Origin of the sequence: Tigheibacillus halophilus, assembly GCF_042683165.1 — a bacterium.
Classification (GTDB): Bacteria; Bacillota; Bacilli; order Bacillales; family Amphibacillaceae; genus Tigheibacillus; species Tigheibacillus halophilus.
Window position 1 is genome coordinate 115,343 of the sequence record NZ_JBHUIZ010000015.1, and the last position, 115,343, is coordinate 230,685.

The following is a 115,343-nucleotide window of genomic DNA, read 5'->3' on the forward strand; positions in this document are numbered from 1 at the left end:
TGGCTTGGGCCACAAGGGGGATATAATTACTTTGGCGGGTTTGCGGAATTAATGGAGAAAAACGGAACCGGTCACGTAACGAATGATTATTGGAAATCCGTTGATGTCGGATCAAGGACGTATTTGGACAATTTACAGACGCTCTTCACAGATTACCAGGACAGATTCGATATCGATTATTGGAAGCTGGATGGATTCGCTTTACGACCATCCAAGGATAAGGACAACAATCATATGGTTGGCGGCGACCATGATATGTACTTCACATCGGATCTTTGGGAAGGGTGGATCCAAACCTTTGAAAAGATGCGCAAGGAACGCACCGACAAAGAAAAAGATTTATTTTTGAATTTGACGAGCTATGTCAATCCAAGCCCATGGCTCTTGCAGTGGGGGAATACGGTTTGGCTGCAGGATTCAGGAGACATTGGTTTTCTGGATGATTTTGGCGGATCACAGGCAGATCAGGTCATTTCTTACAGGGACAATGTCTATTTCAATATTTTTAAGAAAAATGATTTGCAGTTCCCGTTGAAAAACGTGTATAATCACGACCCGATTTATGGGGTATCCGCTAATGTAAAATTCAGCGATGATGACTTCAGAAATTACTTGATGATGAATGCCGCAAGAGGAACAGCTTTTTGGGAATTGTATTTCTCCCCAAGCATCATGAACGAAGAAAAGTGGAAAATCACTGCGGATGTGCTGGACTGGGCTGAAAGCAACTCCAAAGTGTTGGAGCATGCCAAACTGTTCGGCGAGCGGCCTGATAAAGGCGGTGTCTACGGCTATTCCAGCTGGAGCGATGGAGAAGGTATCGTCTCCTTCCGTAATGCCGGTGACAAAAAGCAGTCGTATGAATTGACGCTGGATGATGTTGCAGGCGTGCCCGCAAAGCTGAAGAATGCAAAAATGGTGCAGATTCAGCCGCGTGTGGATGAAACGAATGCCGAAACGAAAAATTATGGGGACAAGGTCAAGGTGACATTGGATCCGCATGAATCACGAATCTATCAATTCACAACGGAAGACAAGAAGCAACCAAAAGTTATTTCCGTCAAAAGCATTGGCAAGGATCAGGTGCGTGTGAAGTTTGATCAGCGTATCCAAAATCCTTCATTTAAGGTGAATGGAAAAAATGCTGATGCGGAAGTTTTGGAAGACTATCGGACGGTTGATATCACGGCTTCTGAACTGTTCACAAAAGAAAACTCGTTGAAAATGCGTGCCGAAAATATCTGGGGTGATGCAGTTTCCGCAGACAAGCAGTTTACACATTATGAGGATGGCACTGCCGCAGCATTGTTCGATAAAGATGATCTGGTGAACGCAGATGACATGAAAAAAGTGCATTTTGATGAGCCGGATATCGACTTGTATCATGTGGACCATAAGGCTTATACTTTTGCTGATCAAACGCCGCTGACCGGAAAAAACGATTTCACCCTATCATTGAAAATGCGAGGTTCCAGCGCCGAACAAATCATTTTACAGCAGAAAGATGCGTTTGCTTTAGCAGTGGATGACAAGGGATATCTGAACTTTACCGTTGGTGATAACACAATCAGCTCTAAAAATACGGTAACAACAGTCAAAGAGATGGCTTATGGAACGTTCGGTACAAAAGATTACAAGCCAACGACAATCAAAGAAACTGCAAAAGGAAAAGTGAATGATGGTAACTTGCATGATATCAAAGCAGTCAGGGAAGCAAATGGCATGCTGAAACTTTATGTAGATGGGGAATTAGCTACCTCGAAGTACGTCAAAGAAAAATTTCCGCTGGTAAAAGGTGATATCACCCTTGGAAGTACAAAAACAGATATTCAGGTTGCTGAGGTGGAAGTGAAAAATCAGGCAATCGCTTATGATGAAGCTGAAAAATCCTATGACGAATTGAATTTAGAAGAAGGGTATAAGGCAATGGATCGTGCAGGGTTCAAGGCATATGCGAACTCGGAAGAAAAACAGGCGGAGCCTTATGAAGGCCCTGCAGAAAATGTGCTGGACGGCAAAGAGTCTACCTGGTGGCACACGCAATACAATGGCCAACGTCCAGAGGTTCCGCATTGGATTACCATCGAAATGCCTGAAGCGAAACCGGTTGATGCTTATGAGTATGTGAGCAGGAATGGAAATGGCGATGTGAAAAAATACAAGCTACAAGTGTCTGATACGAATGAAGATAACAGTTGGAAAACGATCAAATCAGGTGACATGAAAAATGGCGGCAACACAATAATCGCATTTGATGAGCCAGTCAAAGCGAGGTTTTACAGACTGTATATCACCGAAACATATGGAACACCGGAAAACACCTTTGCATCAGCTGCAGAAATCAAACTGCATACGAAACAACAGGGAACTTCCGATTTTGCATCGCTCGCCCCGGCTTACGAAGAAATAAGCCTAATGGATGAAGCACGTTATACGAAAGAAAGCCTGGAAAAATCCGGCTTTAACGCATTGAAAGATAAGGTGAAAAAACTTTATCTGGACCCGAATGCAGCACAAAGAGACATCGACGCAGCTGTCTCTGATTTCAAGCAGCATTATGAAGGTATTTTGGAACAACTGGTGGAAAAATCCGATGGAGATGATACAATACCACCAGAAATAAGTGTGGAAATGAATGGGAACAAACTTACTGATCAGGCGGTCATTGCCGATTCAGAAATTGCTACGTTTACATGGACAGCCGCGGATGAAGGAAGTGGTGTGGAAAAAGTATCTGCAGCCTTTGACGGTGAACCGTATCAAAGAGGAAAAAATATCGATTTGGCAGGAAAGACCGGGGCACATGAACTTGTTGTGACAGCGGAAGACAAAGCCGGGAATGTGCAAAAAGAAACGTATACGATCCGTGTTACAACTAGTGGTTCTGACATGATGACACTTGTCGATCGTTTTGAAAAGGATGGCGCATTTGAAAAGGCTGAAGCCGCCCATCAGCTGAAGATTCAGTTGACAACAATTGCCCACTTTGAGAAAAAAGAATCTGATAAAAAGGTGCTCAAGCACTTAACCGGATTACAATCGCTGCTAAAGCATCTGAAAAAGAATGAGTTGATTCCTAAAAAAATCTATCACATTTTAAAGGATGATACAGCCTATTTAATAAAAAAATATCAATAAAATGTAATGGAGATGCAGGATGCAGCTTCTTAGGCCGCTTGTGCGTGACTCATTGGGGTATTCCGTTGGCTGGCCTGGCTCCAAAATAGAAAAGATGCGGATGAGAATGTGTCACGTCCGCATCTTTTCTACTATCTGTAATGATCTTCCCCCATTTAAAAAACCGCTTCGACTTCTCGTAATCCTGAATTATTTCACAAATAATTGGTTTCGAAAAGTAGACAATGTTGTTCAATAGTGACATTGTAAACGCTTTACTGACTATTTATACTTAATGCAGTAACGAAAAGTTAAACAATTTACAGGGGGGATTTTGATGAAAAAGCAAGTTGCAGTACTTCTTATTATATTCGCTTTGGTCGTATTTACATCTGCTTGTGGCGGAGATAGCGGATCAGAAAAAACAAAAGATAAACTGGTGGTCTATTCACCGAACAGTGAAGCAATCGTCAATACAATTATTCCTTTGTTTGAAAAAGAAACAGGAATCAAAGTGGAACTGATTTCAGCAGGTACGGGTGAATTGATCAAGCGTATTGAAACGGAAAAAGGCAATCCAAATGGAGATGTAATGTTTGGGGGAAGCAAGGCACAAGCACTTGGATATGCAGACCTATTCGAGAAATATACATCCAAAAACAATGATAAAATGCTTCAGGAACATCAAAATGTGAACGGTTTCCTGACACCTTACGGAGCTGACGGCAGTGTGTTGCTTGTCAATACTGACCTGATAGGTGACGTCAAAATCGACAGCTATGAAGATTTATTGAACCCTAAGTTAAAAGGGAAAATCGCAGCAGCCGACCCAGCCAGCTCAAGTTCAGCATTTGCCCAGCTGACTAATATGCTTTTGGCCAAAGGAGGAGACTATACATCTGAAAAAGGTTGGGATTATGTTGACAAATTGATTAAAAATCTTGATGGAAAGGTTGCAAATGGTTCTAGTGCCGTGCATAAAGGTGTTGCCGATGGTGAATACGTGGTTGGGTTGACTTATGAAGATCCAGCGGTGAGTTATGTTCGTGATGGAGCGCCGGTGGAAGTAATTTATCCAAAAGAAGGTGCTGTTTATCTTGATGCTGGTGCTGAAATTATAAAAGGTGCAAAGCATATAGATAATGCAAAGAAATTTATTGATTTCATCACTTCCGAAAAAGCACAAAATGCATTTGCTTCCGAGCTGACAATACGTGCACTTGGCAAGAATGTCAAAGTTGCTGACTACATGACCCCATTGGATAAAATCAATGTTATCAAAGAAGATGAGGCATATGTCGAGAAAAACCGCGACAAAATTTTAGATAAATATATGGATGTATTTACAGATGCACAAGAATAATTGACAGAGGTGCTAAAAAGGGAGAGGGAGTTCTGGTGAGTGTTTCCATTCATTTCAATAATGTAATAAAAAAATATGATAATACAACGGTGATCCCTGGTCTTTCCTTTGACATCAAGGAGGGTGAATTTTTCACCCTCCTTGGACCGTCGGGATGCGGGAAAACGACTTTATTAAGAATGATAGCAGGATTCAACAGCATTGAAGGCGGTGAAATAGCTTTTGATGATCGTGTAATTAATAAAATCATTCCACAACGGAGAAACATCGGTATGGTATTTCAGAACTATGCTATTTTTCCACATTTAAGTGTGGCCAATAATGTGGCATTCGGACTAAAAAATAGAAATATGGCTAATGAAGAAATAGGGAAACGTGTAGATAAAATGCTGGATGTTGTACAGATGACTAAATTTAAAAAAAGTATGCCTGAAAACCTATCTGGCGGTCAGCAACAGCGGATTGCTTTGGCACGAGCTATTGTTATTGAGCCAAGTGTTTTACTAATGGATGAGCCGCTGTCCAATCTCGACGCCAAATTGCGTGTGGATATGCGGGAAGCAATCAAAGATATTCAGCGTAATGTAGGAATCACAACTGTGTACGTTACTCATGATCAGGAAGAAGCCTTGGCCGTTTCCGATCGTATTGCTGTTATGAATGAAGGGGAAATTCAACAAATTGGCACACCTCGAGCAATCTATCAACGCCCAGCTAACACATTTGTGGCAAATTTTATCGGCCGGACCAATATCATTGAACGGACCATTGTGTACCGTGATAACAAGTATTTGCTAGTGATGGATGAGCAATATGAGGTCATTATTGAAAATCTGAAAAAGAGTTTCGACAAACAAGATACAAAAGTAAAACTGTCCATTCGCCCGGAAGAATTTGTCATTAATGATAATAAAAATGGCATGCGAGCCATCATTAAGGGCAATATGTTCCTCGGTATGAACATTCACTATATAGTTGAGCTTCAAAATGGCGAGCAAGTCGAAGTGATTCAGGAATCGATGATCGAGGAACCGCTGAAACCTGGAAAAATCATCTATCTTGGCGTAAAACAAAACAAAATTAATATTTTTGATTTCAAAAGTGAAGTTAATGTGTTAAAGGATGATCTTTTATGAAACAGTCGACAAATCGAAAAGACATTTGGACCTTGATTACAATTGGAATCATCATTCTGTATGCGTTTGTTCTCATTTTTCCGCTTTTTTCTCTCTTGAAGGAAAGTTTTGAAAAGGATGGACAATTCAGCTTGGCTTATTTTGTTCAGTTTTTTGAAAAAAAATATTATTATAGTGCCTTGTTTAATAGTCTGAAAGTGACGTTAGCAGTGACGCTTGCTTCACTAGTCATTGCCGTGCCGCTAGCATATGTGATGACGACGATTAAGATCAAAGGTAAATTATATCTGCAGATTTTGATTCTAGTCTCCTCAATGGCACCACCATTTATAGGGGCTTACTCATGGATACTGCTGCTTGGAAGAAACGGGATAGTCACCAATTTCATGCGGGACACATTCCATTTTGGTACACCAGATATATATGGGTTCACAGGTATCCTAGTTGTGCTGACGCTACAATTGGTTCCATTGATTTACATGTTCTTGATGGGAGCTTTTAAAAATATAGACAATTCCTTGATTGAAGCTGCAGAAAGCATGGGGTTATCACGATTCAGAACCATTGTTAAAGTTATCATGCCATTGATTATCCCTACCATTTTGGCAGGCTCTTTGCTTGTATTTATGCGGGCATTGGCTGACTTTGGCACTCCAATGTTGATTGGGGAAGGTTATAAAACACTACCGGTACTGATTTTTAATGAGTTCACCTCCGAAATGGGCGGTGATGCGGGATTCGCGGCTGCTATTAGTGTCATTGTTGTTGTAGTGGCTTTGACCATATTTCTGTTGCAGAACTATGTCACGAACAAAAAATCCTTTTCCATGAGCGCGCTTAACCCGATAAAAGAAAAAAAGGAAAAACGCTTGAAAAATGTGATTGCCTATATTTTTGTTTATGGATATATCACGTTAGCTATTTTGCCAATGCTATATGTGGTTTATACAGCTTTCTTGAAAACATCAGGGCGTATTTTTGTCAAGGGTTATTCTCTGGAAAGCTTTCAAATGGCATTTGAAAGATCAGGGGATACAATTTGGCACACATTCATGCTTGGGTTGATTTCTTTGGGGATCATCGTCGCTGTAGCGATTTTAATCGCCTATGTGACTGTACGTAGAAGGAGTATAATGACGAGTGGTTTGGATATCTTGTCGATGATTCCGTATATTGTTCCAGGATCTGTCCTTGGAGTTTCACTCCTGCTCGGCTTCAACTCCGAGCCGCTTGCATTAAGTGGAACTGCAACCATCATTATTATTGCCTTTGTCATCCGGCGTTTGCCCTATACGATTAGATCCAGTGCGGCAATTATTCACCAGATAAATCCTAGTATTGAAGAGGCCTCAGCGAGTCTTGGAGCATCTACATTCAGAACATTCTATAAAATAACATTGCCGATGATGATGCCAGGTGTCATATCTGGTGCAATACTCAGCTGGGTGACCATCATCAGTGAATTGAGTACTTCAATTTTACTGTATACAGTAAAGACCAAAACCATGTCGATAGGTATTTATACTGAAGTTGTACGTGGGAATTATGGTGTTGCAGCAGCGCTTGCGACAATTTTAATTGCTATTACCGTTATTTCATTATTAATCTTCTTTAAATTAACAGGAAAAAAGGAAGTTGCACTATAATAGAAACAGCATGAGAGTATGTTTCCGACTAGGGGTGATTGTATGAAGGAAAGAAGGAATTTTCGAGAGGCGACAAAAGCCCTTTTTCTAACATATACTATCATCCCAATTTGCATATTGATACTTTTGTTCAGCATGTTCACAATTGCTGTTTTTAAGTTAAAAGACATCTATGATGCCCGTGAATCGGCGAATGATGTACAGCATAAAATGACGGTGGTCTATGACCGTTACCATGACGAAATCAATCGGATGGCATCTTTGCCAATAGTGAAAGAAAGTGCCGTCTGGCACCAAAACAATCATCTGGTTTACGAAGAATTTTATAGTTTCAACAATCTTCAGGATGTCAAAAGCGTTTTTTATTTAATTGATAAAAATAATATATTCGTTGCTTCCACAGCTGAGCCGAATGCTGTGATCGAACAGGAGCTTATTCTTAAACTCATTCCCCGTTTAAAAAAGAATCCGAATCATACACTGATAGATGTAGACAAAACATATTATTCCCACGATAAAACATCGACTGTGACTTTTGCGAAAGTAGTCAAAAAAGAAGGAAAAGTAGTTGGGTATCTGGTTTATAAGCTTTTTGAAGGAGATTTTCAAAGGTTAGTTTTCGGAGAAAAGGCAGACATTACCGTAGTGACAGATGACTACGACTACTTGGTAGTGACAACCAATGATATCGTTAAAGGGCTGATGAATAAGTTTTCTCCCGAAAGTATGAGGGAATCAACGATACGAATCAAAGATGAGAGCTACTATTATACTAAAATTGCTGATAACTATTTTACTGTCTATGCGCTGATCAATCAAAAGGGCGATTATACCTACTTGATTTTATATATGGTGTTTTTGTTGTTGACTTGCGGTATCTTGTTTGTGATCATCCAGGTGCTTGCTGAAAAAATGGCACGGAAAAATGTAGCCTCGATTGATAAGTTGTTATTTGCAGTATCACAGCTGGAAAAAGGGGACATGCATGCATATGTCGACATCAAAACTGGAGATGAATTTGAAATGCTTGCAAACGAATTCAATTCCATGCTTGATAATTTGAATGAATTGATGAAACGTAATAAAGAACTCTCCCATATTCGTAAAGTGAATGAAATCAAATTGTTGCAAAGTCAGTTCAATCCGCATTTTCTATTTAATGTTCTCGCGATGTTACGCTATACGATGGTTAATGATGTAGAGAAAGCTGAAGAAATCATTATGTCGCTGTCAAATTTATTGCGATACAGCATTCATGATAAAATGAAAGAGGTTCCATTTGTGAAAGATATGGCGTACATTCGTGACTATTTGAAGCTTCATCAGTTACGTTTCAAGGAACGACTGACAGTGGACTTGCAAATTAATGAAAATATAGAGAAAGCATTGATTCCGAAATTGCTTCTACAGCCAATGATTGAAAACGCGATTAAGTATGGCTATCGTCATCAAATGACACTCCATATTCGAATCAAAGCTCAATTATTAAAAGAGCGGATCTTATTCACCGTGGAAGATGACGGTGGGGGAATGGATGAAAACACATTGCAGAGAATAAAAATCAATTTATTAGACAGCGAAAACGGCATGAAAGGAATCGGATTGTACAATGCAAATCGTCGGCTACTGCTGCTTTATGGAGAACATGCTGGTCTGTCGATTGAAAGCACACTTGGATCTGGAACGAAGATAACATTTCAAATTCCATATGAAAAAGGAGCATCATCCGATGTATAAGGTATTGATTGTGGAAGATGAAGATATCATTCGGGAAGGGCTCAAATATATGATGGATTGGGCTGATCTTGGATGTGTCGTGGTTGCAGAAGGAAGGAATGGGGAAGAAGGCTTGCAAAAAATCGCTGTACACCAGCCCGAAATTGTGTTGATCGATGTTAACATGCCGATCAAAGACGGGATTCAAATGCTTGCCGACTGTCCACAGCTACAAAATTTTTCTTCCATTATCATTTCGGGGTATGACGAATTTGAATACGCGAAAAAGGCAATGGAATATGGTGTCAGTGAGTACCTGTTGAAACCTGTGAATCACGAAGAGTTGAAAAAAGCAATTGCCAAAGTTAAAAGAGAAATCGATCAAAAAAGGGAATTTAAGTTATTGCAGAAAAGTATTGCAACGCCAGGGGATATCCATGTCCTTGATTTGGAGACCTGGAAAGAGAACAATAATAATTCCGAATTGGTACATACGATGGTGGGGTATATACGAGAGAATTACTATGAAAAAATCAGTATCCAGGATTTGGTGAATTCTCTTGACATGAGTGCTACTTATTTAAATCGTAAATTCAAAGAACATACGAGTTTTACATTTAACGAATTCCTCAACCGCTATCGTATCTGTAAAGCAATTGAAATGATCAAGGCAGGGGATCAAAAGATAAGTGTCATTGCCCTAGAGGTCGGTTACAGTAATTATCGTTACTTTATCAAGGTGTTCAAACAGTATACACACATGCTCCCAAGCGATTTTATGGACTATTTCCATTCATAGGAGAGTGAATTTGTACAGAAATGAGGGTTAATCATGTCATACCAGCCAGTCATCGCAGAAGAATATCGTGCATCCGTTTTAGAAAATATTCACCAGAGTGCTATCTGTATCATAGATGAAGACAAAAAGGTGGTGTATGCCAAAGGGAATGTTCAAATGCCGATTTTTTACCGTTCGGCTATGAAGCCACTCCAAGCGATACCTGTGTTTCGGAGCGGCATCATAGAAAAATACAGCCTTAGACCGGTGGAAGCAGCGCTATTTACTGCCTCACAGCGCGGAGAGAGTTATCATGTAGCGCATTTGCAGAATCTCAGTAAAAAGCTGCAAATCGATGAAGAGCAGCTGATTTGTCATGCGAGCTATCCGTTGAATGAAGCTCCTAAGCAGGATTATATCAGTAAACATCTGCCAAAAAGAAAGCTTTTGCACAATTGTGCTGGCAAGCATCTTGGCTTTCTCGCCTATGCGAGGGAGAAGGGATATGATATGGGGAGCTATGACGCGCCGGATCATCCACTGCAATTAGCTATAAAAAGGCTGGTCAGCGAGCTATCGGAAACAGATCAGTCGGAAATGCTTTCCGGTATGGATGGCTGTGGGGTCCCCGTACATGCCGTGCCGCTGAAAAATATGGCTGTTTCTTATTTGAAATTTGCTGATCCAGCTATGATCGCTGATCGGAAAACCGCCCAAGCCGTCAACAAAATCTCTCAAACGATGGGTGCTCATCCAGAAATAGTAGCCTCGCATGATTTTATATGCACTGTATTGCTTGCAGATCATAATATTGTTGCCAAAGGCGGCGCAATGGGCGTCTACTGTCTGGCACTAAAAAAAGAAAAAAATCAGCATCGCTTTGAAAGTACATAGTGGAACAGAACATTTATGGCCCCAGCTTATCGCAGTGATTCTGAAAAAAATCAATTACAGTAACTTGGATACAATCGATCGTCTGCAGAAGTTATGTCCAAAAGAAATCCGCAACGATAATGGTCAAATCGTGGGTGAAATCAAGATTTTATTGTAAACCAGAAGAACGGTTGCCCAACAATTATACAGATGAAAACTATTAGTACGTGGACGTTTTAAACCTTTTCTGCATCGCTCTATATCGTTAAATAGGAAACCAAAACCGGTATGATATGGTATGATTGAGGTACCAATGAGCAGGGGGACAGGCCATGAACAAGGAAGAAGAGCTCCTCATCAATTTCAGGGACTTATTTAACAAGCTGGCTTGGCTTAATAAGCCGAAGATGGAAGAACATCTGAAGGATTATAAGCCTTCTGAAGTACATTGTATCGAATCGATTGAAAAAAACAGAGATGCCAATGTAAGAAAACTTGCGGAGACCCTTTATATGACGAGAGGCGCCATCAGTAAATTAACGAAGAAGCTTATGAAAAAAGGTTTTATCGAAAGCTATCAAAAGCCTGATAATAAAAAAGAAATCTATTTTAAACTTACCGCGCAAGGAAAAGAAATTTTTAATGTCCATGAGGAACTGCACAAAGAATTTCGTGAACGGGATAAAGTGGTATTTCAGCAAGTCACTGAAAAAGAAATTGACAGTATGCTTAGCTTTGTGGAAAATTACAGCAGGCATTTGGATACAGAAATAAAGAAACAAGGTAGAACGATCAATTAGTTGCATACAGCTGGAATCAACTAATCACAGGCAGACCCTATTAAAACGGGCTGTCCTTTTTATTTGTTTTATTTTGTTGACGAGGAAACAAAAAGATGTTATATTTTGTTGACAAGGAAACAAAAAAGAGAGGAGATCCACATGTCAAAAGATAACGTAAAGGAGCAAGAGTTGCCAAAAGAAGTACTTGCGGCTGCATGGGCAATTGCACTTGGCGCAATTGCTCCGATGCTTGACTCCACGATGGTAAATATTGCTATCGATCAACTAATGAAAGATTTCAGCACGACGCTTGGTACTGTTCAATGGTCTGTTACGGGATATGTATTAGCTCTTGCCATTGCTGTCCCAGTATCTGGCTGGCTTATGAATAAATATAATGGAAAGAAAATTTTCGTGGGTGCAGTCATAGCCTTTGGTGTCATTTCTGTCTTAGCTGGTTTTAGCTGGGATATATCCAGTTTTCTCTTGTTCCGCTTGCTACAGGGATTTAGTGCCGGAATTATTACGACCCTTATGTCGACACTTTTGGTTAAAACTGCCGGACCGAAAAATCTGGGAAGGGTGATGGCAATTGTCAGTACACCGATGATTTTGGGTCCGATACTTGGGCCTGTAATCGGAGGATTCATTGTTCATGCTGCATCCTGGCATTGGATTTTCTTCATCAACGTGTTCATCGTCTTGATTGCAGCACCAATTATGATGAAAACTATCCCAGATTTTGAACCATTCAACAAAGATAGTAAGCTTGACGTTTTTGGTATTGTTGATTTGTCATTCATGAGTGCAGCATTGATATATGGAATTACGAAAGCAGCGGACCATGCCTCCTTCAATAATAAAGAAACACTTCTATGGGGAGGCATTGGGCTTGCTTTAGCAGTAATATATGTCGTATATAATCACATCAGAAAGAATCAAACCGTGCTTCCAATAAATTTGTTTGCACACAAAAGCTTTTCAGCATCCAGCATTGGATTGTTCTTAGCGAATATTGCTGTCATGGGACCAATGCTTATACTTCCATTGTTCTTTCAAAACTTGCGTCATTTCACGGCTATCGAAGCCGCGCTTGCATTGATTCCTCAAGGAGTTGGCATGCTCGTTACCCGGCCGATGATCGGAAGGATGATTGATAGGATTGGCGCGAAATACGTGGTGATGGTCAGCCTCATTATTTCGCTTATCGGATCTATTCCACTTATTTTTATCACTGATAAAACGAGTATGCTTTGGATTTCTATCATATTATTTATTCGTGGTACTAGTTTTGGAGGTATTATGCTTCCATTGACAAGTGATGCATACACCGGACTTGCAAGCAAACAGCTTCCTCAGGCTGGTGTCGGTATTAATATCATTGAAAATCTTGGTTCAAGCTTTGGTTCTGCTGTTATTGCAACCGTCGTAGCAACTGTTATACAAGGATCGCAGCCAACCATTGCCAATAGTTTAAAAGGTTACCAGGCAGGGTTCCTCGTAGCTGCCATTGTCCTTGTGATCGTCTTTATTCCAAGTCTATTTCTCACTCATAAAAAGAGTGCATCATAAAGAATATACACTGGAAAACGAGCGATCTTTTCGTGCCTATCGCTAGAATGTTGCTGGTTCAATCTTTGGTCTCCAATTGATTATGAGAACAAAATAGTGTTTCAAAACTTATCTCTCGTTCTGAAACACTATTTGTCTGCAGTCCAAGGCATACTCTCGGGCAGCCTATTTATTGTCTTTTACGAATCAATGTCATATACATCAAGATGGCAGTGCAACTGCATAACAGGATCACGAGCCCCATCAGGAGGGCGGTGTTCTCACCACCCAGTCCTACTAGTGGTGAAACAAGCGCGCCGCCGCCAAAGGGAAGAATACCAAGAAATGCCGAGGCGCTTCCAGCGACATGGCCCTGCCGTTCCATGCCAAGTGAAAAACACGTTGTATTGACCATCCCCACACTGGATACGACAAGGAACAATGCAATAAGTACAAGCACAAGCGGCAAATGCCAAAGTACAGAACCTATCAGTAAACAGCTGCCGAAAAAAGAAATCAGCATCGCAGTACGAAGAAGAGTCAATTCCTGAAATGTATCAGCCAGTCTCCCAGTGGTTTGTGCCGCAATGATAATTCCAAGACCATTCAACGCGAAAATGAAGGAGAATTGTTGCGGGGAAACACCATAGACGTTTTGTAACACAAATGGCGATCCGGAAATATATGCAAACATGCTCATCGAAATAAATGACTGGACCAGCGCGATTCCAATGAACACGCGATCTTTGAAAAGGTCTTTAAACGTATTCAAAATCGCGAAAAGATTCCCTTGTGTACGTCTTTCTTGCGGCAGTGTTTCCGGTAAGGAGAAGGCGACGGAAAGGAACATGATCAATCCGATTGCACAGAGGATCATGAAAACGAACTCCCAGGAAGTCCATTTCAAAATGCCCCCGCCCAAGATGGGTGCAAGGATGGGGGCGGCCCCATTCACCAATGCGAGCAGTGCGATGAATTTCGTCAGTTCTTTTCCGGAATACATATCTCTTGCGGAAGCGCGTGCAATCACAATGCCCGCAGCGCCTGTCAATCCTTGGAAGAAGCGCAGGACAATGAACACCCAGATATTCGGACTGAATGCACATAGCAGCGAACTTGCCGCATAAAGAATCAATGTGACGAGCAATGGTTTTCTGCGGCCTTGGATATCGCTGAGCGGACCGAAAATAAGCTGGCCGGCAGCAAGCCCTAACAGACAGGCAGTAATGCTCAACTGGCCGTTTGATGCAGTTGTTTGAAAGTTTTCGGTGACCGACGGGAGACCGGGCAAATACATATCCATGGATAGGGGACCGAATGCAGTCAACGAACCGAGCAGGATTACGATCCATATGTTGGGGAGCGGCTTTGGTGCAACGTATACTTTATTTTTTTCTTTTAACATATTCATGAAGTGGCTCCTGTCCTTTTCTGTCTCTTGAAATAGTATGCTGTTATTATAGCTGAATTTAGTGCGGCGGGGAAATACGCGGCGTTCTGATTCATTTTCTTTTCATTGAAAGTTCGCAAGAGTGGCAGACCAGCATCATATTTTGGTTATAGGCAGGCTTTTTTAACTATAGAATATTAACAGAGGAAATATAAAAAATCCCATTGCATTCATTTCGTAACTTTGAAATAATGTTAATGAGTGAATGGTCAGAAAATAATTAAAGTGCGAGGGGTGTCATAAATGAAACAAGCGGATTCAGATCGTTGTGTGGTGGTCAATAACGCAGAAGGATTGCTTTCAGCATTAGAAGAAAAAGCGCCGAGAATATTAATTACCAAATTTTATAAGAAAGATTTTTTAAAGCACACTGGAGCTGCCATTATCAGAAACTGAACAAATGGGATTTGAACTGGGATTCCATGGTGGCGCAGGGATTGTTAGCAGCCCACTTTTTCATTTAATGAATATGTTTAGCAATGACAGTAAGCAACAAAAGAAGATAGATAGCCAGATTCGTAAATATACACTTAAAAAGCAAGATGATGATCTTCTTTTGTATTTGCGCCAGTTAGATTATTAGGTGGGATTTTAAGAAGGTGGACCTTGCTTAGTTAGGGGGGCGGACCATTGAAGGATCCTTTTAGATACTTTGGTGGATTTTATCATCAGAGACCGCCTGCCATCCATCATCGAATTCTTCTCCCCTTTACAAATCCAGTAGAAGGACTTACAATGAAATTAACTGGTTATAACCACCGAATATAGCTAACTTCAAGGAGGTGACCGGGCACAAGTGGATAAAACAAGCCGGGTTCCAAGATATCTGCAATTAATGGAGGAACTCATCAAACAGATACAAGACGGCAAATATCAAGTGCATGATAAGCTTCCATCTGAGCGTGAGTTATGCGACTTGTATGAATTAAGCCGGATCACCGTCCGCCAGGCCCTGCAGGAACTTGAGCGGGAAGGTTATATATACAAAGAACACGGCAAAGGAACATTCGTCGCTTCGAAAACATATGACCAGGACTTGGTAAAGCTATACAGCTTTACTGAAGCGATGAAAGAGCAGGGAAGGCAGCCCTCTACGAAGGTGCTTTCGTTTCGTGAACTGGAGATAGATGAACATCTCGCAAAACAAATGAAACTAAAACCAAAGGAAGAGGTATTTCAAGTAATTCGTCTGCGTTTGGCAGATGAGGAGCCATTAATGTATGAAACATCATACTTGCCTAAGCGTATTTTTCGGCATTTGACTGCCTCTGATTTGGTGGAGCGGCCGATGTATGATGTGTTTCAAGCGGATTATCATGTTTTTGTCACAAAAGCTGTGGAACAATTTTCAGCCACATTGGTACGTTCAGACGAAGCTGAGCACTTGAATGTAGCCAATAATAACCCGGCGATGCTTGTCAGGAGATATGCATACCATCATGATACTCTGATTGAGTATACCGTTAGCGTTGCCCGCGGTGACAAATTTCATTATACGGTGGAATTGGACTGATTCCACCTGAACGCGGCAATTGAAACTGGGAATCTATCAATTTATTTGAAAAGTATAAACGTTTAACTAGCAACTGGTTATGACAACATTACCACAAATGGATCACACATAATAGGAGGAAAATAAATGTTTGGACTGTCTTCAGAAGAATTGAAAGAAAAAAAAGCACATTACACTGCAACTGAAATCTATCAGCAGCCAGAAGTATGGCAAGAATTGACAGAAAAATTATTTGGAGAAAAAGATGCGTTGCAGGGTTTTATTGCTTCGATAATTGCAAAGCACGGGAGGGTAAAAGTTATTTTCACAGGTGCAGGAACATCTGCATTTGCGGGGGATACGCTTGTACCTGAATTGCGCAAACTGGGCAATCCGAAACTCGATTATGAAGCGATTGCGACAACTGATATTGTTTCCAACCCGACAGAATATTTACTCGCAGGTGTACCGACAGTACTCGTCTCCTTTGCGAGATCAGGGAACAGCCCTGAAAGTGTTGCAGCAGTGAAACTTGGCCAGCAAATCGTCAAGGATTTCTATCAAGTTGTCATTACGTGTAATAAAGACGGACAGCTGGCTAAAAACACTGTTAATGATGCGAATAGTTTGACCATCTTAACACCGGAAAAAGCACACGATCAAGGTTTTGCGATGACGAGCAGTTACACTAGCATGATGATTGCAGCGCGTTTCCTTTTCAGCAGTACACCTTTTACTGGAAAAACCGCAGCAAGAGTTATTGCCAACGCAGAGTTACTGCGGGAAAAAATCTCAACGACTGTCGATCAAGTGTTGGATTTTGATTTTAATAGAATCATCTATCTGGGTTCCGGATTGCTTGGCCAATTATCCCATGAAGCTGCCTTGAAAATGCTGGAATTGACTGCGGGCAATGTCGTTGCAGTCAATGAATCATCACTCGGTTTCCGGCATGGTCCAAAATCCATCCTTCATGATCAATCGGTTGTTGTATTGATGATGTCTCAGGATCCGTACACAAGAAAATATGATCTGGACATCTTAAGAGAGCTTTCCGGTGAAACATCCAAAGTAGTAGCACTGACAGAAAAAGCAACCCCGGAAGTAGAAGAACTGGCTGATTGGACGATTGCGGTCAATGATGGCCAGGATGAACTGGAAACAGATTTTCAGCTGGCATTGCTGTATGTCATGTTCGCGCAAGTGCTGGCGTTGAAAAAATCTCTGCAGCTCGGTATCACACCAGATAATCCAAGCCCGGAAGGCAAAGTCAACCGCGTAGTGCAAGGCGTCACCATTTATGAATTAGACTGACAGAAAAGCCTCGGGGGTTAACCCAATAATGTAAAAATAAAGTTAGGGGGATGGGGCGTCCCAAGGAATCGATTACATTTGAAAAGGGAGAGATTAACATGGCAAATCCAAATATTTTATTGACTAGAATAGACAATCGCTTGATTCATGGACAGGTGGGAGTAACTTGGGTGAACCACCTGGGTGCAAATCTAGTTGTGGTAGCTAATGATAAAGTCGCGTCCGATGAAGTGCAGCAGAATCTGATGGACATGGTGCTCCCTGACACTATTCAGGCGAGATATTTCACTTTGCAAAAAACGATTGACATTATCCATAATGCATCACCAAGACAAAAGATTTTTCTGGTCGTAAGAGATGTGCAGGATGCTCTGAAGCTAAAAGAAGGAGGCGTCCCTATCGATCATATCAACGTCGGAAACATGCATTATGCAGAAGGGAAGAAGCAAATTTCATCCACTGTATCTGTAGATGATGAAGATATCGAAGCGTTTAACAAGCTGAGCGAACTTGGAGTCGAACTGGACTTGCGCAAGGTCCCAAATGAAAGAGGCCAAAACATCATGGAACTGCTTAACAAATAAGCGTTGAACAGTTGCTGGGAGATTACAGTTGAGGTTCTTTTGAATAAAATAGCTGACGTTTTGATTTTGGGCAGGAATAGGAAAGCCTTATCCAATCATTCTGGATTAGACTGCTGATAGAGCTGCAGTAAAAGCAATAACAGCCTCAAAAGGAGGCTGAAGTTGCTGATAGAGCACTTCTCAAAGCAATAACAGCCTCAAAAGGAAGCCGAAATTGTTGATAGAGCATGTCTCAAAGCAAAAACAGCCTCAAAAAGAAGCCGGAATTGTTGATAGAGCATGTCTCAAAGCAATAACAGCCTCAAAAAGAAGCCGAAGTTGCTGATAGAGCATCTCTCAAAGCAATAACAGCCTCAAAAGGAGGCTGAAGTTGCTGATAGAGCATATCTCAAAGCAATAACAGCGTCGTATCTCCAAGCAACTGTAAAACATATTTTCACGTTCAATAACAAAAAGGGGAGGGAAAGTTTTATGTTAATACAAGCAATCTTAATCGCAATTTGGGCAGGTATTGCCGGTATTGACCTGTATAACGGCTTAACACACGCGCACCGTCCAATTGTTACCGGACTTGTGGTCGGCCTTATTCTTGGGGACGTGACAACTGGTCTGATTGTCGGCGGTACATTGGAATTAATCTGGATGGGGATGGTCCCGCTTGCTGGGGCTCAGCCACCTAATGTGGTTATCGGCGGCGTGATTGGTACCGCTTTCGGAATTATAGCCGGTCAGGATCCAAAGGTCGCTGTCGGTGTAGCCATTCCATTTGCGGTAGCTGTTCAAGGATTGATTACACTGTTTTTCACTGCTTACGCTCCAGTCATGCACAAAGCGGATCAATATGCATTGGAAGCAAATTATCGCGGTATTGATCGCATCAACTATCTTGGTCCTGTCATTCTATTCGTTTTTAACGCTTTGATTGCATTTTTGCCTATTTACTTTGGTGCAGAACAGGCTGCCGCTGCGGTCAAATCCGTCCCGGAGTGGATCATAAATGGATTGTCTGTTGCAGGGGGCATCATGCCGGCAATCGGTTTTGCCATGCTGCTTAGAATCATGATGAAATTGGAGTATATCATGTTCTTTATTGTCGGTTTCATTTTGGCTGCCTACTTGGAGCTGCCGATATTGGCAATTGCTTTAATCGGTCTGGCAATTGCTTTGTATGACTTTTATCAGAACAAAAACAAAAAGGGACCGAATAATCGCGGATATGCAGAGGAGGAAATAACTGATGGAATCTAATGCTTATCAATATGAAGATACGACGCCTGCTGCGGAATTAGATGGCAAACAATTGCGGCATTTGGCATGGCGATCATTGCTTTTACAAGCATCCTTCAACTACGAAAGGATGCAGGCGTGCGGCTGGCTTTATTCCATCCTGCCAGGACTGCGGGCTATACACAAGAATAAGAAAGACCTAAGCAAATCGATGAAAGACAATATGGAATTCTTTAACACACATCCATTTTTAGTCACCTTCATCATGGGGGTCATTCTGGCCATGGAACAGAAGAAAGAAGATCGTGAAGCAATCCGTGGAATCAAGGTAGCTATGATGGGACCACTTGGCGGGATTGGAGATGCGATGTTTTATCTGACTCTGCTTCCAATCGCAGCTGGAATAGGTGCCTCCCTTTCTGTTAACGGCAATATTGCGGGTCCGTTTGTGTTTCTGATTATTTTCAACGTCATTCACTTTGGCGTGCGATTTGGGTTAATGTCCTATGGCTATAAAATGGGTGTCAAAGCGATTGCAAAACTGAAAGAAGGAACACAGCTTGTATCACGCGCAGCATCAATTGTTGGTCTGACAGTTGTTGGTGGACTGATCGCAACCTATGTAAGTTTTAAAATCAAGTATGTTTGGGGTTCAGGAGATGGAGCAATCAAAATCCAGGCAGATGTTTTGGATAAAATTATGCCGGCATTGCTGCCGCTAGCTTATACGCTGCTTGTTTACTGGTTGTTGAAAAAAGGCCGTTCCCCGTTGTTGCTTATTGGTTTAACAGTTGTCGTTGGGCTGGTCGGATCTTACTTTAAAATCATGTAAGTCTTTTAGTGAAGGAAGATAGTAAAAAATCCTTCAGAAATAAATGTTTGAATGAAAGCAGGTGTGATGATGATTGGAATCGTATTGACTGGTCACGGTTCATTTCCAAATGGGATGCTGGAGTCTGTGCAACTTATTGCAGGTGAGGTAACACAGATTAAAGTGGTGCCGTTTTTGGAAGACCCGGACAAATTGAAAAAGGATTTGGAAGTAGCAATTCAAGAAGTAGAAAATGGGGACGGTGTCGTATGCTTTGCCGATCTGGCTGGTGGCACGCCGTTTAATGTTAGCAGTAAGATAGCATCCACAATGGAAGGGGTACGGGTTATTGGAGGGGTAAACTCACCAATGATTTTAAGCGGTCTTTTCCAGCGTGACATGGATATCGATTCATTCACAGCATTTGTTTTAAAAGAAGCAAAAGAAAATATGAAACTTTTCTCTGTGAAAAAGCGGAAGGAAAGCGTTGAATCGGATGGAATTTAGCTAAGAAAGAAAAGGAAGTAATCTATATGGACTACTATGTAAAAGCAGATTGTTTTTTGCTGGAAGACGGTGAAAAACGTGACAGTTATTTGCACATTACTAATGACAGGTTTATCGGGTTTACCGAGATAATACCGGCAGATGCTGAAGTGGTGGACTGGAGTGGATACACGGTTGCGCCAGGTTTGTTCGACACGCATATCCACGGTGTGCAAGGATACGACATCATGGATGGCTCGGTCGAGGCAGTGAAGCAGATTTCTGCAAGCTTGCTGCAAATCGGAGTGACTCGCTTTCTGCCAACCACGCTTACATCTTCTAAAGAAGATCTAAAGCAGGCAATTGATGCGATACGTTCAGCAGTCGCAGATGGATTGGAAGGAGCCCAATCGGAAGGCGTTTTTTTGGAAGGACCATACTTTACAGAAAAACATAAGGGCGCACAAAACCCTGGCTATTTCCGTGACCCTTCTATAAAAGAATTTCAAGAGTGGCAGCAATTGGCTGATGGGACGATTGTCAAAATCGCTCTTGCACCGGAACGCGAAGGTGCTTTTGAATTTATACGCGAAGTCAGTGCGGATGGGGTACTTGCAAGTATCGCACATACAGATGCGGATTATGCATGCTGTCATGAAGCGGTTGATGCTGGAGCGCGTAATTATGTTCATTTATTTAATGGCATGAAAGGCATCCATCACCGTGAACCGGGAGTTGCCGGTGCTGCATTGTCGGACGAACGTGTCTTCGCTGAATTGATTTGCGATGGGCATCATGTGCATCCAACAATGGCTCGATTTGCCTATCGGGTGAAAAGAGATAATCTTGTGATGATTACAGACTGCATGCGTGCCGGTTTAATGCCCGATGGTAATTACCATTTGGGAGAATTCCCTGTCGTGGTCGATGGAGGAATAGCTTTGACAGAGAGCGGATCACTTGCTGGCAGTACCTTGCGCTTGATTGACGGTGTATACAATTTACAGAAATGGACCGATGATCCGTTGTATCGCATTTGGCATCGTGCTTCTTTGTCCCCTGCTGCAAGCTTGGGAAAAGACAAAGAACTTGGAAGCATAGCACCTGGGAAAGTTGCTGATTATGTCGTGGTCAATCAGCAACTGGAAATTCAAGCAGTGGTGGTCGCTGGGAAAGAGAAGTTCCGAAAGTGAATGGTAAACTGTATTCTTTACAGGACATGTTAGAAAACAGGCACTTGAAATTGGATGATGGCACCTCCGTGTGAAAACGAGGGAGATACCAGACAACTAAGGGTTACAGACCTTTGTCCATTTGATCAACAAAAGGCCAGGGGTCAGACTCTTAGGCTTTGAAAAGGAGGTGGACAACGATGATTTTGACAGTGACGTTAAACCCGTCAGTGGACATCAGCTATCCAGTTGGGAGTCTGGCACTAGATACGGTCAACAGGGTAGCTGGTGTTTCAAAGACAGCTGGCGGCAAGGGGCTGAATGTCAGTCGGGTTTTGCATCAGCTTGGAGAAGAGGTACGGGCAAGCGGGTTTTTGGGTGGAAGCCTTGGGGACTTTATCAGAGGAGAAATCGGTGCGTCAGCTATTAATGACGGTTTTACAGCAATCAGCGGACAAACGCGAAACTGCATTGCTATCATTCATGATGGGCAGCAAACAGAAATCCTGGAAAATGGGCCGGAAATTTCAGCTGCGGAACAAGCTGACTTTTTAAAAGCATTCAAACAACAAGCACTAGAAGCAACACATATTACCATCTCGGGTAGTATGCCCCCTGGCGTTTCGGAAAACTTCTATAATAAGTTGCTGGAAATTGCTGCAGAAATGAAGACACCTGTTTTATTGGATGTAAATGGCAAATTGCTGCAAGAGACATTATCCGCAAGAAGTGCCAAGCCATTTTTAATAAAGCCGAATGAATCGGAATTGGCAGCGCTGATAGGGCAAGCTGATTTAACGGATACGGAAATCATTCATGTACTTAAAACAGAAGCCATCTTTTCAGGAATAGAGATGGTGATCGTCACACAAGGCAAGGACGGTGCTCTTGCTAAAATTGGAAAAGAATATTATCGAATCATACCTCCAGAAATCACAGCGGTCAACCCGGTCGGATCGGGAGACAGTGTGATTGCTGGTTTTGCAGCCGGCCTATCGAAAGGTCTGACGGCTACAGCATTGCTGAAATATGCGCTGTCCATGGGAGTGCTCAATGCCATGGAAAAGCAGACTGGATATGTGGATACCGAAAAAATTGACGATTGCGTAGCACAAATGAGCGTGGAGCATTTGAATGAAGGGGATGGCATAAATGAATAGAACAGCAGGGAAGCAAAAAGGATTGGAAGCAATTTCTGACGAAAAAGGAATTGTTTTAGCAACAGCGATGGACCAGCGTGGTTCACTCGGAAAAATGATTCAGGGGTTCAATGACCAGATTTCTTATGAAGAGGGGCTTACCCGCTTCAAGGAAGGGATCAGTGATGTACTGGGAAATCAATCGGCATCATTGCTGCTTGATCCGGAATACGGCTGGCCTGCAGCTGAAAAATTGCAGGAAGGGGTCGGCTTGATCATGGCATATGAAAAAACCGGCTATGACGCCACTGAAAAAGGCCGCCTGCCGAACCTGGTAGATTTTTATGCTGTCCAGGATTTAGTTAAATCCGGTGCCAGTGCAGTAAAACTATTAGTCTACTATGATATCAATGAAGAAGAAAAATACAATGATATCAAAAAAACTTTCATCAAAAGAGTCGGAGATGAATGCAAGCAAAACGATGTTGCTTTCATTCTGGAGCCTGTTTCCTATAGTGCAGAAGGATTGGATGCAAAAGGGAAGGAATTTGCCAGAAAAAAACCTGTCATCGTTTCCTATTTCATGGAGGAGTTTTCCAAGCCGGAATATGGCATTGATTTGCTGAAGGTGGAAGTCCCAGTATCCATTTTCCATATTGAGGGACATGCACAGTATGACAACTATGATCCTGTATTCAGCAGGGAGGAAGCAGCAGGATACTACCGCAGCTGCTCGGAAAAAAGCAGTCTGCCATTCATATATTTGAGCGGCGGCGTCACCAATGAACAATTTATCGACACATTGTATTTTGCCAAAGAAGCCGGGGCGACTTTTAATGGCTGTCTTTGCGGCAGAGCGATTTGGAAAGAGGGTGTCGAAACGTTCGCATCCTATGGAGATGAAGCATTCTATGAATGGCTGCGAAAAAAAGGCTTGGAGAATTTGAATAACGTCATCAAAGCAGTGAACGAAACAGCAACCCCTTGGCAGTAAGGGGTTGCTGTTTTTTTGATTGCTATTAGCCCTTTGGTGGAATCCGTCCACATCAATTACATAATTTCCCTTTAACCATTTACTTAGTAAAATATTTGTGATAGTCTAAAAATATAGACAAATACAAACCATGTGACTAACTAGATTAGGCATGGCAAGCATGCTGGATTGGCCAATCCAATATGCTTGCCATGCCTTTTTTATAAGATGGGAAGGATCAATATAGAAACTTATCTGTTTGTCTAGCCCCAGCGCATAGCCTTAAGGTCTTAAGCTTTCTTTTTACGTGGTAAAATCGCCACTTCAGGATTAGACTTGGGGGGCTAACCAAGGCACTTACGCATTTTTTACATGATTTTTCAAAGGAGGTGTACAAGCATCTAAAAAAAGTACGCAGTTAACCCCAAAAATGAGAACGCTTACCTAAGGGGGTGATATATATGACATAGAATGCAGAGATTCATTAAATTTGAGGGAAAATTCTTTAAAAAACTGCGGAAGAAATGGTGAGATGTACCCGTTAGTTTGAAACGAATCACAAAAGCATGATATGTAACTAGACTTTTCATGCTACGACACAATTCGTATTGGTGGCATCCTTCAAATTTAAAGCGTGTGGAAGAAAATAAAAAGTAATTGGGAGGAGTTAAATAGTGGAAAAAGGAAATGTTCCCATATGGAAGTGGATAGTGCCCCTCATAGCCATCTTATTGTTATTCTCTATCATGCCTGATTTGTCCTATGCTAAGTCGAATAATAACGGACAACAAAGTAGTTCCATAAAACCATGCATAGGTAATGCGAGCTATCACGTTGAAAATAACGATGTTGGAAATGAATCAGTCAATCTAAGAACAGCCAGCAAGCTAATCGAAAGATGGTTATCTTGTAAACAAGCCAGACAATTTAAATTGGAGGCACTTGCCCCCTCCAAATATGATGAGGAAACCTTCGAGATTAAACCTGGACCTGGTCAGCATATTACCATTTCCGGTTCCAGTACAAGCGCTTTATTAATGGGGTGGAACTGGTATTTGAAGTATGTGGCCCATGCCAACATTTCGCTGACTGGAGAGCAGTTAGATTTACCTAAAAAATTACCTTTGCCCGAAAAAACAATTCAACGCCATGCCAACGTTGATAATCGATTTGCATTGAATGATACGGATGAAGGTTACACTGATCCATATGAAGATTGGGGTTATTGGGAGCGCAAAATCGATGTACTGGCAGCGCATGGTATTAATGAAGTTCTCGTTTATCCAGGTACGGAAGCAGTTTTTCAGAAAACCTTTGAAGAGTTTGGATATTCCGCATCAGAAATGAGGGACTGGATACCATCACCTGCCCACCAACCATGGTGGTTATTACAAAACTTAAGCGGTTATCCAAGTCCGATTCCCCAAAGTGTGATTGACAAACGGGCTAAACTTGGCAAGAAAATCGCTGATCGTCTGCGTGACCTTGGAATGACACCAGTATTTCCAGGATATCATGGGATTGTACCATTTGAATTTGAAGAAAAAAATCCAGGCGCAAATATTGTTCCACAAGGGACCTATCACCGTTTCACACAACCGGATTGGCTGGATCCGACAAATAAGCTATATCCAAAGGTAGCGAAAGCATTTTACAAAAACCAAAGTGAATTATTCGGTGATTCATCTATGTATAAGATGGACTTGCTTCATGAAGGAGGAAAGGCCGGTAATGTAGACATTGGTGATGCCTCAAAGGCAGTCCAAGATGCTCTTGAAGAAGCACATCCAAAAGCGACTTGGGCGATCCTCGGCTGGCATTCCAATCCGCTTCCGGAAACGATTGATGCGGTCGATAAAGACAAGGTACTCGTATTGGATGGTATTTCTGAAAGAAGCTCTGCGAAGGATCGGGAAAAAGATTGGGACGGGACGCCCTATGCTTTTGGAACGATTTGGAACTTCGGGGGCCATACAAACATGGGAGCTAATCTAACTGTTTGGAATGAGAAGTACTTTGAATGGCTCAAAAAAAATGACAGTAAACTGAAAGGAACTGCGTTAATGCCTGAGGGAATTAACAACAACCCGGCCGCCATGGAATTCTTCACGGAAATGGCTTGGCATGATGATTCGGTTGACATGGATGATTGGTTTGCCCAGTATGCAACAGCGCGTTATGGTGGTGCTGATGAACATGCGATAACAGCTTGGAAGACAATTTCCAAAACGCTTTACAATTTGCCTGCAGATAATTCAAGTGAAAAAGCAACAGAAATGTATAGCCTTGAACCTAGTTTAACTGCCCCTACTACAGGGATTCATTTTCAAAATGATCTGCATTATGATAAACCCGAGTTTGAGAGAGCTCTGACAGAACTCCTTAAAGTAAAAGCTGAACGGAGAGGGAACAGTGCATATCAATTTGATTTGATGGACGTCACCAGACAGTTTTTGGCGAATAAAGGACGTAATCTATTTCCAAAGATCAAGGCTGCATACACCAACGGAGATAGAAAGAAATTCAAGGAATTGAGTAATGCTTGGCTTCACTACATGAAGCTAACGGACAAAGTGACGGCGACCAATAAACATAGTATGCTTGGACCATGGCTGGAAAACGCCAAAAATTGGGCGACGAATGATAAAGAACGTAATAAATTGGAATACGATGCTAGATCCCTCATTTCCATATGGGGAACACCTGGACTTGATGACTATGGCCGGCGCCAATGGTCTGGCCTGGTGGGAGATTATTATTATGCAAGATGGCAAACTTATTTTAACTCACTTGATCAAACATTAAAGACAGGTAAAACGCCTGCGTCGATTGATTGGTTCGACTTTGGGGAAGAGTGGACACATCAGACCAACACGTACCCAACTGAAACAAAAGGAAATACCTTTCAAATTGCCAAAGATATCCAACAAACTTTTGCCAAACAACCAGAAGGAAAAATCGACGTAACGAGCAGTAAAGATGTTTTAAACAATAATGATAAAAAGACAACCATCAGCGCAACATTTACCAATGAAAACGGGATTACAGCAGCTGAAAATCTCCAACTTAAACTAAATGTGCCTAAGGGTTTTACAGTCGAAGCAAAAACTCCTGAATCTGCCGAAAAGGTTGCCCAGGGAGCTACATTTACCGCTGAATGGGAAGTAAGTGCTCCAGATGATAGAAGTGAACTGACAACTGCAAAGTTCACAGTACGTGCAGCATTTAAAAATGGAAATCAGACGGGGAATGAAACAGGAGAGGCACGTGTGCTTATCGAAAATGATGTTGATAAAAACTATAAGACGATCTCTTTTAATGACGCCACGTTCAGCCAATCTGGAGATGATTTTGCCATTCATGGTGCGGGCAACGATATGTGGAAGTCTAAAAATAATTACGGGGCCATTTACAAAAAAAGTGCATTGGGAAGTACTGACACAATAACAACCAAGGTTGTCCATCAGGATCGAACCGGACCATATGCACGTGCTGGAATAGTTGCACGTAATGACCTGACTGATCAAAATGGATCAGCCGGCTATATCAATATAGCTGTTACACCTGACCACGGCTGTATGCTTTCCTGGGATAGCGATGGAGATGGAAAACTGGATTCGAAAAAGAATGTAACATCATGTAATGGGGCGCAATATCTAAGACTTTCGCGAAATGGATCGCTCTACACAGCATCAAGCAGTGCAGACGGCAAGCATTGGAATGAAATAGATACCGTGTTTGTTCCTGGTTCAAAAGAAAATGTGGATGCAGGCGTATTCATGACGGCAGCAAACGGATCTGGCGATAGTAGCGGTCTCGCTCAATTTGAAGGATTTACAGTTGAACCGCAGCCATTTTTATTGGAGCTCCCACATCGTAAGATACCGACCGAAGTTCCAGTGAACGTAACAGCAGTATTCCAGAATGTAGAGAATCAAGCTATCCAAGATCTGACAGCCTCATTAGATGTACCGGATAGCTGGAAGGTAGAGGAGATTACACCTACTAAAGGAATCCAAGTTGGACCACATAAAAAAATTAAAGTGACATGGAATGTTACTGCGCCAAAAGACGCAAGCCCAGTCGATATCACATTAAAAGGTACGGGAAACTACACGCTCGATGGAAAAGAACATGCTGTAGAGAATGCACTGCCGGTGGAAATCATTGCAACAGCTGGTAAACTCTCTGGTGCATTTAACAACATCGGGATTACAGATGATGACAATCCAAGTCCTGGCAATCTTGACGGAGGGAATAGCTTTTCTGCGCAGGCCCTTGCAAAAAAAGGATTAACACCAGGTGCCACTGTAACGCACAATGGGGTATCCTTCAAATGGCCAGATGTTCCAGCTGGTACACCGGATAATGTAGCTGGACAAGCCGCCATTCAAACTTCCACTTTGGGGAATCAGCTATCCTTTATTGGTGCAGGGGTTTCCAACCAAAACGGTACTGGTGCCGTTGTTTATTCTGATGGTAGTGTTCAGGAATTTAGTGTTCAGTTTGACAACTATGCCTCCCCAGTTCCATCGGGAGAGAATGTTGTTGCACGATTCGACTACCGTAATACACCATCAGGACCAGCAAACTTTGGTCATAATTATCAGGTCCTGTATGACCAGGTAACCTTGGATCCGAGCAAAACAGTTTCTGCAGTCATTCTGCCTGATAACTCCCGAATACATCATTTCAGTATGGCTTTCGTAACCACGAGTGCGAACGACATGAAAACATTGATTGCATCCATGGGCGAAAAGGGAGAAATCAAAAATGACACGGCTGCCCATAAATTAAATATTCATTTAAAGGCGGTCAGTCATTATGAAGAAAAAGGCGCTGCAGAAAAGGTCGTCAAGCATATGAAGCTTTTCAAACAACTGTTAAAACAACTGAAAGATCAAGATTCAATTGCTGACAATGCCTATCAAAGACTTACAGCAGATACAAATTACATCATAAAAAAATGGGAATAAAAACCGTGTGAAAGAGAAATTCCCTATGGGTTGACAAATAGAGTGGCTCTCATCGAATGTGTTGGTGGAGAGGCCACTCTTTTTTAGGAAGCTTATTTGGAGAAGACGATATACGCTGGCAAATGAAAGTTTGATACAATAATCCATCACAAGAATAAAACCTCTCGTTTAGAGCGCTCAGCCCATAGGGAGGTTTTATTCTTTATTGGACATGATCACTCATGAAGGAGCAGAAACTTGCCCTCAGCAAAAATGATCATTTTTATGCGGGTTGCTTAATCCGAACAATGGACGGATGAACAGCGCCGCAAACGTTCCAAGCAAGGCCATTATGCCCCAAATCCAGCCGTGAAGGCTGAACGAAGCGATACCGCTGAAATAAGCTCCGATATTGCAGCCAAAAGCGAGACGGGCTCCATAGCCCATCATTATCCCACCGACAAGAGACGCAAGAGCTACCCCTTTTTTGAATCTTTTAGGCTTGAATAACCCGCCGGAAGCTGATGCGATGAAAGCTCCAAGGATGATACCGAAATTCATGACACTGGTAGAATCTTGGAAAACGGAGGAATGCAATGCTTCTGCTTTGTCACCGCTCCAATATGTCCAGCTTGCTACATCCATACCTAGTAAACTGGCAATTTTCGATCCCCATAAAGCGAACCCTGAGGTAATTCCCCATGGGCTGCCTTTGACAAAGAGTGTCCCAGCGTTGAGCACTGCCAGCACTATTGCTGCAGTTACCAATGGCCACGAACCGCGGAGAATTCTTTTCCAGCCCCTTTCAGTAGGCAAAGCCTTCATTATTGGTGGCTTTCTTCTTTTCGCAAACTGAACTGTAATCCAATAAATTATCGCCAATAGTGCAATCTGTACCATCCAGGCACCAAAATAGCCAAGGTTGGTAGACTCAGCCAGCGAAAATGATCCCAGGCTTGGCGTATCATTCATCCAGAATCCCCAGTGGTAGGCACCAATCACAGATCCTGCAATAAACCCGATCAAAGTGATGACAGTAGGCGACTGACCACTGCCAACATGATAAAGCGTACCAGAGGCACAGCCTCCGCCCAATTGCATGCCAATCCCGAAAATGAAGGAACCGAAAATCAAGCTGGTACCAATCGGCGAAATATTTCCAGATGGAGTTGCTCCAGTCAGTGTGTAGCCAGTCGCGAAAATGATTGCAAACAATGTCGAGGCTACTGCGAGCATGACCATATGTGCTTGAATTCCCTCGACGTTACCTACCGACATTAATCGGCGAAATGCAGAGGTAAAGCCAAAACGTGCATGAAACAAGGTGAATCCGAGCGCTAACCCCAAACCATATAAAATCAGTTGCGTGTATGGCGTTGTCATGAAAATATACGCACCGAGTATCATGGCCACAGCTAAGCCAAGCAAAACATGCGGTTTTTGCCAGTGGCTCAGTGGAGCCGCGGTGTTTTTCGTATTAGCTTTGGATGAAACCTGTTGTCCCTGAATCTGTTGTACTGATTCCAAATCTAAAACACCCTTTCCATATAAAATTAGTCAGAATTAAAACGTGTACTGATCATAACTAATTTTTTCCTCTTTGTAAAGATATTAATATGGGTTTATGCAGGACTTTGTTCCTTCTGGAGAAGCCGTCATCAGCAAGTTCATTTCCGTCGGGAATGAAATATCTGGACAGTGGTACTATTAAACTATAGAATCAACTTGGACTATTTGATAAGATGAGATTCTTGCTGGAAGGAATAACTGCTTGTTGGGAGGGTATGGAATGAAATTGTTTTTTAAAGATTTATTCATGATCATTGTAGGCTGCCTGAGTTATGCGCTTGCGCTGACACTGCTTGCGATACCGAACCATCTTGCGGAAGGCGGTGTCCCGGGAGCGGCGGTTATTTTGCATTACGCATTTGGCTGGTCGCCAGGTATTGTCACGTTTATTTTGACATCCATTATTATGGCTATCGGGTATAAATATTTGCCGAAGCGGGCGATTCTGTTTTCTATTTTGACAACACCATTGATTTCTTTTTTCATATACAGTACGGAGGATCTTGTCACATCCCTTGGCGATCCACTGACTTCTGCTATCTTCGCAGGAGTATTCATCGGGCTGGGCTCGGGCCTTATTTTCCGAACAGGTAGCACGATGGGGGGAACGAGTTTAATAGCGAGAATGTGTCATAATGTGCTTGGATGGGATCTGGTGCGGACGATTTTCGTATTGGATGTATTGATTGTCCTCTCGGGCTTGGTGGTGATGGGACCACTGAATACGATGTATACGATTATCGCGCTCTTTGTGGCCAAAAAAGCAACAGACCTGATTATCGATGGTCTCAATCCCAGAAAGGCAGTCAGTATTATTTCCCATCAAGCACCACATATTGCGGATGCAATTATTGAAAAGATGAATATCAGTGTGACGGTATTCAAAGGTTATGGCGGATATTTGAAAGAAGATACGGATATGACCTACGTCATCATTAACCAGTACCAGCTGATGCGTTTGAAAAACATCATCTCATCCGTTGATGAACATGCTTTTGTTGTCATCCATGATGTACGCGATGTCCTTGGCGGCAGCTTCGCCTGGGATGAAACGAAAAAAGGCGGAATCAAGTGAAATATGGGAAGAGCCAGGGATGATCGGATCCCTGGCTCTTTCCAATGCAGCAATTTGTTTGGCCTTGTGTTTTCGCCACACTGGCTTACGGTTATTTGCTCTGTTAAAATGAAAGCGGTTATAAGATTGTCCTGCGCTTCAAGCGGGTACATACATCATAGGACTGTTAGATTTGATAAAAATGAATAAGGCACTATTGCAAATTGGAGGATTGCTCATGAAACTGACTATCGTAAGGCACGGCCAGAGTGTTTTCAATCAATCGAATACATTTACAGGCTGGGAAGACGCTGATTTGACAGACAAAGGCATAGAAGAAGCAAAAGAGGCCGGGAGGAAATTGCAAAAGCATGGCTTGACATTTGATATAGCCTTCACCTCAGTACTGACGCGTGCAATGAAAACATTATATTACATTCTCGAAGAAACCAATCAGCTATGGATTCCGGTAGAGAAAAGCTGGCGGTTGAATGAACGCCACTACGGTGCACTGCAGCGGTTGAATAAAGCAGAAACTGCTGAGAAATATGGCGAGGAGCAGGTGCATCAGTGGCGCAGGAGCTATGACGTGCTGCCGCCGCTTTTGGAAGAGGACGATGAACGCCAGGCTACAAAAGAAAGACGTTATGCGCTTCTGGACCAAAAAGCGATTCCGTCCGGAGAAAATCTGAAATTGACACTCGAACGTGTAACACCATATTGGATGGACACGATCGCACCCCAAATCAAGCAGGGGAAACATGTCATCATCGCTGCACACGGCAATAGTATCCGTGCACTTGTGAAGCATTTGGAAAATCTGTCAGATGAAGATATCGTCAATGTGGAAATTCCAACAGGCATTCCACTTATCTATGAATTAGACGAAAATTTGCATCCAACCAATAAATATTTCTTAGAAAATGAATGATGGGGACAGATCTTGCTGCTTTATCGCTGCACTACATTAACAGAGCGAGAGCAATTCTCTGTCAGGATCACTGCATTACTTTATCAAAGTGGGGCAACCCTATCCCCACATGAGGAGGTTCACATGAGTAAAATTGCCGGGAAGTCGATAGAGGAATGGGAGCGGGAGTTTCCGATTCTGAAGGAGGTTATGCGAGCAGAAGAAGTGTGTTGGAGAAATCCGGGCTATCTGCCGTATGAAGATGCCATCAAGAATGTTTCGCTTACAACGGAAGAAATTCGGGAGGCGGAGGCGAGGCTTGAACGTTTTGCCCCGTTTATCGCCAGTGCTTTTCCAGAAATGAAAAAATCACAGGGCATCATCGAATCACCATTGAAAGCTATTCCAAAAATGAAGAAAGCAATGAAAAAAGATTATGAGATTTCCATACCGGGGAAAATGCTGCTAAAATGTGACAGCCATCTGCCGATTTCAGGTTCCATCAAGGCGCGCGGAGGAATTTATGAAGTGCTCAAGCATGCGGAGGATTTGGCTTTTGCAGAAAATAAGCTCAAGATGACGGATGACTATGCAGTCCTAGACAGTGAAGCATTCCGTGATTTTTACTCCCATTATGAAATAGTTGTCGGCTCAACAGGGAATCTTGGTCTAAGCATTGGCATCATGAGTGCGAAAATCGGTTTTCAAGTGACTGTGCATATGTCAGCAGATGCGATGCAATGGAAGAAGGATCTGTTGCGTGAAAAAGGCGCGACAGTCGTCGAGCATAGTGCCGATTACTCGAAAGCCGTAGAAGAGGGAAGAAAACAATCAGAAGCGGCGGCAAACAGCTATTTTGTAGATGATGAAAATTCCTCCACACTGTTTTTAGGTTATGCAGTAGCAGCATCAAGGCTCCAACAACAGCTTGAGGCGATGCATATAAGGGTCGACAAAGACCACCCATTATTTGTCTATCTTCCTTGCGGTGTCGGCGGTGGGCCAGGCGGTGTAGCATTTGGTCTGAAAACGATTTTCAAAGATGCGGTTCATTGCTTTTTTGCGGAACCGACCCATTCACCATGTATGCTGCTCGGATTAATGACAGGGAAACATCAGGAAATTTCAGTCGCTGACTTCGGACTAGATAACCAGACTTCAGCAGACGGCCTTGCAGTCGGCAGACCATCTGGATTCGTCGGAAAAACATTGCAGCATTTGATCAGCGGTGATTATACCGTAAGTGATGACACCCTGTTCCGTCTGCTGAGCCAAATGGCGGATACAGAAGATATCTGGCTGGAGCCCTCTGCGCTTGCTGGAGTGGCTGGCCCTGTCCAATTGATAAAGAGTGTCGCAGGGAAAAGATATATGAATGATCACGACATTACCATAGACAGACTAGAGGATGCCACCCATATCGCATGGGCAACTGGCGGCAGCATGGTGCCAAAAAATGTCATGAAACAATATAAGCAGCAAGGCCAATTGTAATATTGCTATTTTTAAGCAGGATGTGTCCTGATTGTTTACACAAAGCGGAGATTATGCTAATCTAATAACAACATAGATTCCTTTAAATATGGTCCCGAGAGGCCAAAAAGGCAGCAATATCGTTCGTGGCGCATTCACATGCTCATTTTCATGCCCTTTTATCCTCTTTGGATGAAAGGGCATTTTTAGTAAGGAAAACGATAAAATGGTTGTCTTGGCTTGTGAATACGTTTTGCATGGAAAAACGATTTTCCTTATTTCCCGGGCAATATCGACAAATGGAAATAAGACAAATGGCGAGGAAAAAACAAAAAAAGATACACCTTTAAATCAACGCCCGGAGAGGCTTGGAAGGAGAGAGCAGTATGAAATATCGCAATAAAACAGTTGTCGCTTCTGTGACTGGACTGACATTAGAGGGCATGGATATCATGTTCATTTCGTTCGCCATGTCACTGATCGTGGCAGATTTTCATATCAATTTGACGACTGGCGGCTTGATTTCGTCGATTACGAATATTGGGATGCTTGTTGGAGGAATGATTTTTGGTGTACTTGCTGACCGCTTCGGCAGAGTGAAAGTGTTCACGTATACCATTTTTCTGTTTGCCATTGGTACTGCACTGACAGGTTTCGCCAGCAGTATAGAGCAAGTATATGTATTTCGCTTTATTGCAGGACTTGGAGCAGGCGGAGAATATGGCATCGGCATGGCGCTCGTTGCGGAAGCCTGGCCGAAAAATAAGCAAGGACGCGCATCTTCATACGTCAGTGTAGGAGCGCAATTCGGCGTCATTATCGCAGCTGTGCTCAGCGCAGTGCTGATTCCGCTGTTTGGCTGGAGAGGGTTATTCTTTGTCGGCTTGCTGCCAGTAATTTTCGCTTATTTTGTCAGAAGGAACTTAAAAGAATCACCTGCATGGGTAGCTGCACAGAAACAGCAGCCTTCCATCCAACAAAAAGGCAAGCTGATCCAACTGATCAATTCACCAAAAGTGGCGCTTACCACGATTGGACTCGCCATGATGGCCACCGTGCAAATTGCGGGATACAATGGGCTGATGATCTGGTTGCCTACCATGTTGCAGCAATCGCAGGGACTCTCTGTATCCAGTTCCGCCATCTGGACAATCAGCACTGCAGCAGGCATGATTGCTGGAATGCTGACATTCGGACGTTTCATTGACCGCTTCGGCCTTAAAGTCTCGTATGGCATGTTTTTGCTGGCGTCAGCTGCTGCAGTATTTTTATATGCCTACGCGACAGGAAGTGCAGGTGTATTGGTTGGCGGCGCCATTGTGGGATTTTTCTCAAACGGCATGTTTGCAGGCTATGGCGCATTGATCAGTCGTTTTTACCGTGTCGATATCCGCAGTACCGCTACGAACACAATTTTCAACTTTGGCAGAGCAGTAGGAGGACTCTCTCCGATTCTGGTCGGCTATATTTTACAGCATGCCAGCATGTCCTTGGCGATGGGCTATCTCGCCGCGCTGTACTGCATTTCATTTGTCGTGATGATGAGCTTGAAAGTGGAAAAGTCCAGTAGTATGGAACAGGGGGATTCAGAGGCAGTATCTGAAGCAGTGTGACTAGACAGTAGGAAGCCGGCTATCCGACGGAGGTATCCGGCTTTGTTTATATATCCAAAACATTTGCATCCCATCTTTTTCCATGGCAATTATTTACCAAGAGCGTGTCAAATTGGCTCATGGCGGGAAGATATAAGTATGATGATGATGGTATACATTCAGTGAAGCAGTGAAAGGAGTTCAAATCATGGATTTGGGTTTAAAAGGAAAATCAGTGATTGTCACGGCAGCTAGTAAAGGACTAGGAAAGGCGACAGCAAAGCAGTTTGCTGCAGAAGGAGCCCATGTGCTCATCGCCAGCCGTAGTGAGAAGCAACTGCAGCAATCAGTACAGGAAATTCAATCTGAAACGGGAAATGAGAAAGTGGCGTACATTGTTTGTGACATGAGGGACAAACAGGCGATTAAAGGAATGGTGGACAAAGCTGTTTCATGGAACGGGAGCGTGGATGTACTCGTCAACAACGCCGGGGGTCCGCCCGCAGGGAATTTTTCAGATGTGAATGATGAAGATTGGCAGCAGGCATTCGAATTGAATCTGCTCAGTTTTGTGCGAACTATCAGAGAAGTATTACCATATATGCAAAAACAGAAAAGCGGGCACATCGTGAATTTTACTTCTTCATCGATGAAGCAGCCAATTGACAATCTGATTTTATCGAATACGTTTCGCACGGGAATTGTCGGCCTGGCGAAAAGTCTGTCACAGGAGCTGGCAGCGGATAATATTCTGATTAACACGGTCGGACCAGGCAGAATAGCAACGGATAGGGTGGCACATTTGGACCAGGTCACAGCAAAGAAAACCGGTAAAACACAAGAGGAAATTCGGTCGCAATCCGAAAAGATGATTCCAATCGGGCGCCTTGGCCAGCCAGAAGAATTTGCTAAGGCAGTCGTTTTCCTATGCTCTGAAGCTAACAGCTACGTGACGGGACAATCCCTGCTCGTCGATGGCGGATTGGTAAAAGCATTGTAATATGGCGGCGATAGTTAATATAGTCGAACGTTGCCGAAGGAGCAGATTCTTTGGGTTTCTTTTTCCAGAATGGGGACAGCCCCTTGTTGTTTATCACTTTATCAGCGTAAGCATAGTGGACTGTCTCCTTATTCCCACAACAGCTAAAACAACATTTTGACTTGCATGAGTCTGTACATCTGGCGGGCGCGTCTGCCTTCTTCTGTATGCTGCCGCAAAAATGGCTCGAGCCGATTCATAAATTGCTGATCACATACGCGGCGGGTCATGCCTGGTCTTCGGTAGCACCCATCATGTGCTTTGCAGGCTGCATCGACTGCGTTCACCGGTGTACCGGGTCCGCTGCAGCCAGGTCCACACCAACGATATCCCGGGAACAGGCAGAAACCGCGATGGGGCCTTGTATTTCTGCTAGGTATCGGCAAATGTTTCATCTCCCTCCTGAAAAACAATGCTTCTTTATAATTTATTCATGCAAAGCACAGTCGTCTGTTCTTCTGTCAGGGTTCATGCTGAAAGAGAGGGACATTTGAACCCCTTTGCCCTTTTCAAAAAAGAGCTGCAATCCTCTGCCGACACAAATATGACATATCTTTGTGGATAGATTGTGAACTAGTGAGCAATAGGATGATTTATGAGGATATGCGTGATATGATGTAACTGTAAAGAGGATATCCTATTTCAAATCAACAGCATTAATCATGTGAAATGTTGAACAAACTTAAGTAAACTAAATGAATGAGGAGCTGAGAGCAATGATCAACCATTTCATCCGTCATAATAAGTTTTTCGCAGGTGTACTAGCTATTGTTCGAGTATATATAGGGTATACGTGGCTGACTTCGGGAATAGGCAAATTGATGGGCGGCGGCTTTGATGCCAGTGGATTCCTGCAAGGTGCGATTGCCGGAGCCGGTGGTGATAATCCGGCTGTACAAGGCTGGTGGGCAACATTTCTAGAACATGTCGCTTTGCCAAACGCCGCACTCTTTAGCAATCTGGTCATGATTGGTGAAGTACTTGTCGGCGCCGCACTGATCCTAGGCGTATTTACTAACTTCGCAGCCTTGATGGGTATCATGATGAACTTCGCATTCCTGTTCAGTGGCACTGTCAGTGTTAATGCGCAAATGGTACTGCTGACAACATTCCTGATCGTGGCAGGCTTCAATGCTGGCAGATACGGTTTGGACAGATGGATCATTCCATTCATGGATCGTAAATTTATCAAAAAAGATGGCCACCATAAAAAAACATTGGGCACAGCGCATTAATAGTATCAGAAGAGCCGGAGGTTGCCTTCCGGTTCTTTTTTGATTTTCTATTGACAACGCTTACATTATTTGGTTTAATTTATACACAGATTCATATAGGTGATGGAGACAAGAGCACCACAAGATAATTGTCCTTGGCCACAAGGATTGTTATTTTGTGGATTTATTTTTGCCCTTTTTTTCATAGTCTGTAAAGAAGTGGTCATCAGAAAGCCGGTTTTTAGGCGAAATGCTGCGATGCGAGCCCCGGCATATGATAGCCTGATAGACTTTCTGGTGTTAAAAGATCAACAAAGGAGGATGGAAATGAGAAAGGTTTTTGGGGGTTTTATATTATTCATAGCGTTTATGTTCGTGTTGGCTGGATGCAGTAATGATAACAAGGATGCAAGTGGTTCAGCTGACAGTTCGGGCAAGGAAGAAATCACATTTTGGCATGCGATGAGCGGTGACAATGGAAAAGCATTGGAGAACATTGTAGATAAGTTCAACAAGCAATCGGATGATGTGCATGTGAAGGCGATCTACCAGGGGAGCTATGATGATTCCCTCAGCAAATTACGGGCTGTTGGCGGCTCGAAGGAAGCACCTGCTCTCGTGCAAGTATTTGAAATCGGTACGAAATATATGAGTGGCAGCGGGTTTATTACGCCAATGCAGGAGTTTATCGACAAGGAAAAATTCGATACTTCCCATTTGGAGTCCAACATTTTGTCTTATTATACATTAGATGACAAATTGTATTCGATGCCTTTCAATACATCGAATGCAGTCATGTTTTATAACAAAGATAAATTCAAAAAAGCCGGACTGGATCCGGAAAACCCGCCAAAAACCTTCAGCGAGATGAAGGATGCTGCAAAGAAATTGGCAACTGACGGTAATTATGGTTTCACCATGGCTACCATCGGCTGGTTTGTCGAGGAATTGATGGCAAACCAGGGAGCACTTTATCTGGACAATGACAATGGGCGCAGTGAAGATGCGGCAAAAGCCCTTGTCAATACTGATGAAGGTGTGGCGATTTTCAAGTGGCTGAATGAGATGAACAAAGCGGGCTCTTTTAAAAATTATGGCAGCAACTGGGAGGATCCAAGGGCGCCATTCTTTGCCGGTCAAGTTGGGATGTATTTCGATTCGACTGCTAACACTGCAGAAGTGATCAAGAATTCTTCATTTGACGTCGGAACTGCGCCACTACCTGTTGCTGACGGCAAAGATCCGCAGGGATTGATTGTAGGGGGAGCATCTCTGTGGATCACCAACCAGGTTCCTAAAGAAAAGCGGGATGCGGCCTGGGAATTTGTGAAGTTCGTGACTAAATCGGATATCCAGGCTGAATGGGCAGCTTCAACTGGCTATTTCCCGATTACGCCAGATGCATATGATGAAGATGTACTGAAAAAGAAATATGATGAATACCCGCAGTATAAAGTGGCGGTCGATCAATTGCAAAATACCAAGGTCAGCCCTGCGACACAGGGGCCACTGACGACGGTCATGCCGGAAGCCCGGAAAATCATAGAATCTGCATTAGGCGAACTGTATGATGGCGGCGATCCGAAACAAGTCCTCGATAACGCAGCCAAGAAAATTACCGACACATTGAAATAAGGAATTCAAACAGGGGTTCTCTCATAGAGGCCCCTAATATTATGTGAGAAGACGGCCGTATGCTGTACATATCGAAGAGGTCTAAGTATGAGCATGCATTGTGGCAAAGACAGGTTTGCCCAATTAATCGATGCTGGTGAAAGGCCTTAACTTTTTAGAGCGGGTGATGGAATTGCGTATGTATTTGTTTGCAGTCATATGCTTTGTATTATTGTTGATGAGCGGATGCGGTGCTGAGGCACGTATGACAACATCAGCATGCGGTTCGGGTGCTGTGGCCACCATGGCGCCAAACACCTTAACCGGTATGACTACGGACAGGAAAAACTTTTCCGCTGCGAAAACTGGTTTGTTATCGCCAAACCGTATCCTGAACATCGCCCATCGGGGAGCTTCCGGATATGCACCGGAGCATACATTAGCCTCCTATCAAAAAGCGAAAGAGTTGGATGGTGATTATCTCGAAATCGATTTGCAAATGACCAAGGACTGCACATTGGTTGCCATGCATGATGAAGATGTTTCCCGGACGACGAACAGCGATGGCAAGGTCAGTGATTTGTCCTTAGACGCAATCGAAGCGCTGGATGCCGGGACATGGTTCAACGATGAATATCCGTATCAGGCGGAGTCAGCTTTTAGCCAACTGACTGTTCCGACATTAGAAGAGGTTATTGACACGTTCGGAAGTGAAGTCAACTACTATATCGAAACAAAAACGCCGTCTGAAGAACCGGCAATGGTAGATACATTGCTTCGTATATTGCAGAAGCATCATTTGGTTGGCGAAGATGTTCCGAGTGGAAAAGTCATCATCCAATCTTTTAGCAAAAACAGTCTGCTGGAGGTGCATCAAAAGGAGCCGTCCATCCCGCTAATCCAGCTGATACATTTCAGAAAGAAAGCGATGCTGACCGACCCAGAGGTTGACGAGATAAAAAGCTATGCTGTCGGAATCGGTGCGAACTATGAATCGTTGAGCAAGGAGTTTGTCGGAGAATTAAGGAATGACGGATTATTAATCCACCCTTACACGGTCAACGAACCAGCTGATATGAAGAGACTGATAGATTGGGGAGTGACAGGGATATTCACGAATTATCCGGATAGATTGCATGACGTGGTGGATGGAATGGAGGGTGGGGGATAGCTATATAATTGCGGAGCTCCCGTTAATAAATAAACAGTATTGTAGCTTTTTTTCTTCCGCTGGTCAGCTCAATCCTCCACACTGGAAAACAAAAGATTTTTTCGGGTTTAACACTTTATTGCTTTATCACTTTATCAAATCATAGGTTTGGACCTGTGCATTTATAATGAAAACAACTCATATGTCATTCTTCAGCATATTGCGTAGCATTCCCGTTATAAAAGCCATACTTTTCTTTGATACACCGATATGTACCATAGTCTGATATCCCATTGCCACGCAGAAAAACAACCTCTGTGGGTCAATGTATTTAGTATATCCATAACAATTTGATCATTGAATTTTAATTCTTGGTGCACGCCGCGCAATGAATCTCCATGCAACTTTCTTCCGTTGATCGTATACTGATCGTTCGCCCAACACCATGGCATTCTATTCCAGAACATATTATCAATCAAATAATATCGTTTGTTGTTTGCCCAATGCAATTGTCACAGCAGTGACCATTTCATTGGGCCGTCCTTACCAATCCTATCCAGATGTGGAACAACTCCCCAAGGCGTATGTGAAAGAGAGTCGTTCACTTTTTATAATTGGAGTGTGGTTTTCGGGGTATACCACGAACTGGCTCCAAGGAAATAAAGCGAGAGAGACACATGTGTTGAGGCTGGATCCTGCACTGGATAAGGAATGTAGTAATGCTAATGAATCCACACGGAAGATAACCGAACGGATCATAGACGCAAATGAACAGAAATATACCTGATAAAAAACGCTCGATGCGATTGTCACCAAACGGGCAGTTGTTGGTGTGATGCCGAACTGAATGAAATCAAAAAAAGAATGAAGCAGCAATGGCGAGCAAAAACAACTGGAGTACAAGGGGTACAGATGAAAATTCTTCTCTTGGTAAGAACGATTTTTGCTTTAAGTGGGCATGACAATATAACAAATGAGACCATAAACCATTGCGGCCATATCGTACAATGGAGTGATCATTAGTAGGGAGGCGCTGTCCAAGGACAGAATAGATTGAAGTCGAACATTGCAGCAGTTTTTTGCTGTATAGAAATGACATTTTTGCCTTGTTAATATTAATAATTAGCGGTATATATTGATCATTTGAGTAATGATGAATATCTTAATTGTTTCTAGAATAAACATAAATAAACACTAATGAGCATGAATGAGGAGCGGTGATATGGAAGAAAAGGACATTGTGAGTTCACGGGCCTATCGATTGGTCGCACCAAAAAAGTTTGAAGAAGTTGTTTTACAACATACAATTGGCACTGATCAGGTTGTTGTACAGCCAAATCTGGCAAGCATATGCCATGCAGATACTCGCTATTACACAGGACAGCGAAGGAAAGAGGCCTTACAAAAGAAACTTCCTATGGCATTGTTTCATGAAGGGATTGGCTATGTAGTAAAGTCGGACGATAAATCTTTAGTTAAAGGCCAACGTGTCGTTATTGTCCCCAATATCCCTGCAAGACGATTGAAAAAAAACACAATAAGTAATAACTACTCCTCCAATACACGACCTATGAAAGATAATTATTTGCCAGATAGTGTTTTCCTAGGCAGTGGTTATGATGGGATTGGACAGCAGTATTTGGTGCTTCCAACCGAAAATGTGATACCAATACCTCATAATGTTCCCGATAAAATTGCCGTCCTGACTGAACTGAGCTCTGTGTCATTACATGCTGCAAATAATGTATGCGATTACTTTGGTAGTGGCAAGGTAGCTGTTTTTGGAGATGGTCCGGTTGGTTATTTGACAGCGGCAACACTACATCATGTTTTTGATATACCAAAAGACAGTCTATTAGTTTTTGGTGCTATGGTTGAAAGATTGGCATATTTTGATTTTGCGACAACACACCTTGTACATGATTTTAATTTCAGAGAGGAGGCGGATGTGGTAGCAGTAATGGAATGTACAGGAGGGGCATTTAGCAAAAACGCTATAAACCAAGCAATTGAGTTAATTGAGCCACAAGGAAAGATCACCTTAATGGGTGTATCCGAAGAACGGGTTCCTATTAATACAAGGGAAGTCCTTGAGAAGGGCTTGACGGTTTATGGCAGCTCCAGAAGTACGGATAAGGAATTTAGGACGTTAATGAATGCTTTTCAAAATCAAGCGTATCGGGATACCCTGGAGAAACTTGTACCAGAACAAAATGAACTAATTAGAAGTGCAATGGATTTAGAAAAGGCTATGGATAAAGCTACACAAAACAAGAGTTGGAGAAAAACTTTTTTATCCTTTGAATGGAATTAATTTGTATGAATGGATATTTTAATTTTTAATTTACTAGTTGAGTAAGCTTAAGATACGTTTTAAACAAATATTACCAGGTGATTTACTGTTTTAAATGTTGAAAAAGGGATGCCCATCAATAATATAAAAGGGGGAAATGAGGTTGAAAAAGGCCTTTACGCTTATTCCAATCATTTTCATGCTATGTTTAGCCGCTTGCGGCGGCAATGAAACATCCGGTGGAGATAAAGGTTCGTATAACAAATTGACAATGTATACCCCTATGCCTGAGGAAAATGCGCAAGCATATATAAAAAAGTTTGAAGAAGATACTGGAATTGAAGTAAGTTATACCCGACTTAGTACGGGAGAGATTTTATCCAAACTTGAAAGTCAAGAAGGTCGTAGTGATGCAAGTATATGGTTTGCTGGACCATCTGACAGTTTCATTAAAGCAGATAAGGAGGGGCTGTTAGAAAAATATGACCCCGATAATCTGGATAATTTAGATAAAATCGATAAAAATGCAATGGTGAAGGGTGCCAGTTGGCTGCCTATTTATCAAGGTCCCATAGCCTTTGCATCCAATGAAAAGTGGCTGAAAGAAAACAATGTTGAGGCACCAACAAGCTGGGATGATCTACTGAAACCAGAGTTTAAGAACAATATCATGTTAGCACACCCGGGAGCGTCGGGAACCGGGTATCAGTTTGTATCTACACTGGTTCAATATATGGGGGAAGATGAAGCATTTGATTACCTAAAAAAATTCAATAAAAATGTAAAACAATGGACCAAAGGTGGTTCAGCAAACGCCCAATTTATAGGGCAAGGTGAGGTTGGTATGGGGCTTGCTTTTGCTCAGGATTTGTTACCACTTAAGGAGGAAGGGTATCCTCTAAAAATCACTTACCCGGAGGACGGTGTGTCAGTGGCAATTGAAGGGGCAGCGAAAATAAAAGGCGGGCCGGAAAAAGAAAAGGAAAATGCAAAGAAATTCATGCATTGGATAAACAGTGATGAAGGTCAAAATGTGTATGCGGATACTGGTTTCTATCATCTTCCGGTAATACCAGATGCCAAAATTCCGGAAGGAGCACCAGATTTGAGTAAATTAAAAGTAGCTGAAACGGATAATGTCTGGGCCAGTGAACATCGTAATGAGATTGTCGACAAATTCGAACGAGAGATTGAATCTGAAGATGATGCTAGTGATCAATAATTGATTTACTTGAATGGGCTTCATCCAATCCATTTAATTATGATGAAGCCCTGATATTTGAAGGATGAATACGGATATACCCTTAAGTCATGAAGTGTATTAAATAATAATTCACTGATATGGAGGATTTATTACATTGCCTTATTCAAACTTAGTTGGGAAAACTTTAAAAAGTAAAATCAAAGCAGTAGGAAAAAATCCATATTTGTTTTTATTGATCATTTTAGTGTTATTATCACTTCTTATATTTTCAGTTTATCCTATCTACAGTATTTTCAAGAAAATTTTTGTCAGTGAAAATGGATTGGATTTTCAAGCAATACAAAAACTCTTTGATAAGCCACGTATCTATCAAACAGTATGGAATAGTATGAAACTGGGGATTTTATCGGCAGTAATCAGTACTTTGATAGGGTTTGTTTTTGCCTACTCCGTTGCAAGAACACGCATGGTCGGAAGGAAATTTTTTAATTTCATTGCAATATTTCCTGTCGTTTCTCCTCCTTTTATCCTTGCTTTATCTATGATTCTACTCTTTGGTAGTTCCGGCTTAATTTCCCGAGGGATATTCGGGATGCATAGCACGGATGTTTACGGTTTCAGAAGCCTATTAATTATTCAGACGATGTCCTTTTCTCCTATTGCGTATCTTAACTTAAAAGGTGTGCTTGAATCAATGGATGCTTCATTGGAGGAATCTGCTTTCAATTTAGGGGCTTCCAGGTGGAAGGTGTTTTATACCATCACCTTACCGTTGGCGATTCCAGGCATTTTTAGTTCGCTGCTTTTAACCTTTATTAAATCCCTTGAGGATTTTGGAAACCCGATGATTATTGGCGGAAACTTCTCTACCCTTGCAACAGAGGCATATATGACGATTACGGGCAGAAACGATTTAAGGACAGGTTCCTTACTGGCAGTTTCCATGTTGCTTCCCGTTTTAACTGCCTACTTGATTCAAAGGTTTTGGGTTAATAAAAAATCATATACTACTGTAACCGGGAAAGCCTCGCAAGGGTCAGCGATCATTAAAGAAAAAAAGGTAGTTGTTCCATTATTTATAGTCTGTCTATTCATAACGGGAACCATTGTTTTATTTTATGGAACCATTATATTGGGTGCTTTTGTGAGACTATGGGGCGTAGATTACTCCTTATCGCTGGACCATTTCAGGTACGTCTTCGATACAGGTCTTAGCACGGTTAAAGATACATTAATTATTGCTGTTATTGCCACTCCAATTATGGTTTTACTGGGTATGGTAATCTCGTTTTTAACGGTGAAAATAAGTTTCCCTGGAAAGAAACTAATAGAAATCGGCTCTATACTACTCTTTGCTGTTCCCGGAACCGTTGTGGGTATCGGCTATCTTTTATCATTTAACAGCCCCCCAATAGCCATTACAGGAACAGCATCTATTATCATTTTGGTACTTGTTTTTCGATATATGTCTCTGGGTATTGAAGCGGGAACGAACGTTTTAAGGCAAATCGACCCATCCTTGGAGGAAGCATCCAAATCACTGAATGCGAATGGTTTCACTACTTTTTGGAGAATCACCTTTCCACTCATGCGGTCTGCACTATTTTCCAGTGCCATCTATGCATTTACTCGTGCGATGACTTCCATAAGTGCTGTCATATTCTTGGTTTCTGCAGGTTGGAATCTGATGACAGTGTCCATTTTATCGGCTGTTGACTTTGGCAAACTAGGTGTTGCTGCAGCATATTGTGTCATCTTGTTCGTCATTATATTCCTTGCATTCTTTGTGTTGAATTTATTGTTAAAACAAAATGAAAGGTCGATGTAAATGAGCGAAATCCATTCAGAAAAGCTGAAGATCGATAACTTAGTGAAAGTATTTCCATCCCGCAATAAGAATAAAGACTTTTATGCTGTTGATCATGTTTCTATAAATTTTAAGCAAGGGGAGTTAACAACATTATTAGGTCCTTCTGGATGCGGCAAGACAACAACATTACGTATGTTGGCAGGGTTTGAGTTCCCCACCAGTGGCAAGGTGATTGTTGATGGAGAGGATATCACAACACAACCTTCCAATAAACGCGATATCGGAATGGTGTTTCAAAATTATGCATTATTTCCACACTTAACCGTTTATGAAAATGTTTCGTATGGACTGAGAATAAGGAAAGTAAATAAATCGGAACTTAAGGAAAGGACCGACAGTGTATTATCACTTATGGGTCTGGAAGAATTGAGTGATCGCAGTCCTTCACAGCTTTCGGGTGGGCAGCAGCAGCGTGTAGCGATTGCAAGAGCAATTGTAACGGAACCCAAAATATTATTATTTGACGAGCCGCTTTCTAATTTAGACACGAAGCTTCGTCAGTATATGCGGACTGAGATTCGAAATTTACAACGCAGACTTGGTATCACCAGTGTATACGTTACCCATGACCAGGAAGAAGCGATGGCCATTTCTGATCAAGTAGTTATTTTGAATGAGGGAAAGGTGCAACAAATAGGTCCACCATTGGACATCTATTTAAATCCTGTTAATAGCTTTGTGGCGGATTTTATCGGAGATTCGGATATCTTAGAGGCTGTTGTAACTGAAATGAGGGGGGGAATCAGTACAGTTAAATATGCAGCATACGGTTTTCCATGTGAAAAATGTCCTTGAATATCCATTTCAAAAGAATGATGTGGTCAACTTTGTCGTGAAGCCAGAATTCTGGTCCATTTCTGATCAAGGGAGTTTTTTGGTAGAAATCAACCAAGCTACATTTTTGGGATCCCATGTGGAATATGTAGCACAGATTGGGGAGCAGTCATTTAAATTTTTCGACTATCATTATTATGAAAATGGACAAATAGAAACTGGATCCGAAGTACGTCTAAAATTAAGAAGTGATTTAGTTAAGGTTCTGCAACACAACACTTGAACAAACTTCAACCAACATTTAAAGGAAACGATGGAAAAGAGATGATATAAATGCTTCCATTAGAAAGGCAAAGAGGCTTATTGGCATTCCTAAAACTAAACCACGCATCCACAGTATCGGAGCTTGCCTTACATTTCGGAGTTCATGAAGCAACGATACGACGTGATCTTACTATGTTAGAGAAAAAAGGATTAATGAAACGAACGCATGGCGGTGTAATGCTTGAGGAAGAGGTGCACTCTGAACCTTCTTTTCAAGATAGGGAATCCGTTCAATATGAGGAAAAGAAAAGAATCGGAAATTGTGCTGCTGGACTTATAGAAGATGGTGATAATATCATTCTGGATTCGGGAACAACGACATTACACATTGCAAAATCAATCAAAAATAAGAAAGATTTAACAGTCGTTACGAATGACATTAACATTGCAGCAACTTTGCGCTTTTCCAAGGCGATTAAAGTGATCGTAACGGGGGGCGTGCTTTTTCACGAGAGTTACATGCTAAACGGTATGATTACCGATGAAACATTAAGCACAGTGAATATTCAAAAAGCATTCATCGGTACACCGGCTTTTCATTATGAAAAGGGTCTTACACATTTCGATGAGTACCTTGTAACTGCAAAACGGGGGATGATTCGTGCAGCTAAACGAGTGATTGTCGCAGCCGACCATACGAAAATTGGCCGGATTTCCATTCATTCCGTTGCTGATATAAACAAAATTGATGATCTGGTGATTGGGCGTGAACTTGAGGAAAGTGATCTAAAAAGATTGCAAAGCACCGATGTACAGGTTCACTTAGCGTAATGTGGAAGTGTGATATAGGAAAAAAACGGCCGACGATATATATCAAATCACCAGATCAGAACTGTGGTTGGAGGTGATACATGCACTTTTTGTTGGATGACAGCAGCTATGCTGGGAACAAAGAATGATTTGGCGGTTACGGAACAGCGCTATTGGGTTAATGGCAAGTGGTATGTTCGGGCAAACGATTATGTTAAGAAAAACATTCATGGTTATAGGGAGGAGAAGAATATTGAAGCGTAAATTTTGGATGCTTTCCATTGTGAGTATCTTCGTACTTTCTTTTGCATTCAATCATGTAGCTCATGCGGAATCTGCAGGTAAGGCTGATGAATGGTTGGGTAGTGACAAAACCGAAATAAGTGCACATCGCGGGGCACATGTAGCCGTTCCAGAAAACACAGCCGAGGCAATGAAGTGGGCCGGGTTACTTGGATACGGTTTTGTTGAAATTGATATACAGGAAACGAAAGATGGCCAGTACGTATTAATGCACGATGCAAATATTGATCGGACAACAACGGGCTCCGGGAATATTAAAGATTTAACCTTAAAAGAAATTAAAAGTTATAACGTAGTAGATGCAGATGGGAATGAAACAAATTATAAGGTTCCAACGCTTGGTGAAGCGTTAGAAGAGGCTCATAAATATAACCTTGGTGTCAATTTTGATGGTTCAAAAGGGGATTGGGACAGTAAGCAGTTCGTAGATGATGTCATGCGTATAGCTGAAGAAAATGATGTATTAGACCATTCCTTTTTTGTATTGAGCAATAAGAACATTCGAGACCAGTTTAACGCTTGGTATCCGGAAGCAACCGTAACTTTTCTTGGAGATGCCGTGAAAAATGTAGATGAAGATATGAAAGAATTAAAGAAATACGATAGTGCGATCTATACAACATCCATTCACAATATTGATAAGGCGGCAGCAGAAAAAATTAAGGAGGAAAACCTTAAATTGCATGTCTATAAAGTGGACTCAGCAGAAACATATGCGAAAGCAATGGAAATAAAGCCGCGGCTTATTGAAACGGATGTGATCGTACCCGATGGTGTAGAAAAACTAGTAGTTCTCGTAGTGCAATTAAATAAAGAAGGAGTAATAAAAGACGCTCAGGCCTTTCGTACTTTGAAGATGCATCTGGAAGCGATAAAGCATTTCGTGAAATCAGGAAAAGATGATAAGGCTGTTAAACACTTAAAGAATTTTAATAAATTGTTAGACCATTTAATAAGCAATAAAATCATTAGCGAAACAACCTATAACACTTTGCACATTAATGCGGATATATTAATCAATCAAAAAAAATAAAGCATTTTTTGAAATGCCCCATGGCAAACTCAAAATTTGCCATGGGGGATCTTATTTTCATTAATTTTTCTAATAGGTATTGTCCTTTACGGTTGCAGATATGGATTTTTAGTGGGTATTGCAAGGGCAGGAAATTCTGTAGGGGTTGTTGGGCTATGGTTAACACTATTATAGGGATGAAGTTAGAGACCTTCAGTTGGTGTGGCTTCTAACCTATTACACTTTTCATTCGGGTGAGAGTTACATTCCCTATTTTTTCCTGATTTCGATTGTTTATTTTTCAAATGTTTAAAAATCCCCTCGGGTATGTTTGCATGGCGACTATAGTCATGTGAGGTGAAATTACTAGGACCTTTAAAAAAATTATTTACGACAGAAGATGATGGGGATGGAACGCAACCTCTAGGGTAGGATATCGAGGAAATAATTTAGGGTACATACGGACACGATTTACATGATTGGAACCACTTTCAGCAACAACTGGTGCAATTGGTATGCTGTTTGCTAATGGTTTGTTTAACTTTTTTGTACCATTTGGTTCAGGACAAGCCGTTGTTACAATGGCTATTTGGGCTCCTTTAGCAGATATCTTAGGCACACTTTCCAGAAGCCATTAGTGAGGAAAAAAGAAAATCCATGATACAACAAACTTCCCCGCGATTCAACCAAACAACAATTTTTGGCAATGTCTCGAATCTGAATTACACCCAGCAATTGTGAAGCCCTATTTCTAAAAATATGAATCACAGTAATGTACAATCTAAGTTCGATAAATTGCGATGAAACCGCATTCATTAGGCGGTTTTATGATGTTACAATTACCAGTGAGAGGGGGGCAGATGATGAAGCTTGATAATCGAAGCATCAAAATTTTAGATGTGCTAATCAGTAATCCAAGTATTACAGGTAAGGATATCGAAAAAAAGTATAGCTTATCAAGAAGGCAACTGGGATACAGCTTCGGTAAAATCAATGGCTGGCTTCAATCTAATAACCTTCCTGCAATTGAACGAACAAGACAAGGGAATTTTATTATTGATCAAACAGTCTTTACAAATTTGAATAGTGATCAGGATAGCATGCTGGAGGATAAAGACATCCTGTCTGAAAAACAAAGAGTCAATGTTATCCTTATCATGCTATTAAGTAATGACGACCTGTCATTGAACCATTTTACGAGTGAATTGGATGTCAGTAAGAATACGGTGCTTACCGATTTAAAACGTGCAAAGGATTACGTAGCGGATTACGGATTGAGGATCCGTTATTCCAGACGATTTGGGTATGTACTGGAAGGTAATGAATTCATAATTCGTAAGTTGCTCATTCATGCCACCTACAAAATTTTAGCGATGCCAGATGGCTTCAATAGACTTTGTAAACTAGCGGCAATTCAACAGGAAGAGATCAATGAGCTGAATAAGCGCATTCATCAGGTTGAAAAAAAATTAAATTTGAAATTCACCGACGAAAAAATTGCTGGTATGCCATATACACTCACTTTGGTACTAAGAAGAATCAAAATGGGCATGCGGGTGGACTCATTTTACATTAAGTATGAGGAATTATCCGATACAAAGGAATATATGGCTACAGAGGAAATATTCAGTGACATTAAAGATATTCCGATGGAAGAAAGATTATTTATTACCCTGCATCTGTTAACTACCAACGTGTATTGGTCCGAATATTTAACGGAAGAAGCAATCCCGAATTTGCAGCAGGCACTGGATGATATGTTAAGTCTATTTGAAAAAAGTGCATGTATAGTCATACAAGATCGAGGCCAATTGCTAAATAAATTGCTTCTGCATGTTAAACCGGCCTATTACCGGATTAAATACCATCTTACGGAGATAAGTGATACGCAAGAATCAGTCAGTAAGGATTTCATGGCGTTGCATCATCTTGTCCAGCAGTCAACAAAGCCTCTGTCTGACTTGATTGGTATGAAGATACCGGAAAATGAAACAACTTTTCTAACCATGTTGATAGGCGGCTGGCTGACCAGACAGGGTGACAGTATCCTAGAAAAAGTCAAGGCCATTGTTGTCTGTCCAAAGGGAGTATCTGTCTCACGATTAATGTTAAGTGAATTACGTGAGCTATTTCCGGAATTTGTTTTCCTCGACTCGTTATCTGTAAGAGAGTTTCAAACATACAAACTGGATTACGATATTGTTTTTTCACCAACATTTATCGAGACTGACAAAAAGCTGTTTATTGCGAACTCATTCTTGGAACGTGAGGAAAAAAATCGATTACGAAAACAGGTCATGATGGAACTTCATGGCTATATTCCTTCCGATATCCATGTGGAAGACTTGATGGATATAATCAAAAACCATGCATCGGTTAAAAATGAACAAGAGCTTTCCCAAGACTTGTATCGTTATATCAACCGGGATGAAACCAGCGCTGTTAAAAAACAGAAAATAGCATTTCATGAGGCGAATTTAAGTGATTTAATCACGCCGGAGAAAATGACACTGAAGCGTGCCGTTGATTCTTGGGAAGCGGCAATGCGGATATGCGCATTGCCATTAGTGGAAAGCGGAAATATTGAAGAGGAATATGTAGAGGCGATCATCAAGCATTGCGCTCATGATCCATATATCGTTATTGGGCCAAATATTGCTATTCCCCATGCAGCTCCGGAAGAAGGGGTGAACGATGTTTCCATGAGTCTGCTCAGGCTTGAGGAAGGTGTGCAATTCACAGAAAATTATATGATTAATTTAATAATTGTCATCGCGGCACGTGATAAGCAGCAACACCTGAAAGCACTGATGCAGTTAATGAAACTGGCAAGGTCAGAAAAGGATAGAAAAGCGGTTGTAAGGGCGAGAACAACTGAGGAAATTCATGCAATCATAAAAAAATATTCCATAGTTTAATTACAACTTAGATCAGAGGTGCGAAAAAGTGAGCAATATCTATTTTGATGAATCTATTATTCTGTTGGATTTGAAAGCCGACACAAAAGATGCAGTCTTGACTGCAATGGGGAAAAACCTTGTAGAGCTGGGACTTGTTAAGGAGAGTTTCATCGATGCGGTTATCGCGCGCGAAGAGGAGTTTGCAACAGGTTTGCCAACCGGCAGTGTTTCAGTGGCAATTCCACATACTGATGTAGAACATGTGAAAAAAAGGGCAATTAGCCTTGGGGTACTAAAGAACCCGGTTGCTTTTGGGGTGATGGGAGAACCAGAGGAAACTACGCCAGTGAAGTTAGTGTTCATGCTTGCGATGGATAAGGCGCATTCACAGCTGTCCCTGCTGCAGCGCCTGATGCAGATTTTTCAGGACCAAGAAACGCTGAAATATATAGCAAACGAAGAGAATAAAGGAAACGTAAAGGCTTTATTGGAAAGTAAACTAGATTTTGCATTTGAAGGAGGTGAGAACTGTGAGTAAAAAGCAAGTATTGGTTGCATGTGGTGCAGGAATCGCAACATCAACAGTAGTGAATAACGCAATCGAAGTAATGGCAAAAGAGAACAAAATCGATGTCGACTTAAGGCAGATTAAAATTGCAGAAGTAGGAGCTTATGTTGATACAGCTGATTTACTTGTTACAACTGCAATGACAAAGAAAGAATATCCATTCCCGGTTATCAATGCCCGCTCATTTCTGACAGGTATTGGTACTGATGAAACCAAAAAGCAAATACTGGAGGAATTAAAAAAATAACAGCATTCAAATTCCGGCCTTTCGTGTAGAAAGCCGGGATTTGATAAAAAAAGATAAGGGGGAAAACCTGTGCAAGGATTCGTTGATTTTATAAAAGCCTTTTTAGACTTGGGAGCAACTGTCATCCTGCCTGTCGTCATCTTTTTGTTGGGTTTATTTTTCAGACAAAAACCGGGTAAAGCATTTCGGTCCGGTTTGACGATTGGGGTTGCATTTGTTGGCATTTTTCTTGTTATCGATTTGCTTGTTGATAATCTTGGACCGGCTGCACAAGGAATGGTCAAAAACCTGGGAGTGAGCTTGAATGTAATTGATGTGGGCTGGCCGGCTACATCATCCATTGCATGGGCATCGAGTATAGCTGCATTTATCATTCCACTTGGTTTAGCTGTAAACGTTATCATGCTATTCACAAAAACGACGAAAACAATGAACGTGGATATTTGGAATTTTTGGCATTATACATTCATGGGTGCTATGGTATATGCAATTTCAGGCAGTGTTGTCCAAAGTTTGATTGCAGCGGTGCTATTCCAAATTGTGGCCCTGAAAGTAGCTGACTGGACTGCCCCAATGGTTAGTGAGTTTTATGAATTGCCTGGGGTCTCACTAGCAACTGGCAGTACCATATCCTATGCACCAGGGATTTTCCTGGTAAAAGTACTGCAAAAAATTCCTGGAATTAGAAATTGGAATGCTGATCCGGATACCATCCAAAAACGATTCGGTATTTTCGGTGAGTCCATTTTTATCGGGTTATTCCTTGGTGCCCTTATTGGCGCGCTGGCGGGATATAGTGTTGGGGATATTATTGAAATAGGAATGGCTATGGCAGCAGTGATGGTATTAATGCCAAAAATGGTTAAAATCCTGATGGAAGGGCTGATACCAGTATCGGAGTCTGCAAGAGAATGGTTAAATAAAAGATTTGGTGATAAAGAGATTTATATCGGGCTCGATGCGGCCGTTGCATTGGGACATCCGGCAGTTATTTCAACCGCATTGATATTAGTTCCGGTTACAGTGCTATTAGCTGTTATTTTGCCGGGTAACACCGTGTTGCCGTTTGGCGATTTGGCAACTATTCCATTCATCGTAGCGTTTATCGTAGGTGCAGCAAGAGGTAATATTGTCCACTCGGTTATTGTGGGGACGATTATGATTGCTATATCACTGTATATCGCTACCGATGTGGCGCCAATATTTACGCAAATGGCTGAGAATGCACACTTCGATATGCCTAAAGGCTCTGCAAGAATCTCCAGTATTGACCAGGGCGGTAACATAGTGAACTGGGTTATTTTTAAGATCTTCAGTTTATTTAATTAGGACCAGATGGAGCTGGATCGCCAATAACAGCGTTATATTCTCCGTACCAAATGTTTTTCTCTGCTCAATATCGCTCAGAGAGAAGGGAGGAATTTATGATGAAAGCGTTAGTTAAAACAGAACTTGGATTCGGTAATTTGGAAATACAGGATAAACAGGAACCACAAGTTGGAAAAGATCAAGTGAAAATCGAGGTCAAGTATACAGGTATCTGCGGTTCGGATATTCATACGTATGAGGGACACTACAAAGTAGCAGCACCGGTTACACTGGGGCATGAATTTGCGGGCGTGGTTGTTGCTGTCGGCGACAATGTGAGCGAATTTAAAGCAGGCGACCGTGTTACATCGGAAACTACTTTTTACATTTGTGGGGAGTGTGCGTATTGCAAGACTGGTGATTACAATCTATGCAACGATCGTAAAGGACTGGGAACCCAGCAGAACGGCGGATTTGCCAAATATTTAATCGCTCGTAAAGAGAGTGTTCACAAATTGCCAGAAAACGTTGACTATCAGTCCGCAGCAATGACAGAACCCTTATCTTGTGCTCACCACGTCGTAGCCAAAACAAAGATTCATGATGGGGATGTCGTTGTTGTTACAGGTCCCGGCCCAATTGGCTTACTAACGGCACAAGTTGCCAAGAGTAAAGGTGCAACCGTTGTGATTACCGGCTTGACCAACGATAAGGTTCGTTTAGATAAAGCAAAGGAAATTGGCATTGATTATACGGTTAATATTCAGGAAGAGGATGTAAAGGAAGTCGTCAATCAATTAACAAATGGTTACGGGGCAGATCTTGTCTTTGAATGTTCCGGTGCGGTACCCGCTGTGAAAATGGGACTTGATCTGTTGCGGAAAAAGGGTCAGTATGGCCAAATTGGCATCTTTTCATCAGCTGAAATTCCTGTGGATTTTGAGAACATCATTCAAAAGGAAATACGCGTTGTCGGCAGCAGAAGTCAGAATCCACATGATTGGGAACCATCGCTTGCTTTAATGAATGATGGAAGTGTAAATGTCAAGGCACTGGTAACACATGAATTTGATATTACGCAGTGGGAAGAAGCTTATCTGGCAATCAAAAGCGGGGAAGCGATTAAAGTTTTATTAACACCGGCAGATTAATATATTTGTTTGGGAAAATTGTTGCGTTTAGTTGTAGTGCAAATTTCGGGATTACGTGGCTGATGGCATTTGACAGTTGAATAAAGCTGCTGCTATTGCAGATGCAAGGACCTGGTAGATTGGCGTTACACCAGTGATGCACTAGCTATTATTTCTGGGCAAATGTCAACAACCGTTACAAGAATAGCCTCAATCGTCGGGTCATTACTTTTCAAATATCGGAGAAATGAGGGGGAAGAAAATGGTTGATGCACTTCTTGATTTTATGCTGGGATCTGTTGGCAGAGCTATCGGCGATTTCTATTTTGAACACCAGATGATTTTTAATAGTATTGTTATCGGTTTTGCTTTTGTTGGCATGTTTGGCAGGAAAAAACGAGGCGAAGAGAAAAAATCAGTCAACTAGGAAGGGTGGTAAAGATGAGAGCCCTTAAGCTATATGGAAAACAGGATATACGTTTTGAGGATGCAGAAAAGCCAGTCATAAAAAATAAAAATGATGTCATCGTTCAAGTCAAAGCCGTGGGAATTTGTGGATCGGATATATCCAGATTTAATAAATTGGGGCCTTATGCTGAAGGTACGATATTTGGTCATGAATTTGCAGGTGTTGTAACTGAAATCGGCCAGGAAGTTGAAAAAATAAGCATAGGAGATCGGGTGGCCGGCTGCCCCGCTTTTAATTGTGGGAAATGTGATAGTTGCCGACAAGGTGAGCCAGCACGTTGTGAGAAGCTCCATGTGATGGGCGCCTATCAACCTGGGGCATATGCGGAATATGCCTGCTTGCCGGCGGAAAATATTGTATCCATTCCAGATCATGTAGATTTTGACACTGCAGCAATGATTGAACCATCATCTGTTGTTGTTCATGGGTTTTACCGAACCAAACTGCAGCCCGGTTCAACCGTGGCGATTATCGGATGCGGTAATATTGGGCTATTAGCGGTTCAGTGGGCAAAAATCTTCGGTGCAAAAACGGTATATGCAATTGATATTGATGATGAAAAACTGGCCATTGCCAAGGAAGTTGGAGCAGATGTGGTTATTAATTCAAGAAAAAAGGCTGCTCATGAGCAGCTTCATGCATTAAATGAAGGTCAGGGTGTGGATGTAGCCTTCGAATCTGCTGGATCCCCGATCACATCTGCACAGGTCTTCGCCTTACCAAAAAAAGGTGGCCAGGTTGTCTTCCTAGGGATCCCTTATGCTGATATTCATATAGATCGTTTTTATTTTGAAAAAATCGTCCGCAATGAATTAACCGTTTCTGGGTCATGGAATGCCATCTCCGCACCATTCCCCGGCAAAGAGTGGAGCACTTCTTTGCATTATATGGGTACTGGCCAAGTGAACGTCAAACCAATCATTTCCCATCGATTACAATTGCGGCAAGGCCCAGAAACTTTTGAAAGAATTATTAACCGCAAGGAAACTTTCGGTAAAGTATTGTTTTATCCAGAATTGGGATAGGGTTTTGATGTTCTGGTTTGAATCGGTATATGTTGAATTTTATACCCTTCATTTCCAACAAGTAAGAGCTATTGAAATAAGGATGGGATATGCACCTCATAGCAGAACAGACAAACTCATATCTTCTATTTAAATCAGCGGGATCATAATTATCTTGAATCTATAAAGGTGACCGGCCATATTGGCCAGGTCACCGTTTTATTTTTTATCCATATTATTAGCTAATGCTTTGAGGTAAAGATGAAGCGAGACGCATGGGATCAGTTCAATGGTCAACCCCTTCAGTACAATTTTGCACATTATCATGTGGTTCATTTGGTCTTATCAAGGTTGCTAAACAACAATATAATATAGACATAGGACATACTACCTAAGAACTATTGATTAGGGGGATAAAGTTGGATCAACGTAGTATGGCAGTATTAAATCAACTATTGAAACAGGATTCATATATCAATGTACAGCAGCTTGCTGAAGTGTTGAATGTGTCGCGACGCACGATTTATAGTGATCTTGAAAAAGTAAATAATTGGTTGGAAGAACATCATTTCACGCAGGTTAAGCAGGTAAGAGGTCAGGGGATGTATATAGATGAGCCAGCCAGAAAGGAAATTATGACGAATTATTCCTTCTTTGGAACAACGTACTATGAATTTTCCCCTTTGGAGAGAAAGGCTTGGGCTTATATTTATATTGCTGGGCATGATAAAGTTTATTTTTTAGAGGATTTTAAGAAACTTTTTCAGGTAAGTAGAAATACAATACTTGATGATATGAAGAAACTGAAGGAAGAAATAAAAACTAATCAGTTGCATATTCATTCTGAACGCAACACGGGGTATTCCATCATAGGAAATGAAAACGATGTCAGAAGGATGATGGTTCATTTCCTATCGTTAATAACACCAAAAGAAGGATGGTATGTTTTTTTATCTAATTTGCAGGGGGCGTCCATAAACAAAGACAACCGAGCATTGAGGCCTTATCTAACTTTTGACGTTGAATTACTGGGCTTGTTGCGTCAATTATTACATGATTATGAACAACATTTCAGGATTGAATTTACTGACGATGTTTTAAACAACATTGTTGTATGGTTTCATTTTTTTATCAAACGAATGAAAAAGCAATCATTTGTGAAAGTAGATTCAATCGAAAAACAAGTAATTAAAATGACAGATGAATACGAGGGAGTAAAATCCCTATGTAAACATGTATCACAAGACTTAGATATTACCATTCCTGATGATGAAATATATTACTTTGCTAAATATCTTCTAAGTGCCAAAGTGAATTATAATTTCAGCCCACAATTAGAAAGTGAAGAAATGAAAGCCTTGCTTCATGTGGTGGAGAGGATGGTGGCGGATTTCCAACTGTATGCTGCAATTGAATTTCGAGAACCCAAGCAGATGATCCAAAACCTGATGCTACATTTAAAGCCCGCATACTATCGAATTAAATATGGGATCGAAGTAGAAAATGCTTTGCGAGATTTGGTTATTCAAAATTATCCCGAAGTTTTTCACTTAACGAAAAAGACGGTACATTATTTTGAAGATTTAATTGGCCAGTCGATCAATGAAAATGAAGTTGCATTTATTGCAATGCATTTTGGCGGATGGCTTCGTAAAGAAGGTGTGATGCTTGAAAAATCCAGAAAAAGAATGCTCATCGTCTGCACAAATGGACTAGGTACATCGCGGCTATTGGAAAGCCAGCTTGAAGGGCTATTCTCAGATGTACAAACTACTGGTGTGGCCTCATTAAGGGAATATGAAAAATTAGATTTAAACGTTGATTTTGTTGTTTCGACCATACCGCTTCCAGAACGTGGTGTACCTGTTTTTGTCATCAACCCTGTACTAAATAATGAGGACAAAGAGCAATTGTTAAAAAAAGTAAATAGCTTGTTCGAACATTCATCAAAGAAACAGATACACTCGGTTGAAACGGTGATGGATATTGTCGGAAGATACGCCGTGATAGAAGATGATAAAGCATTATTGAGGGAACTGAGAAGATATTTTCATGCACCGATTAAAATGGAAAGTGAAGCGATGAAACCTAATTTATGTGAGCTGCTCCCAGCAGATCGAATTGTATTGAAAAAGCAGGTTGCAAGCTGGGAAAATGCAATAAAAGTTGCTGCTGCTCCATTGTTGAAACAAGGGTATATCAGAGAAAGCTATATATCAAAAATGATTGAGAATGTTATTAAAATTGGACCATATATTGTTATATCTGATTATTTTGCACTTCCCCACGCTAATTCAGATGATGGCGTCATTAAAACTGGAATGAGCATGCTCCATTTAGATATACCAGTCGATTTATTAGAAAAGACCGCAAAAATAATTGTGGTTTTAGCTTCACTGGATAATGAACAGCATTTAAAAGCATTATCACAACTAAGAAAGCTATTTTCTTCCAAAGAAGATAAGGACCATATTGTTAAAGCAACAAATAAAAATCAGATAGTCAAATTGATACGAACATATTCTACAGAGATGGATTAACAGCAAGGATAAGGTGAGTGAAATCGATGAAGTTTTTGGAAAAAGCCATTGTGAAAGTCGGTGCGGAAGTGGCAGATGCGGAAGGCGCGATTGAAGAAGCTGGTAATCTTTTAATCCAGGAGGGACTTATCGAAAGGTCTTACATGGAGGCGATGAAGGATTCATATAAGGAAAATGGTCCTTATTTTGTACTAGCTCCGAGCATTGCGATTCCGCATGCCAGACCTGAAGATGGTGTGAATGAGGCCTCAGTATCATTTGTACAGTTAAAGAAGCCTGTTATATTTGGGCATTCTTCAAATGATCCCGTACGTCTTGTGTTTGGTTTAGGTGCGTCATCAAGTGATGAACATCTAACGTTACTTCGAAAATTAACAGCACTTCTCAATGATTCAGCAAACGTAGAAAGATTAACAACAGCAACAAGTTATGAAGATATAAAAAACATATTAGAAATGGAGCGATAAGCGATGATGAAGGTATTAACAGTTTGTGGATTAGGACAAGGAACAAGTTTGATTTTGAAAATGAATGTGGAACAAGCTTTATCAGATAAAGGGATTAGTGCAGATGTTGAACATACTGATGTATCTACAGCTTCCAGTATGCAAGCAGATTATATCATCACCAGCAATGAACTTGCAGAAAGTCTGGCAGGTCATAGTGCAAAAGTTTTCATTGTAAATAATTACTTTGATATGGATGAGATTAACAAAGCAATTGACGAGAACATCGTAAGTTAAGTTGAAATTGGGGGGGAACACGAATGGATGCTATTTTTTGGATTGCCACAAATATTTTCGGGCAAGCAGCGATTCTACTTGGATTTATCGTCCTGCTAGGATTGCTGCTACAGAAAAAAAGTACTAGTCAAGTAATTAGCGGCACGTTTAAGGCTGTGATCGGATTTTTAATCATTGGTGCAGGTTCAGGCGTAATCACTGACGCGTTGACAGTTTTTGAACCACTATGGAAAGAAGTTTTCAATTTGTCGGCAGAGCCGCTTGGACATTTCATGGGGCAAGAAGCATTTAACGCAAAGTATGGTAGTGCGGTGACATTGGCAATGACACTGGGATTTGTCATTAACGTACTATTAGCTAGGTTTACTAGATTCAAATTTATTTATTTGACAGGCCATATGATGTTCTGGACAACAACCATTTTTGCAGGAATTGTTATCCAAACTGCTGGTGATGTTTCATTCGGTAAACTTGTCATCTTTTTAGCAGTGTTTATGGGATTATATTGGACGATTCAGCCAGCATTAACTCAACCGTTCATGCGGAAAATCATGGGGAATGACAATATTGCCCTGGGGCATACGTCAGCATCCGTTTCTTTATTAAGTGCTTTGGCAGGTAAATATTTAGGTAATAAAGAAAATGACTCTGAAAAAATCAAACTACCAAAAGGCTTGGAATTTCTAAGGGATTCTAACGTTATTACTGCACTGACAATGGGCTTACTATTTTTAGTCGGAGCGATCATTATTTCCTTTAAAGATACGCCTGGAGCAAAAGCATTAGTTGAAGCGGCTGGTGATCAAAACTTCATCGTGTACGCAATCATTCAGTCGTTTACGTTTGCTGCTGGTATTGCAGTTGTTTTACTTGGTGTACGCATGTTTATCGGAGAAATGGTTCCAGCATTTAAAGGTATTGCGACAAAAATTGTCCCTGGTGCAAAACCAGCACTAGATAGCCCGGTTGTATTCCCGTTTGCACCAAACGCTGTAATTTTGGGTTTCTTGGGATCATTTGTCGGGGCGTTAATCTGGTTGGTTGTTTTAGGAAATACAGTTAGTTATGTATTTGTTCCAACGATGATTGTGCTGTTCTTCCACTCAGCCACTGCAGGGGTATTCGGTAATGCGACTGGTGGTGTTAGAGGTGCAATAATGGGTGGTTTCATTACCTCAACTGTGGTTGCATGGGGACAATTTGTCATGGTGAAAATGCTTCTACCTGATACAGTTCCGGATACAGCAATGTGGGCTGCAGACTCAGATATGTTTATATTAGGACCAATCATCCGGTTCCTATCACAACTATTCTTTTAATATAGGAACGGAAATGGGGAAACAAATTCCCCGTTCTTTTCCATTTTATCTATCAATTTTACATCAGGAGTGATTAATATGAGTTTTATCAGAACGTTTCATGGCGATATAGATCCATCAAAATTAGGTTTCACTTATTCACACGAACACATTGTATGTCGACCACCATATTGGGTGAAACAAAAAAATGACGATTTGCTTCTAGATGATAAAGAAAAATCAAAGAAAGACGTTCTAGATTTCAAAAACCTTGGTGGACAAGCAATTGTTGATGCAACAGCGGTTGACTACGGCCGTGATGTGCAGGCAGTTAAAGAAATTGCAGAAGAAACAGGTGTCACCATTGTAGGTACAGCAGGATTCAACAAAAGTTTTTTATGGGACGCACCTATCCCCGAACATGTGAAAGAAATAGTTGGTTACTATGACACATATTATGAATGGATCCATGCAAAATCAATCAATGAGCTTGCTGATTTTGTCATTCGCGAAATTGAAGAGGGACTGGAAGGTACGAATATACCTGGGGGCCAAGTGAAATTTGGTACAGGTTATAACAGAATAACTCCTTTGGAGGAAAAAACGTTACGCGCTGTAGCAAGAGCACATCATGAAACGAAAGCTCCGATGCATTCTCATACAGAAGCTGGAACGATGGGACTTGAACAAATCGAACTACTAAAAAGTGAAGGAGTCAATTTAGAACATATTAGTTTCGGTCATATGGATCGTAACCCAGATCCATATTACCATGAAAAAATTGCTAAGACCGGCGCATTACTCTCCTTTGATGGTATCTCAAAAATTAAATATGCCCCAGAAAGTACGCGTATTCAGTGTATTTTTGAACTTGTCAATAAAGGTTACGAGAACCAAATTTTGATTAGTGGTGATACAGCAAGAAAATCCTATTATAAACACTATGACCATGGTTTAGGATTGGAAAACATCATTGGTAATTGGGTTCCTCGTTTCATAGATGAAGCAGATAAAAACGGTTTTGATGGAGAAAAATTAATAAATAAATTTTTCGTCCAAAATCCCGCTCGTTGCTTTGTTTTTAAGAAATGAGGTATAAAAGCGCTAAATGGTCGGTTGGCACAACTAACATGTAGATGAAGTGTAGGAAAGTTAGTCATCTTCATTTGCTAATGAGGATTTTTTAACAAACTTTAAAAAAATTGGGCGGTGAAGGCAAAATGGAATTCCAATACGAAAATTCCTTTGAAGTAAAGGAAAAAATCAATCAATCAAAAATTGCTATTTTACCGATTGGTGCAGTCGAGGCGCATGGGCCCCACCTACCGCTTGGAACGGATAATTTGCTTGCTGAACGATTGTCGGAAAAACTGGCAAAACATGTCAATGGTTTTGTACTGCCGACATTACCTTATGGCCAAGTATGGAGTCTGCGTAATTTTCCGGGAAGTATTAATATCAGTAATAACTCACTTATTGGTTTTCTCGTTGATATCGGTGAAAGTCTTTATAAGCAAGGGTTTAAAACATTTGCGATGGTCAATGGACACTTGGGGAATCAAACAGCATTAAAAGAAGCAGCGCGAGTATTGTATGAGTCATGTCCAAAAATGCGTGTGTTTTATTTCTTCTATCCAGGAATGAACAAAGCGGCAGCTGAAGTTCGGGAAAAAAGCTCAGCACATAATACTTACTTCCATGCTTGTGAAATAGAAACATCTTACATGTTGTATCTGGCTCCAGAACATGTTGATATCGATAAGGCACTTACGGACATACCGGATATACCGTTGCATGCTGATTCAACGCCCACACCGTGGGAAGAATTTACAAAAACCGCTGTACTGGGAGATGCCAGCCTTGCCACAGAAGAAAAAGGAAAATATATTATCGATATCGCATTAGAAAATATGGTTAAAATGATCGAAGAATTAAAGGAATAAGGTTATAAGGAAGGGATTTGAAATTGAATTTCAACCCCTTATCAGTTACTGATGAAAAATGCAGAGGGTGACTCACTATGAGAGAAAAACTTTATGGGAAGTTCTTATTTAATTTTTTGGCGAAAGATCGTAATAATACTGCTGCGGTGATGGAGGCTGGCTTTGGTTATGTCGTTCCGGGTATTGTATCCGATAAGTTTGATTCGATTAAAGCGGCTGCAGAGAAAGTAGTCGAATTAAAATCCGTAACGGACACGGTAAGTGTTGGCTTAGGCGGTGGTGGAAACACATCCAATTGGAAGAAAGTACTAGAGATTGCTGCTGCTTCCAATCCTGGTCACATTAATCAGCCATTTGAAACGGCAACATATGCGACGGGATATTTGGATGGAAATGATATCCCAAAACAATTGGTCAATGCACTTGTGCAGCCAACGGGTGAAGTAGGAAAAATAAAATTGGCTAATTCCGGTAAGGTTTTGCTTGTTGAAGATTTCGTTGAAATTGCTGTTAGTCTAGGATTAATGAGTATTAAGATGATGCCTGTTAAGGGAACTCAGCATTTAGAAGAACTAATCTATTTAACTAAAATAGCAGCTAACAAAGGAATTCGTGGTGTTGAACCTGCAGGTGGAATTGATGCAAGTAATATCAAGGATATCCTTATCGGCGTGAAAGATATCGACATTGCGTTTTTTATGCCACATATCTTTGGATCAACGATTGACAAGGATACAGGAGAAACCAACCCAGCTAAAGTACGTGAAATTCTTGCCAAAGTGGAGGGACTATGATGATTCACCAATACTTTAACAAAATTACTAATCTACTATCCATTGTTGAAAATGAAGAGCAGGAAGCAATGAGCCAAGCAGCTAAAAAAGTTGCTGATATAATCCAAAACGGTGGGGTTGTTCACTTATTTGGTTGTGGGCATTCGCATATTTTGACAGAAGAAGTCTATTATCGCGCAGGCGGATTAGTTCCAATACATCCTATTTTACATGAACCGTTAATGCTTCATGAAGGTGCTGTTCGTTCATCAGCTTTGGAGAGAAAAAATGATTATGCAAAAACTTTTATGGACGAACAGGATATCCGTGAAGGGGATGTCCTGTTCGTGATCTCAACATCTGGAAGGAACCCTGTTCCGGTGGATGTAGCCCATTTCGCAAAAACCAAAGGCGCTTTCGTTATCGGTATCACATCAATTGAATATTCATCAAGCCAGCCATCACGGCATACAAGTGGAAAGCATCTATTTGATGCAGTGGATGTAGTAATTAACAATCATGCTCCGGTTGGAGATGCACTAATGTCACATGAGAAAGTGAATGTAAACTTCTCACCTAGCTCTACTGTAGTTGGTTCGACGATTCTAAATGCAATTTTTGCTGAATCTATCAAACTGATGGCAGAGAACGAATTTGAACCGCCAGTTTTTCTAAGCGGAAATATTGAAGGTGCTGATGAGCATAATCAGGAGTTGATTGATGCGAACAGTAAGAGAATAAAACTATAGAGGTATATTAGGTACGCTGGATGATTTATGTTTACAGTTACCAAGACCTAAATTGAAAATTTACTGCGCGTAATTGGATTGCCAGTCCACCGGTTGCCTCTTATGATGTTGAATTACTTTCTTTCTGAAAGCAAACTTTTGAAGATGTTGAGGGTAGAAACTGGGTAGCACCAGCAGCAATAGTTCTTGGATGGCTATTAACACAATACATCTATCCAGTCGCTATGCTATTGCTCCAAACCTTTGCTGTTGCAGGAATTATCTTCTACATTGGCATGGAAATAAAAATGAAAGCAAAGAAAAAACTGATATGGCAGCATAGTACTTTGTCACAGGCGCCAACACTATTTAAAATTTTGTCGGTGCCTGTGATTTTTCAAATTTTGTCGTATGCTGTCAGATAAAAGGGGTGCTTGTTAAAAATCAAAGTGTAATTTTTCCGATAATGATTCCGAACACAACCATTAATATGCTGATGGCCCAAATATACTTGATACTTGAAGGAGTAATTAATTTTTACTCTTTCTTCATGACGTCTTGAAGCGCAAGCCGAAATTCATCCGTATGTAATTTTTTCCGCGCTTGCCCCAACTTTTTACAGCTTCAACAGTCGTATTTTCCTGCTCAGCAATATCCTTTAACGGCATGTCGTCAACAACGGCGAAATAAATCCATTTCCATTGATTCTGGGTTAACTGGGATTTTATATATTTCCAAAAATGGGTGTTTTCCAGAAGGGGGCTCATGATACCAGAGTAGAAATCTGTAGTGTAATCATTTCGGATAGTTTTATCAGTGGCGTGGGATGGAAGATAAGTTTTGCATGTGTGGGGTATATCTGCTTTTCTTGCGAATGAGATCGATAAGACAGCAGCGGATAATGAAATTGAAGTAGGTTGTCAGGGACCTTTGTCGGGATCATACTTTTCATAGGCATGCCACATAGCACATAAGCCTTCTTGAAAGAATCCCTGATGGGGGTCGTGGATGTTTAGCCGGTGAATCTGATAATATATCCGGCACTTGTTTGCTGGTAAATTTCTTTGAATGAATAGGGTGTTTTCATGGTATGCTCCTTTTGAAATATTGGGGAATGGGCGAGGATGGGAAATAGAGAGGGATAGGGGATGTTTAGAATTGCCTCTTTAGATAGATAAGTAAACTTTGGCGATGTAGCGGATATGGGAGAAAGTCTCGTGTTGGAAGCGCTGAAACGTACGCTGGATTACAATAAGTCGAGCTGGAGCTATAAAAAGATTCTTGCAAACTGGAAACGCAAAGGGATTATACAAGTGGAGCAGGCTCAAAAAGAGAGTTCTGTCAAAAACTTTTCCGCGCTCCTCGCAAAGCTGCCGGTGGAGGTAAACGCATTGTGCCAGATTGAAACGAGAGGCCGGATGCAACAGGGCAAATGGTCAGCAGCGAAACGCAAGAAAAAACTGCAAAACAGGTCGATGTTCAGAAGGAAAAAGAAGAGATGTTGAAGTTTGTTCGGAGTTTGGGAGGAAGAGGAAGGCTTAGTTGGATGCTTGTAGTTTCAATCAAGATATTAAACAAAAGCGAGTTACGCAAACGATTTTTGTCGGGCTTTTGCGTATATCGATGATAATGTAGCAGGCACCAGTCATTGTTGAGCGTATTGAATGCGCTTTCCATTTAATTATGGGATGATATCTTCAAGTTAGCTTTTTCCTTAGAAATGAAATTTCTTAGCTATTCATTGGAAAGTCAATTTGTATTATACAATTCTCAATTTATAGGAGCTTGTATTATGAAAACTTGCGAAGCATCAATACATGCAATTATTCTGGCAGCCGGAACGTCGCGTCGTATGGGGAAGCCAAAACAATTGCTCCCCTTTGGAGACAATAGCCTTCTTGAAACAGTCATTCGTCTTGTTAACAAATGGGATTTTTCAGAAGTACTTACTGTTATTGGTCGGGAAGCTGAGATTATTCAGAAAGAAATTATCGTCAATGACCCGTCTTTCCGATGGATTATTAATTCATCCTTTACGAATGGTCAAAGTGATTCTTTGAAAAAAGCGATGGAACAGATCGAGAGGACTCCATTAAATGCCATGATCTTTTTAGGTGATCTACCATTACTTAAGGAAGAAACAATTCAAAAGGTATTGAATGCAGGAAAAGAGAAATTGGTGCAAACAAGTAAACCTTTTGTTGTTCGGCCAAAGATGAAGGGTAAGGTTGGGCATCCAGTATTCTTTGGAAATGCTGAAAGTGAGTGGTTTCAACAGTTACATGGGGACCAGGGAGCAAAACCAATCATAAAAAAAATGAATGATTGTACTGAAGTTGAAGTTTCAGATGAGGGAATTTTGTTTGATATTGATACTCCCGAAGATTATCTGGAGGCTAAAAAATGGTCAGAGAACCGCTAAATCCATGAAGAGTAATTGCTTTTAAATAATACTCACCGTATAGAGATAAATGTTTATCTATTAAGATATATTGTTTCCCACCGCTTAAAGATGATTTCATACCCCATATTTACGGGACTCATTATTGTGCTGAACACACATGTATTCCGAAAGAGACATTTGGCATAATCCTATTCTTTAGATTCTTTCCCTAATTGGGCCTCCTATTTGAAAAGGTAGTTATCATTTCCATCGTATCGACCGGGTAAATATTGTTTATTTAGATGACAGGGTTTTCTTTTAAGATTATAATATAATTACTATTCTTTAAATTATCTGTAAATTAAAATGCCAGAAGATCATTTTTAACTAGGAGTGGTATTGGTGGATCTTGCCAGGATGTTTGACTATGCAGTGGAACGCAGCCCAAATGAAACTGCATTCATTGATGGGGAACGTCATTATTCCTATAAAGAAATAAAGAGCAGTGTGAATTTTGTTGCAGCTTCGCTATACCGATTAGGAATAAAAAAAGGTGACCGCATTGCTATTTTACTTAGAAATCGTATGGAGGCAATTGTATTATTTTGGGCCACCCAAAAACTAGGCGCTGTATTTTCACCGATAAATATTATGCAAACAAAAGAAATCATCCATTATTGTATCAATGATTTGGATGCCAAAATGATTGTATTTGAAAAAACGACTGAGTACCTAATTGAACGGGGAAAAATTGATTATCGCCCATTATTTATCACTATTGATGGGAAAAGTGATATTACGTATAGTGAATTGCTTCAAGGAAACGAATATGATTTTAATCATATTACCGTTCATGAAAATGATCTTTCTATTATTTTATATACCTCTGGAACCACAGGTATCCCGAAGGGGGTCCCACGAACACACCTGAATGAGTATTCTTCAACTTTAGCTTATGTCTTTCATTGTCGTTATGAATGGATGGACACTTCTCTTGGTGTTATTCCACTGCATCATACAATGGGAATACGTTCCTTGCTTAGCATGTTTTTACTAAATGGGACGACCATTCTTTTAAAAAATTTTGACCCGAATGAAGCCTGCCAATTAATCCAAGACCAAAAAGTAACTTGTGTTTATTTATTTCCAAGCATGTACCATGAGATAGTTTCATTAACTGATATCAAGAAATATGATTTTGAGCGGTTGCGTGTTATTTCATATGCAGGCGCGCCTATGACAAATAGGCTAATCCAGAAATGCCAAGAGGTTCTTAATCCAGCCCACTTTATCAATCAGTACGGGAGTACAGAAATATTTACCCATACTATATGTCAAGAAATTATTCATAAGCCTGGATGTGCAGGAAAGCCAGGAATTCATCAAAAAATTAAAGTAATTGAAGCGGATGCCAGCCGTTCAAAATCGGAAGAAGATGTTGTTCCAAATGGTGTGATCGGAGAGGTTATTGTCAGTATGGATTCTCCTGAGGCGTTTAGGGGCTACTGGAATAAACCAGAAGTTACTAAAAAAAGTGTAAAAAATGGTTGGTACTACACTGGGGATTTAGGTTATAAAGATGAGACCGGTGATATTTATGTCATAGGGCGAATAGATGAGATGATCTTGCATGCGGGTGAGAATATTTTTCCATTGGAAGTAGAGAACATCTTATTGGAACATCCCAAGGTAAAAGAGGCAATGATTAGAGGGGAAGATGATGAACGATGGGGACAAATTGTTGTCGCCTATATTGTCTCAAAAGATGAATTGCTAACTGCAGGTGAACTGGATATTTTTTGTAAATCCCACTCCATGCTATCTAATTTTAAGCGGCCAAGAAAGTATATTTTTAAATCTTCCTTACCGGAAACAACGTCTGGAAAACCATCATATAAACAAGTACCTTCAAAATAAAAAATTTCAAATTTATGCTAATTCCTTAGCAAAAATTTGAAAGGAGGAATGGTTTTGCCGGATATTTTAATCGTGGATGATGAATTTGAAAGCAGAATGGCTGTGACGGATTATCTTTCGACAAGCAGTATTGGGTTTTATTCAGTACATGAAGCCATTACAATTGAAAAAGGAGAGCTATTATTAAAAAAAATAAAGCCAAGCATATTGTTTTTAGATGTTTCCCTGCCAAACGGAAATGGAATGGAATTAGGCCAAAAAGCGTTAGAGTGGAATCCCGATATCAGTGTTATTGTGGTGACGTATTTGAAGGAATTTGATTTAGTCCACTGTAGTATCAACCTTGGATTTGCAGGGTATTTATTAAAACCTTTCTCCAAAACCGATATCCATATGCTTGTAGAACGAATTCATATCCATAGTCTATCGACAGAGTCAAAGAAAGTATTTCGACAAGAAAATAACAAAAAACAAACCCCAGATCTTGCGAATCCAATACAGACTGCTTTACAGTTTATCCAAAACCGCTATATGGAACAAATCACTTTAGATGAGACAGCTCAAAAGGTGTATTTAAGTACTTCACATTTCAGTCGTTCTTTCAAGGAGGAAACGGGAGTAACGTTTGTTGATTATCTGATGACCTATCGAATCGATCAATCCAAAATGTTGTTAAAGACTACGACACTTCCAATGGAAGTGATTGCAAACCAAGTGGGATTTACCAGTGCGGCATATTTTTCCACAGCTTTTAAAAAGAAGGAAAGTTGTACCCCTTCCGAATATCGTTCATTATTCTTGGCGAAATAAGAAATGGATCTAATTATTGATTCGTTTCTTATTTTTTATTGCAAAAAAATGAAAGCAGAAAAAGTTGAATTTTGAAACTACATATTTATTTAAAATATTACAATCATAAATAGTTAGTCAGGAGAAGGAGTGAATACAGCCAAGGAAATGCGCAGGATTGGGGTGATGGAATGCTAATTAAACATATTGAAACTTGTATAAGAGAAAATAAAAAAGCTGTTCTTGCGACTGTCATTTCTAAAGAGGGTTCATCTTATCGGCAAATTGGTGCAAAAAGTATCATTCTGGAAGATGGTACGATACAGGGAGTCCTTAGTGGTGGATGTATTGAAGAAGATTTATCGGAACATGCGAAAGATGTCTTTCTTACCGGGAAGCCAAAGGAAATCTTATATGATTTAAGAAATGAAGAAGATGCCCCTTGGGGAATGGGTGTTGGTTGTAATGGTGCTGTAATGATCTGGTTGGGATTAATTGACCCTATTGAGAACTATCATGAAGCAAGTAAAATTTTGGAAGCGCTTAAAAATCAGTATGAGGGAACTGACTCGTTTCTTGTGGGTACAGTGCTTACTTCAAGTAATGAAAAAATCCTTCCATTAAATACCTTTCTTCCATTAGAAGATGAAGAATTCGAGAAAAATGGGGTTGTAGAGGACTTCCTTTATTTAGTTCAAGGGGAATTAGTGAATACAACACTTTTTATAGAAGAACTGAAGCCAACTCCGAATGTTGTTGTTTTTGGTGCTGGCCAAGATGCACAATCAGTAGTCGAGCAGATCAACCAATTACAGTGGAAAGTAACTGTTGTTGATCATAGGCCGGGGTATTTGAGTGAAGCTAACTTTCCGAATGCAGATCAACTTTACCTAGTTAGACGTGGTGAATTTCCAGCTGGAATCTCATTTAACCATAATACTTTTGCCGTGTTAATGACTCATCATTTTGAAAATGATTTAAATTATTTAAAAGGGTTAATACAAAAAAACATTTCATACATTGGCCTTTTAGGTCCAAAAAAGCGCTATATGTTGTTGAAAGAGCGATTGGAAATGGATGGACTATCCATCAAAGAGGCGGAGAACCATATTTATACGCCAATTGGATTGGACATTGGATCAGAGACCCCGGAGGAAATTGCTTTAAGTATCGCTGCAGAAATTTTGTCTCTCAGAAAACGGATAAGTAAACGCTGCTTGAAATCTAAGAAGATCAAGGTTTACAGCTAAAAAGAATGAAGGAGGAAGTAGATTGTCTTATGTAGGTAAATCTTTAAAAAGAATCGAAGATGAACGCTTGGTTTCAGGAGAAGGGACATACATCGACGATTTATCTCCTTTGCCGCATATCAAGCATTGTGCCATCCTTCGTAGCCCGCATCCACACGCCATCATTAAAAATATAGATGGAGAAGCAGCGCGGAAATTACCTGGAGTTATTGGTGTTGTCGATGGGAGACAGGTCAAACAACTGACCAGGCCGCTTCCGGTTGGGGTAAATGCGCCTCAAGAATATTTTCCGATTGCTGTTGAAAAGGTGCGCTATGTCGGTGAACCAGTAGCAGTTGTTGTTGCAGAGAACAGGTATATTGCTGAAGATGCAATGGAAAAGATAAAGGTTGAATACGAGCCGCTTGAACCAGTTGTCCATATATTGGACGCACTTTCTCAAGAGTCTGCACTGTTACACGAAAAGGTGGGAAGCAATATTCTAAACGAACGTAATTTTGACTATGGGGATGTCGATCAAGCGTTTGAAGATGCGGACCATATCATAAAAAGAAAATTTGAATTTCCGAAGGTAAGCGCAACTCCTGTTGAAAATTATGGGGTTATTGCGAACTATACAAGAAGTGAAAAAACCTACACGATTTGGGCAAACTTCCATGGTCCATTTACGCTTCATTCGGTTATGAAAGCCGCATTGAACGTATCAAGTAATCAACTTCGGATTATTACACCGAAAGATATTGGAGGAAGTTACGGGATTAAATCAGGTGTTTATCCATACATGGTACTCATAGCGGTTGTTTCCAGAATTGTCGGTGTCCCTGTGAAATGGAATGAAGATAGGCAAGAACATTTAATGGCAAGTTCCAGTGGCACGGACCGGGTTACGTGGATGGAGGCTGCAGTGAAAAATGACGGAAGAATTTTAGGCCTCAAGATGAAATATGCCGACAATATTGGAGCTTATATCCGTGCTCCAGAACCTGCATCGCTTTATCGCAACCATTCCAACATAACTGGAGCCTATCGAATCCGAAATGTCAGATTGCAGGCAATTGCCGTTACGACGAACAAATCACCGACAGGACTCATCAGGGGGTATGGTGGCCCACAGCATTATTTCCCATTGGAGCGAATTGTTAAGACCATCTCAGACAAGTTAAATATGGATGTTGTGGAAGTGGTGAAGAAAAATTTAATTCAAAAAGATGAGTTTCCATACGTAACTGCATCAGGCGGAATTTATGATAGTGGAGACTACCATAAAGCATTGCAATTAGCAGTGGATGCCGTTGACTATCAGGATTTCAGGAGGAAACAAAAAGAGTCCTGGGAGCGTGGAAAGTATTTGGGCATTGGCTTTGCTAGTATTGTAGAACCATCTGGTTCAAATATGGGATACGTCACTTTAGCCCTAACCCCGGAGGAAAGAGCGAAAGGACTGCCGAAGTCTGGCGCAGCTGAGGGTGCAAGTGTTTCCATTGATCCAATGGGGGGGATTACCGTTCGAATAAGCACTGTACCAACGGGACAGGGACATGAAACTGTCACAGCGCAAGTTGTTGCAGATACCCTTGGTGTTGAGCCAGGCATGGTAAAAGTGATCACAGAACTTGATACTGCGACAAGTCCTTGGACAGTTGCTTCGGGAAGTTACTCAAGCCGCTTTGCTCCAATCGGTTCAAGTGCTGTGTATTTGGCAACACATAAGATCCGATCAAAACTTTTAAAAATCGCAGCGAAACAATTGGGTACAACTACGGAAGAGTTAGAAATGAAAAATGGAAAAGTATATAAGCAATCAAATTCTGAAATTAGTATTTCTTTGAAACGTTTAATTGGTACAACACACTGGAATCCAGAGGCACTGCCAGAGGGGATGGAACCAGGACTTCATGAATCAGCTTTTTTCTCTTTGCCGACAGCCAAGGCGCCAACAGAATTGGATACCGTCAATGGTTCTGTAACCTATGGTTTTGTATTTGATGCTGTCAAGATTGAAGTTGATATTAACACTGGGGAAGTAAAAATACTAGACTACTTCACGGTTCATGATGCTGGTAAACTATTAAATCCAAAGATTGCAAACGGACAGATTCTAGGGGGACTTGCACATGGCTTAGGTGCTGCGCTCTATGAAAATCTAGTGTACGACAAAAACGGTCAATTACTAACTGGAAGTTTCATGGATTACCTTGTTCCAACTGCTACGGAAATACCGAATATCACAATTAAACATATTGAAACACCTAGTCCCTTGACACCACTTGGTGCAAAGGGGCTGGGGGAAGGAAATACAATGAGTGCACCGGCAGTTATTGCTAATGCAGTAACAGATGCATTAAAACCATTGGGAGTTACGATTGAAAAGTTACCCCTCTCACCGGATTACATTTGGAATGAAATTCACCAGAAAACAACAGTAGAAGTATAGGAGGATTATCAATGAATGGAAAAGGGAGTATTAAATTACAAGGAAATAAAGAAACGGTATTTACAAGTTTATTAGACCCTGACGTATTGAGGAATTGTATTATGGGTTGTAAAGAACTGATTCAGCAGGAAGAGAATGTATACAAAGTTGACCTGTCTGTCGGGGTAGCCGCTGTTAAAGGGAAATATGATGCAACCATGCGCTTGGCAGACGTCAGTGTACCTGAAAGCTACAAATTAATCGTCCATGGTGAAGGCGGACCAGGGTTTGTGGATGCGGAGGCTGAAATCCATCTGGTCGATGTAGATGACTCCAAGACGGAATTAACATATACGTACGAAGCGCAAGTTGGTGGCAAAGTAGCCGCTATCGGTCAACGGATGTTAGGCGGAGTGGCGAAATTAATTATTAATGACTTCTTTAAAAAGATAAAAAAAGAGTTGGAGAGAATGAATGCCTTGGAAGGAGAACTTCACTAATGAAACCAGCAGTCTTTTCCTATTTATGTCCATCGACGCTAGAAGAAACAATAGATATGTTAACAGAATATGGAGATGAAGGGAAGATCATTGCAGGTGGTCAAAGTTTTGTGCCCATTTTAAATATGCGTATGTCAGAACCAGAATATTTAATTGACATTCACCAACTGGAGGAATTACGAGGAATTCGTTTGGAAGGTGAATCTGTAAAAATTGGTGCACTGACAACGCAAAGGGAGTTAGAAAAAAATACGTTGATTATGGAATGTTTTCCGGTTCTAAAAGAAGCAGTCAGATTTATTGGCCACGTCCAAACCAGGAATCGTGGAACAGTTGGAGGCAGCTTGGCACATGCAGACCCGAGCGCAGAATTGCCATTATCCTTTCTGGCACTGAATGCTGAAATCATCGTACAAAGCACTAGCGATGAAAGAATAGCCGATATTAATGAATTTTTCCTAACGTATTTAACAACAGACATGATGCCAGACGAAATATTGACAGAGATTCAAGTACCACTGAACCAACCAAAAGGTTATGCATTTGAAGAATTTAGCAGAAGACATGGGGATTTTGCTTTAGTCTCAGTTGTTTGTCTCTTATCGACTGATGAAGCAGGGAAAATTGAAAGTGTGCGCTTGGCACTAGGGGGAATTGATGCGGTTCCAGTTTTGGCCGACGAAGCAATGGATTTTCTTGCTGGAAAAGAACCTGCAGAGAAAGTCCTGGAAGAAGCCGCGGAATTAGCAATTGAAAATGCCGATCCTGATGAGGATTTGCATGCGTCTGTAGATTATCGCTTGCATTTAGCAAAAACACTTACAAAGAAAGCCATACAGAAAGCATACAACCGCGCGAGAGGAGGAGAATAATGGGAGAGGTTGCACAGGTTCAAATGAGCAAAGTTTCCTTAACAGTTAACGGCAGAGTAATGGAAAAATATGTAGAACCTCGAAAGCTGTTAAGTGATTTTATTCGTGAAGATCTCGCACTTACAGGAACGCATGTGGGATGTGAACATGGGGTCTGCGGTTCATGTACAGTATTATTTAATGGATCGGCGATAAGAAGTTGTCTTATGTTTGCCGTACAAGCAAATGGTTCGGAAATCAAAACTGTTGAGGGTTTGGTCGAAAGCGGAGAGATGAGTACATTACAAGAAGCATTTATTGATTCGCACGGCTTACAATGTGGGTTCTGTACACCGGGTATTTTAATGTCGGCCTACGAGATGTTACAGAATGACACTAGACCGTCAAGAGAAGAAATTAAAGAGGTACTTTCTGGCCATCTGTGCCGTTGCACAGGATATGAAGGAATTATTAAAGCGATTGAAAAAGCATTTGATAGAAAAAAGTGAGGGGTGGATAGTGTGGACCTTGGCAGGATATTTGAATCATCAGTAAGTCGTTTTCCTGAAAATATTGCAATTGTGGACGAGGACAGAAGGTACACTTATCGAGAATTCGATAGTGAAATCAATAAACTGGCTGTCTCAATGCAAAAACTTGGCATTGAAAAAGGGGACCGTGTTGTCATCATTTTAAAAAATCGACTGGAAACGGTTGCATTTTATTGGGCAATCCAAAAGATTGGTGCAGTATTCACACCTATTAATTTTCGATTATCTTCAGAAGAAGTTTCATATTGTGTAGACAATGCAGAGGCAAAAGCGGTTGTTTATGAACCAACTAGTGAAGATGCGGCAGTCAATGGTAGTTTTACGGATAATCCTATACTTATCAGCGTCTTGGGTGCCCGGGGAGGTGACACTACGTACAAGAAAATGTTAAAACAGGAGAATGAAGACTATCATATACCAAATATTGACATTAATGATATATGTCTTATGTTATATACTTCAGGGACAACTGGGAAACCAAAAGGGGTTCCGCGTACCCATTTGAACGAGTATAGCGCAGCAACTGCACATATTATTCAAAATCGCTATAGTACGCATGAAAGTACAATAGGCGCAATGCCACTTTACCATACAATGGGTATGCGTTCCTTAGTATCGATGGGACTACTAAACGGGAAGTTGGTTATGACACCTGATTATAGCATTGAAAACACATTGGAAATTCTAGAAAGAGAACGCATTACTTGTGTCTATCTTATTCCAACTATTTTCCACGATCTTGTCCATAACAAGGATTTTAACAAGCGAAATTTACGGAACCTTAAAAAAATTGGATATGCTGGTGCTGCTATGACAACTGAACTAACAGAAAAATGCTTTGAAAAGTTCAAGCCAGAGGTATTTGTTAATCATTATGGAAGTACAGAAGTCTATACCTTTTCCATTTGTGATTATCTTGATAAAAAACCAGCGTGTGCCGGCAAGGCTGGTTTCCACCAGCAATTACGTTTGGTCACACCAGACCCACTGGGAAATGTAGGCCCGAATGATTTAGTTCCTACAGGTGAACCGGGAGAGATTATTGTAAATATAGATTCATTGGAGGCGTTTAAAGGCTACTGGAAAAGACCAGATGCCAATAAAAAAGCCATTCGCTTTGGGTGGTATTTCACAGGTGATATGGGAGTCCTTGATGAAGATGGGGATTTATATGTTGTTGGTCGGGTGGACGATATGATTATCTCGGGAGGAGAAAATATCCATCCCTTGGAAGTGGAGGATGTACTTTCAGCCCATCCGGATGTTCGTGAAGTGACAATTGTTGGCATTCCGGATAGTCGCTGGGGTCAAAAAGTGGTTGCTTACATTGTACCAGAAAATAAAGAACTAACTTCTGAAGAACTGGATAGTTATTGCAGTAATTCAAATAAGCTGGCTAATTTCAAACGCCCAAGGGAGTATCGTTTTGTGGATGAGATACCAAAAAGTCCAGTAGGAAAGATTTTAAGAAGAGTTTTAAAAGAAACTTATCAAGAGGATATAAAGGAGAGTGTATAACATGGTTAACAATATTACACAGGAATGGGATCATCTTACAGTAGATAAAAATTTAGAGGAGCAGACAGCCACAATTACATTGGACCGTCCTGAAAAAATGAATACACTTAGCTTTATTGCGCGTTCCCATCTATCTCAAATTTTCGATGATCTAAACAACGATAATGATGTAAGGGTTATCATTATAAAAGGGGCTGGGGAAAAGGCATTTACGTCTGGTGGAAACATTGCTCAGTTTATGGAAAGACATCCCGTAGAGCTCTCTGAACTGCATATAAATGTTGCTGCACCAGAACGGTCTCCAAAGCCAGTTATTGCGCAATTACAAGGATATACATTTGGGGTCGGGCTTGAAATTGCATTGGCATGTGACTTTCGTGTTGCAGCAGACAACACATTAATTGCTTTACCTGAAATTAATCTTGGAATGATTCCAGGTAGTGGAGGATCGCAACGTGTAACGAAAATTGCCGGTATTGGAAGAGCAAAAGAAATGATTATGCGTGGAAGAAAAATTCCAGCAGAAGAAGCACGACAATGGGGGTTACTAACAACAGTAACTGAACCAGAAAACTTGGAAAATGAAACGAATAAAATTGTAAAAGATCTACTATCCAAATCACCGATGACCCTTAAGGTTTTAAAACGTGTACTTAATTCAGCTCAAGATTCTACGCTTAGCACAGGAATGGAAATTGAAGGATTTGCGTATGGAATGCTTCGTTCGACAGATGATTTCAGTGAAGGTGTTCAAGCATTTGGAAACAAAGTGAAACCCGATTTTAAAGGGAAGTGAACAACGCAGACAAACAATTGAGAAAAAAGCTTGGAAAGGAAAATCTAGTTGCGTGGATTTTCCTTTCTTTTGAATAATTATTAATGGCGGTCCCCAGGCGACATGCACAAATAAAAGGAGGGATTATATGAATTCATTTAAACAAAACCTAAAGGATGTACCGAAGCATTTAAATGTGAAAACTGTTACTACAGGTGTTCTCGCAGCAATTTTTGGATGTACTGGCCCCGCATTAATTATTATTGGAGGAGCAAGGGACGCTGGGCTAACATCAGAACAAATGATTTCTTGGTTGTTCGCAGTTTATTTCTTTGGCAGTTTAATAGGAGTATATATGGCATTAAAGTATAAACAACCTATTGTAGGAGCCTATTCAATTCCTGGGGCAGTATTAGTTGCTGCAGGACTACAGACTTACACGTTAAACGAAATATCTGGCGCCTACTTAGCAGCCGGGATTATTGTATTAATTCTGGGTATTAGTGGATTGATCGGGAAGGTTATGAGTTGGATTCCAATTTCAATTGTGATGGCGATGATCGTTGGGGCCATGATTAAATTTGGTACTGAAATGATTGTTTCTATACAAGGAGCACCATTAATTGTAGGTGGGGCAATTGTTGCTTACTTAATATCATCTCGCTTTATCCCCAAATTGCCACCAATATTAATTGCATTTATAGTAGGGTGTGTTTTGGCTTCTTTTACCGGCCAATTCCAAATGGGAGGAATGGAAACTAATTTGGCTCTTCCGCAAATTTTAATGCCTGCTTTTAACATGGAAGCAATCATCTCTGTTGGTTTACCTCTTGCCTTGTTAGTTATTGGTGCAGAAAATGCGCAATCTATCGGTGTTTTATTGACAGAAGGCTATAAGCCACCGATTAATAGGATGACAATTATTAGTGGTATTGGTGGGATATTAACCTCTTTCTTTGGGGGACACAATGCGAATATCGCTGGCCCCATGACAGCTATTTGCGCATCGGAGGAGTCTGGGGAGAAAGAAGGAAGGTATGCTTCTGTTATTGTAAATGCCATTTTATTTGGCAGTTTCGGTCTTGTAGCTGGCGTTGCTGTTTCTTTCGTAGTTGCTTTACCAAGTGTACTCGTTGCAACTGTTGCAGGATTAGCGATGATTGGGGTGCTGGTCAGTTCTTTACAGACTGCTTTCAGGGAAAAAAAGTTTCAAATCGGGTCGTTTTTTGCATTAATTATCGCCATGTCTGGAATTAGTTTCTTTGGGGTAAGTGCTCCTTTTTGGGCGTTGATTGGCGGGGTGTTAGTTTCTTTGATTCTTGAAAGCAAAGACGTTAATGTTGGAAGAGTAGGTGTTGAAAGGGAACAAGGGGAGTTATCACAGACGGTTTGAATGACTTTTGCTAGATAAAATGAATATTTTTTAACTAAAATCGGAGAGGAGGTTTGCTATCCTTTTCAATTATCCAAATTCGGGTCTGACAAAATACTTGTCTACTCGTCTGATTGTCTCCTGTTTGAAAGGTGGAAGGCCTGCATATTGGTCAACCACCTTTTTGTTGGGATACCATTCTGGGATCCATTGAGTGGAATTCTGTAATTTAACGAGAGGATTCATGAAGAAATACTTTTCAACAATCTAACGGATTACGGCGATTCAACGGTGGCTTTTCAAAGGGTCTCAGCGCATATACTTTCGGCTCCTGAAGAACAAGCAGAAAAGCAAAATGCGATCTGCAAACAGGAAGGTATTTGTATTTGAAATGAGAGAGATTACCCTTGATGTTTATGCCACTGATTATGTAACAAAAGGCAAATGGCCCAGTGCCACTTTTTTCAATCCAGCGCGATTACCGATACAATAATAATTGGCACACCTAGTGGCGCACCAATTATTATTGTATGATCCGATATCCTGCTATTCTTCTGAAGTTTTATTTTTTATTTCTTAAAATATGGCTCATAAAGTTCAACATTGTCATTGCTGCTACTCGTGGTGTTGCATTAGTAGGGTCATATTGTGGCGCCACCTCAACAAGGTCAAAACAAATCACATTTCCCTTTTCAGCAATTCCTACTAATATATCATTAAGAAAATTGAACGAAAATCCTCCTGGAGAAGGAGAGCCAGTTCCGGTTGCCAATGATATATCGAAGCAGTCAATATCAATGGTGACATAATATTTATCAGCTTCAGGTATTTTGTCTATTACTTTTTCCACCCCAAGGTTGTACGCTTCTTTAGCAGAAATTAAATTGACCCCATATTCATAGGCTGCATCAAAGTCTTCTTTTCTACTGCTTCCTAAACCACGCAATCCAATTTGTGTAATATCCTTGATATGCTCCATTTCAGACATTCTACGCATCGGACTTCCATTACCCAAAGTTTGTCCTCCCGGAGCATCGGACCAATCTAAGTGAGCATCTAATTGTATTACTGAAACTGACTCTTCCGCGGCTAACCCCCGGGCTACAGGAATAGATATGGAATGATCGCCTCCCATAATTGCAGGGATAATTCCTTTTCTCCTGATATTTTTAACCGCCCACTCAATATTATTAAATGATCTTTCAATATCACCAGTTACTATGTCCGCATCGCCATAGTCTACGATTTTCCAGGGTGCCCCTAGCAGGGTCTCTTTATATTCAGGATCGTAAAAACCAGCATCTCCTCTGCTATAATGTGTAGATACTTCTCGAATTCGACGAGGACCGAACTTAGTTCCACTTAAGAAACCAACACCCGTATCATATGGCACGCCTAATACTGCAATATCTGCATCTAATTCATCTACAGTTGTACAAATAGGGTATTTAGCAAATGAACAAATACCCGTTATTGGAAGATTAACACTATTATCCATGTAAAACATTCTCCTTTACAATTTTATATACACATCATCACTGCTATAAGTTGTAATGCTGAAATCTAACAAATGGGTTAAATGATAGCTGTTATGCAATCAAATTGGCTATAAAAAGAAATACTGGTACTCCTACAATATCAGTTAAGACAGTGCCGGCTACAGGTATGATTAAAAAAGCTTTTTTGGAGTAAACACCATATTTCTGACATATTGCATCCATTACTACAAGACCATTTGGAGTTGCGCCAAGTCCATGTCCAATAAACCCCGCTGCTAATACTGCAGCATCATAATTTCTGCCCATTACCTTAAACATAATAAACATAGCTATAAGCACAGTTACTATCGTTTGAACGATGAGTATTACGGTTAATGGAAGAGCCAAATCATACAGTTCCCAAATTTTTAATTTCATCATTGCCATAACTAAAAACATATTTAGAGAAACTGTAGATATCAAGTCCATTGATTGATCTGAGAGCTTAACAATCTGCATTTTATCGTTAAAGGAGCGAAAAAATATCCCTAGAAATAGGCTAAAGATATGCCCTGGTATTGAAAAACCTGTAATACTCGTAATCCAATCAGCTGTAGGCATCCCTATAGCAAGAATAACAAAAATGATCGACCCTGCTATAAATACATTTTGACTGGTGATTTTGTCTTCCTTATTCTCCTTCAATTCCTGTGACAGTTCCTCTATAGACTCAGATTCCAACGTGGCTGCTTCCAATTTCACCCCATTTTTCTTAAGTAACCAATTTCCAACAGGTCCGCCAAGTAATGATCCCGCTATCAATCCATAAGTTGCTGCTGCCATCCCTACAGTCAGAGCACTGCTTTCTCCCAATGATTCTATAACAGGAGCCAATGACCCCGCCATACCGTGTCCACCTTGCATGGATGGATAACCAGCCATAAGCCCAATAAGCGGAGACGTACCTGTTAAAAAGGCCATTCCTGCACCAACACTATTTTGAACAATTACTAACAACCAACAAACCAACACATACAGTACAAGTAATTTCCCACCTTTTTTAAGAAGGTTCAATCCTGAAGTCAATCCTATGGTTACAAAAAAGATGTACATAAACAAATCATATAAAGTGTCGTCGAATTCAAAAACCATTAAATTCATTTCTTTTAGAACTAACATAAGTACTGCGAAACCAAAGCCGCCAATCACTGGAGCCAGAATAGAATATTTCCAAAAAAATTTATATTTGTTTCTAATCCAAGCTCCTATCATAAGCAACAAGGCACCTAAACCTGCGAAAGTAATAATATCCAATTGTAAAGTAATTATTATGTTATCCTCCTTCTAATTAAATTAAATTTAGGTGATAACGCTTTCTGATATGTTGCACTTGTAATAATAATCTATATATTTTATAATTTCAAATACGTATTTGTTATTAATTTATAACTTGAAGTTATAAAAATGGAGGCTGAAAATGAATATTCAAGAATTGAGGTGCTTTGAAGCTGTTTCAAGAAATAAAAAGTTTATTTTGGCTGCAGAAGAATTACATATATCTCAGCCTGCGTTAAGTAATACTATCAAACGTTTAGAAAAAAAAGTCGGATATAAATTATTGGAAAGAAGTACAAAAGAATTATCACTCACCGAGTTAGGACAAGTTTTCAATAATCATGTATGTCATTTATTAAGTCAATTTGACAACACTGTGGATGATTTGGAACAAATAAAGATTTCGGGAGGGGGAAAATTAAAAATAGGGATAATTGAGTCCTCTAGATATTTAATGCCTCAAATTATTAAACAGTTTAAGCAAGTTTATCCTGAAATCGGTATTCAAATTATGGAAATGAGTCCAGTAGCGATAGAGGAAGCCCTTAACAATTACGATATTCACTTGGGAATTACATCTGATATAAAATCCGACCACAAGCTTACGTATTCTTCTATTAAGCAAGAACAACTTTCTTTAGCTATTCCTATGAATCATAAATTTGCCAATTTAACCAGCATCAATATGATTGATCTTCAAGAAGAAACACTCATTCATAGCCTTTCTGGATTTGGAATAAGAAAAATAATAGTAGATGCTTGCAATACTGCGGGATTTAAACCACATATTTTATATGAAACTGAAAGTTTGGAGTTAGCAAGCAATTTAGTGGAAATTGGCATAGGAGTTTCCGTAATGCCTGACAGTTATTTAAAGTCAAATGCAAATAAGAGGATTAAAATAGTCAGTTTTAAAGATAATATTTATAAAAGATCCGTTTATATTGCATATCATTCCCAGCGGTATTTGCAGTCTTCTTTTCATGATCTTATTTTAATCATAAAAAAAATTACTCATAGTAAATAGGTAAGCGGCAAGTAAATCAATCTATACTGTTTCTATGTCGGCATTTATTATCAGCTATCAGTGATCTGAAGGTTACAATACCTGTTGAATGAAAAATGAGGTGGAGCTTACTATCAAATAATCACTCCATATTTTTAATAGGACTTTCATTGTCCCATGCTCAAAAGGTGAAGCTCCGTTATTGGCATCCACCTTTTTATTTAGCATTCCTTCCCAGTGGGTGTGCCTTAAGTAAAGTGATAATTTATTTGTAAAAGCTTAATTACTATAAAGCACGTTATATAAACGTTTGAGTGTTTTGGGAATAATATCTTCCTGCATACTGGAAAATCCAATAATAAGTTTGATTTTCCCCTTTTCCAAATGTTTATTCATTTTAATAGAGTATCGTTGTAACGTATATATTTCTAATTTTTCTTCCTTTGCTTTTTGTATTACCTCATCGTAACTTTTATTAGTATAAAAAGTTGCCAAGAAATGTAAGCCGGCGGGTATATCGTGTATATATACCTTTTCTTTAAATAAAGCTTGAAGGGCATTGATCATTCGTGTTCTATTATTATTGTAATACTTATTCATCTTTTTTATATGCTTTTGGTATTCACCACTATCGATGAAATGGTATAGCGTATATAGTTGTAATAAATTACACTCCTGTGTCCAATCAGAAAAAAAACGTTTATATTTTTCTAATAATTTGGGTGGCAGAACCATGTAACTTATCCGAAAACTAGGAAGAAGTGTTTTAGAAAAACTTCCTAAATAAATTACCTTATCATTATTACTTAAGCTATATAAAGATGGGGTGTAATCTGAGTTATAGATAAATTCACTATCATAATCATCTTCGACAATGTAATGATTCTCATCCTTATTAGTAACCCAATTTAATAATTGAATTCTTCTGGAAATAGGCATTATAGTGCCAGTAGGAAATTGATGGGAAGGTGTTATAAATAAAAAATTAGGGTCTGCTTTCTTTACTTCATCCATAATAACACCTTGGTTATCTAAGTGGATGGAAGTGATATTCATATTTAAATTATTAAGCAGCTTGTATATTCTAGGGTAACCGGGATTTTCGACAGCAACTTTTGTAACAGGAGGTTCCATAGCATGATAGATAATTGAGAAACCAATGTTTGGGTGCTTGATCCAAAAACAATTTGTTCAGGTTCACATTTAACCCCGCGAGTTAACGCAATTAGATTGGCGACTTTTTCTCGAACACTGTATGGCCCCTGGGAGTGAGGAATATCAGAAAGCTCGATATAATGTTCTCTGATCGCTTTTTGTTGGGCTTTCATCCACTGCTGAAAAGGAAATTTGAAACCGTTGGATTTTATGTGTGACAAGGAAAGCCAACCATCTTTAGGGGTTAAATCTTCTTTAAGATGCACAGGCAGTGTGCTTTTTTTAGTGTTTTTATCAAGCATAGTAATGTTTTCAACAAAATATCCCTTTTTTTCAATAGAATAAGTGTAACCTTCCGCAAATAGCTGATTGTAGGCGTTAGTAACGGAATTAACACTTACATTTAATTCTGATGCAAGTTGTCTTTTTGAGGGGAGCTGATCACCAAAGGAAAGTTTCTGTTCTAAAATAAGTTGTTTAATATGGTTATAAATTTGTTTATAAAGAAAACTGGATCCTTTATCTTTATTTAAATAAAGATTAAACATTTTATGTTCCTTTCTGCTTTATGCATTCATTAAAATATGTAGTGATACGGTCGCATTTCTTAAGGAATATAAAACAGAGGATACCAATCTGGTACCATCCAATTGTTGTTTTTGGTACTTTATATTATAGCACAGATGTGTATTATGTTATCTAAGCATTTCGAATGTAAGCGCTGTCTCTGGAGTTTAAGGAGGAGGAAGCTGTTTGGTGGTTGATATGAATAATATGATTGAACGATTCAATTTAATGGCTGAAGTGGGGAGCACGCCTCAAGGTGGAATTAGTCGTTTAGCCTTATCTGAGGAAGACAAGCAAGCTAGAGATTTATTAGTTTCATGGATGAAAGAACTGAATTTATTAGTTAGTATCGATGATGTTGGAAATGTTTATGGAAAAATGGAGGGGAAAAACCCACATGCAAGTCCGTTGGTATTAGGTTCCCATCTTGATATTCCATAGAAAATGCTGGAATATATGATGGCATACTAGGGATCTTAGTTCCTTTAGAAATAATAAGGGTATTTAAAGAAAAATCAATTATACCGGAAAGGCCCATTATTGTGGCTAATTTTACGAATGAAGAAGGCTTTCGCTTTAAACCATTAATGTCTGGCAGCGGAGTATTATCAGGTGATTTTGATATCGGGGATGTGTATAAAGATAAAGATAGTAAAGGTAAAAGTTTTAAGGAAGAGCTTGAGAAAATTGGTTATTTAGGTTCCGAGGAAAATCGTTTGGATAAAGCTCATGCTTTTATTGAACTGCATCAAGAACAGGGGCCAATTCTGGACTTAGAAAAAACGCCCATTGGAGTGGTAGCGGGGATTTTAGGGCTGACTTGGCTAACGGTTACACTCGAAGGAAGAACAGACAATTCAGGCCCTACTCCTATGTATGCAAGAAAAGACACTTTAGCATCAGCTGCAAAAATGATTGCATTTGCTGAAGGGTTTGCTTCAGAAATAAGCAAGAATGCCATTGTAACCATAGGTAAGATAATTAATGAGCCAAACGATATTAATGCTGTGCCAGGACTAACCCAATTTAGCCTGGATATAAGAGATATTGATATTGAGGCAAGAATCAAAGGGGTAGAAAAGTTAAAAGAGAAACTAAAAGAAATGGCTAAAGACTATAGAGTGAAAATAACGTTTGAATTAGAGTGGGAAATGGACGCAACGATATTTTCTTCTAATCTAAATAATATAGTAAGAGAAGCTATCGCGTATCATGATTATCCTAGTAGAGAAATTGTCAGCGGAGCAGGGCATATTTCTACCAATATGAATAATTTATGTCCAACAGCTATGGTTTTTGTCCCTAGCATTAATGGGGTAAGCCATAGCCCGGAAGAAAAAACAAATTGGGAAGACATAGAGAAAAGTGTACACATATTAACCTATATCATGAAAAAAATAGCAGAAATAAAGTGATTCATGTATTAGTTGACTGAAAATTAAAAATTAAAGGAAGAATATGCAATGGAAAATAACACCATTTCATCTGAACAATTAGCAATCATGTCTAGCCGTATTGCAGGTATAGCTAAGCATATGACATATGTGCTGCAAAGCAGTGCTCGCTCTAGCATCATGAGTGGCTCCCGTGATTTTTCAACTGCTGTTTGTGATGGTAAAGGAGACGTTATTTCCTTGCCTGATGGATTGCCAGTACATGTTACAAACATGAGTGTAACAACGAAATCTTTTATCCAATATCATGGTGAAAATTTTAAAGAAGGAGATGCATATTTAAATAATTCACCTTATCACGGTAACACGCATATGGCCGATTACACTATATGTATACCTGTTTTTTATGAAGAGGAATTAATGTTTTATTGTACCATTCGAGGACATCAAGCCGATGTTGGAAATAGTATTCCAACGACTTACAATTTCAAAGCAAGAAATATATATGAAGAAGGCGCTCCATGTTTTCCTTGCGTTAAAATTCAGGAAAACTTAGGGTTGGTAGAGGTGGAAACAGTAATAATGCTGCGTGATATTTAATTGTAATTACGTCTTGTGTGGTCAGTGAGCAAACGCTCACCCGGCTTTAGAATTTATATATGCATCGGTATAATGATCAAAAATAAAAGAATATTTTACAATGTTTAAAATGTAACCATTTACATTTTGGTTATAATATTTTATACTTGTACCTACTGGTTATGAACAGTTTAAGATTAACACTTAAAATATCTTTTTACTATATAGGAGGGATTGCTTATAACACCTTATCAAGAATTAAAACATATGTGGTAATGACAACATTACCACATATTTAACATAGATTAGAAGAATAATTTTGGATGAATTTGAAATGGGTTTAATGGAAAATTGATGGACTTTATCCTTTAGTTAAAAATGCAATAAAACTATTTTTATAAGCGGTGGGGTTCGAAGCGGTTTACAAAACAAGCGATCAATTTTAAAGGAGGGGTTCTGAAATTGAGTATAGAAAACTGCATTGTCCTTGCTACGATGGGTGTCTATCTTTTGTTTATGCTGTGGATCGGTCGAAGAACTTCTCATAGTGTCAGTGATTTGGATAGTTATATACTGGCAGGCCGAAATTTATCTTGGCCAATGTTAGCAATGACATATCTTGCGACGGTTGCTAGCACAGTGCAACTATTGGGGCAGCCAGGCCTAGCGTATGACAACGGTTTTTCTTTATATTTTTGGGAAAAAATTGTGGTTATCACGGTGATTGTTTTACTCGTTGTTCCCCTTGCACGACGATTAAGAAAATTGGAAGTATCAACGATTGCAGATATAGCTTTAGCAAGATTTCCTGATAGCAAAAGAATACATTATATCTTGACAATAACGCAGGTTATATGGGGAATCTTTGTTGCAGCACTTTCAGTTTTTGGTGGTTCATTATTAGTAACAACAGTAACGGGTATCCCGTTGCCAATATCGTTAGTGATTATTGTCGGGGTTACTTTAGGTTACACAATACTGGGAGGACTAAGTGCTGTTGTAGTTACCGATGCAGCTCAATGGGGCATCATTATTTTAGGTTCTGCTATATTTCTACCCCTTTTATATATAGTAGCGGAACCGTTTACAACATTTTTTTCACAGTATGTTGGAACAGATGGCTTTTCTTTGACTCAGTTAGGTTCAGCTTCCAACATAAAGCCTGGTTTTACCGACATATACACTTTACCAGTCGCACCGCTAACCGCTATTGCTTTTTTAATAACATCTGGGAGTTTACCAGCAGTAGATCCCAGTTATGCGCAAAGACTCTTATCTGCTAGGAGTGAGCGTGAGGGGCAAAAGGGGTTATTCGTTTTTGGCATAGTTTATTTATTACTTATGACTTTAATCTTAACAGTTGGAATGTATGGTGCTGGACTAAGACCGCACCTTGAAAATCCCGATCAAATTTTACTGATTATGGCACAGGATTATCTGCCACTATTTGGTAAAGCACTATTTTTAACTGCTGTTGCAGCTGCAGCAATGTCGACTGTCTCATCTTACTTAAATGTTACAGCTGGATTAATAGTTAAAAATCTCATTCTTGAGTTAGTTCCTGATCTTTCACAGAAAAAACAAATTTTTTGGGCACGTATTTGCACAGTGATTGTTGCTGTAATAACCTTATCGTTTGCACCTATCGCCAGTAATGGGCTTGCCGTGGCAGCGGTTGCCGCACAGGTAATATTAATTGCTGCAATGGGCCCACTTATCTATTTAATATTGTTTTGGCGCAGACTTACTGAAAGGGCAGCTTTTTGGGGGACCCTTATAACAACTGTCGTAACGTTTGTATTAATGATTGTTGTTGGAGGGCCTAATGCTGCTGTATTAGGACCAGGGTTATTTGGACTTCCAGTGCAATTTTGGGGATTCATTGTTGCTGGCATTACCTTCGGAGGTTTGAGTTTTACAGAAGCATATTCTACAGTGAATCTTGCTCCAAAATTTCAATCGTTATTTAGTACCAAATCACAGCGCGTACGGATATCCAAGAAACCAATAATGATTGTTTGTACCATGTGGTTTGTATTATTTATTCCATGGGGATATATGAAAATCACTGGAACACAATTTGCATTTCCAGTTTTAAGTGGTAAGTTTTCGTTTTTTTCGGATGTTTTATTATTGGCAGCTGCGGCCATTGTTTTTGTTGTTAGTATTTATCTGATCATTTATTTAATAAAGTTTTTACGCGGCAATAAATATGAAGACGTAGATAATCAGGTGAAAAAACAACACATCAATTAATATTGCTTTGGATACTTTTTGATGAAAATAAAGAACAAGGAAGAAGGGAATACAAATGATTAAATTTGGGATAATTGGAATGGGAACCCGAGGGCAAATATATGCAGACACAATTGCCCAAAGTGGTTCAGCTGTCGTCTCAGCAATTACTGATATAAACAAGGAAAGTCTGGAAAAAAATATAAAGAAATACAAAACAAATGGGTACACAAATTTTGAAAACATGTTTGAACAAGAAGAACTTGATGCAGTTATTGTTGCTACTCCGGATTTTCTTCATAAAAATCCAGTTGTCATTGCTGCCAAAAGGGGAATCCATATAATGGTTGAAAAACCATTTTCCACAGATATTGCAGAAGCTACTGAAATGGCAACGGCAATTAAACAAGGGGGAGTCAAGTGTTTAGTTGGATTTGAAAACAGATGGAACAGTCCTTTTGTTGCGGTTAAAGAGGCAGTAGATAACAAAGATCTGGGGGAGATAATTACATTAAATAGTCGATTAAATGATACTATTTATGTACCAACGAAGATGCTCAAATGGTCGACAAATTCATCCCCGGGTTGGTTTTTATTATCACATTCTATTGATCTTGCATGCTGGTTAAAAAATATGAAACCAACAAAAGTTTTTGCTGTAGGAACTCGTAAAAAGCTAGTATCAATGGGAATTGATACTTATGATTCAATACAAGCAACTATTACCTTTTCAGACGATACTCATGCTACATTCACCTCCAGCTGGATATTGCCTGAATCCATGCCATTATTATATGACTTTAAATATGAAATAATTGGGGAGGATGGTAGCTTGTATGTGGACTTACAAGATCAAATGGTAAAAAAAGCTGGATTACGTTATGATCATGTACACACGCTTGGTACACCAATTAATGGAAAACTCACATCGGCACCAAGTCAAATGTTATTATCATTTATCGATAATATCCGCTATGATACAGAACCTGTCGCTGGCCCGGAAGCCGGATTATTAAATACGAGAATAGTCAGTGCATTGCATAAATCCATAGAAGAAAAAGAGATTCAAGAAATATAAGAAATGAAATCGAATTTTTTCATTTTAGGAAGAGCATTTCTAATTATTAGGTGCTCTTCTTTTTTTTTGTGATCACGTATTTTATTATAACAATTCCCGCAAAGTTGTTTAGCTATGAAATGTGAGTAAAAATAAATGCATGAAAAAGTAGAAGAACATCATAAGATAGTTGACATAAGCAACTAATACAACTATACTAATCACAAATATCTGAAAAAGGGAATTATATGAAATGACTGAAATTAGGGAAATCAAACGTTTTAATAGGTTTTATCTACGTATGATAGGTCTATTTTCCATGTACACAGATCAGAGTGCGTATACAACCAATGAGGCTATGATTTTATTTGAAATCCATTCAAGGGAGGGGGAATGCACAGCTTCTATACTGTCTAATTATTTTTTGTTGGATAAAGGACATATAAGCAGACTGTTGAAGAAATTTGAGAAAAAAAATCTTCTAACAAAAATTATCTCTAAGAAAGATCGCCGTATTCAGTATTTAAAATTAACGCCAAAAGGGTTGCAGGATTTAAATAGACTTATGAAACAAGCAGACGAGATTGTAGCAGGTATGATTCAAGATGTTGAACAAAACGAGCTTCATGAAATGATACAGGCTATGAAAAGGATAGAGAGCATTTTAAATAAAACTAGGAAAAGAGGATAAATATATGAAAAAGTATGTGCTGATGCTTTTATCAATTAGCTTATTAATCGCAATATCTGCTTGTACTGAAGGAACTAGCAAACCGGACGGCTCCTCAACTGATGGATCCAAAAAAGATAGCCTCGTTATCGGTTTTGAATCAGATGCTGCGACTCTAATAGCTAATTCAGATGTGAACTATGTAACGGATACACAGATCCGCAATATTTATGATCCTTTAATCGAGAGAGACAAAGAGACAGGTGAGTTTACACCAGTCCTTGCTGAGAAGTGGGGAAATATAGATAAAACGACTTGGCGTATCAAATTGAAAAAAGGTATCAAATTTCAAAACGGGGCAGATTTTGATGCTAATTCGGTAAAGTTTAGCATTGACTATATTCTTGATAAGAAAAACAACTCGGCCTATCGCTCAAGATGGGCTGATGTAAAAGAGGTCAAGGTAATTTCACCGGACGAAGTTAAGATTATAACAATAAAGCCGTTTCCTAGTTTGATCCAGAGAATTGCTGAGGATTTATTAATTATGGATCCTGGATATGTAAAAGAAGTAGGAACAGAAAAGGCGGCAAAGGAACCGATTGGCACTGGTCCGTATAAATTTATGAAATGGTCGCGCGACAATTATCTTAAGCTTGAGGCTTTCAACGATTATTGGCAAGGAAAACCCAAAATTAAAAACTTAGAATTTCGTTACATACCTGAATTTAGTTCAAGATTGTCTGCTTTCTTAAGTGGAGAAATTGATATGTTCAAAAATATTCCTGTGGACTCTGTTGAAAAGGTAAAAAGTGGCGACAATGCAACAGTTGAAGAAATCGCTTCATCCAGGGTTAACTACTTGGCATTAAATACTTTCCATGACGGACCCTTGAAAGATGAAAAGATTCGCCAAGCGATCAATTATGCAGTAAATGTCGATGAACTTTTGGAATCTATTCTGAACGGACATGGTACAAAAATGACGGGGCCATTGTCAGAATTGAATGCTGAATACGTGAAAACAGATGACTATGGTTATGACCCGGATAAGGCATTAAAGCTTATTAAAGAAGCAGGATATGATCCAAAATCTCTTAAACTGACCCTTGATACGCCGAGTGGCCGTTATCCAATGGATTCTCAAGTTGCACAAGGTATAGCATCACAGCTAAAAGAAATCGGCATACAAGTTGATGTCAAAGTGAATGAATGGGGAGCACACTTAGAAAAGATCCAGAACCGAAAAATGGGAGATATGTTCATTCTGGGGTGGGGGCCAGCATTCGACGCACAGTCTACAATTGAAAATTTATTTACAAAAGTGGCCCCATATAGCAGTTTTTATGACAAAGGGATAGAGAAAAGTATTTATCAAACAAACCAATTATTTGATAAAGATAAAAGATTTGATGGTTATGCAAAAATTCAAAAGGAATTGGTACAAAAGGCTGCTTGGGTACCACTTTGGCAGCAAGCAGACTTATATGCGGTACGCAGTAATCTAAATTTTAAACCACGGGTTGATGAGAAGATGCAGGCTTTTGAGATGTCCTGGAAATAAGAAAAAAAGTTTTACAAAGCTGAATTGCGGAGGGGGCCTTTCATGTTTGATTTTATCATTAAAAGGTTCTTACAGGTAATTATCGTAGTTTTTTTGGCACTCACTGTAGTTTTTTTCCTGATAAGACTGTCAGGGGATCCTACGACTTTGTTTTTGCCGCCGGATGCACCAAAAGAGCAGATAGTGGAGTATCAAGAACTTTTAGGTTTTAATCGACCACTATATGTCCAGTATGGAGATTTTATAATCCACGCTGTCCAAGGAGATTTTGGTCAATCTCTTAGAAGTAAGGAAGATGCCTTGGGGATAGTAATTGAACGTTTGCCGGCAACTTTTCAGCTTGCGTTCACCGCGCTTGTGTTAGCTTTGATTGTAGCAATACCGCTGGGTGTTTTATCAGCATATAAAAGAAACACTGTATTCGACAAACTCGGTGTGGGATTAACAATTGTTGGACAGGCGATTCCTAGTTTCTGGCTGGGCTTAATATTAATTTATTTGTTTGCCGCCCAACTGAAGATGCTTCCTTCCGGTGGCGGGGGGACACCGTTGCACATGATTCTACCTACTATAACATTAGCAGCCTATAGTATCGCTAGGTTTACACGGTTCACCAGATCTGCGATGCTCGATGTTTTGAGAAAAGACTATATTCGTACTGCCAAATCATCGGGCGTTCCCACGACCAGGTTAATCATGCGATATGCATTAAAGAATTCGCTTATTCCGATTATCACATTAGTTGCATTGGATTTAGGTGTACTGTTAGGCGGTGCCGTGATAACAGAAGTGGTGTTTTCTTGGCCGGGAATTGGCAGGCTGCTTATGCAGTCTTTGATGAATCGGGATTTTCCAATTGTCCTTGCAGGTGTGTTTATTATTGCTACCATTTATGCAGTAATAAATTTTATTGCCGATGTGCTATACGCTTATGTTAACCCTCAAATCAGAGTGAAGTAGGTGAGAATATGTCTTCAGGTAATGCAGAAGAAGTTTTTAAACATCATTTGGTTAAAGAAAAAAAGCAATCGAGCATAGAAATTTTTTTTTCAAGATTAGTTAGAAGCTGGACCGGAATGCTGGGTCTTCTTATCATAATTGTTTTATTGATTATAAGTATTTTTGGGCAGTGGATGACCCCCTTTGATCCCCTGCATGCGGAGTTTAGCAATAAACTTTTACCCCCCATGACTGATGGTCATTTGTTGGGTACAGATCAACTGGGGAGAGATATTTTTTCCAGAATTATCGGAGGAGCAAAGGTATCCGTAATTATCGGGGTTTCAACAGTGTTTATAGCAGGATTGATTGGTACTGCCGTCGGGATTATTGCTGGGTTTTTTAGAGGTTGGATTGACGTTATTTTAATGCGTATTGTAGATGTTCAGCTTAGTTTCCCTTTTATCCTTTTGGTTTTGGTGATAAATGCGGTAATAGGAACAGGTTTGCGAAATATCGTTATTTCGCTAGCTATTGGAGGCTGGGTTATTTTCGCCCGTGTAATTAGAAGTGAGGTGCTGGCAATACGTGAGAAGGAATTTATCACAGCTTGTATTGCTACTGGTGTCACCAGACTGGAAATCCTTGTTAAACATATTGTTCCCAGTTTATTTACACCAATGATCATTTTAGGATCCTTGCAAATAGGAACTTATATTATTGCGGAAGCGTCTGTCAGTTTTCTGGGATTTGGTGTGCAGCCGCCGATACCGGCATGGGGAAATATGTTGAATGAAGGGAAAGATTATATCTTTAGCTCTTGGTGGCTAATCACTTTCCCGGGTTTGGCCATCATCATTACTACGCTTGGTGTTAATCTCTTTGGGGATTGGTTGCGGGATACCTTGGATCCGGAACTTAAAGGGGAATGAATGGGGAGGGGAGTTTATGAGTGATACGATCTTGGAAATCAAGGATTTAACTGTTCAATTTAAAAGCGGAAAAGAATATGTCCAACCCGTTCGAGGTATTAATTTTGAGTTGAAAAAGGGAGAAATACTGGGTGTAGTCGGTGAATCTGGGAGCGGCAAAAGCGTAACATCCCTGGCTATAATGGGATTGCTTCCGGATAAGACAAGTGAAATTGTGAATGGAGAAGTGTCATTTCGTGGTAAGGACCTAACAAAATTGAAGGAAAAGGAATACAGAAAGATCAGGGGCAATGATATTTCGATGATTTTCCAGGAACCTATGACCTCATTGAATCCTGTGTTTACGATTGGAGAACAGTTGAGCGAGCCACTAAGGCAACACAGGAAAATGTCAAAAAACGAAATTCAATCTAAGATTGTCTCTATGTTAAAGCAGGTTGGCATACCAAGAGCTGAGCAAATTATAAACGAATATCCGCATCAATTATCTGGAGGGATGAGACAACGTGTAATGATTTCACTCGCATTATTATGTCAGCCGAAGTTGATGATTGCTGATGAGCCTACCACTGCGCTTGATGTTACGATACAAGCACAAATACTGAGGTTGATGAAAGAGATTAAGAATAATCATGATATGAGTCTATTATTCATCACACATGATTTGGGAGTTGTTGCTGAAATGTGTGATCGTGTAGTTGTCATGTATGCCGGTGAAATCGTTGAATTGGCAGAGGTAAACGAGATGTTTGATAACCCTTTGCACCCTTACACAAAGGGACTGATTAATTCGTTACCATCGAAAAATACCCGCAAGAAAAGGCTTTATTCCATAGATGGTCAGGTTCCAAAACCTAATACAGTTAACAAAGGATGTATTTTTGCAAGCAGATGTCCCATGTCATTTGCCAAATGCTTTGAAAAGACCCCACCTTCATTCAAGAAAGGGGATCATATGAGTAAATGTTGGCTGCAAGAAACGGCTGAAGGGGGGAGGGTATAGTGGATTCCAATACATTGCTTGGAGTTAAGAATCTTAAGAAGCATTATGAAATTGCCCAGGGAATGTTTAAGCCAAATATCATCGTTCGCGCCGTGGATGACATCAGTTTTTCGGTAAACAGGGGTGAAACTTTTGCACTTGTGGGGGAATCCGGGTGTGGCAAATCGACAACTGGAAAAACAATTTTGAGGCTGACAGAACCGACAGCTGGTGAAATAACATTTAACGGTGAACACGTTGAGAAATTGCCCTATCGAAGACTCCGGGCATTGCGAAAGCGAATGCAGATGGTGTTTCAAGACCCGTATGCTTCTCTCGATCCCAAAAAAACAATCAAACAGATATTAATGGAACCATTACGTGTTCACAAACAATTTGCAGAAAAGGAACGATTGCAAAAAATAATCACTATGCTTGAAATTATCGGTATGTCGGAGGCCTATTTAAATCGTTACCCTCATGAGTTTTCGGGTGGACAGCGTCAAAGAATCGGTATAGCACGAGCTGTTATTTTACAACCAGACTTCATTATTGCAGATGAGCCAGTATCCGCATTGGATGTGTCCGTACAATCACAGGTAATTAATCTGATGTTGGATTTGCAAAAAGAGTTTGGTTTGACATACTTATTTATTTCACATGATTTAAGTGTGATTGAACATATGACAGATAGAGTCGCAGTTATGTATTTAGGAAAAATTGTAGAAGTTGCTAAAACAGAAGATTTATTCGAAGCACCAAAACACCCTTACACGAAAGCACTGATATCGGCTGTTCCAATCTCTCACCCTGCAGAGAAGAAGGATCGTATTGTGCTTACAGGAGATGTCCCGAGCCCGGTGGACCCACCAAAGGGGTGTGCCTTTCATACCAGGTGTCCGTATGCTTTGGAAATTTGCCGTAATAATGTCCCAGAGCAAACAATCTTTGACAATGGCCACACGGTAAATTGCCATTTATTTAATAATAAGGAGGAAGAAAATTATGCTACTATCCATTCCCATTGATGAATTGAAAGAGCGTCAAAGAAAGTTTTTTAACAGGCTGTCAGAAAGGAACTGCAATGCCTCTGTCATTTTTAGCACAACAGATATTTTTTATTTAACAGGATTTCATTTTCATTCCACAGAACGACCTATTGGGTTGTTAACTGACCCGGAGCAAAGGGTTCACCTATTCGTTCCTGCCCTGGAGCATGAGCATTCAGAAGAATATGGAACAGTAGATTTTGTGCATTCTTATCCAGAATATCCTGGCACTAAACATCCTATGGAATATTTGCAAGAGATACTGAAAAACTATCATTTTAACGATAAAAATATTGGTTATGATTCAATGGGGTATGGCTCGCCAATGGGGTATAGGGGGCCGTCAATCGACCAGCTAATAAATGCAAAGCAATTTATTTCGCTGCATGGTGTGATTGAAGAAATGCGATTTGTTAAATCATCAAATGAGGTTGAACTTATCAAAGAATCATGTCGCTGGGGTAATTTAGCACACAGGCTTTTACAAAAATATACTAAAGTTGGTTTAAGTGAAATAGAAATCACAAGTAAGGCTTCTTCCGAAGCGACAATGGCCATGATTGAAACCCTGGGTCCTGAGTATAAGCCACATGGTCAAACGGCATATGCACTTTTCAGGGGACAAGTTGGTCCAGAGTCTGCATTCCCACATGCAGTTACTCAAAATATTGTAATGTCAAAAGGTGATACATTAGTTACTGGTGCAGCGGCGGATGTATTTGGCTACCATAGCGAATTGGAGAGAACCATGTTCGTAGAAGAGGTTTCCAAAGAGCAGGAAAAATATTTTAATTATATGTATGAAGCACAGAAAGTTGCTTTTTCAGCGATTAAACCAGGAAAGACATACGCTTCTGTGGAAAAAGCGGTGCAGACATACTTTGAAATGGAAGGGATAACCGATTTAACCAGACACCATACAGGCCACAATATTGGTTTGCTCGGACACGAGGCCCCGTTTTTTGATTTAGGAGATAAAACTCTACTTGAACCCGGAATGGTTGTAACAGTTGAACCGGGGATATATGTAAAAGGAATCGGTGGATTTAGGCATTCTGATACAGTACTGGTTACCAGCGATGGAATTGAGATGCTAACATATTATCCTAGTGATTTAGAATCGCTTATTTGCTAGTGAGAAAACAATAAAGAAGCGATATGCCCTTGTTGGGGTATATCGTTTCTTTACTGTTTTCTTATTTAATAATGGAAAATTGAAAGGCGTTGTAGATAGATATGAACGTGTTTCCTCTTATCCACTCTATAACATATGGGGTGTTAGAAATCACGGTCTAAACTACTAACATCCTGACGCTGCCATACCGAGTCCAATTTTTGGCGAATTCCTTTAAGCTGCTCTTTCTAACGAACATGGACATACCAATCGCACAACATTTGCCATAAATACGGAAATGCCATGATAAGTGATTAGGAAAGTTACCCCCTTATCGATAAATTTGTATTTGCATGCACCGAACTTAGAGCTATTAATATTTGTTTTGCTAGTCCAATTAGTAACGATAGTGAAAATAATTGGTATTTTGCTATAATATAATAGGATAGAGGTGGGGAACATGCATTTTGATGAAAGAATTCGGAAGTTCGAATACAAATTCAATGATACTGATGATCAGGTTATTGAATACATTTTGGAACATAGGTCTGAAATTTCTAATATATCTATTCAAAATTTAGCGAATAAATTGTACACGGTTCCAAATACAATTATGCGATTATCAAAGAAGTTAGGCTACCGTGGTTTCTCTCATCTTAAGACTAGTTTAAAAGATGAGTTTGAAAGCAGAGATATCCAGAAAAAAAACAGTACCTATCACCATGTCCAGAAAACATTTGAACTCATTGACGAGGAACTGATGGTCACAGTAGCAAAGCTAATAAAAGAAGCTAAACATGTTCTCTTTTTTGCGGTAGGTGACAATGCTGATCTGTGCAATATTATTGTTAATAACCTTAGAGTGGCAAAAAAAGAATCTCACTTTTTCTTACACCGCCATGAAAATTTGCGTCAAATTCAAGGTATGGGGAAGAAAGACATATTATTTTTAATTAGTTTATCCGGAAAGACTCCGCAAGTTCTAGAAATGGCGAGAGAAGCCAAACGGCAAGGAGTCCAACTCGTATCATTGACTCATTTTGATCAGAATCCGCTTCAGCGATTTGCTTCAATTAATTTATATTGTTACTCGCCCAAAAAAGAGATGAACGGTTATAATGTAACAGATCATACTCCGATTATGATTGTATTGCAAACACTGTCTCAAACTTATTGGAGACATTTTTAAAAGAGTGAAAAAATACACAGAAATTTAGAAAAAACTATAAAATGTGTTTACAAATAAGAAGAATCCGTTCTTCTTATTTTATTTTGTTATTCTTGTATCAGACATTGAAAACACTTACATGGAGAAGGTGATCATTTATGGAACTGAAAAAATTAACCTCACCTAGTTTAATTAGTGTTGGTAATGATTTCAAATCAAAAGATGAAGTCATCCAGGCTCTGGTCAAGCAATTAAATAATGCTGGGAAACTATATTCAGAGGAAGAATTTCTTCAGGCAGTTTATGAACGGGAGAAACTAACTCCTACAGGTTTTGAAGGGGGACTAGCAATCCCACACGGGAAGTCTAGTGCAGTAAAAGAAGCGTCTTTTGCGGTAGCAACCATAAAAAGCCCATTGGAGAACTGGGGAAGTGTAAATCCAAATAATAAGGTTCAATTAGTTTTTCTTTTGGCAATCCCCGAGAAAGAAGGAGGGGATACTCACCTTAGTTTGTTGTCTGAATTGGTTACAAGGCTGACGGATAGCACATATAAAAAGAATCTTATCTGTGCAAGGGATAATATAGAATTATTTGAAAAATTGGATGTTGTTGAAAAAGAAAAAAACGTTCACTTGGCAAAAAAGAATTCGGATAAAATCATTTTGGCAGTTACTGCCTGCCCGGCTGGCATTGCCCATACGTATATGGCAGCGGAAGAATTAGCGAAGGCTGGTAATGAGCTAGGTGTAGATGTTTTTGTTGAAAAACAAGGTGCGAATGGTGTTGAGGATCGACATACAATTGAACATTTAAAATTAGCAGATGCTGTGATTTTTGCCAATGATGTGGCAATAAAAGACGAGGATCGTTTTGTACATCTACCTATAGTAAAAACTTCCGTTGCTTCACCAATAAGAAATGCGAAAGAAGTGGTAAAGGAAGCGATAAAAAAATCTGAATCTCAACCAAAGAAGGAATATAAATCAACGAATCAAGATAAATCCAGTCAAGGAGATGGCGGCAAGGCTAAAACTGGAACAGAAATAAAGAATTCGCTGCTGACAGGTATCTCCTACATGATACCAATTATCATTGCCGGCGGGATGACACTCGCAGCAGCAGTATTTATTTCCCAAGCTTTTGGACTACAGGGGCTTTATGATACGGAGGGGTCATGGCTTTGGCTATTAAGACAGCTTGGCGGTGGACTCCTTGGCCAGCTTATGGTTCCGGTTCTGGCTGCATATATGGCTTATTCTATTGCAGATAAACCAGCTTTAGGACCAGGCTTTGCAGCTGGCCTAGCTGCCAATTTAATTGGAAGCGGGTTTTTAGGTGGTATGATTGGTGGTTTGCTGGCTGGTTACTTCCTTAGATGGTTAAAAAAGACAGTAAAACCAACAGGGACATTTGCGGGGTTTGTAAGTTTTTGGGTATATCCAGTAGTTGGGACGCTTGTTGTTGGCTCGGTAATGCTGTTTATATTTGGTGAGCCTCTTGCTTGGATCAATGAAAGTTTGACAAATTGGCTGAATAACTTATCTGGCACTACCAATGCCCTTCTACTAGGAGCAATTATCGGTGGTATGGTTTCCTTCGACTTGGGGGGACCTGTGAACAAAGCAGCGTATGCTTTTTGTCTTGGTGCAATGGCGAATGGCAATTTTATTCCATATGCTACTTTTGCATCCGTGAAAATGGTTTCAGCTTTTTCTGTGACAGGGGCAATAATGTTCGGAAAGCAATATTTCAATAAACAAGAACAAGAGATTGGGAAGCAAACATGGATATTGGGGTTAGCTGGAATTACAGAAGGTGCTATACCATTTGCCGTTGGTGATCCGTTTCGGGTAATCCCATCTTTAATTGTGGGGTCTGCGGTTACTGGTGCAATTGTTGCGTTCTTAGGCGTAGGGCTGGATGTACCTGGTGCTGGTATCTTCTCATTGGCGTTGTTGGAAGGACAACCCATTTTACTAGCAGGAGTTATTTGGTTCGGGGCAGCAATCATCGGGGCGCTAATTTCTATGTTTTTATTAATTGTTACAAGAAAAGGAAAGCTGAGAAAACAAGGTATTCAAGCTAGATGAATGAAAAAATTGATCATTGTGTTACAGGAGTGTTTAAAATATGAAAAAAGTTCACATCGTACCACACATGCATTGGGATAGAGAGTGGTATTTTTCAACAGAAGAATCTCGAATTCTACTTGTAAATAACATGGAAGAAATTATAGATATGTTAGAAAACAACCCCGATTATCCATACTATGTTTTGGATGGACAAACATCTGTTTTAGAAGATTATTTTGCAGTTAAACCGGAGAATAAGAATCGTGTTAAAAACTTAGTTCAAAAAGGGAAGCTTATTATCGGGCCATGGTATACGCAAACTGATGAAATGGTTGTTGGTGGTGAATCAATTGTACGTAACTTACTGTATGGAATAAAAGATAGTGAGGAATTGGGCAATCCTATGAGGATTGGGTATCTACCTGATTCTTTTGGGCAATCTTCACAAATGCCACAAATCTTAAATGGCTTTGATATAAAGTATTCTATTTTTTGGCGAGGAACATCTGAACGTCATGGAACTGATAAAACGGAATTCTATTGGGAAAGCGGTGATGGTTCAAAAGTTCTTGTTCAATTATTTCCGCTTGGATATGCCATTGGAAAATACCTGCCAGAAGATGAAGAAGAACTTCAAAAAAGAATGAATAAATATTTCCGGGTGCTCGATCAGGGTGCAACGACTGACCACATCATTATCCCGAACGGTCATGACCAAATGCCAATACAGAAAAACATTTTCAGGATTATTGAAAAACTAAAAAGTTTATACCCAGGTCGTGAATTTTTTCTTAGTAAGTATGAAAATATATTTAAGGAATTAGAGAAGAATGAGTCGTTGCCGACCATTAAAGGTGAATTTTTAGATGGGAAATACATGCGAGTTCATAGAAGTATTTATTCCACCAGAATGGATATTAAAGCTAAGAATACAAGAGTAGAGAATAAAATAACTAATATTTTGGAGCCTTTGGCCTCAATAGCTTATCGATTGGGGTTTGAATATCATCATGGATTGATTGAGTTAATCTGGAAAGAGATTATGAAAAATCATGCACATGACAGTATAGGTTGTTGCTGTTCAGATAAAGTTCATCGAGAGATTATTAATAGATTATACCTTGCAGAAGAAAAGACAGACCAGTTGATTGCGTTCTATAAAAGAAAAATTACTGATTCTATTCAAACGGATAGGAATGAAGATCGTCTGACTGCGTTTAATTTGCTTCCTTATGATCGAAAGGAGGTAATTACAACAACTGTTGTTACCAAACTCCCTTCTTTCAAATTGGAGGACCATAATGGTAAAGAAATTGATTTTAAAGTTTTGGAAAAAGAGGAAATAGATCCTGGTCTTATTGATCGTCAGATTGTGCACTATGGAAACTATAAACCTTTTAATAAATTTAGTATTCAGTTGAAAGATACGGTTCCTGCGATGGGATATAAAACGTATTTTGTTATCGGCGCAGAAAGCAATGTGGATCATACGATTGAAGACAATAACTCTATTGAAACTGAACACTATCTTGTATCAGTGAATACAAATGGTACATTGAAGATAACTGATAAGCAAAATTGTAAAGTCTTTGATCAAGTACTTTTATTGGAAAATGGTGGTGATGATGGCGATGAGTACGACTATTCCCCGCTATCAAATGAAAAGATAATTTCCAATAACGATGCTCATGTGGAAGTAAAAAAAAGCCAGAATCAATTTACAGCGAAAATTGAGATCAAAGTTAAATTAGAGATACCCAGTAATTTGGAAAAAAGGAAAATAAATAAAAAGGATAGTTCTGTAGTTGTAACGTGGAATATAACTATCCCGAACCATCAGCCATTAATTAAAATAAAAGCAGCTATTGAAAATGATGCAAAGGATCATCGTTTACGTACGTGGATTCCCACAGGAATTGCTTCCAAATTCTCGGTTGCTGATAATCAATTTGGTCTCATTAAACGCCATGTCGTAGACCCGGCCATGCGTTATTGGGAAGAGGAAGGCTGGGAGGAACGTCCAGATTCGATCTATCCTATGCTTTCTTTTGTAGGGCTATTTGATGATGAGCATGGTATTAGTGTTTTGACAAACAGTACAAGAGAGTACGAAATTCTTGGTGATAACCATGATACTATCGCTGTAACTCTATTCCGCAGTGTTGGAATTCTGGGGAAAGAAAATTTAACACGCAGACCTGGAAGGCCTTCCGGAATTGGACTTGCGACTCCAGGTTCTCAAATGATAGGTAAACTGGAATTGGAGTTTGCCATAACGACGCATAAGGGATCTATTACAAAGTCAAAAGTTAGCCGTATCGCAAAAGAATATACAACTGAAATCCAGACGTATAATAAAATACCATACAATGCGATGAAGTTAAACCCTTCCGGAATTAACACGCCTGCGAGTTTTAGCCTTTTAAGAGAAATGAATAGTGATACTGTATTAAGTGTATTAAAGAAAGCAGAAAAAGAGGATGAGCTCGTCTTAAGGATATATAATCCAAGTGAGCAAGGGGTTGAATGCTCATTTGAACTTCAAGATTCCTTCCATAAAAGTTCTGAGGGGAATTTGAACGAAATGCCCATTTCATCGGTAAACGTAGAAGACAGCAAAATTGGAGTTTCCATGAAAAGAAATCAAGTTAAGACATTGCTAATTAAATAACCACGGGTGTCCCCTTCGGTATACACTGAGAGTATGTACTGGAGGGGATACATTGTTTTTGTAAGAGCGAGAATACTGTGCCCTTTATTTAACATCTCCCCAGCAATAAGTCCGCAATTTTGAGGACTTATTGCTATATTTTTGTCTTTTAAAGGCGTTCCACTCCTCGTAGAACAAGGTCGAGGCAGGGCTACTACGGTTATGGGCTATGAATGTACAATTTATTAATTGGCGCTGCAACAGACCATGGCTTTTACTGCTGATTATTTTCAATGCTGACTAATATCCTCTTTGGGAAATATTCAAAAATTTTGACTGGTGTAGCCAGCTCTTTGTGAATTTCTAACTCGTTTATAATACTCCCCTTACAGTAAGACAGATAAGTACATCGTATTGTAACGTAAAAAATATAACACTGAACCAGGCAAAAATTAACAATCAAAAGAACTTGCCAGTTATCCCGAATCAATCTACTGTATTAGGTGCAAACGAAACAGTGTGGTTGAAAGGAATTTAGATATGCTCGAAAAACAATTTATTTGGATTGGTGTGGCTTAACCAGGGGTAGCCATGAAGGCTGAAATGCTAATAAAGTGAAAGTTAGTGTCCTCCTCTTTGAGATTCGTTACTTCTTTTATCCCCGTAATGAACCCCTGCTTAATTCGTCTACTAGGGTGCCCTTTCTTAGCTTCTCAACCTTCAAATTGTTGTGCAATTTTTCGTAATGAAATACGAAGCCTTTTACATATCCTCAAATATAAAGTAAACGTTTACAATAATGAGCAGGGAGGCGGAAATACTTGTTGAACCTTCGCCAACGAAACATTGTCACTTATTTAATTGAAAAACAGCAATACGTCACCATTAAAGAGCTAGCCAGTTTTTTTGGAGTTAGCGCAAGAAGTATTCAATATGATTTGGAGAAGGTGACGGATTACGTTACAGAAGGAGGCGGTGAGCTAAACCGTGACAAAAAGAATGGCGTGCAATTAAGTGCATCTGATACCTTGAAGAAATCTTTCTGGCTTCAGTCGCTGAAGCCAGCTTATGACAAACATTACTCACCCCAAGAAAGACATGACCAAATTTTAAAATACTTATTCGAAAGTTTTAAGCCGATGAGTAAAAATCGTTTTTCTGAACTTTTATATGTATCCCGCAGGACAATTGTCGAGGATATGAAAGGGGTGGAAAAATGGTTGCGTGAAAGAAATTTAAACCTGGCCTATATACAAAACAAAGGATATATCATTGAAGGTTCCGAACAAAGCTTTAGACAGGCGTATGTTGAAGTAATATCCAGTCACCATAATCTTGAAAACCTCCCGGATAATCTGACTGTTTTAACAGACAAAGAATACTTGGAAATTGATGGTTCTGTTAAAAAAGTGCTAACGAAACTAAACCACCATTTGGTCCAGTCCTCAAAGGATGGTTTAATTTATCACATAGCCATCACGATTCACCGGCTAAGGAATGGTTATCAAATCAGCATGCCACCAAATGAACTGCTGAAGCTTGAAAAGGAAATGGAATTTCAAATTGCTAAAGAAATAAAACAAGAAATAGAAAGAAATTTTGATATTAGTCTTCCTATGGCGGAAATTGGTTATATTACGCTGCACCTATTAGGAGCAAAAAAGGCAACGGTTGAGGATACAACTGATTTTGCAGAATACTCGCTCCTTATAAGCACTATAAATCGTTTTATTGAAAAAGTTAGTCTTCAATTCGGTGTGGATTTAACGCACGACGAATTACTGAAAAAAAGTCTTCTTGTTCATCTCAGACCAGCAATATATCGAATGCAGTTTCACTTGCGTAATAAGAACCCGTTGAGAGAAGAAATTCATCAGCGTTATCCCGATATAGTTGCAGCAGTTAGCTTACATATTGGGGTGATAGAGCATGAATTTAAAGTCATGTTTAATGAAGACGAAAAAGCTTATATCGCACTTCATATTGGCTCGGCTATCGAAAGAAAAATGGAATATAGGGATCGGAAAATAAGGGCAGTGCTTGTTTGTGCCAGCGGTGTTGGAACTTCCCAGTTACTAAAAAGCCGAATTGAACGTTTTTATAGAGATATCGATGTTGTAACTGTTTGTTCCGTATATGAACTGCAGGATGAGAATCTGCGAAAAAATCAAATTGACTGGATTATTTCTACAGTTTCCATATCAGATATAAAGATTCCTGTCATCCTGGTTAGTCCATTTTTAGTAAAAGAAGATAGAAAGAAGATAGGAAGAAAACTGGAAATAGAAAGGGAAAAAGCAAATCAATCTGATCAAGCGGAATTAAACTTGAATGAATTATTGCCGGAAAAAAGGATCCTATGGGAAGTTGAGGAGAAAGATTGGGAAGAATCTATTAAAAAGGCAGTAAACTTGTTGGAAAGAGACAACATTGTAACCGATCACTACCTAACTGCTATATTGAACTTATTCAAGGAAAAAGGTCCTTACATGATAATTGGTAAAGGCCTGGCGATGCCGCATGCAGGTCCCAAAGATGGTGTGAACCAGCCAGGCATCAGTTTTATACAGTTGAAAAATCCAGTTTGCTTTCACCATCCAAAGTATGACCCTATTAGATATGTGGTTTGTTTGGCTACTACGGATGCAGAAATTCATTTGAACGCACTTCGGCAGTTGTCAGAATTGCTTATGAGTAAAACCAATATGAAGGAGATTGCAGCTGGCGGAAAAACAGAACTTATTAGATTGGTCAATAAGGTAAGTAAAATGTAGCGATGAAGGAGTGTAACGTTTGTTAAAAGAAATACTAACAGAAGAAATGATACAGATTCTTCCAAGTGTGGATACTTGGGAAGATGCCATAAAGCAAGGGTCAGAGCCGCTCGTAAGTCGGGAATTTATTAACGCACAATATGTTGCAAACATGATAGATAATGTTAAGGAATTAGGTCCGTATATAGTGATCGCTCCAGATGTTGCAATTGCACATGCCAGGCCGAAAGAAGATGTTTTCAAAGTTGGCTTGAGTCTGCTCAAGCTTGATCATGGTGTCCCCTTTTCCAAAGATGGACATTATGCGTCGTTGATATTTGTATTAGCAGCTGTGGATAACGAGCAGCATCTGCACTTATTATCAGAATTAGCAGCGGTTTTAAAAGATAGTGGGAAAGTAAACCAAATGAAACAGGCGAATTCTGTGAAACAAATTGAACAAGTAATTCAATAATGAGGAGGAAATAGAAATGAAAATGTTAGTTGTATGTGGCTCAGGTTTGGGAAGCAGTTTTATGATTGAAATGAACGTAAAAGATGTGCTGAAGGATCTGAGCGCGGAGGGGATTGAGGTTGAACATAGTGATTTAGGCTCGGCAACATCGGATATGGCAGATCTGTTTATTTGTGGTAAAGACCTCGCTGATGCCGCGTCTGGATTAGGTGAATTGGTTGTCCTGGATAATATTCTGGACGAGAATGAATTGAAAGAAAAAATTGGAGATAAATTAAAAGAAAAAGGCGTTCTTTAGGACGCAACTATACGGGTAAAAGGGAGGGAGTTCTTTGGAGAAACTATTATCTGTTTTGGTAGATATATTGAGTCAACCTGCTGCGCTGGTAGCTATTATTGCACTGGTCGGTTTAATCATGCAAAAGAAATCTGCAGCTGATATCACGAAAGGTACAACAAAGACGTTTCTTGGTTTTATCGTTTTAAGTGCTGGTGCTGGGGTAGTTTCCAATTCTTTGAAACCATTTGGAAAAATGTTTCAGGAAGCTTTCGGTGTACAGGGCGTTGTTCCTAACAACGAAGCTATTATTTCAATCGCTTTGGAAAAGTTCGGTACAACAGCCGCGTTGATTATGGTTTTTGGAATGGTAATCAATATTCTGATTGCACGTTTTACAAATTTAAAGTACATCTTTTTAACGGGACATCACACTTTTTATATGGCATGTTTCTTAGCCATATTACTAAGTGTTGCAAATATGAAGGGTGCTTACCTTATTGCGATCGGCTCTGTAGCATTGGGACTGTTCATGGCAATTTTCCCGGCAATGGCACAGCCTACTATGCGCAAAATTACAGGTAATGACAAGGTAGCGTTTGGTCATTTTGGTACATTGAGTTATATTGCAGCTGCCGGTATTGGATCCTTTTTTAAAAAGGGATCGAAATCGACCGAAGACATCAATTTTCCAAAAGGGTTAAGCTTTCTAAGAGACAGCTCAGTCAGTATTTCGCTTACAATGGTCATTATTTATGTTCTCGCAGCATTGTTTGCAGGTTCCTCGTTTATTGAGAAAAATCTAAGTGATGGTACAAACTATATTGTATTCTCTGTTATCCAGGGTGTTACCTTTGCTGCAGGTGTTTTCATCATCTTATCAGGTGTTCGGCTGATATTGGCTGAGATTGTACCTGCCTTTAAAGGGATTTCCGAGAAACTTGTTCCCAATTCCAAACCGGCGCTCGATTGCCCGATTGTGTTCCCTTACGCGCCGAATGCGGTTTTAATCGGGTTTTTCTCAAGTTTCATAGCTGGTGTAATTGGTATGTTCATTCTATTCTTGGCAGGCGGTATTGTTATTTTGCCAGGAGTTGTACCACATTTTTTCCTGGGAGCCACATCAGGTGTCTTTGGTAATGCCAGAGGGGGAATGAAAGGGGCGGTGTTTGGTTCGTTTGTAAACGGTTTAATCATCACATTTTTACCAGTTCTATTTATGCCTTTGCTTGGCGACTTGGGCAACGCCAGCACAACATTTTCCGATACAGACTTCTTGGCAGTTGGAATTATACTTGGAAATATTGCAAAATTCCTTGGACAGCCAGGTATCATTGCAACTATTATCATAGTCGCAGTAGTATCTATTATTTGTAAAGCAAAGATTGGTAAAAAAGTAGAGAGTACGGACGGTAAATAAACACAAGAACTATTTGTCCTACATGACGACTAGGAGGAATTTTGATGGCTAATTTAAATAAAACAATAACTGATGTCTCTATAGCGACAATGCGTACACTCACAATAGATAGTGTAGAAAGAGCACAACATGGTCATCCAGGAATGCCTCTGGGGGCAGCACCAATGGCATATACATTGTGGAAAAAATTCTTGAATATTAACCCAAAGAACCCAATGTGGTTTGACCGCGACAGGTTTGTGCTATCAGCCGGACACGGTTCGATGCTATTGTATAACCTGCTGCATTTATCTGGATTTGATCTTTCACTAGATGACTTAAAGGGTTTTCGTCAGCTGGACAGTAAAACGCCCGGGCACCCAGAATACGGTTATACACCTGGTGTCGAAGCAACTACTGGGCCGTTGGGACAGGGAATACCTGTTAGTGTCGGAATGGCTTTAGCTGAAAGGCATTTGGCTGACACCTATAATCGACCGGGCTATCCAATTGTGGGTCATTATACGTATACTATTTGTGGAGATGGAGATTTGATGGAAGGTGTCTCTAGTGAAGCAGCATCATTTGCCGGACACTTAGGACTGGGGAATTTGATTGTATTGTTTGATTCCAACGATACTTGTTTGGATGGAACGGTAAGTGATTCATTTTCAGAAGATGTCAGGCAGCGTTTTGAAGCTTATAACTGGCAATATTTGTACGTTGCAGACGGAAACGATGTAAATACCGTGGAAAGGGCGATTGCAACGGCCCGACATGAAAAAAATAAACCTACAATCATCGAAATTAAAACCGTGATTGGTTATGGAGCACCTTCTGTCCAAGGTACACACGACGCACACAGTGATCCGCTTGGAAAAGATGAAATAAAACGTACGAAAGCATTTTTACAATGGGATTATGAGGACGAATTTCATATCCCCGAAGAAGTATATGAAGACTTCAGCAGCATCCAAAAGAATGGAGCTGAAAAGGAAGCCGCTTGGAATGAGTTGTTTTCAGCTTATCAAAAGGAATATCCGGAACAAGCTAAGCAGTTAAAAATGCTAATGGATGGAAAATTACAGAACGGCTGGTCCAGCGGGCTTCCAGTATACACAGCAGGAGATAAACTAGCTACAAGGGTTGCAGCAAGTGAAACATTGAATGCGTTGTCAGTAAATGTGCCTAGTCTAGTAGGCGGGTCAGCTGATCTAAATTCTTCAACTAAAACCCATCTAAAAGCATTTGGGGACATGAAAAGCAAGGATTTCAGTGGAAGAAATATAAAATTCGGGGTTCGTGAATTTGCGATGGGTGCCATAGCCAATGGCCTCGCATTACATGGCCTTAGACCGTTTGTCAGTACATTCTTTGTTTTTTCTGATTATCTTCGTCCGGCCATCCGTCTGGCATCGTTGATGAAATTACCCGTAACATATGTATTTACACACGACAGTATTGCTGTCGGGCAGGATGGACCGACTCACGAGCCAGTTGAGCATTTGGCATCATTCCGTGCTATGCCTGGCATTTCAGTTATTCGCCCAGCTGATGCAAATGAAACCAGAGAAGCATGGGTAACGGCCCTGAAGCAACAGGACCGACCAACTATGCTTGTGCTTGGCAGACAGGGAATAACCACATTAGATGAGACTGCAAAACTTGCAGAATTTGGTGTCAGCAAAGGAGCGTATATCGTTTCTCCAGCAAGCCAAGAGCCAAGTGGTATCTTAATTGCAGCAGGATCAGAAGTTCAGCTGGCAGTTGATGCACAACGTAAACTAGCTGAGGAAAATATTCATGTAAATGTGGTTAGTATGCCTTCATGGGATCTTTTCGGGCAGCAATCGGATGAATATAAGGCATCTGTTCTACCACCACACCTCCAACGTCGTTTAACGATAGAAATGGGATCGAAAATGGGGTGGAGAGATTACGCAGGCTGCAAGGGGCAGGTGATGAGTGTTGATACTTTCGGCGTTTCCGGGCCGGGAGAACAGGTAATAGAGAAATACGGTTTTACCGTAGAAAATGTTGTCATTAAGTACAAAAATCTCTTAGACTAGACTAATAAACCAACTCTGCAGCTTTTCTTTAGGCCTTGCAGGGTTGGTTTTCATAGTTTCCTGTTTGTGGAGCAAGAATTTCAAAATATGAAAAATAGGATGTTCTTCTACCTTTTCAATGGCCTTGCTTCCTACTCCTTTACTACTTCAACAATGTATTTTCCCGCTCAGCGACAAGCCTTCAATACCCCTATTATCCAAACAATCACAAGATGAATTGCAATACATGGACTTTTCTATAAAGATATAATATATTGACAATACAAAAATGTATACTGTACAATGTATACATCATACAAATAAGTGAGGATAAAAATGAAAAAGATTGATTTGAAACCGATTGCAAAGAAGAAAACTACGAAAGAAATCGTGTATGAAAATTTGAAGCGGTCCATTCTGACAGGTTCGATAAATAAAAAAGAAATTTTAACGGAAACAATGTTGTCGGAAACCTTGGAAATTTCCAGAACGCCGATAAGGGAGGCGGTAGCTGATTTAATAAAGGAAGGTTTGCTGGTGCAAATTCCTAGAAAAGGATTCCATGTACGGGAAATTACGGAAAGTGAAAAAGAACAAATTATGTTTTTACGGTTATCCATTGAAACAGAAGGACTAAAAAAACTTGTTCCAAATATTACAAAAGAACAACTGCAGTCCCTTCGGAAAATTGTTTCAGAGCAAGAACAGGAGATGCTTCATAATGATCCTGTTACCTATATTGAATTGGACCAAATTTTCCATAGGCAAATTCTATCATTCGCAAATCAAAATTTATTAGAGCAAATATTGCAAGAAATGTATAATCTAACGCGATTGCTTGGCCATCATGCGCTAATGAAAGAAGGCAGGATGGCAGAGGTGATTCAAGAGCACAAGCAAATCCTGCATGCCTTAGAAAATAATGACAGCAGCAAGGCTGTTCAACTAATGGAAAGACATTTAGAGATCACAAAATCCAATGTGAATACTGAGAAAGACAATTCGTAGTAATTAACCGGCAAAATGAACAACAGGAGGGCTAATGATGAAAAAATCACAAACTAATCCTTTATATAATATGGAAATAGAAGGAGAAGAAGCAAAACTAAAAATCAATAAAGCATACTGTATCGGCTATTCCGGAAGGGATAAAGAAAAAACATGGATGCATATCAAAGAACTTACCGAAATCGGTGTGCCAGAACCAAATGAAGTTCCGTCGCTTTATCCAGTAGGTGTTCGAACGGTGACCCAGTTTGAATCGATAGAAGTGATAGGCGATCAAACAAGCGGGGAAGCTGAGATCGTTTTGATTTTTGGAGATTCTCTCCGTGAGGCTTATATAACGGTTGGAAGTGACCATACCGATCGGTCCCTGGAAACAGTGGACATTAATAAGTCCAAGCAAGTTTGTGATAAACCATTTGCCGCCAAGGCATGGAAAATCGACAGTATTCTGCAATATTGGGACCAACTCGTGCTTTCTTCGGAGATGATGGTAAACGGACAATGGTGTAAATACCAGGAAAACACGATATCCTCTATTATTTCCTTAGAAGAAATAAAAGATTTCCTTGAGAAGAAACAGGTTGCTTTAACAAATAGTATTGTGTTTTCAGGAACGGTGCCGCTGCTGGATGGCTTTAAGTATGGTGAGCGATTTAGGGCAGCTTTGTTCGACCCAATTACCAACGACACTATTTCAATAGAATATGAGGTCACTGATATAGCTGTTAAGGAGGAAGCATAATGAAATACTCGATTTATCAGATGGATATTTATCCAGGTAAACCGGAAAAAAACAGACAAAAAGTAAAGCAGTGGGCTGAAAGAGAAGTTGAAAAAAACAATCCGGACACAGTCGTATTACCGGAAATGTGGACTACCGCTTATACGCTCGATGACTTGGCGGAGTGCGCTGATTGCAACGGGGAGCCTACAAAAAGTTTTTTAAGCGACTTGGCTGCGAAATTAAATGTCAATATCATCGGTGGTTCTGTTGCAAATAAAGTGGTGGAGGACTACTACAATTCCTCCTTTGTATTCAACCGTACAGGAAAATTAGTTTATGAATACGATAAGGTTCATCTTGTACCAATGCTGAATGAACCGAAGTACCTAACGGGGGGACAACGAGTCCCGGAAGTATTTGAACTTGAAGGGGTCAAAATGGGATTAATCATTTGTTATGATTTGCGTTTTCCTGAGGTGATCCGGACACTGGCACTGGAAGGAGCACAAGTATTGCATATCGTAGCCGAATGGCCAGATGCTCGGACGAAACATTGGGTGAATCTCCAGATAGCAAGGGCCATTGAAAATCAAATGTATATTGTCTCATCGAACAGAATTGGAATGTATGATGGAACTCGTTTTTGCGGAAATTCCATGGTGATAGATCCATGGGGCGATGTTTTGAAGCAGGGTTCAGAGGAGATGGAAGAGACATTAACGATCCAGTTGGATTTGGAAAAAGTGAAACAAGTTAGAAATGATGTACCTATTTTCAAGAGCAGAGTTCCCCATTTATATAAAACTGGCCTCTAGGAGGGTACGAAATGAATAATCTGGCGAAAGAAAAAGTGTCCGTTGATCAGAAAAAACAACAACGAATTGCAGGTATATCAAGTGTGCTGGGGTCAACCATTGAATGGTATGATTTTTTCCTTTACGGAACTATGGCTGCTCTGGTATTCCCACATTTGTTTTTTACGAATAATGACCCTTATACTGCAACCCTACTGACCTTTACAACATATGCTATTGGTTATATTGCAAGGCCGCTGGGCGGGATATTATTCGGTCATTTAGGTGACAGGATAGGCAGAAAAGTTTCCTTGGTAGCCACATTAGTTATCATGGGAACCATGACTGTTCTTATTGGGTTATTACCGGGGTATGGACAGATAGGTTTGGCAGCACCAATCATACTAACCGTTATTCGATTTGTTCAAGGAATTGCGATTGGAGGGGAATGGCCAGGTTCTGTACTTATTTCGATGGAGTGGGGTACAAATAAAAATAGAGGATTTATGGCTACTTTACCACAAATTGGGGTTCCGCTGGGGTTAATATTGGGGACAGCAGTGACATCCCTTTTTATATCATTTTCAGGTGATAGTTTTCATACTTGGGGTTGGAGAGTACCGTTTATTCTAAGTGTTGTTTTGGTTGCTGTGGGATTAGTCATTCGTTTTAATCTATTGGAAACGCCCTCCTTCCAAAAGGCTTTGGATAAAAAAGAAATGCCAAAACTACCTTTTGTATCAGTGTTCAAAGAATATCCTAAACAAGTTGTCTCAGGCGTATTATCCAATGTAAGCAGCGATGTCGCTTTTGGTGTATTTGCTTTCTACACAACAACTTACGGAACTAGTTATCTGGGTCTGGGTGATTCTGTTTTTGTCAACGCTACACTGGTAGGTGCGATTGTGTCCATATGTGTTATATTTTTGACCGGGTATATCAGTGATAAAATAAGCCCGAAAAGAATACTCGGATTCGGAAATGTACTACTGTTATTATGGGCCATTCCTTATTTTTCCCTGCTAAATACCAAAAGTGTGGGATTGATTTTCCTGGCAATTATTATCGCCTTTATCATTCATGCTACGATGTGGGCGCCGCTGGCTCCGGTAATCGCTTCGAGTTTTCCGACTCACCTTAGGTTTAGCGGATCGGCAATAACCTTTATGCTAAGAAGTGTGATCGGGGGAGGACTTGCTCCATTGATTTCCACGTTTCTTTTAAAGGAGTTTGACAGCGGCTACGCGATCAGTGCATATATTATGCTGACAGCAGTCATCGCATTAATTTCACTTAAATTTGTTAACATAAAGTTTCAAAAGGAGTAGAGCCTAAAGGAATTTGTTCATTCATTGTTGCATAAAGATGTGCTAAGTTTGATGGGCATTGTAGTGTAGACAAGCACATTATTTCAGGTCCCAAGCTGGATGAAGTTGAGACCTGAAATAATGTGTTTTGTGTATGTGAATAAAAGAGTTATTTGCTGACCATTTAAATCATAGAAATCGATGCTGATGTGGAGAAGGGATAATATCATTGAGATATTAGTTTTTTTCAAATCGACAATTAATAACCCCTCAAATTGACATATTTAAATGGTTACAGGTACTGAAGGAACAGTTAATATGCATTTTAGCTTTGTAAGTTTTATAATGAAATGAAAGAATTAATAAAAAGTTATACATTACGAGGTGGTAAAAGTGTTGAAGGAAGATCTACTACACTTTCTAGATGAAAAAACACCTATATTTCAGGTTGGTAGTCCATCAGCGCAAATGACTGCCAAAAAAATAGCGGAGCATTTCAACGTTAAACGAAACACAGTCAGTCATTACCTTAATGAAATGGTAGCAGAAGAAAAAGTGATTAAAATTAATACACGGCCTGTATATTTTTTAAGCCGTTCAATGTTTGAAAAATATTTTTCTCCTGTTGACTCCTGTGTCTTTGACAGTTTCGAGTCTATAACAGAACTGGTTGATAAAGTGAACAGAGATACAGATATATTCGAGCGTTTAATTGGTGTAAATGGCAGTCTGGAAAAGGCAATCGAGCAGATGAGATCATCCATACTATATCCAGGCGGTGGCCTGCCGATTATTTTATGCGGACCGACAGGCGTAGGAAAAAGTTATACTGCTCATCTTATTCACCAATTTAGCATTGAAAAAGAGGTATTGCCAAAAGCAGCACCTTTTATTAGTTTTAACTGCGCACAATATGCAAACAATCCCGAACTTTTATCCAGTAACTTGTTTGGTTATGTGAAAGGAGCTTTTACAGGTGCTGAACGTACGACTGAAGGAATGCTGAAAGCAGCCGATGGCGGAGTATTGTTTTTGGATGAGGTCCATCGCCTAAATGAAGAAGGGCAAGAAAAACTTTTTACATTTCTTGATCAAGGTGTGTACCGGCGAATGGGAGAAACAGAAGGATGGCATCGCGCGGATGTTAGAATTATCTTCGCGACGACACTAAATTTACAAAAGAATTTTCTTAAAACATTTTTGCGTCGAATTCCTATACAAGTAAAAATCCCGGATCTTGAGGAGCGAGGTCCAAGGGAAAAAGCGCAATTTGTAAATATGTTTTTGATTGATGAGTCCAAAAAGGTTAATTTGCCAATACACATTACTGGACGAGCTTTCGATGCACTTACAGGACACCTTTATCCGGGAAACCTAGGCGACTTAAAAAATACTATAAAGACTTTAGTAGCAACTTCGTTTTCAAAAGATAGATATGCGAGTAAAATCAATATATCATTACATGATTTACCAGATGTCATATTAAGAGGTATTATTCAAACGAAGGATCATAAATTTAAGCAAAACAATGAAATAATCATTAACCCATCAGTAAATATGGAGCAGTTAGTGGAATCAAATTATTCAAGTAGCAATGAATTAAAAAAAACTTATGAAAAAATTTTAGGTCTGGTTCAAGATAGTTATCATCAGAAGATGGATAAGAGGCAGTTAGAACAAAGGATTTTCAATGAAATTCTTGGAATCTTTGACAGATTCATTTTTAATTCAAAAAAAAATACTAGTGCACTTATGGAAGTAATAACAGTAAATGTACAAGAAATTCTTGGTTATTTAGAAAACACAAATAACATAAAATTCAACGGGAATACTGTTTTTGCCATGGCTCATTTTTTATATTATAAAGGCAATTCGCCTTTCGCATGGACAAATGAACAAAAAAAATTGATAAATCAGATAGAGCATGAT

98 protein-coding genes and 1 pseudogene (2 of these 99 running past the window's edge) are annotated in these 115,343 nt (G+C 40.0%); 92 read left to right on the top strand and 7 right to left on the bottom strand.

Translation table 11 applies throughout. The features are described from left to right. The 10 genes from ACFSMW_RS16455 to ACFSMW_RS16500 all read left to right on the top strand — a co-directional run. Window positions 1–3,138 carry the 3' portion of a discoidin domain-containing protein gene (locus ACFSMW_RS16455; RefSeq protein ID WP_390357386.1) on the top strand. The gene continues 1,164 nt to the left of window position 1, outside the view, so only the last 3,138 of its 4,302 coding nucleotides appear in the window; its start codon lies beyond the left edge, outside the window; the stop codon is at window positions 3,136–3,138. Between the two features lie 316 nt (window positions 3,139–3,454). Continuing rightward, complete coding sequence (locus tag ACFSMW_RS16460) at window positions 3,455–4,480, top strand: extracellular solute-binding protein (protein WP_390357387.1); 1,026 nt, start codon at window positions 3,455–3,457, stop codon at window positions 4,478–4,480. 35 nt (window positions 4,481–4,515) lie between these two features. Beyond that, window positions 4,516–5,616 carry an ABC transporter ATP-binding protein gene (locus ACFSMW_RS16465; RefSeq protein WP_390357388.1) on the top strand — a complete coding sequence of 367 codons (1,101 nt, stop codon included), beginning with the start codon at window positions 4,516–4,518 and terminating at the stop codon, window positions 5,614–5,616. Continuing rightward, the gene (locus ACFSMW_RS16470) at window positions 5,613–7,262 is read left to right on the top strand and encodes an ABC transporter permease (protein WP_390357389.1); all 1,650 of its coding nucleotides are present in this window, start codon (window positions 5,613–5,615) and stop codon (window positions 7,260–7,262) included. Before ACFSMW_RS16465 ends, ACFSMW_RS16470 begins: the two co-directional genes overlap by 4 nt. Before the next feature lie 42 nt (window positions 7,263–7,304). After that, on the top strand, window positions 7,305–8,999 hold the full coding sequence (locus tag ACFSMW_RS16475; protein WP_390357390.1) for a sensor histidine kinase: 1,695 nt from the start codon (window positions 7,305–7,307) through the stop codon (window positions 8,997–8,999). Next, a complete protein-coding gene (locus ACFSMW_RS16480; RefSeq protein ID WP_390357391.1) occupies window positions 8,992–9,777 on the top strand; it encodes a response regulator transcription factor in 786 nt (261 codons plus the stop codon). Before ACFSMW_RS16475 ends, ACFSMW_RS16480 begins: the two co-directional genes overlap by 8 nt. Before the next feature lie 33 nt (window positions 9,778–9,810). Beyond that, on the top strand, window positions 9,811–10,650 hold the full coding sequence (locus ACFSMW_RS16485) for an asparaginase (protein WP_390357392.1): 840 nt from the start codon (window positions 9,811–9,813) through the stop codon (window positions 10,648–10,650). Beyond that, entirely contained in the window at window positions 10,637–10,807 is a 171-nt protein-coding gene (locus ACFSMW_RS16490) for a hypothetical protein (RefSeq protein WP_390357393.1), read from the top strand. Before ACFSMW_RS16485 ends, ACFSMW_RS16490 begins: the two co-directional genes overlap by 14 nt. A gap of 154 nt (window positions 10,808–10,961) precedes the next feature. Next, window positions 10,962–11,429 (top strand): MarR family transcriptional regulator, encoded by a 468-nt coding sequence (locus tag ACFSMW_RS16495; protein WP_390357394.1) that lies wholly within the window; start codon window positions 10,962–10,964, stop codon window positions 11,427–11,429. Between the two features lie 141 nt (window positions 11,430–11,570). After that, window positions 11,571–12,983 carry an MDR family MFS transporter gene (locus ACFSMW_RS16500; protein WP_390357395.1) on the top strand — a complete coding sequence of 471 codons (1,413 nt, stop codon included), beginning with the start codon at window positions 11,571–11,573 and terminating at the stop codon, window positions 12,981–12,983. Window positions 12,984–13,152: 169 nt separating this feature from the next. Here the strand turns inward: ACFSMW_RS16500 and ACFSMW_RS16505 are convergent, their stop codons facing one another. Beyond that, the gene (locus ACFSMW_RS16505; protein ID WP_390357396.1) at window positions 13,153–14,373 is read right to left on the bottom strand and encodes a multidrug effflux MFS transporter; all 1,221 of its coding nucleotides are present in this window, start codon (window positions 14,371–14,373) and stop codon (window positions 13,153–13,155) included. 282 nt (window positions 14,374–14,655) lie between these two features. On the opposite strand from ACFSMW_RS16505, the gene ACFSMW_RS16510 reads away from it, so the two are divergent. The 12 genes from ACFSMW_RS16510 to ACFSMW_RS16565 all read left to right on the top strand — a co-directional run bounded on the left by ACFSMW_RS16510 (window position 14,656) and on the right by ACFSMW_RS16565 (window position 28,586). Then, complete coding sequence (locus ACFSMW_RS16510; protein ID WP_390357397.1) at window positions 14,656–14,808, top strand: hypothetical protein; 153 nt, start codon at window positions 14,656–14,658, stop codon at window positions 14,806–14,808. A 4-nt stretch (window positions 14,809–14,812) separates the two neighbouring features. Further along, window positions 14,813–14,995 (top strand): hypothetical protein, encoded by a 183-nt coding sequence (locus ACFSMW_RS16515; protein WP_390357398.1) that lies wholly within the window; start codon window positions 14,813–14,815, stop codon window positions 14,993–14,995. A gap of 213 nt (window positions 14,996–15,208) precedes the next feature. After that, entirely contained in the window at window positions 15,209–15,925 is a 717-nt protein-coding gene (locus ACFSMW_RS16520) for a GntR family transcriptional regulator (RefSeq protein WP_390357399.1), read from the top strand. 126 nt (window positions 15,926–16,051) lie between these two features. Further along, the gene (locus ACFSMW_RS16525; RefSeq protein WP_390357400.1) at window positions 16,052–17,218 is read left to right on the top strand and encodes an SIS domain-containing protein; all 1,167 of its coding nucleotides are present in this window, start codon (window positions 16,052–16,054) and stop codon (window positions 17,216–17,218) included. A 98-nt stretch (window positions 17,219–17,316) separates the two neighbouring features. After that, window positions 17,317–17,802 (top strand): PTS N-acetylgalactosamine transporter subunit IIB, encoded by a 486-nt coding sequence (agaV, locus tag ACFSMW_RS16530; RefSeq protein WP_390357401.1) that lies wholly within the window; start codon window positions 17,317–17,319, stop codon window positions 17,800–17,802. Between the two features lie 471 nt (window positions 17,803–18,273). Continuing rightward, window positions 18,274–19,050, top strand: coding sequence for a PTS N-acetylgalactosamine transporter subunit IIC (agaW, locus tag ACFSMW_RS16535; RefSeq protein ID WP_390357402.1), 777 nt, complete (start codon window positions 18,274–18,276; stop codon window positions 19,048–19,050). Further along, entirely contained in the window at window positions 19,040–19,861 is an 822-nt protein-coding gene (locus ACFSMW_RS16540) for a PTS system mannose/fructose/sorbose family transporter subunit IID (RefSeq protein ID WP_390357403.1), read from the top strand. The genes agaW and ACFSMW_RS16540 overlap by 11 nt, the downstream gene beginning before the upstream one ends. Window positions 19,862–19,930: 69 nt before the next feature. Further along, complete coding sequence (locus tag ACFSMW_RS16545; protein ID WP_390357404.1) at window positions 19,931–20,347, top strand: PTS sugar transporter subunit IIA domain-containing protein; 417 nt, start codon at window positions 19,931–19,933, stop codon at window positions 20,345–20,347. A 26-nt stretch (window positions 20,348–20,373) separates the two neighbouring features. Continuing rightward, window positions 20,374–21,519, top strand: a complete 1,146-nt coding sequence (nagA, locus tag ACFSMW_RS16550; protein WP_390357405.1) for an N-acetylglucosamine-6-phosphate deacetylase — start codon at window positions 20,374–20,376, stop codon at window positions 21,517–21,519. Window positions 21,520–21,698: 179 nt separating this feature from the next. Then, entirely contained in the window at window positions 21,699–22,658 is a 960-nt protein-coding gene (locus ACFSMW_RS16555; RefSeq protein ID WP_390357406.1) for a hexose kinase, read from the top strand. Further along, on the top strand, window positions 22,651–23,631 hold the full coding sequence (locus ACFSMW_RS16560; RefSeq protein WP_390357407.1) for a tagatose 1,6-diphosphate aldolase: 981 nt from the start codon (window positions 22,651–22,653) through the stop codon (window positions 23,629–23,631). The genes ACFSMW_RS16555 and ACFSMW_RS16560 overlap by 8 nt, the downstream gene beginning before the upstream one ends. Before the next feature lie 653 nt (window positions 23,632–24,284). Next, complete coding sequence (locus tag ACFSMW_RS16565; protein WP_390357408.1) at window positions 24,285–28,586, top strand: alpha-N-acetylglucosaminidase TIM-barrel domain-containing protein; 4,302 nt, start codon at window positions 24,285–24,287, stop codon at window positions 28,584–28,586. A 243-nt stretch (window positions 28,587–28,829) separates the two neighbouring features. On the opposite strand, the gene ACFSMW_RS16570 is transcribed toward ACFSMW_RS16565, so the two are convergent. Further along, window positions 28,830–30,092 carry a YeeE/YedE family protein gene (locus tag ACFSMW_RS16570; protein WP_390357409.1) on the bottom strand — a complete coding sequence of 421 codons (1,263 nt, stop codon included), beginning with the start codon at window positions 30,090–30,092 and terminating at the stop codon, window positions 28,830–28,832. A gap of 262 nt (window positions 30,093–30,354) precedes the next feature. Between ACFSMW_RS16570 and ACFSMW_RS16575 the strand changes: the two genes are divergently transcribed. The 5 genes from ACFSMW_RS16575 (at window position 30,355) to ACFSMW_RS16595 (ending at window position 36,163) form a co-directional block, all read left to right on the top strand. Then, window positions 30,355–31,209, top strand: a complete 855-nt coding sequence (locus ACFSMW_RS16575; protein ID WP_390357410.1) for a YitT family protein — start codon at window positions 30,355–30,357, stop codon at window positions 31,207–31,209. A 217-nt stretch (window positions 31,210–31,426) separates the two neighbouring features. Beyond that, window positions 31,427–32,119: a 2,3-diphosphoglycerate-dependent phosphoglycerate mutase gene (gene gpmA / locus ACFSMW_RS16580; RefSeq protein WP_390357411.1), complete on the top strand. Its 693-nt coding sequence runs from the start codon at window positions 31,427–31,429 to the stop codon at window positions 32,117–32,119. Between the two features lie 123 nt (window positions 32,120–32,242). Continuing rightward, window positions 32,243–33,592, top strand: coding sequence for a D-serine ammonia-lyase (locus ACFSMW_RS16585; RefSeq protein ID WP_390357412.1), 1,350 nt, complete (start codon window positions 32,243–32,245; stop codon window positions 33,590–33,592). 365 nt (window positions 33,593–33,957) lie between these two features. Beyond that, window positions 33,958–35,184, top strand: a complete 1,227-nt coding sequence (locus ACFSMW_RS16590) for an MFS transporter (RefSeq protein WP_390357413.1) — start codon at window positions 33,958–33,960, stop codon at window positions 35,182–35,184. 187 nt (window positions 35,185–35,371) lie between these two features. Continuing rightward, complete coding sequence (locus tag ACFSMW_RS16595) at window positions 35,372–36,163, top strand: SDR family oxidoreductase (protein WP_390357414.1); 792 nt, start codon at window positions 35,372–35,374, stop codon at window positions 36,161–36,163. 143 nt (window positions 36,164–36,306) lie between these two features. On the opposite strand, the gene ACFSMW_RS16600 is transcribed toward ACFSMW_RS16595, so the two are convergent. Further along, window positions 36,307–36,597 (bottom strand): phospholipase, encoded by a 291-nt coding sequence (locus tag ACFSMW_RS16600; RefSeq protein WP_390357415.1) that lies wholly within the window; start codon window positions 36,595–36,597, stop codon window positions 36,307–36,309. Window positions 36,598–36,918: 321 nt separating this feature from the next. On the opposite strand from ACFSMW_RS16600, the gene ACFSMW_RS16605 reads away from it, so the two are divergent. From ACFSMW_RS16605 to ACFSMW_RS16795, 39 genes and pseudogenes are all read left to right on the top strand, one after another. Further along, window positions 36,919–37,437, top strand: coding sequence for a DoxX family protein (locus ACFSMW_RS16605; protein WP_390357416.1), 519 nt, complete (start codon window positions 36,919–36,921; stop codon window positions 37,435–37,437). Between the two features lie 306 nt (window positions 37,438–37,743). Beyond that, the gene (locus ACFSMW_RS16610; protein ID WP_390357417.1) at window positions 37,744–39,051 is read left to right on the top strand and encodes an ABC transporter substrate-binding protein; all 1,308 of its coding nucleotides are present in this window, start codon (window positions 37,744–37,746) and stop codon (window positions 39,049–39,051) included. A gap of 178 nt (window positions 39,052–39,229) precedes the next feature. After that, window positions 39,230–40,201 (top strand): glycerophosphodiester phosphodiesterase, encoded by a 972-nt coding sequence (locus ACFSMW_RS16615; RefSeq protein ID WP_390357671.1) that lies wholly within the window; start codon window positions 39,230–39,232, stop codon window positions 40,199–40,201. Window positions 40,202–41,402: 1,201 nt separating this feature from the next. Beyond that, the gene (locus ACFSMW_RS16620) at window positions 41,403–42,494 is read left to right on the top strand and encodes an alcohol dehydrogenase catalytic domain-containing protein (protein ID WP_390357418.1); all 1,092 of its coding nucleotides are present in this window, start codon (window positions 41,403–41,405) and stop codon (window positions 42,492–42,494) included. Window positions 42,495–42,636: 142 nt separating this feature from the next. Next, window positions 42,637–43,695 carry an ABC transporter substrate-binding protein gene (locus tag ACFSMW_RS16625; RefSeq protein ID WP_390357419.1) on the top strand — a complete coding sequence of 353 codons (1,059 nt, stop codon included), beginning with the start codon at window positions 42,637–42,639 and terminating at the stop codon, window positions 43,693–43,695. A gap of 136 nt (window positions 43,696–43,831) precedes the next feature. Next, window positions 43,832–45,505 carry an ABC transporter permease gene (locus ACFSMW_RS16630; RefSeq protein WP_390357420.1) on the top strand — a complete coding sequence of 558 codons (1,674 nt, stop codon included), beginning with the start codon at window positions 43,832–43,834 and terminating at the stop codon, window positions 45,503–45,505. Further along, window positions 45,506–46,342: an ABC transporter ATP-binding protein gene (locus tag ACFSMW_RS16635; protein ID WP_390357421.1), complete on the top strand. Its 837-nt coding sequence runs from the start codon at window positions 45,506–45,508 to the stop codon at window positions 46,340–46,342. A 312-nt stretch (window positions 46,343–46,654) separates the two neighbouring features. Continuing rightward, window positions 46,655–47,416, top strand: coding sequence for a DeoR/GlpR family DNA-binding transcription regulator (locus ACFSMW_RS16640; RefSeq protein ID WP_390357422.1), 762 nt, complete (start codon window positions 46,655–46,657; stop codon window positions 47,414–47,416). Between the two features lie 108 nt (window positions 47,417–47,524). Next, window positions 47,525–47,659, top strand: a complete 135-nt coding sequence (locus tag ACFSMW_RS16645; RefSeq protein ID WP_390357423.1) for a hypothetical protein — start codon at window positions 47,525–47,527, stop codon at window positions 47,657–47,659. Beyond that, window positions 47,649–48,731 (top strand): glycerophosphodiester phosphodiesterase, encoded by a 1,083-nt coding sequence (locus tag ACFSMW_RS16650; RefSeq protein WP_390357424.1) that lies wholly within the window; start codon window positions 47,649–47,651, stop codon window positions 48,729–48,731. The genes ACFSMW_RS16645 and ACFSMW_RS16650 overlap by 11 nt, the downstream gene beginning before the upstream one ends. Window positions 48,732–49,189: 458 nt before the next feature. Then, the gene (locus ACFSMW_RS16655) at window positions 49,190–49,348 is read left to right on the top strand and encodes a hypothetical protein (RefSeq protein WP_390357425.1); all 159 of its coding nucleotides are present in this window, start codon (window positions 49,190–49,192) and stop codon (window positions 49,346–49,348) included. Window positions 49,349–49,573: 225 nt separating this feature from the next. Beyond that, complete coding sequence (locus tag ACFSMW_RS16660; RefSeq protein ID WP_390357426.1) at window positions 49,574–51,628, top strand: BglG family transcription antiterminator; 2,055 nt, start codon at window positions 49,574–49,576, stop codon at window positions 51,626–51,628. Between the two features lie 28 nt (window positions 51,629–51,656). Next, the gene (locus ACFSMW_RS16665) at window positions 51,657–52,148 is read left to right on the top strand and encodes a PTS sugar transporter subunit IIA (RefSeq protein ID WP_390357427.1); all 492 of its coding nucleotides are present in this window, start codon (window positions 51,657–51,659) and stop codon (window positions 52,146–52,148) included. Beyond that, window positions 52,141–52,425 (top strand): PTS sugar transporter subunit IIB, encoded by a 285-nt coding sequence (locus ACFSMW_RS16670; protein ID WP_390357428.1) that lies wholly within the window; start codon window positions 52,141–52,143, stop codon window positions 52,423–52,425. The genes ACFSMW_RS16665 and ACFSMW_RS16670 overlap by 8 nt, the downstream gene beginning before the upstream one ends. Window positions 52,426–52,494: 69 nt before the next feature. Further along, entirely contained in the window at window positions 52,495–53,754 is a 1,260-nt protein-coding gene (locus tag ACFSMW_RS16675) for a galactitol-specific PTS transporter subunit IIC (protein WP_390357429.1), read from the top strand. Window positions 53,755–53,852: 98 nt separating this feature from the next. Further along, window positions 53,853–54,884, top strand: a complete 1,032-nt coding sequence (locus ACFSMW_RS16680; RefSeq protein WP_390357672.1) for a zinc-binding dehydrogenase — start codon at window positions 53,853–53,855, stop codon at window positions 54,882–54,884. Window positions 54,885–55,125: 241 nt separating this feature from the next. Continuing rightward, on the top strand, window positions 55,126–55,290 hold the full coding sequence (locus ACFSMW_RS16685; protein WP_390357430.1) for a hypothetical protein: 165 nt from the start codon (window positions 55,126–55,128) through the stop codon (window positions 55,288–55,290). Window positions 55,291–55,304: 14 nt separating this feature from the next. After that, the gene (locus ACFSMW_RS16690; protein ID WP_390357431.1) at window positions 55,305–56,357 is read left to right on the top strand and encodes a galactitol-1-phosphate 5-dehydrogenase; all 1,053 of its coding nucleotides are present in this window, start codon (window positions 55,305–55,307) and stop codon (window positions 56,355–56,357) included. Between the two features lie 413 nt (window positions 56,358–56,770). After that, window positions 56,771–56,926 (top strand): annotated as a pseudogene (locus ACFSMW_RS16695) (HTH domain-containing protein); the annotation flags it as partial. 93 nt (window positions 56,927–57,019) lie between these two features. Then, on the top strand, window positions 57,020–58,876 hold the full coding sequence (locus ACFSMW_RS16700) for a BglG family transcription antiterminator (protein WP_390357673.1): 1,857 nt from the start codon (window positions 57,020–57,022) through the stop codon (window positions 58,874–58,876). Between the two features lie 26 nt (window positions 58,877–58,902). Next, complete coding sequence (locus ACFSMW_RS16705) at window positions 58,903–59,343, top strand: PTS sugar transporter subunit IIA (protein WP_390357432.1); 441 nt, start codon at window positions 58,903–58,905, stop codon at window positions 59,341–59,343. A gap of 6 nt (window positions 59,344–59,349) precedes the next feature. Further along, entirely contained in the window at window positions 59,350–59,619 is a 270-nt protein-coding gene (locus ACFSMW_RS16710) for a PTS sugar transporter subunit IIB (protein WP_390357674.1), read from the top strand. 23 nt (window positions 59,620–59,642) lie between these two features. Further along, window positions 59,643–60,938 (top strand): PTS ascorbate transporter subunit IIC, encoded by a 1,296-nt coding sequence (locus ACFSMW_RS16715; RefSeq protein WP_390357433.1) that lies wholly within the window; start codon window positions 59,643–59,645, stop codon window positions 60,936–60,938. Window positions 60,939–61,016: 78 nt separating this feature from the next. After that, window positions 61,017–62,009, top strand: coding sequence for a phosphotriesterase family protein (locus ACFSMW_RS16720; protein WP_390357434.1), 993 nt, complete (start codon window positions 61,017–61,019; stop codon window positions 62,007–62,009). A 128-nt stretch (window positions 62,010–62,137) separates the two neighbouring features. Continuing rightward, complete coding sequence (locus ACFSMW_RS16725; RefSeq protein WP_390357435.1) at window positions 62,138–62,860, top strand: creatininase family protein; 723 nt, start codon at window positions 62,138–62,140, stop codon at window positions 62,858–62,860. A 77-nt stretch (window positions 62,861–62,937) separates the two neighbouring features. After that, window positions 62,938–63,654 (top strand): KDGP aldolase, encoded by a 717-nt coding sequence (locus tag ACFSMW_RS16730; protein WP_390357436.1) that lies wholly within the window; start codon window positions 62,938–62,940, stop codon window positions 63,652–63,654. Then, a complete protein-coding gene (locus ACFSMW_RS16735; RefSeq protein WP_390357437.1) occupies window positions 63,654–64,382 on the top strand; it encodes an SIS domain-containing protein in 729 nt (242 codons plus the stop codon). The genes ACFSMW_RS16730 and ACFSMW_RS16735 overlap by 1 nt, the downstream gene beginning before the upstream one ends. Window positions 64,383–65,563: 1,181 nt before the next feature. Then, a complete protein-coding gene (locus tag ACFSMW_RS16740) occupies window positions 65,564–65,866 on the top strand; it encodes a DnaD domain protein (protein WP_390357438.1) in 303 nt (100 codons plus the stop codon). Window positions 65,867–66,153: 287 nt separating this feature from the next. Further along, entirely contained in the window at window positions 66,154–66,783 is a 630-nt protein-coding gene (locus ACFSMW_RS16745) for a nucleotidyltransferase family protein (protein ID WP_390357439.1), read from the top strand. Window positions 66,784–67,146: 363 nt separating this feature from the next. Next, window positions 67,147–68,661 carry a class I adenylate-forming enzyme family protein gene (locus ACFSMW_RS16750; protein WP_390357440.1) on the top strand — a complete coding sequence of 505 codons (1,515 nt, stop codon included), beginning with the start codon at window positions 67,147–67,149 and terminating at the stop codon, window positions 68,659–68,661. 54 nt (window positions 68,662–68,715) lie between these two features. Beyond that, window positions 68,716–69,471: a helix-turn-helix domain-containing protein gene (locus tag ACFSMW_RS16755; RefSeq protein WP_390357441.1), complete on the top strand. Its 756-nt coding sequence runs from the start codon at window positions 68,716–68,718 to the stop codon at window positions 69,469–69,471. A gap of 170 nt (window positions 69,472–69,641) precedes the next feature. Then, on the top strand, window positions 69,642–70,700 hold the full coding sequence (locus ACFSMW_RS16760; RefSeq protein WP_390357442.1) for an XdhC family protein: 1,059 nt from the start codon (window positions 69,642–69,644) through the stop codon (window positions 70,698–70,700). A 22-nt stretch (window positions 70,701–70,722) separates the two neighbouring features. Further along, window positions 70,723–73,134, top strand: coding sequence for a xanthine dehydrogenase family protein molybdopterin-binding subunit (locus ACFSMW_RS16765; protein ID WP_390357443.1), 2,412 nt, complete (start codon window positions 70,723–70,725; stop codon window positions 73,132–73,134). 11 nt (window positions 73,135–73,145) lie between these two features. Continuing rightward, window positions 73,146–73,613: an SRPBCC family protein gene (locus ACFSMW_RS16770; RefSeq protein ID WP_390357444.1), complete on the top strand. Its 468-nt coding sequence runs from the start codon at window positions 73,146–73,148 to the stop codon at window positions 73,611–73,613. Next, the gene (locus ACFSMW_RS16775) at window positions 73,613–74,485 is read left to right on the top strand and encodes an FAD binding domain-containing protein (protein WP_390357445.1); all 873 of its coding nucleotides are present in this window, start codon (window positions 73,613–73,615) and stop codon (window positions 74,483–74,485) included. Before ACFSMW_RS16770 ends, ACFSMW_RS16775 begins: the two co-directional genes overlap by 1 nt. Then, window positions 74,485–74,973, top strand: coding sequence for a (2Fe-2S)-binding protein (locus ACFSMW_RS16780; RefSeq protein WP_390357446.1), 489 nt, complete (start codon window positions 74,485–74,487; stop codon window positions 74,971–74,973). The genes ACFSMW_RS16775 and ACFSMW_RS16780 overlap by 1 nt, the downstream gene beginning before the upstream one ends. A 12-nt stretch (window positions 74,974–74,985) precedes the next feature. Beyond that, window positions 74,986–76,533: a class I adenylate-forming enzyme family protein gene (locus ACFSMW_RS16785; RefSeq protein WP_390357447.1), complete on the top strand. Its 1,548-nt coding sequence runs from the start codon at window positions 74,986–74,988 to the stop codon at window positions 76,531–76,533. A gap of 1 nt (window position 76,534) precedes the next feature. After that, entirely contained in the window at window positions 76,535–77,329 is a 795-nt protein-coding gene (locus tag ACFSMW_RS16790) for an enoyl-CoA hydratase/isomerase family protein (RefSeq protein WP_390357448.1), read from the top strand. Between the two features lie 127 nt (window positions 77,330–77,456). Next, window positions 77,457–78,701, top strand: a complete 1,245-nt coding sequence (locus tag ACFSMW_RS16795) for a benzoate/H(+) symporter BenE family transporter (protein WP_390357449.1) — start codon at window positions 77,457–77,459, stop codon at window positions 78,699–78,701. A 541-nt stretch (window positions 78,702–79,242) separates the two neighbouring features. On the opposite strand, the gene ACFSMW_RS16800 is transcribed toward ACFSMW_RS16795, so the two are convergent. Beyond that, on the bottom strand, window positions 79,243–80,178 hold the full coding sequence (locus ACFSMW_RS16800) for an agmatinase (RefSeq protein ID WP_390357450.1): 936 nt from the start codon (window positions 80,176–80,178) through the stop codon (window positions 79,243–79,245). A 91-nt stretch (window positions 80,179–80,269) separates the two neighbouring features. Continuing rightward, window positions 80,270–81,472 carry a sodium/glutamate symporter gene (locus tag ACFSMW_RS16805; protein ID WP_390357451.1) on the bottom strand — a complete coding sequence of 401 codons (1,203 nt, stop codon included), beginning with the start codon at window positions 81,470–81,472 and terminating at the stop codon, window positions 80,270–80,272. A 163-nt stretch (window positions 81,473–81,635) separates the two neighbouring features. Here ACFSMW_RS16805 and ACFSMW_RS16810 point away from each other — a divergent pair, with 163 nt between their 5' ends. Then, complete coding sequence (locus ACFSMW_RS16810; RefSeq protein WP_390357452.1) at window positions 81,636–82,520, top strand: LysR family transcriptional regulator; 885 nt, start codon at window positions 81,636–81,638, stop codon at window positions 82,518–82,520. Window positions 82,521–82,778: 258 nt separating this feature from the next. On the opposite strand, the gene ACFSMW_RS16815 is transcribed toward ACFSMW_RS16810, so the two are convergent. After that, complete coding sequence (locus tag ACFSMW_RS16815; protein WP_390357453.1) at window positions 82,779–83,633, bottom strand: aminotransferase-like domain-containing protein; 855 nt, start codon at window positions 83,631–83,633, stop codon at window positions 82,779–82,781. Further along, window positions 83,558–84,202 carry a GntR family transcriptional regulator gene (locus tag ACFSMW_RS16820; RefSeq protein WP_390357454.1) on the bottom strand — a complete coding sequence of 215 codons (645 nt, stop codon included), beginning with the start codon at window positions 84,200–84,202 and terminating at the stop codon, window positions 83,558–83,560. The genes ACFSMW_RS16815 and ACFSMW_RS16820 overlap by 76 nt, the downstream gene beginning before the upstream one ends. A 205-nt stretch (window positions 84,203–84,407) precedes the next feature. Here ACFSMW_RS16820 and ACFSMW_RS16825 point away from each other — a divergent pair, with 205 nt between their 5' ends. From ACFSMW_RS16825 to ACFSMW_RS16945, 25 genes are all read left to right on the top strand, one after another. Continuing rightward, complete coding sequence (locus ACFSMW_RS16825) at window positions 84,408–84,662, top strand: hypothetical protein (protein ID WP_390357455.1); 255 nt, start codon at window positions 84,408–84,410, stop codon at window positions 84,660–84,662. A gap of 11 nt (window positions 84,663–84,673) precedes the next feature. Continuing rightward, a complete protein-coding gene (locus ACFSMW_RS16830) occupies window positions 84,674–85,636 on the top strand; it encodes a hydantoinase/carbamoylase family amidase (protein ID WP_390357675.1) in 963 nt (320 codons plus the stop codon). Between the two features lie 48 nt (window positions 85,637–85,684). Beyond that, a complete protein-coding gene (locus tag ACFSMW_RS16835) occupies window positions 85,685–86,215 on the top strand; it encodes a hydantoinase B/oxoprolinase family protein (RefSeq protein WP_390357456.1) in 531 nt (176 codons plus the stop codon). Between the two features lie 441 nt (window positions 86,216–86,656). Next, a complete protein-coding gene (locus ACFSMW_RS16840; protein WP_390357457.1) occupies window positions 86,657–88,450 on the top strand; it encodes a sodium:solute symporter family protein in 1,794 nt (597 codons plus the stop codon). A gap of 55 nt (window positions 88,451–88,505) precedes the next feature. Then, entirely contained in the window at window positions 88,506–89,507 is a 1,002-nt protein-coding gene (locus tag ACFSMW_RS16845; protein ID WP_390357458.1) for a Gfo/Idh/MocA family protein, read from the top strand. Window positions 89,508–89,739: 232 nt separating this feature from the next. Continuing rightward, a complete protein-coding gene (locus tag ACFSMW_RS16850) occupies window positions 89,740–90,177 on the top strand; it encodes a MarR family winged helix-turn-helix transcriptional regulator (RefSeq protein ID WP_390357459.1) in 438 nt (145 codons plus the stop codon). Window positions 90,178–90,181: 4 nt separating this feature from the next. Beyond that, window positions 90,182–91,720 carry an ABC transporter substrate-binding protein gene (locus ACFSMW_RS16855; protein WP_390357460.1) on the top strand — a complete coding sequence of 513 codons (1,539 nt, stop codon included), beginning with the start codon at window positions 90,182–90,184 and terminating at the stop codon, window positions 91,718–91,720. Between the two features lie 42 nt (window positions 91,721–91,762). Continuing rightward, window positions 91,763–92,680, top strand: coding sequence for an ABC transporter permease (locus ACFSMW_RS16860; RefSeq protein ID WP_390357461.1), 918 nt, complete (start codon window positions 91,763–91,765; stop codon window positions 92,678–92,680). A gap of 47 nt (window positions 92,681–92,727) precedes the next feature. Then, entirely contained in the window at window positions 92,728–93,591 is an 864-nt protein-coding gene (locus tag ACFSMW_RS16865; RefSeq protein ID WP_390357462.1) for an ABC transporter permease, read from the top strand. Between the two features lie 16 nt (window positions 93,592–93,607). Beyond that, entirely contained in the window at window positions 93,608–94,594 is a 987-nt protein-coding gene (locus ACFSMW_RS16870) for an ABC transporter ATP-binding protein (protein ID WP_390357463.1), read from the top strand. Beyond that, a complete protein-coding gene (locus ACFSMW_RS16875; protein WP_390357464.1) occupies window positions 94,594–95,601 on the top strand; it encodes an ABC transporter ATP-binding protein in 1,008 nt (335 codons plus the stop codon). The genes ACFSMW_RS16870 and ACFSMW_RS16875 overlap by 1 nt, the downstream gene beginning before the upstream one ends. Before the next feature lie 4 nt (window positions 95,602–95,605). Beyond that, window positions 95,606–96,757, top strand: coding sequence for a M24 family metallopeptidase (locus ACFSMW_RS16880; RefSeq protein ID WP_390357465.1), 1,152 nt, complete (start codon window positions 95,606–95,608; stop codon window positions 96,755–96,757). A gap of 439 nt (window positions 96,758–97,196) precedes the next feature. Next, window positions 97,197–97,925 (top strand): MurR/RpiR family transcriptional regulator, encoded by a 729-nt coding sequence (locus ACFSMW_RS16885; protein ID WP_390357466.1) that lies wholly within the window; start codon window positions 97,197–97,199, stop codon window positions 97,923–97,925. Between the two features lie 137 nt (window positions 97,926–98,062). Beyond that, window positions 98,063–99,997 carry a PTS 2-O-a-mannosyl-D-glycerate transporter subunit IIABC gene (mngA, locus tag ACFSMW_RS16890; protein WP_390357467.1) on the top strand — a complete coding sequence of 645 codons (1,935 nt, stop codon included), beginning with the start codon at window positions 98,063–98,065 and terminating at the stop codon, window positions 99,995–99,997. 40 nt (window positions 99,998–100,037) lie between these two features. After that, window positions 100,038–102,650 (top strand): mannosylglycerate hydrolase, encoded by a 2,613-nt coding sequence (gene mngB, locus ACFSMW_RS16895; protein WP_390357468.1) that lies wholly within the window; start codon window positions 100,038–100,040, stop codon window positions 102,648–102,650. An 800-nt stretch (window positions 102,651–103,450) separates the two neighbouring features. Continuing rightward, the gene (locus ACFSMW_RS16900; RefSeq protein ID WP_390357469.1) at window positions 103,451–105,403 is read left to right on the top strand and encodes a BglG family transcription antiterminator; all 1,953 of its coding nucleotides are present in this window, start codon (window positions 103,451–103,453) and stop codon (window positions 105,401–105,403) included. Window positions 105,404–105,422: 19 nt separating this feature from the next. Continuing rightward, window positions 105,423–105,857, top strand: coding sequence for a PTS sugar transporter subunit IIA (locus ACFSMW_RS16905; RefSeq protein WP_390357470.1), 435 nt, complete (start codon window positions 105,423–105,425; stop codon window positions 105,855–105,857). A 16-nt stretch (window positions 105,858–105,873) separates the two neighbouring features. Next, on the top strand, window positions 105,874–106,155 hold the full coding sequence (locus ACFSMW_RS16910) for a PTS sugar transporter subunit IIB (protein WP_390357471.1): 282 nt from the start codon (window positions 105,874–105,876) through the stop codon (window positions 106,153–106,155). Window positions 106,156–106,189: 34 nt separating this feature from the next. Next, entirely contained in the window at window positions 106,190–107,554 is a 1,365-nt protein-coding gene (locus ACFSMW_RS16915; protein WP_390357472.1) for a PTS ascorbate transporter subunit IIC, read from the top strand. A 44-nt stretch (window positions 107,555–107,598) separates the two neighbouring features. Next, window positions 107,599–109,602 (top strand): transketolase, encoded by a 2,004-nt coding sequence (tkt, locus tag ACFSMW_RS16920; RefSeq protein ID WP_390357473.1) that lies wholly within the window; start codon window positions 107,599–107,601, stop codon window positions 109,600–109,602. Between the two features lie 315 nt (window positions 109,603–109,917). Next, the gene (locus ACFSMW_RS16925; RefSeq protein ID WP_390357474.1) at window positions 109,918–110,589 is read left to right on the top strand and encodes a GntR family transcriptional regulator; all 672 of its coding nucleotides are present in this window, start codon (window positions 109,918–109,920) and stop codon (window positions 110,587–110,589) included. A gap of 37 nt (window positions 110,590–110,626) precedes the next feature. Next, window positions 110,627–111,331, top strand: a complete 705-nt coding sequence (locus ACFSMW_RS16930; protein WP_390357475.1) for a DUF2848 family protein — start codon at window positions 110,627–110,629, stop codon at window positions 111,329–111,331. Next, window positions 111,331–112,128: a carbon-nitrogen family hydrolase gene (locus tag ACFSMW_RS16935; RefSeq protein WP_390357476.1), complete on the top strand. Its 798-nt coding sequence runs from the start codon at window positions 111,331–111,333 to the stop codon at window positions 112,126–112,128. The genes ACFSMW_RS16930 and ACFSMW_RS16935 overlap by 1 nt, the downstream gene beginning before the upstream one ends. An 11-nt stretch (window positions 112,129–112,139) precedes the next feature. Further along, on the top strand, window positions 112,140–113,435 hold the full coding sequence (locus ACFSMW_RS16940; RefSeq protein WP_390357477.1) for an MFS transporter: 1,296 nt from the start codon (window positions 112,140–112,142) through the stop codon (window positions 113,433–113,435). A 375-nt stretch (window positions 113,436–113,810) separates the two neighbouring features. After that, window positions 113,811–115,343 carry the 5' portion of a sigma 54-interacting transcriptional regulator gene (locus ACFSMW_RS16945; protein WP_390357478.1) on the top strand. The gene runs 1,242 nt beyond the window's last position, so 1,533 of the gene's 2,775 nt are visible here — the first part of the coding sequence; the start codon lies at window positions 113,811–113,813; the stop codon falls past the right edge of the window.

Excerpts from the sequence above, each read along its gene's own strand:
- ACFSMW_RS16460 (WP_390357387.1), top strand. The coding sequence starts at position 3,455 with ATGAAAAAGCAAGTTGCAGTACTTCTTATTATATTCGCTTTGGTCGTA.
- ACFSMW_RS16470 (WP_390357389.1), top strand. The coding sequence starts at position 5,613 with ATGAAACAGTCGACAAATCGAAAAGACATTTGGACCTTGATTACAATT.
- ACFSMW_RS16475 (WP_390357390.1), top strand. The coding sequence starts at position 7,305 with ATGAAGGAAAGAAGGAATTTTCGAGAGGCGACAAAAGCCCTTTTTCTA.
- ACFSMW_RS16480 (WP_390357391.1), top strand. The coding sequence starts at position 8,992 with ATGTATAAGGTATTGATTGTGGAAGATGAAGATATCATTCGGGAAGGG.
- ACFSMW_RS16485 (WP_390357392.1), top strand. The coding sequence starts at position 9,811 with ATGTCATACCAGCCAGTCATCGCAGAAGAATATCGTGCATCCGTTTTA.
- ACFSMW_RS16495 (WP_390357394.1), top strand. The coding sequence starts at position 10,962 with ATGAACAAGGAAGAAGAGCTCCTCATCAATTTCAGGGACTTATTTAAC.
- ACFSMW_RS16500 (WP_390357395.1), top strand. The coding sequence starts at position 11,571 with ATGTCAAAAGATAACGTAAAGGAGCAAGAGTTGCCAAAAGAAGTACTT.
- ACFSMW_RS16505 (WP_390357396.1), bottom strand. The coding sequence starts at position 14,373 with ATGAATATGTTAAAAGAAAAAAATAAAGTATACGTTGCACCAAAGCCG.
- ACFSMW_RS16510 (WP_390357397.1), top strand. The coding sequence starts at position 14,656 with ATGAAACAAGCGGATTCAGATCGTTGTGTGGTGGTCAATAACGCAGAA.
- ACFSMW_RS16515 (WP_390357398.1), top strand. The coding sequence starts at position 14,813 with ATGGGATTTGAACTGGGATTCCATGGTGGCGCAGGGATTGTTAGCAGC.
- ACFSMW_RS16525 (WP_390357400.1), top strand. The coding sequence starts at position 16,052 with ATGTTTGGACTGTCTTCAGAAGAATTGAAAGAAAAAAAAGCACATTAC.
- agaV (WP_390357401.1), top strand. The coding sequence starts at position 17,317 with ATGGCAAATCCAAATATTTTATTGACTAGAATAGACAATCGCTTGATT.
- agaW (WP_390357402.1), top strand. The coding sequence starts at position 18,274 with ATGTTAATACAAGCAATCTTAATCGCAATTTGGGCAGGTATTGCCGGT.
- ACFSMW_RS16540 (WP_390357403.1), top strand. The coding sequence starts at position 19,040 with ATGGAATCTAATGCTTATCAATATGAAGATACGACGCCTGCTGCGGAA.
- ACFSMW_RS16545 (WP_390357404.1), top strand. The coding sequence starts at position 19,931 with ATGATTGGAATCGTATTGACTGGTCACGGTTCATTTCCAAATGGGATG.
- nagA (WP_390357405.1), top strand. The coding sequence starts at position 20,374 with ATGGACTACTATGTAAAAGCAGATTGTTTTTTGCTGGAAGACGGTGAA.
- ACFSMW_RS16555 (WP_390357406.1), top strand. The coding sequence starts at position 21,699 with ATGATTTTGACAGTGACGTTAAACCCGTCAGTGGACATCAGCTATCCA.
- ACFSMW_RS16560 (WP_390357407.1), top strand. The coding sequence starts at position 22,651 with ATGAATAGAACAGCAGGGAAGCAAAAAGGATTGGAAGCAATTTCTGAC.
- ACFSMW_RS16575 (WP_390357410.1), top strand. The coding sequence starts at position 30,355 with ATGAAATTGTTTTTTAAAGATTTATTCATGATCATTGTAGGCTGCCTG.
- gpmA (WP_390357411.1), top strand. The coding sequence starts at position 31,427 with ATGAAACTGACTATCGTAAGGCACGGCCAGAGTGTTTTCAATCAATCG.
- ACFSMW_RS16585 (WP_390357412.1), top strand. The coding sequence starts at position 32,243 with ATGAGTAAAATTGCCGGGAAGTCGATAGAGGAATGGGAGCGGGAGTTT.
- ACFSMW_RS16590 (WP_390357413.1), top strand. The coding sequence starts at position 33,958 with ATGAAATATCGCAATAAAACAGTTGTCGCTTCTGTGACTGGACTGACA.
- ACFSMW_RS16595 (WP_390357414.1), top strand. The coding sequence starts at position 35,372 with ATGGATTTGGGTTTAAAAGGAAAATCAGTGATTGTCACGGCAGCTAGT.
- ACFSMW_RS16600 (WP_390357415.1), bottom strand. The coding sequence starts at position 36,597 with ATGAAACATTTGCCGATACCTAGCAGAAATACAAGGCCCCATCGCGGT.
- ACFSMW_RS16605 (WP_390357416.1), top strand. The coding sequence starts at position 36,919 with ATGATCAACCATTTCATCCGTCATAATAAGTTTTTCGCAGGTGTACTA.
- ACFSMW_RS16610 (WP_390357417.1), top strand. The coding sequence starts at position 37,744 with ATGAGAAAGGTTTTTGGGGGTTTTATATTATTCATAGCGTTTATGTTC.
- ACFSMW_RS16615 (WP_390357671.1), top strand. The coding sequence starts at position 39,230 with ATGTATTTGTTTGCAGTCATATGCTTTGTATTATTGTTGATGAGCGGA.
- ACFSMW_RS16620 (WP_390357418.1), top strand. The coding sequence starts at position 41,403 with ATGGAAGAAAAGGACATTGTGAGTTCACGGGCCTATCGATTGGTCGCA.
- ACFSMW_RS16635 (WP_390357421.1), top strand. The coding sequence starts at position 45,506 with ATGAGCGAAATCCATTCAGAAAAGCTGAAGATCGATAACTTAGTGAAA.
- ACFSMW_RS16640 (WP_390357422.1), top strand. The coding sequence starts at position 46,655 with ATGCTTCCATTAGAAAGGCAAAGAGGCTTATTGGCATTCCTAAAACTA.
- ACFSMW_RS16645 (WP_390357423.1), top strand. The coding sequence starts at position 47,525 with ATGCTGGGAACAAAGAATGATTTGGCGGTTACGGAACAGCGCTATTGG.
- ACFSMW_RS16660 (WP_390357426.1), top strand. The coding sequence starts at position 49,574 with ATGAAGCTTGATAATCGAAGCATCAAAATTTTAGATGTGCTAATCAGT.
- ACFSMW_RS16680 (WP_390357672.1), top strand. The coding sequence starts at position 53,853 with ATGAAAGCGTTAGTTAAAACAGAACTTGGATTCGGTAATTTGGAAATA.
- ACFSMW_RS16685 (WP_390357430.1), top strand. The coding sequence starts at position 55,126 with ATGGTTGATGCACTTCTTGATTTTATGCTGGGATCTGTTGGCAGAGCT.
- ACFSMW_RS16690 (WP_390357431.1), top strand. The coding sequence starts at position 55,305 with ATGAGAGCCCTTAAGCTATATGGAAAACAGGATATACGTTTTGAGGAT.
- ACFSMW_RS16705 (WP_390357432.1), top strand. The coding sequence starts at position 58,903 with ATGAAGTTTTTGGAAAAAGCCATTGTGAAAGTCGGTGCGGAAGTGGCA.
- ACFSMW_RS16710 (WP_390357674.1), top strand. The coding sequence starts at position 59,350 with ATGAAGGTATTAACAGTTTGTGGATTAGGACAAGGAACAAGTTTGATT.
- ACFSMW_RS16715 (WP_390357433.1), top strand. The coding sequence starts at position 59,643 with ATGGATGCTATTTTTTGGATTGCCACAAATATTTTCGGGCAAGCAGCG.
- ACFSMW_RS16720 (WP_390357434.1), top strand. The coding sequence starts at position 61,017 with ATGAGTTTTATCAGAACGTTTCATGGCGATATAGATCCATCAAAATTA.
- ACFSMW_RS16725 (WP_390357435.1), top strand. The coding sequence starts at position 62,138 with ATGGAATTCCAATACGAAAATTCCTTTGAAGTAAAGGAAAAAATCAAT.
- ACFSMW_RS16730 (WP_390357436.1), top strand. The coding sequence starts at position 62,938 with ATGAGAGAAAAACTTTATGGGAAGTTCTTATTTAATTTTTTGGCGAAA.
- ACFSMW_RS16735 (WP_390357437.1), top strand. The coding sequence starts at position 63,654 with ATGATTCACCAATACTTTAACAAAATTACTAATCTACTATCCATTGTT.
- ACFSMW_RS16740 (WP_390357438.1), top strand. The coding sequence starts at position 65,564 with ATGGGAGAAAGTCTCGTGTTGGAAGCGCTGAAACGTACGCTGGATTAC.
- ACFSMW_RS16745 (WP_390357439.1), top strand. The coding sequence starts at position 66,154 with ATGAAAACTTGCGAAGCATCAATACATGCAATTATTCTGGCAGCCGGA.
- ACFSMW_RS16760 (WP_390357442.1), top strand. The coding sequence starts at position 69,642 with ATGCTAATTAAACATATTGAAACTTGTATAAGAGAAAATAAAAAAGCT.
- ACFSMW_RS16770 (WP_390357444.1), top strand. The coding sequence starts at position 73,146 with ATGAATGGAAAAGGGAGTATTAAATTACAAGGAAATAAAGAAACGGTA.
- ACFSMW_RS16775 (WP_390357445.1), top strand. The coding sequence starts at position 73,613 with ATGAAACCAGCAGTCTTTTCCTATTTATGTCCATCGACGCTAGAAGAA.
- ACFSMW_RS16780 (WP_390357446.1), top strand. The coding sequence starts at position 74,485 with ATGGGAGAGGTTGCACAGGTTCAAATGAGCAAAGTTTCCTTAACAGTT.
- ACFSMW_RS16790 (WP_390357448.1), top strand. The coding sequence starts at position 76,535 with ATGGTTAACAATATTACACAGGAATGGGATCATCTTACAGTAGATAAA.
- ACFSMW_RS16795 (WP_390357449.1), top strand. The coding sequence starts at position 77,457 with ATGAATTCATTTAAACAAAACCTAAAGGATGTACCGAAGCATTTAAAT.
- ACFSMW_RS16800 (WP_390357450.1), bottom strand. The coding sequence starts at position 80,178 with ATGGATAATAGTGTTAATCTTCCAATAACGGGTATTTGTTCATTTGCT.
- ACFSMW_RS16810 (WP_390357452.1), top strand. The coding sequence starts at position 81,636 with ATGAATATTCAAGAATTGAGGTGCTTTGAAGCTGTTTCAAGAAATAAA.
- ACFSMW_RS16815 (WP_390357453.1), bottom strand. The coding sequence starts at position 83,633 with ATGGAACCTCCTGTTACAAAAGTTGCTGTCGAAAATCCCGGTTACCCT.
- ACFSMW_RS16820 (WP_390357454.1), bottom strand. The coding sequence starts at position 84,202 with ATGTTTAATCTTTATTTAAATAAAGATAAAGGATCCAGTTTTCTTTAT.
- ACFSMW_RS16835 (WP_390357456.1), top strand. The coding sequence starts at position 85,685 with ATGGAAAATAACACCATTTCATCTGAACAATTAGCAATCATGTCTAGC.
- ACFSMW_RS16845 (WP_390357458.1), top strand. The coding sequence starts at position 88,506 with ATGATTAAATTTGGGATAATTGGAATGGGAACCCGAGGGCAAATATAT.
- ACFSMW_RS16850 (WP_390357459.1), top strand. The coding sequence starts at position 89,740 with ATGACTGAAATTAGGGAAATCAAACGTTTTAATAGGTTTTATCTACGT.
- ACFSMW_RS16855 (WP_390357460.1), top strand. The coding sequence starts at position 90,182 with ATGAAAAAGTATGTGCTGATGCTTTTATCAATTAGCTTATTAATCGCA.
- ACFSMW_RS16860 (WP_390357461.1), top strand. The coding sequence starts at position 91,763 with ATGTTTGATTTTATCATTAAAAGGTTCTTACAGGTAATTATCGTAGTT.
- ACFSMW_RS16870 (WP_390357463.1), top strand. The coding sequence starts at position 93,608 with ATGAGTGATACGATCTTGGAAATCAAGGATTTAACTGTTCAATTTAAA.
- ACFSMW_RS16885 (WP_390357466.1), top strand. The coding sequence starts at position 97,197 with ATGCATTTTGATGAAAGAATTCGGAAGTTCGAATACAAATTCAATGAT.
- mngA (WP_390357467.1), top strand. The coding sequence starts at position 98,063 with ATGGAACTGAAAAAATTAACCTCACCTAGTTTAATTAGTGTTGGTAAT.
- mngB (WP_390357468.1), top strand. The coding sequence starts at position 100,038 with ATGAAAAAAGTTCACATCGTACCACACATGCATTGGGATAGAGAGTGG.
- ACFSMW_RS16910 (WP_390357471.1), top strand. The coding sequence starts at position 105,874 with ATGAAAATGTTAGTTGTATGTGGCTCAGGTTTGGGAAGCAGTTTTATG.
- tkt (WP_390357473.1), top strand. The coding sequence starts at position 107,599 with ATGGCTAATTTAAATAAAACAATAACTGATGTCTCTATAGCGACAATG.
- ACFSMW_RS16925 (WP_390357474.1), top strand. The coding sequence starts at position 109,918 with ATGAAAAAGATTGATTTGAAACCGATTGCAAAGAAGAAAACTACGAAA.
- ACFSMW_RS16930 (WP_390357475.1), top strand. The coding sequence starts at position 110,627 with ATGAAAAAATCACAAACTAATCCTTTATATAATATGGAAATAGAAGGA.
- ACFSMW_RS16935 (WP_390357476.1), top strand. The coding sequence starts at position 111,331 with ATGAAATACTCGATTTATCAGATGGATATTTATCCAGGTAAACCGGAA.
- ACFSMW_RS16940 (WP_390357477.1), top strand. The coding sequence starts at position 112,140 with ATGAATAATCTGGCGAAAGAAAAAGTGTCCGTTGATCAGAAAAAACAA.